Below are 112,744 nucleotides of genomic sequence, written 5' to 3'. Positions count from 1 at the left end.
GCTTGCCCCAGCGCTCCAGCACGGCCGGGCCGAGCTTTTCGATGCCGCCGGCATCGCTGAGGTCGAGCGGCACCAGCGTGGCATTGCCGCCGATCGCGCGGATCTCGTCGTCGAGTTCCTCCAGCGCGCCGGCCGTGCGGGCAAGCGCCACGACATGGGCGCCGGCGCGGGCGAAGGCGAGCGCGGCGGCGCGGCCAATGCCGCGCGAGGCGCCGGTGACGAGGGCAAGGCGCCCCTCGAGAGGCTTGGTCATTGTCGCTTCCGGTTGCTCAGCCGGCTTCGGCCAGCAGGGAGATCCGCTGTTTGGCGCTCTCGCCGATCACGTCGGTCAGCGAGGTCGGGTAGTCGCCGGTGAAGCAGTGGTCGGTGAATTGCGGCCGGGCGGGATCGCGCCCTTCATGGCCCATGGCCCGGTAGAGCCCGTCCACCGAGATGAAAGCCAGCGAGTCGGCGCCGACGAACTGCCGCATCTCCTCCAGCGAATGCGTGGCGGCGAGCAGCTTCTCGCGATCCGGCGTGTCGATGCCGTAATAGTCGGGATGAGTGATCGGCGGCGAGGAGATGCGGAAATGCACCTCGCGGGCGCCGGCCTCGCGCATCATCTTCACGATCTTGAAGGAGGTGGTGCCGCGCACGATCGAATCGTCGACCAGCACGACGCGCTTGCCCTCGACCACCGAGCGGTTGGCCGAATGCTTCAGCTTGACGCCGAGCTCGCGCACCTTCTGCGTCGGCTCGATGAAGGTGCGGCCGACATAATGGTTGCGGATGATGCCGAGTTCGAAGGGGATGCCGCTTGCCTGCGCGTAGCCGAGGGCGGCCGGCACGCCGGAATCCGGCACGGGCACGACGACGTCGGCATCGGCCGGCGATTCCTGCGCCAGAACCGCGCCCATGGCCTTGCGGCGCTCATAGATGCTGCGGCCCTTCACGATGGAATCGGGGCGGGCGAAGTAGATGTACTCGAAGATGCAGGGCCGCTCGGGCACCGGCGGGAAGGGCTTGTGGCTCTCGATGCCGCTCTCGGAGACGATCACGACCTCGCCGTTCTCGACCTCGCGGATGAACTTGGCGCCGATGATGTCGAGCGCGCAGGTCTCCGAGGTCAGGATCGGGCAGCCGTCGAGCTCGCCCAGCACGAGCGGGCGGATGCCGAGCGGATCGCGGGCGCCGATCAGCTTCTTGTTGGTGATGCCGACGAAGGCATAGGCACCCTCGATCTGGCGGATCGCTTCGATGAAGCGGTCGACGAATTGCTGCTTGCGGCTGCGGGCGACGAGATGGAGCAGGACCTCGGTGTCGGAGGTCGACTGATAGATCGCGCCGTCGCGGACGAGATTGCGCCGCAGCGTCAGGCCGTTGGTGAGGTTGCCGTTATGCGCCACCGCGAAACCGCCGCCATGCAGCTCGGAGAAGAGCGGCTGCACGTTGCGCAGGATGGTCTCGCCCGTCGTCGAGTAGCGGACGTGGCCGATGGCCTGCTTGCCCTTCAGCTTGTCGATGACACTCGCTTCCGAGAAGGCGTCGCCGACGAGGCCGAGGCGCCGCTCCGAATGGAAGCGGTTGCCGTCGAAGGAGACGATGCCCGCCGCCTCCTGGCCGCGATGCTGGAGTGCGTGCAGGCCGAGCGCCGTCAGCGCCGCCGCGTCGGCGTGGCCGTAAATGCCGAAGACGCCGCATTCCTCCCGCAGCCGGTCGGCATTGGGGTCGAAGGCGGTCTCAGTCCCGGTCTGCGAGATCATGGCGAGCTCCACGCGTGGGGAGGTGACTCTACGCGTCAATTAGGGACGGGTTGGGGCGGGCGCAACCGGTGCTGGCGTCGCCGGGCTACGCGGTTCCTCCGCCGGGGCCTCGGTGGCTTCCTCCGGCTTCTGCTTTTTCAGCAGATTCTTGATGAAATCGGCATTCACATCCTGCGGCAGCATCGCGAGCAGCGAGCGCCCGGTCTCCTCCAGCACAGGCTTGGCCTTGGCGTCCTTGGCCCAGGTCGGCATCTTCTCGTTGCCGACCAGACCGGTGAAGAACAGGTAGCCGATCACCGCCAGCAGCAGGCCGCGCGCGGCGCCGAAGACGAAACCGAGCGTGCGGTCGAGCGCGCCGATGCGCGAGTCGAGCACGAAGTCGGAAATCTTGGCCGTCACGATCGAGACGACGATCAGCGTGGCGAGAAACAGCGCAGCGATCGAGGCGACGAGGGCGATCGTGTCCTGCGCCGAGCTTGCCGGGATGTATTGCTTGACGAAGGGCAGGAGCTGCGGGTGGAACACCCAGGCGACCGCGGCGGCGGCGACCCAGGAGGCGATCGCAAGCACCTCGCGCGTAAAGCCGCGGACGGCAGCGAGCAAAGCCGAGATCAGAACCACGCCGATGACGACGAGATCGAGAATGGTTACAGGCATGGGAGGGCCGCTTTGCTGTGGTCTGGTGCCGGCCGGCCGCAAATAGGGTGACCGTTTCGGCTTTGCTATACGCGTTCCCGCCGTCTGCGTCACCCTTCCGGGGAAGTCATTTCACATCTCTGCGAGGCGCGCGCGCGGCAATATCGGCAACGAGTTCCGTGACATGGCCGAAACGGCGCAGATTGAGCCCGCCGCCATCGCCGTGATCCGCTCCGCCGGCAGGCATCAGCGCGGCCTCGAAACCTAGCTTGGCGGCCTCCCGCAGGCGGGCCGGCGTCACCGAAACCGGCCGAATCGCGCCTGAGAGCGCGATCTCGCCGAAGTACACTCCGTGCGGCGGCAAGGTCGCGCCGCTGAGCGAGGACACCAGCGCGGCCGCGACCGCGACATCGGCCGCCGGCTCGTTGACGCGCAGGCCACCAGCGACATTGAGATAGACGTCGTGCTGCCCGAGTCGCAGGCCGCCATGCGTTTCGAGCACGGCGAGCACCATGGCAAGACGGCTGTTCTCCCAGCCGACCACGGCGCGGCGCGGCGTGCCGAGCGCCGTCGGCGCGACCAGCGCCTGGATCTCGACCAGGACCGGCCGCGTGCCTTCGATGCCAGCGAAGACCGCCGCGCCCGGCGCCGGCTGATCACGTCCCGCGAGGAAGAGCGCCGAGGGATTGGTGACTTCCGACAGCCCCTTGCCGGTCATCTCGAAGACGCCGATCTCGTCGGTGGCGCCGAAGCGGTTCTTCTGGCCGCGCAGGATGCGGAAGGCATGGGCCCCTTCGCCCTCGAAGGAGAGCACCGCATCGACCATGTGCTCGACCACGCGCGGGCCGGCGATCTGTCCGTCCTTGGTGACGTGGCCGACGAGGATCAGGCAGACGCCGCTGGTCTTGGCATAGCGGATCAGCGCCTGTGCCGAGCCGCGCACCTGCGTCACCGTGCCGGGCGCGCTCTCGACCTCGCCCGACCACATGGTCTGGATCGAGTCGATGACGACGAGGGCAGGGCGCTCGCCCTGGCCGAGCGTCGCGATGATGTCCTCGACATTGGTCTCGGCCGCAAGATCGACCGGCGCCTCCGCCAGCCCCATGCGCTCGGCGCGCAGCCGAACTTGCCCGGTGGATTCCTCGCCCGAGACATAGACGACGCGCCGGCCGGATTTGGCGAGCGCGGCGCAGGCCTGCATCAGCAGCGTCGACTTGCCGATGCCGGGATCGCCGCCGATCAGCAGCACCGAACCCGGCACGAAGCCGCCGCCGGTGACGCGGTCGAGCTCGCCAATGCCTGAGACGATGCGCGGGGCATCCTGCGTCTCGCCCTTCAGCGTCTCCAGCGCGAAGACGCGGCCGCGCGCCCGCCCGTTCGAGGACGGCCTGCCCCCGCCCGGGACGGGCGCAACCTGCGCGTCCTCGACCAGAGAGGACCATGTCCCGCAGGCGTCGCACTTGCCCTGCCAGCGGTGATAGACCGCGCCGCAGGCCTGGCAGCGATAGGTTGGGCCCCGCTTTGCCATCAGCCGCCGATATAGCGGCGCTCGTAGCGCCGTCCGAGGCTGGTCAGGACCTCGTAGCCGATCGTCTTGGCGCCGGCGCCAACCGCTTCGAGGTCGAGCCGATCGCCGATCAGCGTCACGCTTGCCCCGCGCTGGGCGGCGTCTGCCGGAGCATCGGTCACGTCGATGATGATCAGGTCCATCGAGACGGTGCCGACGAAGGGGCAGAGGACGCCGTCCAGCAGGGCCGAGCCGCCGGTCGTGGCATCGGTCCAGCTGCCGTTGCGCGGATAGCCGTCGGCATAGCCCAGGTTGATCGTCGCGAGCTTGCGCTTGCCCTTGGCGGTCCAGCGGCCGTTATAGCCGACCTGAGTGCCGCCCTCGACGTCACGGACCTGGATGATCCGCGCTTCCAGCCCGATGACGGGCCGCATCGGATTCGGCCTGCCAGGCGTCGGGTTGCCGCCATAAAGCGCATAGCCCGGCCGGGTGAGCTGGTAGGATGGGCAATCCTCGAGAAAATGGCCCGAAGAGTTCTTCAGCGACGCCGGAAGACCGGGGAGAGCAGCCGCGATCTCGGCGAAGGCCGCGATCTGGCGGGCATTGGCCGGATCGGTCTTGTCTTCCGACGACGCGAAATGACTCATCACCAGGCCGATATCGGCCGCTGCGATCACGCCGGATTTCTCGCGGGCGAGATTGAGCCCTTCGCCGGGCCAGAGCCCGAGCCGGTTCATCGCGGTGTCGACATGCAATGCGGCAGGGCGCGTCCTGGCGCCGCTCTGCCGGAACGAGGCCCATTCCAGCAATTCCTCATGCGAGCCGAGGACGGGCGAGAGCGCATGCTCGGCATAGGCGCCGCAGGTGCCGGGCAAGAGCCCGTTCAGCACATAGATCGTTGCTCCGGGCGCGGCCTTGCGAGCGCGAATGCCCTCCGAGACATGCGCGACGAACATGCTCTTGCAGCCGGCCTTCGCCAGCGCCGTCACGACCGGCTCGATGCCCAGCCCATAGGCATCGGCCTTGACGACGGCGCCTGCCTCGGCACCGGCCCGCTTGCCGAGAAGGCGCCAGTTCGCCACCAGCGCGTCGAGGTCGATCGTCAGCGTCGCGCCAAAGGCGCCGGTATCAGGTTGTCCTGCAGACATCATTCACGGTCCGGGAGGCGGAGGTCGTCGGCGCGGTCGGAGAAGCGCGTCACATCGGCGTCGAACTGCAAGGCCACGGCCCCGGTCGGGCCATGGCGCTGCTTGCCGATGATCAGCTCGGCGACGCCGTGCATGGCCTCCATCTCGATCTGCCACTTGTTGTGTTCTTCGGTGCCGGGGCGCGGCTCCTTGCCCTTGAGGTAATATTCCTCGCGGTAGACGAACATCACAACGTCGGCGTCCTGCTCGATAGAGCCGGATTCGCGCAGGTCCGAGAGCTGCGGGCGCTTGTCGTCGCGGCTCTCGACCTGACGCGAGAGCTGGGAAAGGGCGATGATCGGGACGTTCAGTTCCTTTGCCAGCGCCTTCAGGCTTGTCGTGATCTCGGTCAGCTCCTGCACGCGGTTCTGTCCCGCCTTGGACGAACCGGAGAGAAGCTGGAGATAGTCGATGAAGAGGACGTCGAGCCCCTTCTGGCGCTTGAGGCGGCGGGCTCGCGCCATCAGCTGCGCGATCGAAATGCCGCCGGTCTGGTCGATATAGAGCGGCAGTTTCTCGATCTGTGCGGCGACGTCGGTCAGCCGGGCGAAATCGCTCTCGGTGATGCGGCCCTGCCTGATCTTGTAGGACGAGATGCTGGATTGCTCGGCGACGATACGGGTCGCGAGCTGATCCGCCGACATTTCGAGCGAGAAGAAGCCGACGATGCCGCCGTCGACGCTCTTGATCGTGCCGTCTTCCTGCCGCTCGCCGCGCCAGGCCTTGGCGATGTTGAAGGCGATGTTGGTGGCAAGCGAGGTCTTGCCCATGGCGGGGCGGCCGGCCAGAACGAGCAGGTCGGAGCGCTGCAGGCCGCCCATGCGCTGGTCGACGTCGCGCAGGCCGGTGGAGATGCCGGAGAGGCCGCCGGCGCGCTGATAGGCGCTCGCCGCCATATCGATGGCGAGGCGAAGCGCCCCGTCGAATTTCTGGAAGCCGCCTTCATAGCGGCCCTTTTCCGCCAATTCGTAGAGCTTGCGCTCGGCTTCCTCGATCTGCTCGCGCGGGGGCATCTCGACGGGCGCGTCATAGGCGACGTTGACGAGATCCTCACCGACGCCGATGAGTTGCCGGCGCACCGCCAGGTCATAGATCGTGCGGCCGTAGTCGCCGGCATTGATGACGGTCGTCGCCTCGGCGGCGAGGCGGGCGAGATACTGGCTCGGCGTGATCTCGCCGAGATCGAGATCGTTGACGAAGGTCTTGAGCGTGATCGGCGTCGCGATCTTGCCGGCCCGGATCAGGCTCGCCACCAGCTCGAAGACGCGCTGGTGGATCGGCTCGAAGAAATGGTCCGGCAGCAGGAAGTCGGAGACGCGATAGAAGGCGTCGTTGTTGACCAGGATCGCGCCCAGCAGCGCCTGCTCGGCCTCGATGTTGTGAGGCTGGACGCGATAGTCTGGCTCACGGTTTTCGAGGCGGGTGACGAGGGCTGTCGCGGAGGCCATGGCTGCCTTGATAGGTAGAGGCGGGCTTACGTTTCAAGCCGACATTCGGCCGCGGTACACGGAACGCAAGGCGGCTGCTGAGTCGGAAGACATCTAGCTTAGCATCCCGACAACACCTGCCAGTAGGACGCTGCGCGATCCACGCCTTTGCACAGGCGACAGAACGAAAAAGGCGCCGTGTTGCCACGGCGCCCTTGACTCGTTTGGGGAGCTGTAAGGCTCAGCGATCGTCGTCGCCGGCCTCGGCCAGCGCCGCGCCGACCTCGAGGCCGAGATCGTCGAGATCGAACTTCTCCTGGGCCGTGACGTTCTCGCCGGCAGCCTGGCGATGAGCCTCTTCAGCCGAGCGGGCGATGTTGACGGTGATCGTGACCGAGACTTCCGGATGCAGCACGACCGGGACGGTGTGCAGGCCCAGCGTCTTGATCGGGGTGTTCAGCGTCACCTGGCCGCGCGAGACGTGGAAGCCGTCCTTGGTCAGCGCCTCGGCGATGTCACGGGTCGAGACCGAACCGTAGAGCACGCCGGACTCGCCGGACTGGCGCAGGATGGTGACGCTCTGGCCGTTCAGGCGCTCGGCGACCGAATCGGCCTCCGACTTAAGCTCGAGGTTGCGGGTCTCGAGCTCGAGCTTCTGGCTCTCGAAGCGCTTCTTGTTGTCCTCGGTGGCGCGCAGCGCCTTGCCGCGGGCGAGCAGGTAGTTGCGGCCGAAGCCGTCGCGGACGCGGACGATGTCGCCCATCTGGCCAAGCTTGGCGACGCGCTCGAGCAGGATCACTTCCATGGGTCTTCTCCTTGATGTCTTAGGTCTGGGTTTCAGGAATGGGTAGGCGGAGGCGGCAGCGCGACCCGCTTGCGCAGGCCGAAAAGCGTATCGGCGAGGCCGGCGAGCGCGAGCAGCGGCGTCAGCACGGCCTGCATCACGATGAGCGCGACATAGACCGAGACCAGCATCGGCAGCCGCCAGGGGCGGCCGCGCGAGATGTCGTGCAGGAGGCAGAGCCCGCTGAACATGAAGGCTGCGAACAGCGCGCCGACCATGGCGGTCGCGGCGACGCCGATGAAGCCGCCCATCGCCGCAACCACGGCAGCGGCGGCCAGGAGCAGCAGCGCCTGGCGCGGCAGGGAGGCCGACGGAATGAAGGGCCAGGGCCGCGGCAGGCGGTCGGACATCTTCACGGTCCGCGCCGCGAGCCAGAGATTGGCGGTGATGGTGGTGACGAAGGAGGCGCCGATGCCGAGCGGCACGGCCGGCGCGAGGCTCTGCGCGAGCTCCTTCACCTGGACGTCGGCAGGCAGCGCGACCAGCTTGCCGCGCACCATCTCGTTCAGCAGGTTCTCGATCATGCGAGCAATCACCGAACGATAGGTCTCGTAGTCGGTGGTCATCACCAGCGCGCTGCCGACGGTGGCGATCGCGGCAGTGGCGGCGATCCAGAGCAGCAGGTTGCCGAGCGGATACCACTCGATTCCGCCCTGGGCGTTGCCGCGGGCGAGCAAGGCGAGATAGGCGATCCACCAGGCCGGCAGGCCGATGATCAGGGCGAAGGCGATGCCGCCCGTCGGGGCCAGCGCCACCGCAACGGCGAGCGCGCCGGCAGCCGTGGCGAACAGCCCGGAACGGTGGTTCCAGCCGAGCGAGGCAATGAAGATCGGGAGGGGGGCGGCAGAATACAGCAAAGCTGCCAGCGGCGATCCGGTGATCACCACTGAGAAGAGCAGGGCCGAAACGAGGCCCGCGCCGATGCCGACTATCGGAATCATACGTCCGTCCTGCTGTCCCGCTGCTCGCAAGCCTTCCGACTCGGCAGGGTGAGAGGCGCTTGGGCCTCAACGAACCCGGTGGAGTTTCACCGCCAGGCGACTGGTTGATCTTGAAAGCGAGAACCGGAGGCGCGGGAGGCGCCTCCGGGCATTATCGATATCCGGAACCGATCGAACGGATCAGCGGATGACGTAGGGCAGCAGGCCGAGGAAGCGGGCGCGCTTGATCGCCTGGGCGAGCTCGCGCTGCTTCTTGGCGGAGACCGCCGTGATGCGGGACGGAACGATCTTGCCGCGCTCGGAGATGTAGCGCGAGAGCAGACGCACGTCCTTGTAGTCGATCTTCGGGGCGCCTTCGCCCGAGAAGGGGCAGGACTTGCGGCGGCGGAAGAAGGGGCGGCGAGCGCCAGCGGATGCAGTCGACATTCTCAGGCCTCCGCTTCGGCGGTTTCGGTCGCTTCGTCTTCACGACGCGGACGATCACGGCGCGGGCCGCGCTCGAAACGGTCGCCGCCGCGCTCCGGACGGTCGTCGCGGTCACGCTTCTGGAGCATGGCCGACGGAGCTTCCTCCAGCTCCTCGACGCGGACGGTCAGGAAGCGCAGGATGTCTTCGTTGATGCGCATCTGGCGCTCCATCTCCAGCACGGCGGCGGAGGGGGCCTCGATGTTCAGCAGCGTGTAGTGCGCCTTGCGGTTCTTCTTGATGCGGTAGCCGAGGGACTTGACGCCCCAATACTCGACCTTGCGGATGGCGCCGCCATTCGCTTCGATCACGCCCTTGAACTGCTCGACAAGAGCTTCGACCTGCTGCGCGCTGACATCCTGCCGCGCGAGCAGCACATGCTCGTACAATGCCATATGTGGCCTTCCTTGTTTCACCCTGCTTCGCCCGGCGCGGAGCCCTCCGAGCCCTGGATAAGGCCCGACAGGATTTCTTCGAAGGCGGAGACACGGGATGACGACTCCATCGGAGCCTGCGCTGAACCCTTGCGGGCGTGCGCCATCCGTTCAGCCTCCGGCCGAACAAGCAGGAGGCGGTCGTTACAGCGTTCGCGGCATCATGGCAATCGGAATCTCGCCCGAACGGCCTGGCGTATGCGGAAAACTTGGCCTCCGCGCTTGACTTGGCGGCAGAACCGATGTGACAGCCGCGTCATATAAGACGAATGGTGAAGACCGGGGCGTTTCATAGCATGACGACAGCGTTCATCTTTCCGGGCCAGGGCTCGCAGGCGGTCGGCATGGGCAAGAGCCTGGCCGAGAACTTTCCCGTCGCGAAGTCGGTCTTCGACGAGGTCGATGCGGCGCTGTCGCAGAAGCTCTCTGCGGTGATGTGGGAAGGCCCCTCGGAGGAGTTGACCCTTACCGCCAACGCCCAGCCGGCGCTGATGGCGGTCAGCCTCGCGGTGGTGCGCGTGCTCGAGGCCGAAGCCGGACTCGATCTGAAGCGCGACGCCGCCTTCGTCGCCGGCCATTCGCTCGGCGAGTATTCGGCGCTTGCCGCTGCTGGCACCTTCTCCATCGCGGACGCCGCCCGGCTGCTGCGCATCCGCGGCGACGCCATGCAGAAGGCGGTTCCGGCCGGGCAGGGCGCGATGGCGGCCCTTCTCGGGGCCGAGCTGGACCAGGCCCGTGCGATCGCCGCCGATGCGGCGCAGGGCGAGGTCTGCGAGGCTGCGAACGACAATGGCGGCGGCCAGGTGGTCCTGTCCGGTGCGAAGGCGGCGGTCGAGCGGGCGATCGCGCTCGCGGGCGAGCGCGGCGTCAAGCGCGCCATGCTGCTGCCGGTCTCCGCCCCGTTCCATTGCGCCCTGATGCAGCCGGCTGCCGATGCGATGCGCGAGGCGCTGGCGAAGGTTACGATGCAGGCCCCGGTCGTGCCGGTGATGGCCAATGTCGGCGCCGCGCCCCTCAGCGCTCCCGAAGCGATCCGGGGTTCGCTTGTGGCACAGGTCACCGGTACTGTGCGCTGGCGCGAATGCGTCCAGGCGATGGCAGCCGCCGGCGTCACCGATTTCGTCGAACTCGGCAGCGGCAAGGTGCTCGCCGGCCTGGTGAAGCGTATCGTCGCCGGTTCGTCGCCGGTGTCGATCGGCACGGCAGAGGATATCGCCGCCTACAAGGCCCGTGGCGCCTGACGGCGCGGGCCCGGAGCGGGCAAGAACGGCAGAACGCCGAAAAGGGAGCGAACATGTTTGATCTGACCGGCCGCAAGGCCCTGGTCACCGGCGCGACCGGCGGCCTTGGCGGAGCCATCGCACGGACCCTGCATGCGCAGGGCGCGAGTGTCGCGATCTCCGGCACGCGGGCCGAGGCGCTGGAGGCGCTCGCGGCCGAACTCGGCGAGCGCGTCGTCGTGGCGCCCTGCAACCTGTCGGACAAGGAATCGGTCGAGGCGCTGGTGCCGGCGGCCGAGGACAAGCTCGGCGGACTCGACATCCTCGTGAACAATGCCGGCATCACCCGCGACAACCTGTTCATTCGCCTGAAGGACGAGGATTGGGACAGCGTTCTCGCCGTCAACCTGACGGCCGCCTTCCGCCTCTCGCGCGCGGCCGTGAAGTCGATGATGCGCAAGCGTTACGGCCGAATCGTCTCGATCGGCTCCGTCGTCGGCACGATGGGCAATCCGGGGCAGGGCAACTACGCTGCCGCCAAGGCCGGCCTGATCGGCATGTCGAAGGCGCTCGCCGCCGAGGTCGCCAGCCGGAATATCACGGTCAATGTGGTCGCTCCCGGATTCATCGAGTCGCCGATGACGCAAGCCCTGAACGAGAAGCAGCGCGAGAGCATTCTCTCCGATGTACCGATGGGCCGGCTAGGTGCGGGCGCCGACATTGCCGCCGCCGTCGCCTTTCTCGCTAGCGCCGAGGCGGGTTATGTCACCGGCCAGACGCTGCACGTGAACGGCGGAATGGCAATGATCTAAGGGCGTTAGCGCCATTTCCAGTTTAGTTTTGATAACGTCGCGGCGCTCTCGCCAGCCTTGAAAGGTTATGTTAACTAGCGCCGTCGCGCTGCTGGCGAGCGAGCCGAGGGGACTTGACGAAACCTCGGTTGTTGCGTTTTTGCAGGCTTCGAGCTTTCCGGATCGCGGACATCGTCACGATGGCGCGGCGGCTCGGAATGAAAGTCCATAACGCGCGTCGCGCTCTGCGATGCGTTTTCAGTTTCTAAGGAAGAGACTCATGAGCGATGTCGCCGAGCGCGTGAAGAAGATCGTGGTCGAGCACCTCGGCGTCGAGCCCGAGAAGGTTGTCGATGGCGCCAACTTCATCGAAGACCTGGGTGCGGACAGCCTCGACACCGTCGAGCTCGTGATGGCCTTCGAGGAAGAGTTCGGCGTCGAGATCCCGGACGATGCGGCCGAGACGATCGTGACGGTCGGCGACGCCGTGAAGTTCCTCTCGGCGAAGAGCGCGTAATCGGCCTTTCAGGCTGATCGACACAGAAAACATCATGGCTTCTCGCAGTTTTCCGATGCGGCGCGTCGTCGTGACCGGGCTCGGCATGGTGACGCCGCTCGCTTGCGGCGTCGAGCCGACCTGGGCGCGTCTTCTGGCCGGAGCCAGCGGCGCCGGCCCCATCACCAGCTTCGATGCCAGCGACCTGCCGGCGCAAATCGCCTGCAACATCCCGCGGGGTGACGGCAGCGACGGGACATATAATCCCGATGACTGGATGGAGCCGAAGGAACAGCGCAAGGTCGACGAATTCATCGTCTTTGCGATGGCCGCGGCCACCCAGGCGCTGAAGGACGCCGGCTGGAAGCCGGAAAACTATGAGGACCAGATCCGGACCGGTGTCGCCATCGGGTCCGGCATCGGCGGGCTGGGAGGCATCTATGAAGCCTCCCTGCTGCTCAAGGAGCGGGGGCCTCGCCGGCTCTCGCCCTTCTTCATTCCCGGGCGCCTCATCAATCTGGCTTCCGGCTATGTCTCGATCGAGCATGGGCTCAAGGGCCCGAACCACGCGGCCGTGACGGCCTGCTCGACCGGTGCGCATGCCATCGGCGACGCTTCGCGCATGATCGCGCTGGGCGATGCGGACGTCATGGTTGCGGGCGGCGCCGAATCTGCCGTCAACCGCATCGGTATTGCCGGCTTCTGCGCCTGCCGGGCGCTGTCCACCGGTTTCAACGATACGCCGGAGAAAGCGTCGCGTCCTTACGACAAGGACCGTGACGGCTTCGTCATGGGCGAGGGTGCCGGGGTCGTCGTGCTCGAGGAACTCGAGCACGCGCTGGCCCGTGGCGCGCGCATCTATGCCGAGATCCTCGGCTACGGCATGTCCGGCGACGCCTATCACATCACCTCGCCGGCCGAGGATGGCGACGGCGCCTATCGCTGCATGCAGGCCGCGCTCGGACGGGCCGGTATCGCGGCGGCGGATCTCGACTACATCAACGCGCACGGTACCTCGACGCCTCTCGGCGACGAGATCGAGCTGCGCGCCGTCGAGCGCCTGCTCGCCAACGCTCCGAAGCGACCCTCGATGTCCTCGACCAAATCGGCGACCGGCCATCTGCTGGGCGCAGCCGGAGCGATCGAGGCGATCTTCACGGTGCTGGCGATCCGCGATCAGATCGCTCCGCCGACCATCAATCTCGACAACCCTTCAGTCGAGACGGATATCGATCTCGTCCCGCATGTCGCGCGCAAGCGCGAGATCGACTACGCCCTGTCCAACTCCTTCGGCTTCGGCGGCACCAACGCTTCGCTGGTCCTGCGGCGCTACCGCCCCGGCCATTGATCCAAAAGGGTCAGCGCCGTTTTGCCATAATGTTGGGTAGAGTTTGGCGCCAGCGTTGGCGAATGCGTGATTCCGCGTTCACAGCCATAGAGAAACCGGTTCTAATGGGGCGGTTTCGAATTTGATGCGCCTCAGGCCGGAAGCGCCCCGGCGCCCGGCCGTACCGAGACATATATTTTATGCTGCGAGCGTCTTGATCGTGAATGATACGCCCCGCGTCGCCCCGAAGAGTCCGAGCGAGGCCCTCAAGCCCGTAGCGCCTCCGGCGCCGCCGCCGAAGGCGCGTCGCCGTCGTCGCAGTCCCTTCCTGTCGATGCTGAGCGGTCTTTTCACGATCGCGCTCGTCGGCGCCGGCGTCGTCGGTGCGGGAATCGCCGTGGTCTCCAGCCAGAGCAAGTCGCCGGGTCCGCTTGCGAGTGACCGCGTCCTCATCATTCCGAAGGAAAGCGGGCTGACAGAGATCGCGGAGCTGCTGCAGCGCGAGGGGCTGGTCGAGCATCCGCTGAGCTTCCGCATCGCGGCGATCGTCGGTGGCGACTGGCACAAGCTTCAGGCCGGCGAGTACCTGTTCAAGGCGCGCGTCAGCCCGAAGGAGATTCTCGACATCATTTCCAGTGGCAAGGTGGTCGAGCATTCGATCACCGTACCGGAAGGGCTGACGAGCGAGCAGATCGTCGAGCGTCTGCGCAACAACGAGCTTTTGACCGGCGAGATCGCCCAGGCGCCAAAGGAAGGCTCGATCCTGCCGGACACCTATCGGTTCCCGCGTGGCTTCTCGCGGCAGGCGATCATCGATCGCATGGCGCGCGATCAGCGCGTGATCCTTGCGCGGATCTGGGAGCGTCGTCCGGCCGACCTGCCGGTCAAGACGCCGCAGGAGCTCGTGATCCTCGCCTCGATCGTCGAGAAGGAGACCGGCCGCGCGGATGAGCGCCCGCGCGTCGCCGGCGTCTTCATCAACCGCCTGAACCAGAAGATGAAGCTGCAGTCCGACCCGACGATCGTCTACGGCCTCGTCGGCGGCAAGGGCACGCTCGGCCGCCCGATCCAGCGCAACGAGATCACGCAGGCGACGCCCTACAACACCTATGTCATCACCGGCCTGCCCCCGGGGCCGATCGCCAACCCCGGCCGCGCTGCGATGGAGGCCGTGGTCAACCATTCGCGGACGAAGGAACTCTACTTCGTCGCCGATGGCAGCGGCGGTCATGCCTTCGCCGAGACGCTCGATCAGCACAACCGCAATGTCGGTCGTTGGCGCCAGATCGAGACGACGCGCAGCCAGCAGCAGGGCGGAAAGCCATCAGGCGACGTGGTCGACAAGATCGAGCCTCCGGCAGGCCCCGACAACCGGACCGAAGCTCCGGCCACCGACAACAACGGCGTGCCCTTGGCCCAGCCGGCCGGCACTGTGGCGGGCACCCGCGCCCGCGCATTCGATGCCTCCGAAGGGACAGCGCGCGATCCCCTGCTCAACAAGACCTTCGACCTGAACTCGCCCAAGCAGGTTCCGCAGCTCAAGCCCTGAGCGGCTGCCCATCGCCGCGCGGGTCATCCCCATTTTCCGCTGTTGCGGCGCTTGCCGCGGCCGGAGCGCGCCACTACGGTCCCGCCGCATCACTAGATCGCCGCGCGTCCTTTTGGACGCGAAGTGGCGATCTAGCTGTTTGTTTCAGCATCGGATTGGTCCGAAAAGTGGATCCCACTTTTTGGTCCGATGCTCCAGAGGAGCGGCAGGGCCATGGCCATCGAAAGCATGACGGGCTTTGCCCGCGCCGCGGGAACCGCCGGCATCCATGGCTGGGCGTGGGAGATTCGCAGCGTCAACGGACGCGGGCTCGATCTGCGCGTCCGCGTGCCTCCCGGCTTCGAGGCGCTCGCCGAATCCGCGCGCAAGCATCTGGCCGGGGCCTTCGCCCGCGGCACACTGCACGTCAATCTGGCCGTCACCAGTGACGCCGGCCCGCCGCGTCCGCGCATCAACGAGGCCGTTCTCGTTGCCTTGCTTCAGGCGGTCGAGCGGCTGCCACCAGCGGCAGGGATCAACCCGCCATCCTATGATGGCTTGCTCGGCATTCGCGGCGTCGTCGAATTCGCTGACGAAGCGCAGGACATTCTGGGCGCTGTGGAGGCTCCGGCGCTCGCTGGCCTGGAGGCTGCGGCTCTCGCTCTCAAGGAGGCCCGTTCCGCCGAGGGGCGCGCTTTGGCGGCGATCCTTCTCGGCCACCTTGAAACCATTGCGCGGCTCGCCGGCGAAGCTGAGCAGCATCCGGCGCGCAGCAGCGAGGCCATCCGGGCGCGCATTGCCGCGCAGGTCGAGACCTTGCTCGGCGCCAATAACGGTTTCGATCCGCAGCGCCTGCATCAGGAGGCGGCGCTGCTTGCGGTGCGTGCCGATATCCGCGAGGAGATCGACCGGCTGCAGGCCCATGTCGGCGCGCTGCGCGAGCTCCTGGCCAAAGGTGGGCCGATCGGCCGCAAGCTCGATTTCCTGGCGCAGGAGTTCGGCCGCGAGGCCTCGACGCTCTGCGCCAAGGCCAATGATCCCGGCCTGTCGCGTATCGGACTGGAGCTTCGCACTGTCGTCGACCAGTTGCGCGAGCAAGTTCAGAACGTGGAGTGAGCCTTGATGGCCGAAACGACCCGTCCGGCCCGGCGCGGCCTGATGCTGATCCTGTCTTCGCCGTCCGGTGCGGGCAAATCGACGCTGACGCGCAATCTCTGCCAGCGCGAAACCAATATCGACCTGTCCGTCTCGGTCACCACCCGGGAGCGGCGGGCCTCGGAGATTGATGGCGTCCATTACCGCTTCATCGATCGCGACACCTTCGAGGCGCTGCGCGATCATGACGATTTGCTCGAATGGGCCGAGGTCCATGGCAATTGCTATGGCACGCCGCGCAAGCCGGTCGAGGCGGCGCTGGCGCGTGGGCGCGACGTGCTGTTCGACATCGACTGGCAGGGCACGATGCAGATCGTCGAGAAGGCGCGCGAGGATGTCGTGACGATCTTCATCCTGCCGCCCTCGATGGCGGAGCTGCGCTCGCGGCTGGTGCGCCGCGCCGAGGACGCGCAGGAGGTCATCGCCAAGCGGCTCGCAAACGCTCGTTCCGAGATCGCACGCTGGGAAAAATACGATTACGTCATCGTCAATGACGATCTGAACGACGCTTATGACTCGATCAAGGCCATCCTCACCGCCGAGCGGCTCAAGCGCAGCCGGGCGATCGGCCTCGCCGATTTCGTCGAGACGCTGCTCGACGAGCCGACGCCCTGAACGCGGCGCAGTCGGCCTGGCGGCCGGCTGACCCAGATCGCTCTACCGCCTGGCGCCGAGCGCGTTGGCCAGCGCGACGAAGCCGGAAACCGGGATTTCTTCGGCTCGTGCCGTCTCGAGAAGGCCGGCATCGGCGATGATCGGCGCAGGGTCCGACAGCACCGCCTTCAGGCTCTGCCGCAGCATCTTGCGCCGCTGTCCGAAGGCCGCGAGCGTCACCCGTTCGAGCAGGCGTCGATCGCAGGGTTCCGGCTGCTCGCGCGGGACGAGCTGGACGATCGAGGAGGTGATCTTCGGCGGCGGCACAAACGCGCTGCGCGGCACGTCGAACAGGATCCGCGTCTCGCAGCGCCAGTTCGACAGCACGGCGAGCCGGCCGTAATCCGCGCGTTGTTCCGGCGTCGCGACGATCCGCTCGGCCACCTCGCGCTGGAACATCAGTGTTAGTGAGCTCCACCAGGACGGCCAGGGTTCGAGGCTGAGCCAGCCGACCAGCAGCGGCGTGCCGATATTGTACGGCAGGTTGGCGACGATCTTCGCACGCTCGCCCTTAAGATGGGGGGACAAATCCACGGCGAGCGCATCGCCGTCGATGATTTCCAATCGCCCGGGATAATGTGCCGCGATCTCAGCCAGCGCGGGCAGGCAGCGCCGGTCGCGCTCGATCGCAATCACCCTCCCGGCACCGTTGGCGAGCAGGGCCCGCGTCAATCCGCCTGGGCCCGGACCAATTTCCACGATTGTCTCGCCTTCGAGAGGGCCGGCAGCTCTCGCGATGCGGCTGGTCAGGTTGAGGTCGAACAGGAAATTCTGGCCGAGCGCTTTCTGTGCCATCAGGCCATGGCGTTCGACCACCTCGCGCAGCGGCGGCAGATCGTCGATCTGACTCATGATGCGGCCACCGGCATCGGACCCTCGGCCATGCGTGCCGCAAGCTTCAGCGCGGCGCAGAGACTGTCGGGCCGCGCGATGCCCTTGCCGGCGATGTCGAAGGCCGTGCCATGGTCCGGAGAAGTCCGAATGAAGGGCAGGCCGAGCGTAACGTTGACGCCTTCGTCGAAGGCGATGGTTTTGATCGGGATCAGCGCCTGATCATGATACATCGCCAGCGCCACGTCGTATCCAGCCCGCGCCCGGGCGTGGAACATCGTGTCCGCCGGATAGGGACCGCGCGCATCGATGCCTTCCGACTGCAGCGCGGCGATCGCGGGGGCAATGACCGCCATCTCCTCGCCGCCCATTGCGCCACTTTCGCCGGCATGGGGATTGAGGCCGCTGAAGGCGAGGCGCGGCGCGGCGATGCCGAAGCGGGCTTTCAGCTCGGCTGCGACGATGCGCGCCGTGTCCACGATGAGATCGGTCGTCAACAGATCCGGCACGCGGCGCAGCGGCTCATGGATCGTTATCGGCACGACCGCGAGCTCGTCGCACCATAGCATCATCACCGGTCGCGGCGTGTCCCCGCCGGCCGCTGCGAGATGGGCGAGGTATTCGGTGTGGCCGGGATGCACGAAGCCGGACTGGTAGAGCACGGATTTCGCGATCGGGTTGGTCACGACGGCGGCTGCCCGACCAGCCATGACGGCGGCCACCGCCGTGTCGATCGCAGCGATTGTCGAGGGCGCCGTGGCCGGGTTGGGCCGGCCGGGTTCGGCTGTGGCGGCAGCTGCGAGGGCGATGCAGGGCAAGGCTTCCGGAAATGTATTCTCGACATCGCCCCAGTCGCAGATGCGTAGCGGGACGCGCCATCCCAATCGGTTCGCCAATCCGGCAAGATCGCCGGGGCTGGCGATGCAGGCGAAGGCCGGCAGATCGCGCTCCTGGCGCTCGAGCCAAGCGCGCAAAGCGAGCTCAGGGCCGATGCCAGCCGGATCGCCCTGTGTCAGCGCAAGCGGMAATAGCGGCAAGGCGGAACTCCGCGTCGAAAAGGAAACGGGCCGCCTCGGCGGCCCGGATATCGTCACTGACTGACGCCGTCAGCCGATGAGCCGCTGCCGCCAAGATTCTGCGAGTAGGCAAGTTCGCCCAACGTGCGCAGTTCGAGACGGAACATGACCGTGCGGGTATCCTTGGTCGCGCCCGACTGGCGGTCGGCATTGCTTTGCGAATAGCTGATGTCGAAAATCGTGCACTCGTCGGTATAGTTGACGCCGAACGAGGTCGAGGCGGTCTGGAACGGTCCCGTGTTGGGATAGACGGGGACCGCCGTGACCGCAGGTGCCGCGAGATAGGCGGCATAAGCGTTGCGATAGAGCTCGCGGTCGTACTTGTATTTGTCGAGATCGAACAGCACGCCGGCCCGCAGGCGCCAGTTGTCGGCAACGCGCAGCGAACCGTTGAGCGACAGGCCTTCTCGCCGGCGCGAGATGCCGAGTTCGGGCTGCGGCTCGTAGCGACCGTAGCCGACCGAGGCCGTGATAACGCTGTTCGCATAGGTCGCGGCCGCGTCGATCCGCTGCGCTTCGAAGGTCGTCGAGTTCAGACGCGCGGCCCCGGTCAGGAAGAAACCCTTGAACGGCGAAAGCTGCGCACGGGTGACGATGTCCGAGCTGTTCGTGTCGAGGCCGGAGTTGAGGCCGGTATTGACGAGGTCGCCGGTGGCAAAGGAGTTGCGCCCGCCGAGCTGGAAGGACTGGCCGACGAGGAGATTGGCGAAAGCCTCCTTGCCGAACCGGCCGGTATAGAGCGCGCCGACATTGGCGCGGGTGCCGCCCTCGACGCGGTCATAGCCTGAGAACTTGCCGCTCCATTCGAACAGGTTCGTGGCGTCGAAGACGAGGCTCTGGGCGTCCTCGTTGGCGAGACGCACGCTGTGCGTCTCGTTCGGCCGCGCCACGATCTGCGCAACCGGCTCGATGATATGGGTGCCCCAGTCGGTCTTGGCGACGAAGGGGTAGCGATACATGAGGCCGATGGCCGGCATCACCCGGCCGAAGACCTCGTCGGAGGTGTCCGCGATCGTCGAGACGCGCGAATTGATGACGCTGCTAGTGTCGGGGTTGACCGAGAAGACGTCCGCGCGAACCGAAGCGTAGGGCGTCCACATCTGTCCGAGCGGATCGATGAAGTTGCGCCGCCAGGAAACCTCGGCCGTCGCGCGCGAGACATTGCCGGCGAGGCCGCGCACCAGGCAGGTGCTCTTCTGGTAGACCGCGCAGCCATCATAGAGGGAGTAGGTCGGGCTCGTGATCAGGAAGGTCTTCTGCTGCGGCAATTCCGTGAATGCGGCGGTGTCGCGATGCAGGCTGGTGACGTTGACGGTGAATTCTAGCTCACCACCGAGGAAGGACGGCTTGTGGACGCGCTTGTCGTAATCCAGCACAGGCAGCACCATCGGCTGCTGCTTCTGCCAGTCCTGGTAGTTCAGCGGCTGGAAATAATAGCCGCGCAGATCGAACCAGGCGGTCGCGCTCTGGCCGTTCAGATAGGCTGTCGAGATCGATTCCTGCAGATAGGTCGTGGTGCTGAAGGCCTCGTTCTTGATGCGGTAGTTCTTGTAGAACCAGCGGTCCGTTGACATCGAGGCGTTCCAGCCGAACGACCAGTTCTGATTGATGTAGAACTTGCCGTTTGTCTCGACCGAGCCGCGGAATTCCTTGTCACGCGGGCCGAGCGGGCTCGCGAGGAAGGCCTCCTGGTCTTGCTGAAAGATGCCCGACGCGCGGATGGTGTAGGAGCCGTTGACCAGTCGATGACGCCACTCGGCCTGCCCGAGCACGCCCTGACGGGTGAGGAAGGTCGGGGTTAGCGTCAGGTCGTAATTCGGCGCCAGATTGAGGAAATACGGCAGGCCGACACCGAAACCCAGCGCCGAGGTGTTGATGAATCGCGGCGAGAGGAAACCGGATTTCCGCTTCACCGTCGAATCCGGGCCCGACATGTACGGCAGGTAGGCCATCGGGATGCCGGCGAATTCCAGCCGGGCGTCCTCGTAGTAGATCGTTTGCTCGGATTTCTTGTGGATGATCCGGGCCGCGCGAACCTGCCAGAGCGGCGGCTTCTCGGGGTTGTCCTTGCAGGGCTCGCAGGCGGTGTAGATGCCCTTGTCGAAAATGAACGTTTCGCCGTCGGTCCGCTCTGCGCGCGGGGCGGAGAAACGCGTGCGGTCCGGGTTCACGACGCGCAGGGAATCGATGAAGCCGTCGCGGAAATCATCGGTCAGGTTGAACCTGTCGCCGGTGATGACCGTGCCGTTGGTTTCTGTGATGCGGGCGTTGCCGATGGCGGTGACCCGCTTGTTGGCCTGGTCGTAGATGACGCGATCGGCCTCGATCGTCCGACCCTGATAGAGAATCTGGACGTCACCGACGGCCGCGACCGTCTTCTTGTCGTTGTCGTAGACGAGTTCGCGCGCATCGACGACCATCCGCTCCTGCGGCTTGGCGGCGGCAGCGGCGGGCGCAGGCTTAGAGCCGGCCGCCCGATTCTGGGCATAGGCCGGCCCGGCCAGCAGGTAGGCCAAGCTGGAGGCGAGAGCGGTCGCCGCAGCAAAGCGAGCCGCGCGAGTCACGCCCGAAACCATCCGTTAAACCCAAAATTAACCATAGGCACAGTACGATTCACCCGTCTTCCTGATGGAGAAGGGCAAGGGTGCCCAGCATCGTCCCCAATGCTGCGGGCAACCACGCCGCGACGATCGGATTGACGATTCCCGACGACCCGAGTTCCTCCGACAGCTGCGTCGCAACATAGAGCACGAACCCGGCCGCGACGCCACCTATCACCAACTTAGTCACACCACCAAAGCGGAAAAATCTTAAGGAAACCGATGCTGCTACCAGCACCATGGCGATGAGCAGCAGCGGTCGCGCCATAAGTGCTTGATATCGCAGCTCATAAGGTGTCGTATCGAGGCCGGCTCGCTGGGTACGATCGATGACCGTGGGCATGGACCAGAACCCCACCGCATCAGGTGGGGTGAAGCTCTGTCGCATCTGTTCCGGCTCCAGGGTCGTCGCGACCATGTAGCTTGCGAAACTCTGTGGCTCTTGCGTGGCGGAGGTGATGCGCGCCTCGGCGAGCTCCCAGTTTCCCGGGAGCAGCACAGCCTGCTTCGCATCGACGCGTTCCTTGAAGGATCCGTCGTGGTTGAACATGAAGAACGTCACCTGAGACAGGCCATCCTCGTCCGGCAGGGCGCCGGCGGCGCGGATGATCGCCTGACCATCGACGCTGCGCTGCCTCAACCAGATATCTTGCGCGGCTCCCGTCTTGCCGCTCGCGCGGACGAACAGCCGGGTTTCGAGCGCGGTGGCCTTGCGTTTCAGATCAGCCGCGAGCGGGTTGTAGACCATGATCGAGATCAGGCCGATGACGCCTGCGACGGCTGCTGCGGGCTGAAGGAACTGCCAGGCGGAAACGCCGACCGAGCGCGCGACCACCAGCTCCAGCTTTCGACTTAGCGTCAGCAGCGCGAACATGCCGCCGAAGAGTGCGGCGAAGGGGAAGATCTGTTCGGCCACGGCCGGTGCCCGGAAGAGCGCGAGCTGCACGATCCGCGGGGTCGTCGCGATCGGGGAATCGCCGGCCCGGCGCATCAGCTCGACGAAATCGAGCGTGCCGATGAGGAAGAAGAAGGTGCTGAAGACGCTGAGGATCGCGCGGGCGAAGCGCTTGGTCAGATAGCGCCCGAAGGTCGAGAACAGGAGCATCAGGCGCGCCGGAAACGGGCCGCAAGATTGGCGAGCGGCATGGTCAGAGGGGCAGTGAACCGCGCCACGACGGGGCGCAGGCGCTCACCGTAGAAGATGAGGGCGAGCGCCAGCGTTATGGCCGTGATCGGCAGGATGTAGAGCAGGGCGGCGGCGAAGGGCGAGCGGACACTCGCCGTCCAGGCCGCATAGGCGGCGATGCGGGTTGCGCCGACGATCATGATTGCGGCCTGGATTGCCAGAGCCCGGCCCTGGCGGGTGGTTCGGGCTTCGCCGATCGCCGCGAAGGCGATCAGCATGAAGGCGAAGGGGTAGAGCGGCGCCGACAGCCGGTTGTGCAGCTCGGCGCGGAAGCGGCCTTCCTGAATCTTGTAGTAGCTCTCGTTCGGGTCCTGGTTGATGAGCTGCCAGGTCGAACGTTCGCGCGGCTTGTAGACCACCTTGTCGCCGTCGCCTTCGCCGGGGCCGCCGCTCGAATCGCCGGTCAGTGCGGAGAGATTGAGCGCGTACCGCTCGAACGAGATGATCGAGGTCGTGGTGGTGTTTTTGGCCTCGCGCTGGATGGTGCCCTTCTCGAGCATCAGGAAGCTCTGGCCTTCCGCTTCTACCGTTCGCCCGCGCTCGGCAAGATAGATCGATGGCTGCGCCGGGTCGCGGCGATCCTGCATGAAGATGCCGACCAGCGAATCGCCGGCCTTCTCGCGGTAGTGGAAGGTCACGCCGGAATCGAGCGAGACGAACTGCCCCTCCTTCACGACGTTGGCGACGAAATCGGCGCGGATCAGCGTGATGAGATCGCGCAGCATGCGGAAGCTCGCCGGCATCACCGAGATCGTCATCCACGCCACAACGACCGCGGTGATGGCGGTCAGGGCGAAGAAGGGCCGGACGATCCGGTGCGGCGCCACGCCGGCCGCGTTCATCACGATCAGCTCGGAATCGCCGTTGAGCTTGTTGAGGGTGTAGAGTGTCGACATGAACAGCGCGACCGGCGCGATGCCCGCGATCAGCGCCGGCAGCGACAGCAACGTGACGGTCAGGAAGATCAGGACCGTCTGGCCCTTGCCGGTGATGAGATCGACCTCGCGCAGGGCCTGCGTGACCCAGATGACCCCCGTAAGTCCCAACAGCAGCACGATCGCCGCACCCGCCGCGATCTTCAGGATGTATCGGTCGAGGCGGTTGAACAGCACGCAGCGCTTCCGGCAGTCGAGAACCGAAGATTCCCGAGGTGGTTCGTCGGACACCCCATATGGTATAGGCGCGTTCGCGGCGCAAACGGGAATCGTTTTTCGCCGGCCAACCCTGTGTCCTTCCCCGGCACTTGTCGCAAGATTGTGAGCGGATCATGTCCCAGCGCCTGAAGCTCGAGATCAAAGCCCTGAATGCCGCGGAAGGGCAGGATCTCGTGATCCTGGTTTCGGACCGGCTCACATTGCCGTCTGCAGCCGAGAATGCGGCGGGGCGCTCTGCGCAGGCGCTGCTGGCGCGAGCCGCCGCTGCCGAGCGCTACAAGGGCAAGGCCTATGCCGGGCTGACCTTGCCCGCTCCCGAGGCGGCCTCGTACGGGCGTCTGATCGTCGTCGGGATCGGGGATGCGGACAAGATTGACGAGCTTGATTTCGTCAAGCTCGGTGGCGCCATCGCCGGCCGGCTCGGTGCGGGGCGCACTGCGGACATCATCCTGGCGCTGCCGACGGGACCGATCGCGGCCGAGCATGGCGCCGAACTGGCGCTGGGCCTGAAGCTGCGCAGCTATGCCTTCGATCGCTACAAGACGAAGAGCAAGGACAAGGATGAGGCCGGACCGATCGCGGTGACGTTGCGCTCGGACGATCCTGCCAGCCTGAAGAAGGCACTGAAAGCGGCCGATGCCGTCGCCGCCGGCGTCGTGCTGGCGCGCGACCTCGTCAACGAACCGCCGAACGTTCTTTATCCGGAGGAATTCGCCGATCGGGCCGCCAAGCTGAAGAAGCTCGACGTCGAGATCGAGATCCTCGACGAGAAGGATCTGAAGAAGATCGGCATGCGCGCGTTGCTCGGCGTGGGCCAGGGCTCGCGGCGCGAGAGCCGCGTCGCCATCATGCGCTGGAACGGCGCCGGCAAGGACGAGCAGCCCGTCGCCTTCGTCGGCAAGGGCGTGACCTTCGATACCGGCGGCATCTCGCTGAAGCCGGGCGCCGGCATGGAGGATATGAAGGGCGACATGGCCGGCGCCGCCTGCGTCGTCGGACTGATGCACGCGCTTGCCGCCCGCAAGGCCAAAATCAATGCGATCGGCGTCATCGGGCTGGTCGAGAACATGCCGGATGGGAACGCTCAGCGCCCCGGCGACATCGTCACCTCGCTATCGGGCCAGACCATCGAGATCATCAACACGGACGCCGAAGGGCGGCTCGTTCTCGCCGATGTGCTCTGGTACACGCAGGAGCGCTTCAAGCCGCGCTTCATGATCAATCTTGCGACCCTGACCGGCGCGATCCTGGTGGCGCTGGCTCAGGAGAATGCCGGCCTCTTCACCAACAGCGACGAACTGGCGCATCGACTGACGGCTGCCGGCGTCGCGACGGGCGAGACGGTCTGGCGCATGCCGCTCGGCAAGGCCTATGACAAGATGATCGATTCGAAGTTCGCCGACATGAAGAACTCGGCCGGGCGCTATGCCGGCTCGATCACCGCCGCGCAGTTCCTGCAGCGTCATGTCAACGACACGCCCTGGGCGCATCTCGACATTGCCGGCACCGGCATGGGCGCCAAGGACAGCGAGATCAACCGCTCCTGGGGCCCCGGCTGGGGCGTGCGCCTGCTCGACCGGCTGGTGGCCGATCATTACGAGAGCTAAAGCGATCTCCGCAGAACGAACGGCAATGGTTTAGGAGAAAAGGGTTTCGATGACCGAGATCCTGTTCTTCCATCTGCAGTCCCGCCCGCTGGAGCAGGTCCTGCCGACGATTCTCGACCGGGCGCTGTCGCGCGGCCAGAAGGTCGTCGTCGAGGTCTCGAGCCAGGAGCGCCTGAGCGTGATCGACGATCACCTGTGGGCCTATGCGGATGAGAGCTTCCTGCCGCATGTCACGGCGATGGAGGCGGACGCCGCGCAGAACCCGGTGGTCATCACGACCGAGGGCCACAATCCGAACGCCGCTCAGGTCCGGATCTGCGCCGACGGGGTTCGCATTCCCGACGCAATGCAGGACTACGAGCGCGTCGTCCTGATATTCGATGGAGACGATCCCGAGGCACTTGCCGCCGCCCGCGAGGATTGGAAGAAGGCCAGGGCCTCGGGCCATGCCGCCAGCTACTGGCAGCAGGACGATGCCGGCCGTTGGGAGAAGAAAGCGTGAGACTGCCTGTTCTGTTGCTCTGCACCGCGGCCCTTGCCGGCTGTTCGGTCGATATGGGCGGCTTCGCCTTCCAGTCCGAAACCAAGGGCGGCGTCACCACGACGCGGACGAGCAGTGCCAGCGCCGGAGTCTCGACGCAGGAGCCAGTGCTCACGCCTGAGGGCGATTGCAGCGTTGGCGCGTCGCTCGATCCCTCGACGCGCCCGCTGCCGAGCGAGATCGCTCCCGGCATCACCGAGTGCGAGCTGGTCAAGCTCAAGGGCGCGCGGCCGACCGATGTGCTGATCGGCGAGAGCGGCAAGGGCCAACGCGAGGTGCAGGTGCTCTACGCAGAGCCCGGCGGGCGCGAGATCTACATGTTCACCGACAACCGCCTGAGCCGGATCATCAAGCCGGGGCAGGGGTGAGGTGAACGGCACATATTCGCATGTTCGGCCGGAGCTTCGGGCTTCGCCGTCTTTTTGACGCATGCTGTCGCGCCGCGAGCCGCAAAGAACACCCCGTGGCCCCGCCGTTGCGTTGGACTAAGATTTTCTCGGACGTCCAAGGCTGATGTCGCGTGGCGGAATCAGAAGGCCGATTCGAGGTTCAGGCCGATGTCTGGCTGCTCTCTCGATGTGCGGCGTGCTCAGGTAGCCAGGTCGCCAATGCGCTGCGACCTGTCTCGGTCAGCGCGTAGACGCCGCGGGCGGAGCGTTCGAACCAGCCATAGACGTTCCGGCGCAGGATCTTCTGGGCATCGGGGAGCGATGGCTTGAGATCGCGCGGGCGTTGCGGTGCCGATGCCATCGCTGCGGCACAGGCGAGCGCCTGCTGGCGATAGGCTGTCATGATGGGCTTGCGCGTGCCTCCGCCGGCGACGGGGTCACCCCGGCGCCGCTTGTGCTCCTCCACCAATCTCGAGCGCCGGCGGGGATCCTTCCGCGGCGTAGGCGCGGTCGGAGAGACCAGGATATCGACATGGCCGGATTTGGAGACGCCCAGCAGACCGAATCCGAGGCGCCGGCAGAGATTGCGATATCTCGGATCGCTTTCGCGGCCCTTGCCCTTGGCTGAGAGCTGGGCCGCCAGCCAGATTTCATCGCCAAGGCTCATTCGCTCCACGCCCTGCAGAATGAGCTCCAGATTGAACGTCAGCTTCAACTCGCCGATCACCACGACAGCCGGATCATCATCCCGAAGCCCGACGAGATCGCAATGTCCGATCTCCCCTTTGACGGAATAGCCCAAGCCCTCGAGGAAGCGCTTGACGGGCAGATAAAGAGAGGTTTCCACACCGCATCTCCGGACAACGCGTCGAGCATGCCCTCACAGTCGTTTCAGAGAGGCAAACGCCGTTCTGAGCAGGGCGCCGCGCCTCCACCGGCAGAACCGGCGGGCGCGCCGGCAGATGGGTCCGATCCCTGATCCGGATAGCGCTTCGGCCGTGCCTTAGGCGCTCTCCAGCTCTTCACCGAGCAGCAGCCATTCCTCCTCGGCGGCTGTCAGCGCCTCCGCCAGCTCAGCGCGCTGGCGCGAGATCTGCAGCGCCTTCTCGGGCTCGCGGGAGAAGGCGCCGTTGGCGAGCGCGGCGTCGACCTTCTCGATCAGCCCGGTCAGCTTGGCGATGCGCGCTTCCGCAAGGTTGAGCTTTTGCCTGAGCGGCCCCTGCGCCGCCCGCTTCGTGGCGGCCTCCTTGCGCTCGTCCGTCTTCGGCTTGGCGGCTCCCGCTTCAGCGGTGGGCTTGCCGCGCCGTTCGGCCTTGGCGCTGTCGAGCACGAAGGCACGGTAGTCCTCCATGTCGCCGTCGAAGTTCTTCACCGTGCCGTTCGCCACCAGCCAGAGCCGGTCGGCGCAGGCCTCGATCAGGAAGCGGTCGTGGCTGACGAGAATGACGGCGCCGGGATAGTCGTTGATTGCCGTCATCAGCGCGGTGCGGCTGTCGATGTCGAGATGGTTCGTCGGCTCGTCGAGGATCAGCAGATGCGGGCCGTGGAAGGTGGCGAGACCCAGCATCAATCGGGCCTTCTCGCCACCCGAGAGCAGCTTCACCGGCGTATCCGCCTTGGACGCGGGAAAGCCGATCTGCGCCGCCTTGGAGCGGACCTTGGCCTCCGGCGCATCCGGCATCAGGTCGCGCAGATGGCCGACGGGCGTGTCCTCCAGCCGCAATTCGTCGAGCTGGTGCTGGGCGAAATAAGCGGTTTCGAGCTTGCTCGACTTCTTCATCTCGCCGGAGAGCGGGGCGAGCCTTCCGCCGATCAGCTTGCAGAAGGTCGATTTGCCGTTGCCGTTGGAGCCGAGCAGGGCGATCCGGTCGTCCGGGGCGAGGTTGAGCTTGAGCCGCGACAGCACCTTGCGCTCGCCATAGCCGGCGCTGGCATCGTCCAGAACGATCATCGGCGGCGAGAGCGGCTTCTCCGGCCCGGGGAAGACGAAAGGCTGGACGTCGCGATCGACGATCGCCGCGATGGTCTCCATCTTCTCCAGCCGCTTCACGCGCGACTGCGCCTGGCGCGCCTTCGTGGCCTTGGCCTTGAAGCGGTCGACGAAGGCCTGGAGATGCTTGCGCTCGGCGTCCTGCTTCTCCTTCGCGCGAGCGAGCTGCATCTGCTTCTCGGCGCGCTGCTTCTCGAAGGAGGAATAGCCGCCGCGATAGAGCGAGAGCTTGCCCTGGTCGAGATGCAGGATGTGGTCGACGCTGGTGTCGAGCAATTCGCGATCGTGGCTGATGACCAGAACGGTGTGCGGATAGCGCTCCAGATAATCGTAGAGCCAGAGCGTGCCTTCAAGATCGAGATAGTTGGTCGGCTCGTCGAGCAGCAGCAGGTCGGGTTCCGAGAACAGCACGGCCGCGAGCGCGACGCGCATGCGCCAGCCGCCCGAAAAGTCGGAGCAGGGGCGCTGCTGCGCCTCCTCGTTGAAGCCGAGGCCGTGCAGCACCATCGCAGCGCGCGCTGGCGCGGAATGGGCGCCGATATCGGCGAGCCGTGTTCCGATCTCGGCGATCCGGTGCGGGTCGGTCGCGGTCTCGGCTTCCTGCATCAACGCAGTGCGTTCGGTGTCGGCGGCGAGCACGACTTCGATCAGCGATTCCGGGCCGCCGGGCGCCTCTTGCGCCACGCCGCCGATGCGCCGGCCCTTCGGCAGGCTGATATTGCCGCTCTCGGTGCCGAGATCGCCGGTGATGATCTTGAACAGGGTGGTCTTGCCGGTGCCGTTGCGGCCGACGAAGCCGACACGTGCGCCGTCCGGGATCGCGGCGCCGGTATGGTCGAGCAGCAGGCGCTCGCCGAGGCGATAGGTGATGTCGTTGATCGTCAGCATGGCCGCCGGTTTAGGCGGTTTGCGCATGAAAACGCAATGCACGGCCGGAATATCGGGCCTGACGTCACTGTTTCGTCACAATCTTGCCACGGGACGGCCCGCACTCGCCTTCACCCAACGGAACCGGAAGTCGTTTCCGATTCGCGAGGCAGTCTTCGATGCATGCCTACCCGTTCGATGTCGCGTCCCGCCACGTTTCCTCACTGGCGTCCCTGATGATCTGCCTGTCCATCATCCTCGGCAGCGCCGCCGCGCTCACTGCGATCGTCCCGTTTTCCTGACGTTGCATCGGCTTGCCTTGGGGCAGGGCGAGCCTGGCCGGGGTCGGGGATGCGGCTTGTCGCGCCGCGGGTGAGCCGCTAACGCTGGCATCATGGCACGCATCGCTTTCTACACCGGCTCCTTCGACCCCGTGACCAACGGCCATGCCGACGTGATCGCCGCGGCGGCAGGGCTTTGCGACAAGCTGGTCGTCGCGATCGGCGTCCATCCCGGCAAGACGCCGCTTCTCTCCGTCGAGCAGCGCGCCGAACTGGTGCGTATTGTCGCGACGCCGCTGCTGGCAGCGAAGGGGGCTGTGCTCGATGTCGTGACCTTCGACGATCTCGCCGTCGATGCGGCACGCCGCGCGGGGGCCTCGCTCATCATCCGCGGCCTGCGCGACGGCAGCGATCTCGACTACGAGATGCAGATGGCGGGGATGAACGGGACGATGGCGCCCGAAGTGCAGACGGTGTTCCTGCCGGCCTCGCCCGGTGTGCGCTACATCACTGCGACACTGGTGCGCCAGATCGCGGCGATGGGCGGGGATGTCTCGCCCTTCGTGCCCGCGCCGGTACTTTCCGCGTTGAAGGCGCGCTTCGCCAAAAACTGAAGCAGCACTCTTGGCCGGCGGCAAAATAGATCGAGGCGAACGGCACACAACTTCGCCACGTTCCGTGGCTTTCTGCTGATTTTGGTTTGCATTTTGCCGAGAGCGATGGTGTCTCTCAGATGAAGCGACTCGTCGTGCAAGTTCTTGCGCGACGCCCTCCGACAGGTTTTCCGATGCGTCTCTCCCGCTATTTCCTGCCCCTCCTGCGCGATACGCCCAAGGAGGCGGAGATCGTCTCGCACCGGCTGATGCTGCGTGCCGGCATGATCCGCCAACAGTCGGCCGGCATCTATTCCTGGTTGCCGCTGGGCCTGCGGGTGCTCAACAAGATCAATGCGGTGATCCGCGAGGAGCAGAATCGCTCGGGCGCCATCGAGATCCTGATGCCGACGATCCAATCGGCCGATCTCTGGCGCGAGAGCGGGCGCTACGACGCCTATGGCAAGGAGATGTTGCGCATCAAGGATCGGCATGATCGCGAGATGCTCTACGGCCCGACCAACGAGGAGATGGTCACGGACATCTTCCGGTCCTATGTGAAGTCCTACAAGGACTTGCCGCTCAATCTCTATCACATCCAGTGGAAGTTCCGCGACGAGGTGCGCCCGCGCTTCGGCGTGATGCGCGGCCGCGAATTCCTGATGAAGGACGCCTACTCCTTCGACATCGACAAGGACGCGGCCCGCCACGCCTATAACCGCATGTTCACGGCCTATCTGCGCACCTTCGCGCGGCTCGGCCTCAAGGCGATCCCGATGCGTGCCGATACCGGCCCGATCGGTGGCGATCTCTCGCACGAGTTCATCGTGCTCGCCTCGACCGGCGAGAGCGAGGTCTTCTGCCATAGCGACTATCTGACATTCGACACGCCGGCGGCCGACACCGACTTCGACAGCGTTGCCGGGCTGCAGGGCGTCGTCGACAAGTGGACGAGCCTCTATGCCGCCACCGAGGAGATGCACGACAAGCCGGCCTTCGAGGCGATCCCCGAGGGCAAGCGTCTTTCGGCGCGTGGCATCGAGGTCGGCCACATCTTCTATTTCGGCACCAAATATTCCGACCCGATGGGCGCGACCGTGACCGGCCCAGACGGCCAGCCGGTGCCGGTCCATATGGGCTCCTACGGCATCGGCCCGAGCCGCCTCGTCGCGGCGCTGATCGAAGCCGGGCATGACGATGGCGGCATCGTCTGGCCCGACGAGATCGCGCCCTTCGATGTTTCCGTCATCAACCTCAAGGTCGGCGACGCGGCGACCGACGGCGCGGCCGAGCAGATCTACAAGCACCTGCTCGCCAAGGGCTACGATGCTGCGCTGGACGATACTGACGACCGGCCGGGCGCCAAATTCGCCACTGCCGACCTTATCGGTGTGCCCTGGCAGATCATCGTCGGGCCGAAGGGCCTGGCCGAGGGCAAGGTCGAGCTGAAGCGCCGTGCGGGCGGCGAGCGCGAGCTCGTCTCGCTCGAAGCCGCGCTCGACCGCTTCAAGGGCCGGACGGCGTGACGGAGCGCCGCGCCAAAGGTCCTCGCATGGTCAGAGCGGCTTCATGAGCGCTGTCGCCGAGAATGCCGCCATTCCGACTGGAACGAAGCCCTTCGCCGGCTTCGAATGGCTGCTGGCCGGGCGCTATCTGCGCACGCGCCGGCGCGAGGGCTTCGTCTCGGTCATCGCCGGATTCTCGTTCCTCGGCATCCTGCTCGGCGTCGCCACGCTGATCATCGTGATGTCGGTGATGAACGGCTTCCGGAAAGAACTGCTGGAGAAGATCGTCGGCGTGAACGGGCATATCTTCGCCACGCCGATCGACCGGCCGCTCGACGATTACGACAGCGTCGCGCTGAAGCTCTCCAAGATCCCCGGCGTCAAGCTTGCGATCCCGCTGGTCGAAGGCCAGGCATTAGCCTCCTCGCAGACCGGCAACAACGGCGTGCTGGTCCGCGGCGTGCGCGAGGTCGACATCAAGGCGATTCCCTTCATCGGCGGCAATATCAAGGCGGGCACGCTCGACGGCTTCGACAGCGGGACGCCGGGCGTCGCGATCGGCCGACGCCTCGCCAATGCGCTGGGCATCCAGGTCGGCGACACGATGACGCTAGTCTCGCCGCAGGGGGCCTCGACGCCTTTCGGCACGGCGCCGCGTATCAAGGCCTATCCCGTCAAGGCGATCTTCGAGATCGGCATGACCGAGTTCGACAGCACCTTCGTCTACATGCCGCTGGTCGAGAGCCAGGCCTATTTCAACCGCGACGGCGACGTGAACGTCATCGAGATATTCGTCGACAATCCCGACCGGACCCAGTCCGTCCGCGATGCGATCGAGGCCGATGCGCCGCGCCCGCTCGTGCTTTCGGACTGGCGCCAGAGGAATCGCAGCTTCTTCAACGCGCTCGAAGTCGAGCGGAACGTGATGTTCATCATCCTGACGCTGATCGTGCTGGTGGCGGCGCTGAACATCGTCTCCGGCCTGATCATGCTGGTGAAGGACAAGACCGCCGACATCGCGATCATGCGGACGATGGGGGCGACGCGCGGCACCGTGCTGCGCGTCTTCCTGATCACCGGCGCGGCGATCGGCGTCATCGGCACGGTCGCCGGCCTCATCCTCGGCGTGCTCTTCGCCAACAACATCAAGTCGATCATGGCGGCGCTGAACTGGATCACCGGCGCCAATCTCTGGGACCCGACGGTGCGCTTCCTCAGCGACATCCCCTCGGTCATCGACTGGCGAGAGGTGGTGAGCGTCGTGCTGATGGCGCTGACGCTGTCGCTGCTGGCGACGCTCTATCCGGCCTGGAAGGCGGCGCGCCTCGATCCGGTCGAAGCGCTGAGGATGGGCTGATGGCGCAGGAGATGCCCGCGCTCTTCCTCTCGCAGGTGGAACGCTTCTATCCGCAGAGCGACGCGCCGCTCGAAGTGCTGCGCCGGGCCGATTTCGCGCTCTGGCCGGGCGAGGTCGTCGCGCTGGTCGCGCCGAGCGGCACCGGAAAGTCGACGCTGCTGCATGTCGCCGGCCTGCTGGAGAAGCCCGATGCCGGCGAGGTCTTCGTCGGCGGGCTCGCCACGACCAAGCTCGACGATGCCGGGCGCACGCGCCTGCGCCGCACCGAGATCGGCTTCGTCTATCAGTTCCACCACCTCCTGCCGGAGTTCACTGCGCTGGAGAACGTCGTCCTGCCGCAGCGCATCCGCGGCCTGCCGCGCGATGAGGCGGAGGAGCGGGCATCGGAGCTTCTGACCTTCCTGGGTCTGGGCGAGCGGCTGGATCATCTGCCGGGTGAGCTCTCGGGAGGCGAGCAGCAGCGCGTCGCCATCGGCCGCGCCGTCGCCAACGGGCCGCGTCTGCTGCTGGCCGACGAGCCGACCGGCAATCTCGATCCGCATACCTCGCAGCATGTGTTCGGCACGCTGATGGCGCTGGCCCGGGCTTCGGGGCTCGCGGCGCTGATCGCGACGCATAACCTGCAGCTGGCGAGCCAGATGGACCGGCAGGTCACGATCCGCGACGGGCTCGTCGTACCGCTGGATTGAAGGCGCCGCCGTCTTCCTGGGAGATGGGCAGGCTCGCGCGTCCAACGAAGGAGACGATGCGGAAGCGCATCGTCATTCCCCGGCATGACCCGAAATCGGCGCTGCCGGAGGTGGCTTGTCCGGAATGACGGCGCAGTTGCCACGCGCTCCAGATCTTAACGGGCCCACATTGCCGTTAGGCAGCCGTTAACCGCCCCGGCGGCGAGGGCGTCCGACGCCAGCTGCTTCGATTGACGAGAACAAAACATGAACTAGAATGAACCTATCAAGAACAACGGAGGTTCTCATGACTGCAGCGCGTAAATTCGCCGCCGGCCTTGCCGAGATCGCCTCGCTCGGCGTCTTCCTCGGCATGATCTGGCTCTGGGCCGCGATCTTCTCCGGCCCGCATGTCTGATCCCGGCAGGAGCCATCCACAGCACCGCGAAGGAATCCTCGACGCCGGCTGGGCCGAGGTTTCATAAGGGGAACGGACACGACGAGTCGCGCGGCGGCGACGATGGGAGAAGGACATGGGTCGGGAAGCTGGCGAGGCGCGCATCCTCTCGGACATCGGCTTCGTCCATCTTCATGTCCATTCGAGCTATTCGCTGCTCGAAGGCGCGATGACCGTCGCGACGCTCTCGAAGCTCGCGGCCGCCGATGGACAGCCGGCGCTGGCTCTCACCGACAGCGACAATCTCTTCGGCGCGCTCGAATTCTCGGAGAAGCTGGCAGGCGCCGGCCTGCAGCCTATCGTCGGCGTGCAGCTTTCGGTCGATTTTGCCGATGACGGCGACGGGAGCCGCAAGCCGGTTCAGCCGCAGCGCCTGCCGCATATCGTTCTGCTTGCCATGGACGAGGCCGGCTATGGCAACCTGATGAAGCTCGTCAGCGAGGCCGCTCTGGCAACCGGCGGGGCAGGTCAGCCGGTCACGACGGTCGCACGGCTCTCCGCCTTCAATACCGGACTCATCGCCCTCACCGGCGGCCATGGCGGGCCGATCGACACGGCGCTGCGCAGCGGCCAGCTCCCGCAGGCGACGGCCCGTCTCGCCACGCTCGCCGAGATCTATGGCGACCGGCTCTATGTCGAGATCCAGCGCCATGGCGGCGACGGGGAGGCGGGGCTGGAGGCTCATCTCCTGCGCCTTGCCTATGATGCCGATCTGCCGATCGTCGCGACCAACGAGCCCTTCTTCGCCAAGCCTGCCGATTTCGACGCGCATGATGCGCTGCTGGCGGTGGCGGAAGGGCGGCTCGTTTCGGACGGCACGCGCCGGCGCGTCTCGCCCGAGCATTATTTCGCTTCGCGCGCCGAGATGCAGAAGCGTTTCGCCGATCTGCCGGAGGCGCTGGCGAGCACGGTCGAGATCGCGATGCGCTGCCACTGGCGTGTCACGACCCGCAAGCCGATCCTGCCGCGCTTCGGCGAGGAAGGGCGGGACGAGGCGGAGGAGCTGCAGGAACAGGCCCGCGCCGGCCTTGCCGCGCGACTAGCCAAGCACGGCCCGGCCGAGGGCTTCAGCGTCGAGGATTACGACAAGCGGCTCGATTTCGAACTCTCGATCATCACCCGGATGAAGTTCCCGGGCTACTTCCTGATCGTCTCGGACTTCATCAAATGGGCGAAGAACCAGGACATCCCGGTCGGGCCCGGCCGCGGTTCGGGCGCCGGCTCGCTCGTCGCCTATGCGCTGACGATCACCGACGTCGATCCGCTGCGCTTCGGCCTGCTGTTCGAGCGCTTCCTCAACCCGGATCGCGTCTCGATGCCGGATTTCGACATCGACTTCTGCCAGAACCGGCGTGAAGAGGTGATCGAATACGTCAAGCACCATTACGGGCAGGAGCGCGTCGCGCAGATCATCACCTTCGGCACGCTGCTGGCGCGCGGCGTGCTGCGCGATGTCGGCCGCGTGCTGGAGATGCCCTACGGCCAGGTCGACAAGCTGACCAAGCTCGTGCCGCAGAACCCGGCCAAGCCGATTTCGCTGAAGGATGCGATCGAGGGCGAGCCGAAGCTGCAGCAGGCGGCCGAGGAGGAGCCGATCGTCGCGCGGCTGCTCGAAATTGGCCAGAAGCTGGAAGGGCTTCACCGCCATGCTTCGACCCACGCCGCAGGCGTGGTGATCGGCGACCGGCCGCTGGAGCAGCTCGTCGCGCTCTCGGTCGATCCGCGCACCGGAATGCGCGTCACCCAGTTCAACATGAAATGGGTCGAGCAGGCCGGGCTGGTGAAGTTCGACTTCCTCGGCCTGAAGACGCTGACGACGCTGACCACGGCGGTGAAGCTCATCGCCCAGCGCGATATCCATATCGATCTGGCGCAGTTGCCCTTCGACGATCCGACGACCTACGCCATGCTCGCCCGCGGCGAGACGGTCGGCGTGTTCCAGGTGGAATCGGTCGGCATGCGCAAGGCGCTGGTCGAAATGAAGGCCGACCGCATCGAGGACCTGATCGCGCTGGTGGCGCTGTATCGTCCGGGCCCGATGGACAACATCCCGACCTATTGCCGCCGCAAGCTCGGGCTGGAGGATCCGACCTATCTCCATCCCGGCATGGAGCCGTATCTGCGCGAGACCCACGGCATCATCGTCTACCAGGAACAGGTGATGCAGGTCGCGCAGGCGCTCTCGGGCTATTCGCTCGGCGAAGCCGACCTGCTGCGCCGCGCAATGGGCAAGAAGATCAAGGCCGAGATGGACGCCCAGCGCGACCGTTTCGTGAAGGGCGCCATCGAGGGCGGCATCAAGAAGGATACCGCTTCCGAGATCTTCGATCTGCTCGCCAAATTCGCCGACTATGGCTTCAACAAGAGCCACGCGGCGGCCTATGCGGTGGTCGCCTTCCAGACCGCTTTTCTAAAGGCGAATTACCCGGTCGAATTCCTCGCCGCGTCGATGACGCTCGACATGGGCAACACCGACAAGCTCTCGGAATTCCGGCGCGATGCGGAGCGTCTGGGAATCAAGGTCGAGCGTCCCGCGATCAACCACTCAGGCGTCGAGTTCGACGTGGCCGAGGGCAAGATCTTCTACGCGCTCGGCGCCATCAAAGGCGTCGGACGGTCGGCGGTGGAATCGGTGGTGACGGCGCGGGCGGCAGGTGGTCCCTTCCGCGATCTCGCCGATCTCGCGCGCCGCATCGACACGAAGCTTGTCAACCGCCGTACGCTCGAAGCGCTGATCGCGGCCGGCGCGCTCGACGAACTCGAAGAGGATCGCGCCCGCGCCATGGCGGCGATCGACGGCATGCTGGCGCTTTCGAACCGCATTCGTGACGAGGCGGCTGCCGGCCAGTTCGATCTCCTGGGCGGCGGGGTGGTCCAGGAAGCCTTCCGGATTCCGCAGGTCGAACCCTGGGCGCCAGCCGAGAAACTCAAGCGCGAGCACGAGGCCGTCGGCTTCTTCCTCTCCGGCCACCCGCTCGACGACTACGAGCATGTGCTGAAGCGGCTGCGCGTGCAGCGCTACACCGATTTCGCCCAGACGGTGCGCGCCAACGGCACGGGCGTCGGCAAGGTCGCAGTCTCGGTCATCGACAAGTCGGAACGCCGCACCAAATCGGGCTCGAAGATGGGCATCGTCAACCTGTCCGACCCGAGCGGGCAGTTCGAGGCGGTGCTGTTTTCGGAAGGGCTGATGCGTTTCCGTGACCTGCTCGAGCCGGGCAGGGCGCTGGTGCTGCGTCTCTCCGCCGTGCTCGACGGCGAGGAGGTGCGCCCGCGCATCGAGGATGTCGAGGTGCTTGATGACCTCGCCTCGCGGCAGAAGCAGGATTTGCTGATCTATCTGCGCGACGAGAAAGCAGTCGCTTCCATCGCCGAGCGCATCCGCCCGCGCGAAGCCGTGCGGGCTGAAGGCAAGGTCTCAATAGTCATGATCCTCGACGAAGGCGCGCAGGAGGTCGAGATCGAGCTGCCCGGCAAATTCCCGATCAACCAGCAGATCGCCAATGCGGTGCGCGCCGCGCCGGGCGTCGTCAGCGTCGAACTGCGTTAGGCGTTCATCGCGGGCACGGTTGCCGCCTTGCCGCGGGCGTGCCGCTGGCGCAGGTTAATGTCGGTGGGAGGCGGGCCATGACGGATCGGGGCGGGATCGACAGGCGCGGATTGATCGCGGGAGCGACGATCCTGACCGCGGCGGCGGCGGCGCGCGCCAGCAAGGCACAGGAGCAACCCGTGATCGACGAGCGGACCGTCCTCATCGTCGTCGACGTCCAGAACGATTTCTGCCCCGGCGGCAGCCTCGCCGTCGCCAGGGGTGATGAAGTCGTCCCGGTCATCAACGCGCTGGCAAAGCGCTTCTCCAACATCGTTTTGACGCAGGATTGGCATCCGCCCGGCCATTCGTCTTTCGCGTCGAGCCATCAGGGGAAGAAGCCGTTCGATACGGTCCAGATGTCCTATGGCCCGCAGGTGCTCTGGCCGGATCACTGCGTACAGGGCACGAAGGGGGCCGAATTCCGCGCCGATCTCGATCTGGCTCGGGCTCAGACCGTCATCCGCAAGGGTTTTCGCCGCGAGATCGACAGCTATTCGGGTTTCGTCGAGGCGGATCGCCGGACGCCGACGGGCCTGACCGGCTATCTTCGCGAGCGCGGCATCCTGCGGGCCGTCGTGGCGGGCCTGGCGACCGATTTCTGCGTGAGCTGGACGGCGCAAGATGCGGCGCGAGCCGGCTTCGACACCTATGTCGTCGAAGATGCCTGCCGCGCCATCGATCTCGAAGGCTCGCTCGCCAAAGCTTGGGCAGAGATGGCAGAGCTCGACGTGACGCGGATCAAGGCCAGCGATCTGCCGGGCTGAGGTTCAGGCCGGTGTCGCGCGCGCAACGCCTGCTCGACCTTGTCCAGGTGCTGCGCCGACACCGCCGCCCGGTTTCGGGGCGCAAACTTGCCGCCGAGCTCGGCGTCAGCATCCGCACGCTCTATCGCGATATCGTCACCTTGCAGGGGCAGGGGGCGCCGATTGAAGGCGAACCCGGGCTCGGCTATGTGCTGAAGCCGGGCTTCATGCTGCCTCCCCTGATGTTCAGCGAAGAGGAGATCGAAGCGCTGGTGCTCGGCTCGCGCTGGGTGGCGGACCGCGCGGACGGCGCGCTGGCGCTGGCGGCGCGCGATGCCATGGCCAAGATCGTCGCCGTTCTGCCGGTCGATATGGCCGGTCGCGTCGAGGAGGCGGCGTTGATCCTTGGCCCTGGGCGAAAGGCCGTCGATGCGCCCGAGATCGATCTCGCCGCGATCCGTCAGGCCATCCGCGCCGGGCGCAAGGCCGCGATCGGCTATAGCGACGAGAAGGGCCGTGTCAGCGAGCGCGTGGTCTGGCCGATCGCACTCTCTTTCTTCGATCATGTCCGCGTGCTCGTCGCCTGGTGCGAGCTGAGGCAGGATTTCCGGCATTTTCGAACGGACAGGCTCACGCGGTTCGAGACGCAGGAGAACCGCTATCCGCATCGCCGGCAGGCGCTGCTCAAGATCTGGCGCGAGAAGGAGGGAATTGCCGCATCGGTGTGATCGACGCTGCCGGAAATTGGCAGCATCCGATTCTAGTCTTCCGCTATCTCGAGACCTTGGGAGGCCATCATGTTCGACGCCCACTTCATCCTGCTTCATGTCGATAGCCCTGCAGCGAGCGCCCGCTTCTATGCGGAATTGCTCGGCAGCGAGCCGCTCGAACAGTCGCCGACCTTCGCGATGTTCGCGCTTCCCTCGGGAATGAGACTCGGCCTGTGGTCGCGTCATACGGTCGAGCCGGCAACGACCGGATCCGGCGGAGCGGCCGAGATCGCCATGGTGGTCCCGAGTCCCGAGGCTGTCGATGCAGCCTGTTCGGATTGGCGCGAACGCGGCATCGCCATCCTGCAGGAGCCGACGGATCTCGATTTCGGCCGCACCTTCACCGCGCAGGACCCGGACGGCCACCGGTTGCGGGTGTTCCATCCCTTTCGAGATCCCGAACAGGGGTGAGACCGCCGCGTTCGGGCGCTCAGGCCTCAAGCGGCCTGAGCTGCGCCTGAACGCGATCGCGGCCGAGGCGCTTGGCCCGGTAGAGCGCTTCGTCGGCCTCCGCCAGCAACTGATCAAGGCCCCGGGAGCGCAGATCGCTTTCGGCGACGCCGATGCTGAGCGTCGGCGGGCCCGCCAGATCATGGAATTCGGCAAGCGCATCCTTGAAGACACCGCGAATGCGCTCGGCCACGCGGACGGCCTCGCGCACACCGACGCCGGGCAGCACGACCGCGAACTCGTCGCCGCCCTGCCGGGCAAGGATGTCGCCGCCGCGCAACTGCCCCTGTACGGCATGCGCGAAGACCCGCAGGATCTCGTCGCCAGCCGCGTGACCGCGCGTGTCGTTCAGGGTCTTGAAATGGTCGATGTCCACGAGAAGGATGGAGACCCGCATTTCGCCCCGTTGCCCGCCCCGGACCTGCTGGTCGAGCCATTGCTCGAGCCCGGAGCGGTTCATCGCGCCGGTCAGCGGGTCGCGCCGGGCGAGTGTCGCCAGCATGCGGTTTGAGCGTTCGGCGGCGAGCAGGAGCAAGGCCTGCCCGCGCAGGATGATGAAGGCGACGCCGGTCGCCGCGAGCCAGGCATTCGCTCCGGCATCGCGCGGGAGAAGGGTCGTGCCGACGCGGTCGAACGCCGCCAGCCCCATGCGGCCGACATAGATCACGACCGTCGGGGCAAACAGCGCAGCGAGCAGCCATGCCGAGCGCAGCCGCTCCTCCAATCCGAGGCGAATGGCTTCCCTCACGATCGCGGCGTCGCAGAGGGCCATCACGACCGCAACGATCATGACCCGCGTCGCATAGCCCTGCTCACCCGGCGAGAGCGAGAGCAGGATCCAGACTGCAAGCAGGACGACTCCGAGGCCGAACCAGTGCAACTCGCGCCCGCCGAAGTGGCGGATGCCGAACAGCAGCAGCAGGCAGCCGGCCAGCATCGCCGTATTCGCGAATTCGATCGAGATCAGGTCCGGAATAGCGTCGCGGAACGCTGCGGCGAGGAGGCCCGCCCCGATGCACAGGCTGCTCGTTCCCCACCATATCGGGCTGCGGGTGAAGCGCCCCGTCGCGAAGGTCATCAACTGCATCAGGCCAATGATGAAGCAGGTCAGCGCGCCGGTGACGAAGATCGTCCTGAGGTCGAGAATCATGCTCGCGCCGGCCCGTCTCGCCGCGGCGGAGCGGGCGCGACAGGCGTCTTTGGGCGCCGGGAACGACCGCCGTCCACGTCCTGCCGGGCCTGCATCGTCCTGGGTTGAGGAGCAGGCATGCAAGGGCTAGTCAGAATGCGGATGGGGGCGAGCATGGTTGCATGCTTGGGATCATAATAGCCCGAGGATATCCAGCATGAACTTTTATAAGTCGTTGATCGCCACGTCGGCCGTCGCTGTTCTGGCGTCCGCCGTTCCGTCCTTTGCCCAGACGCAGGCAGACCAGTTGAAGCTCGCCTATCAGGCCGCTCGCAACCAGCTCGGCATTCTCGGCTATTGCGCCGAAAAGGGCCATACCGACGCTTCCGCCGTGGACGCGCAGAAGAAGCTGATCGCGCTCATTCCCGCGCCGGCCGATGCCAGCGGCGGGGATGCGGCGGAGGCCGCCGGCCGCAAGGGCTCGATCTCGGTCATGGGAATGGAGCAAAATCTCGAGGTGATCGCCAAGGCGCAGGGCGGCACGCCCGCCGCCTATTGCAAGCAGATCGGCGATCTCGTGAAGCAGGTGGGCGCCAAGCTGCCGTAGCGGCGAGGGGCGGGTTTCCCGCCCGCATCGGAGTGATCGACGAAGCGTCCCGCGCGTGTTCTCGCGCGGGGGTGCCACGAGCCGAGCCGGATTTTCTTGGCCGCTCCGGCTTGCAATGCGGCGCCATCCCTAGTAAGGCGCAAGCCATCCCACATGGAGCGTATCGCCTCTTTACCTACGAGGCGTTCCGGTGACGCGGCAGCTCATGCCTTGTTCATTCGCGCTCCAGAGGCTCAACCGGAAGGACTAGAACACCATGGCTCTGCCTGATTTCTCCATGCGCCAGCTCCTCGAGGCCGGTGCCCATTTCGGCCACCAGTCCCACCGCTGGAACCCCAAGATGTCCCCGTACATCTTCGGCGTCCGCAACAACATCCACATCCTCGACCTGTCGCAGTCGGTGCCGATGCTGCATCGTGCCCTGCAGGCGGTCTCGGACACCGTCGCCCGCGGCGGCCGCGTCCTCTTCGTCGGCACCAAGCGCCAGGCGCAGGACGCCATCGCCGATGCGGCCAAGCGTTCGGCCCAGTATTACGTCAACTCCCGCTGGCTCGGCGGCATGCTGACGAACTGGAAGACCATCTCGGCTTCGATCCAGCGTCTGCGCAAGGTGGACGAGCTGCTCAACGGCGGCGGCTCCGGCCTGACCAAGAAGGAGCGTCTGATGCTGTCGCGTGAGCGCGACAAGCTCGAGAAGGCTCTCGGCGGCATCAAGGACATGGGCGGCACGCCGGACATGATCTTCGTGATCGACACCAACAAGGAAGCACTCGCGATCAAGGAGGCCCAGCGCCTCGGCATCCCGGTTGCCGCGATCGTCGACTCGAACTCGGATCCGGACGGCATCACCTTCCCGGTTCCGGCCAATGACGACGCCGGCCGCGCCATCCAGTTCTATTGCGACCTGATCGCCCGTTCGGCGATCGACGGCATCGGCCGCGCCTCGGGCGACCAGGGCATCGATGTCGGCGCCGCCGAGGCGCCGGTCGTCGAGGAGGTTCTGGAGCCGGTGGCTGCCGAAGGCCAGGTTTTCGAGACGCTGACCACCCCGCGCGGCGCTCCGGACGATCTGACCAAGCTCTCGGGCATGGGCCCCGACGCGGTCCAGAAGCTGAACGACGGCGGCATCTACCACTTCTGGCAGATTGCGGCGATGTCGCCGGCCGACGTGACCAAGGTCGACCACGACCTGAAGCTCGGCGGCAAGATCGAGCGCGAGGGCTGGGTCGCCCAGGCTCGCGAACTCGCAGACGCCTGATACAGACTGCATGATGGCGGCGCGTCATCGGCGCGTCGCAATCAGGCTTTCGATTTGACGCCGGCTTTTAGAAGTTGAGAGGACGCGCCGACGGCCGGAAACGGAGCGTCGGCGTTTCCCCATGCAGGCGTCCGCTTAAATCCGCTCCGCGGCCGGCCCTTGGGGCCTGCGCCGCACCGACAGCAAGGACAAGACAGATGGCAGCGATCACCGCCGCGATGGTGAAGGAACTCCGCGACAAGACCGGCGCGGGCATGATGGACTGCAAGACCGCCCTTTCGGCGACCGACGGCAACATGGAAGCCGCCGTCGACTGGCTGCGTGCCAAGGGCCTGTCGAAGGCCGCCAAGAAGGCCGGCCGCGTCGCCGCCGAGGGCCTCGTCGCCGTCGCGGTGCAGGGCAACGAGGGCGTCGTCGTCGAGGTCAACTCCGAGACCGACTTCGTCGCGCGCAACCCTGAATTCCAGGCGCTCGCCAAGACCATCGCCGATGTCGCGCTGGAGCGTGGCGGCGATGTCGATGCGCTGCTCGGCCATCACTATCCGGGCGGCGGCTCGGTCCAGGACGCCATCGCCAATGCCATCGCCACCATCGGCGAGAACATGACCTTGCGCCGCGTTTCCTCGCTCAAGGTCTCCTCGGGCGTGATCGGCTCCTATGTCCATGGCGCGATCGCCGACGGCCTCGGCAAGATCGGCGTCATCGTCGCGCTCGAGTCGACCGGCAAGGCCGATGAGCTCGCCGCGCTCGGCCGCCAGCTCGCCATGCACGTCGCTGCGACCAACCCCGTCGCGCTCGACCTTGCTTCGGTCGCCCCGGACGTCCTGGAGCGCGAGAAGGCGATCCTGGCCGAGAAGAACGCGGGCAAGCCCGAGCATGTCCTTGCCAAGATCACCGAGAGCGGCCTGAAGAGCTACGCCAAGGAATACTGCCTGCTGGAGCAGGCTTATATCCATGACGGCTCGAAGTCGGTCTCGCAGGTCCTCAAGGAGATCGAGGGCAAGGTCGGCGCTCCGGTCAAGCTCACCGGCTTCGCCCGCTTCGCGCTTGGCGAGGGCATCGAGAAGGAAGAGCAGGATTTTGCGGCCGAGGTCGCTGCCGCCGGCGGCACCACGGGCTGACAATTCCGCGGATGAATGACAGAAAGGCCGCGCATCGCGCGGCCTTTTTTGTAGGAAGACAGGCCCGCTCCGATTCGAGGCGGGCCGCAACACGGACGGAGAGACATCGATGAGACCCCAACGCGTTCTCGTGAAGCTCTCCGGCGAAGCTCTTGCGGGGCCTGTCGGAAACGGGCTCGACGGCGGCACCCTGACCGCGCTGGCCGCCGACATCGCCCATGCCTCGCGCGAAGGCGTCGAGATCGGCATCGTCGTCGGCGGCGGCAATTTCTTCCGCGGCGTCCAGGGCCTCAACAAGGGGCTCGACCGGACGACCGCCGATTCGATCGGCATGCTCGGCACTGTCATGAATGCGCTGGCTCTGGAACACGCCATCGAAGCCGCGGGCGCGCCGGCCCGTGCGATGTCGGCAGTGCCGATGCCGTCGCTCTGCGAGAGCTACGCCCGCAAGCGCGCCCTCGACCATCTCAGCAACGGCAAGGTCGTCATTCTCGGCGGTGGTACCGGCAATCCCTACTTTACCACCGATACCGGAGCGGCGCTCCGCGCGGCCGAACTCGGCTGCAGCCATCTGCTCAAGGCGACGCAGGTCGACGGCGTCTACAGCGCCGATCCGAAGGAGGATCCGACTGCCACCCGCTACGACACGCTCACGCATGAGGATGCGATCAAGCGGGATCTCAAGGTGATGGATACCGCGGCCTTCGCGCTTGCCCGCGATGCGAGCCTGACCATCGTGGTCTTCTCGATCGCCGAGCCCGGCATGCTCGCCGCCGTCCTGCGGGGCGAGGGCAGGGCGACCTATGTGACGCCCTGAGGGGGCTTCAGTAGGTCCGCCAGAGGCCGGGCGTGACCAGTTCGAGCATGTGCCCATCCGGGTCGCGGAAATAGAGGCTCTTGCTCCCGCGATCCCACTGCATGCGGCCCTCGACGGGGATGCCGAGCTGATCCAGCTTGGCCTCCCAGGCCGCCAGATCATCCGCATCGACGGCAAAGGCGATGTGCAGCGAGCCGCTGCCGTCATGCGGCGGAATGCTTCCATGGTCGAAACGCTGGGTCTGCAACGATGCGCCGCGCAGGAACAGCAGCAGCACGCTCGCGCCACCGACGTCATAGGCGAAAAGGGTCTTGGTCTTGAGCAGGGGTGCGAGGCCGAGCTTCGCTTCGTAGAAGTCGCGGGCGCGGTCGAGATCGTCGACATAGAGGGCAGTCTCGACGATGCGGTTCAGGCGGGGCACGTTTTTCTCCGTGTTTCTTTGCCGGCGGTGCTGGCTTGCCGCGTTGCAAGCCTCTAGACTGATCTATGCATCCCGAAGCGGCGGACCAACCTGTCTGCCACGTCGTGGAGATTCAGCTCGATCCGCCGCTTCCCCCTTGCCCGGCCTGGGGGAACATGCTGTTCGAGCATGTAATTCTTGACCCTGGGCGGCCTCGCCGCCATGGTCGCGCCGATTTTGGATTATCTGCAAGGTCCTGATTGAAATGGCCCAGACGACGTTCGACCTCGCCGACCTCAAGCGCCGCATGGCCGGCGCGGTGCAGTCCTTCAAGGGCGACCTCGCCTCGCTGCGCTCCGGCCGCGCCTCGGCCAACATGCTGGACCCGATCCAGGTCGAGGCCTATGGCGCCCGCACGCCGCTCAGCCAGCTTGCTACCGTGAGCGTGCCGGAGCCGCGCCTGCTCAGCGTCCAGGTCTGGGATCGCAGCATGGTAAACGCCGTCGACAAGGCGATCCGCGAATCCGATCTCGGCCTCAATCCCCAGACCGAGGGCCAGGTGCTGCGCATCCGCATCCCCGAGCTGAACGAGCAGCGCCGCAAGGAGATGGTCAAGGTCGCGCATAAATATGCCGAGGAGGCCAAGGTCTCGGTGCGCCATGTCCGTCGCGACGGCATCGACGTCGTCAAGAAGCTCGAGAAGGACGGCGACATGACCAAGGACGATGCCGCGCGCAATTCCGATCTGGTTCAGAAGGCGACCGACCAGCACATCGCGGAGATCGACCAGGCGCTCGCGGCGAAGGAAAAGGAAATCCTGCACGTCTGATCCCAGCGCGGGATCGGTCCTGCGCCCTTCCGGTCGAGCGAGGCTCATCCGCATGTCATCCGGTCAGAGCGAGGCAGATGTGCCCAACCCGGCCCATGTCGCCATCATCATGGACGGCAACGGCCGCTGGGCGCAGATGCGCGGCCTGCCGCGGCAGGAAGGTCATCGCCGTGGGCTGGAGGCCTTGCGCCGCACCGTTCGCAATGCCAGCGATCTCGGGCTTTCGGTTCTGACCCTCTACAGCTTCTCGACCGAGAACTGGCGCCGCCCCTATGCGGAAGTCACCTTCCTCATGGGGCTGCTCAAGCATTTCGTCGAAAAGGATCTGGCCGAGCTGTCGGCGGCCAATGTCAGGGTCCGCATCATCGGCAATCGCGAGAACCTTGCCGCCGACCTGCGCCGCCTCGTCGAACATGCCGAGGCCAGCACCCACGCCAATACCGGCCTCGTGCTGGTGATTGCCTTCAACTACGGCTCGCGGGACGAGATCGTGCGCGCGGCGCAGCGCCTTGCCGCCGATGCGGTGGCGGGGCGCATCGACCCGGCCGCCATCGACGAAGCTGCGATCGCCGGCCGTCTCGATACCCACGACCTGCCTGATCCCGAGCTGGTGATCCGCACCTCGGGCGAGACGCGCATCTCCAATTTCCTGCTGTGGCAAGCTGCCTATGCCGAGTTCGTCTTCGTGCCGGTGATGTGGCCGGATTTCGATCGCGCCGTCTTCGAAGATGCTCTGGCGCAATATCGGCAGCGCGAGCGCCGCTTCGGCGGCGTGTCCACTCCCGCTGACCGCAGCGTGGGCGTCGCGTGAATGAACCCGTCCCAACTGCGCCGCGACCGGGCCCGGGCGAGCTGAAGCTCCGGGTCGTCTCGGCACTCGTCCTCGCCGCGCTGATCCTGCTCGCGACGATCTGGGGTGGCTGGCCCTTCCGCCTGATCTGGATTCTGGTGGCCGGCATCGTGGCCTATGAATGGCTCGCCATCGTCAGCCGGGCCAACGCGATTCCGGCCGGCATCGGGGTGGTCGTCGCAGGCGTGGCCCTGACCTTCTCCCCGGCGAGCCCGGCCGCGCTGGCCGGCACGGCGGCCGCGGCGGCGCTGCTGGGCGCGCTGGCCACCCCTTTCGTGCGCTCTCGCCTCGCGCTTGAACTCTGCGGCGTCGGCTACGCCTTGGCTTTTGCGCTGGTAACGCCGGCCATGCGCGATCTGCCGGGCATCGGGCTGGTTCTCATCCTCTGGAGCTTTGCGGTGGTCTGGTTCACGGACATCGCCGCTTATTTCACGGGTCGCAGCCTCGGCGGCCCCAAGCTGATGCCGAGCGTCAGCCCGAAGAAGACGTGGTCCGGCGCGATCGGCGGTGCCCTGGCCGGGACGGTTGGCGGCTATCTGGTCTGGCGGCTGTCGCCGGCGTTCGAAGGGCTGACCGCGGCCGGTCCTGTCATTGCCGCATCGCTGGCCGGATCGATTGTCAGCCAGGCCGGCGATCTGTTCGAATCCGCGCTGAAGCGCCGCTTCGACACCAAGGATTCAAGCAAGCTGATCCCGGGGCATGGCGGCTTTCTGGACCGGCTCGATGGCTACTGGGCCGTTCTCGTCCTGGCCGGGCTTGCGCTTTTCGCGATCCATCTCAACATCTGAGCCGATGCCGCTTCGTATTGTGACCCTTCTCGGAGCCACCGGCTCCGTCGGACGTTCGGTCCGCGACATCGTCGCGGAAAACCCGGAACGGCTGGCGATCCGAACGGTTGTCGGCGGACAGGATGCGGCGGCGCTCGCGCAAGTCGCGATCGAAACGCGAGCGTCCTTCGCCGCCTTGGCGGACGAGGCCGGCGGTCAGGCATTGCGGGAGGCGCTGGCGGGTACCGGTATCGCGAGCGGGGCAGGGCGGACGGCCGTGCTGGAGGCCGTGGCACGCTCCGCCGATATCGTCGTCAGCGCGATTTCAGGCGCTGCGGGGCTGGAGGCGACTTTTGCCGCTCTCCTGCCCGGCCGAACGATCGCCCTCGCCAACAAGGAGAGTCTGGTTTGTGCCGGCGAGGCGGTCATGGCCCGGGCCGCGCAGGTCGGTGCGCGGCTGCTGCCGCTCGATTCCGAGCATAACGCGCTGTTCCAGGTTCTGGGGGCCGAGCCACTCTGCGCCGTCCGCAGCATGACACTGACTGCGTCCGGCGGTCCTTTCCGGACCTGGAGCGCGGAGCGTATCGCCGTGGCCGGACCGGAGGAGGCGCTGAAGCATCCGAACTATGCGATGGGTGCCAAGATCACCGTCGATTCGGCGAGCATGATGAACAAGGGGCTCGAGCTGATCGAGGCCCGCTTCCTGTTCGGGCTGGAAGCGGATCAGCTCGACGTGCTCGTCCATCCCCAGCAGATCGTCCACGGGCTGGTCACTTTCCGGGACGGTTCGGTGAGTGCGGGCATGGCCCTGCCGGACATGCGGGTTGCTGCGGCCCATTGTCTCGGCATCGATGGCCGCCTCGATGCGCCGCCGACGCGGTTCCTCGATTTGGCGGCTGCGGCGCCGCTGAGTTTCGAGAGACCGGATCTCGACCGGTTTCCGGCGCTCGGCCTTGCGATAGCCGCGTTGCGCGAAGGGGGCGCCATGCCCGCCGTGCTCAACGCCGCAAATGAAGTGGCCGTTGCGGCGTTTCTGGCCGGACGGCTGCGCTTTGCGGGAATTCCGGCGCTTGTCGAGGCGGTCTGCGCTGCCATGTCTGCGGCAGGAGAAGCCCCACGCGATGTCGCGGCCGCGCTGGCCGTTGACCAAGATTCCAGACGCCGAGCCGCCTCGCTCTTGTCGCAAGCGCCGTTCACTGCCACCTAAGGACGAGGAACGGGAGAGTTCGATGGAATTTGCGGCGTCACTCTGGAATGCCGGGCATTTTGCGCTCGGCTATCTGCTGCCGTTCCTGTTCGTTCTCACGCTCGTCGTCTTCGTTCACGAACTCGGGCATTTTCTCGTCGGCCGCTGGTGCGGCGTCGACGTGCACACTTTCTCGATCGGCTTCGGCCGGGAGCTGTTCGGTTTTAATGACCGACATGGCACGCGCTGGCGCTTCGCGCTCATCCCACTTGGCGGATATGTGAAATTCTCGGGCGATGCGGATGCGGCGAGCGCCCCCGATGACGCGGCTGTCCGGCGAATGACGCCGGAGGAGCGCGCCCGTTCGCTTCCGGCGCAGTCGATAGCTGAACGCGCGGCCATCGTCGCCGCCGGCCCGATCGCCAATTTCCTGCTGGCGATTCTCATCTTCGCGGGCACGACCTTCTTGTTCGGCAAGCAGGTGCTGATCCCGCGCGTCGATGCCGTCGTGGCCGGGAGCGCTGCGGAAACCGCCGGGCTCAAGGCTGGCGACATCGTCATTGCGATCGACGGGCACAAGATCGACAGCTTCTCCGAGATGCAGCGCATCATCTCGACCAGGCCGGAGGAGCGCCTGACCGTCACCGTGGATCGCAGCGGCCGCGCGCTGGATCTGCCGGTCACGCCGGCGCTCTCGGAGCAGAAGACGCCGGTCGGGACGCAGCGCATCGGCGTCATCGGCGTCAGGGCCTCGCCGAAGCCCGAGGACTGGACGACCCAGCGCTTCGGCGCGATCGATTCCTTGCGGACGGGCGTCACCGAGACCTGGTTCGTCGTCACCCGCACCTACGACTATATCGCGAAGCTGGTGAGCGGGCGCGAATCCACCGACCAGCTCTCCGGGCCGATTCGGATCGCCCAGGTTTCCGGCCTCGTTGCTTCCAGTGGCGGCTTGCTCGGGCTGATCAATCTCGCGGCAATCCTGTCCGTTTCGATCGGGCTGATGAATCTCCTCCCGGTGCCGATGCTCGATGGCGGCCACCTCATGTTTTACCTCTATGAGGCGCTGCGCGGCCGTCCGCTGAGCCCGCGGGCGCAGGAAATCGGCTTCCGGCTGGGGCTTGCCCTGGTGCTCATGCTGATGCTGTTCGTGACCTGGAACGACATCGTCCACGTGCGTGGAATGCTCTGAAATCCAGCTGGCGCGGCACTTTCGGGCAAAATCGCGGCAGGCCGCGTGGCCTCTCCGCAACGAGGTCGTTAAAAATCTTTTGTTAACGATGATCCCGGTTTGCACCCTGCTGGAAACTTTGTAGAAGCGATTGAACCGCAATGTCCCCGTGCTGCCGTCGTCTGACGGCGGTCCCCGCTTGGGGGTGGTGACCAGAGATATGGAATAGGCGACCCGATGACGTCGACCCAACAGAGCCGGCCGACCAAACTGCGGCTCTCTCGATCGATCGGACTTTCGGCTTTGATGCTGGCCGTGAGTGGTGGTGTGGCGTTCGCGCAGGCTGTTGTCGTTCACGGCAACCGGCGCGTCGATGCGGAGACCATCCGCTCCTATGCGGCCGGGCGCGAGAATCCTCAGGAGATTCGCGAGAGCCTTCTCGCCACGGGCCTGTTCAGCAATGTCCAGGTCACACGCCGCGGCTCGCAGACCGTCGTGACGGTCCAGGAGCAGAACGGCACGGTCAACCGCGTCGCTTTCGAGGGTAACCGTCGCCTGAAGAGCGATCAGCTCGCGCCGTTGGTGCAGTCGCGCGCCGGTGGTCCGCTCAGCCAGGCACTCATCGATTCCGACATCCAGCGCCTGCGCGAGGCCTATCGCCGCGCCGGCTATGGCCTCTCCTCGGTCACCGGCCGCATCGCACCGTTGCCGAATGGCCGCCAGGACGTGGTCTTCACCATCAACGAGAGCGGCAAGACCGGCATCAAGTCGATCAATTTCACTGGCAACGAGGCTTACTCGGCGAGCCGGCTGCGCGGCTTGATGAGCTCGACCGAGTCGAACTTCCTGAGCTGGATCAAGACCTCCGACGTTTACGATCCGGACCGGATCAGCTCCGACCTCGATCTCATCCGGCGGTTCTACCTGAAGAACGGCTTTGCCGATTTCCAGGTCGTCAATAACACCGCTCGCTTCGACGACGCGGCCGGCGGTTGGGTCGTCGACATCCAGATCGAGGAAGGTCCGCAATACAAGGTCGGCAACGTCGCCGTCGATTCCGCGTTGCGCGATGTCGATCAGGCGGCGCTTCAGCGCTATGTCGCGACGTCGGCGGGCGATACCTACAACGCCGAAGCGGTGGAGAAGTCGCTGGTTGCGCTGACGACCGAGGTTGCGCGTCGCGGCCATGCCTTCGCCCAGGTTCGTCCGCGCGGCGATCGCGATGCGTCCGGCCGTACGATCGGCATCACCTATGTCGTCGACGAAGGTCCGCGGGTCTATGTCGAGCGCATCAATGTGCGCGGCAACACCCGTACCCGCGACTATGTGGTTCGCCGCGAGCTCGATCTCGGCGAGGGCGATGCCTACAACAAGGTGATGATCGACCGCGCCGAGCGCCGTCTCAACAATCTCGGCTTCTTCAACAAGGTCCGGATCACCAACGAGCCCGGCTCGGCGCCGGATCGCGTCATCCTCAATATCGACGTCGAGGACAAGGCGACCGGTTCGTTCTCCATCGCCGGTGGCTATTCGACCTCGGACGGTGTCATCGGCGAAGTCTCGCTGTCGGAGTCGAACTTCCTCGGTCGCGGTCAGTTCGTCCGCATCGCGGGCACGCTCGGCCAACGCACGCAGGGCATCGATTTCTCGTTCACCGAGCCCTATTTCCTGGGCTATCGCGTGGCGGCCGGTATCGACCTGTTCTCGAAGTACAACGACAACTACAACACCGGCCGTTTCGAGAGCCGTGTGAATGGCGGTCAGCTGCGCTTCACCTTCCCGATCACGGAAGAGTTCTCGATCACGCCGCGCTACTCGCTCTACCAGACCAACATCACCATTCCGAACGACGTCAATCGTCCCTATAACGATTGTACCTATCCGATCCCCGGCATTACGCCGACGGGCGGCCCCACCGATATCTACAACTGCGTGACCAACGGCGAAGCGACGGTGGCGGTCAAGGAAGCGCAGGGCGACACCCTGACTTCACTCGTCGGCCTGAACTTCAACTACAATTCGCTCGACAGCGTGCAGAGCCCGCGCAACGGCTTCATCGCGGAGCTGAAGCCGGAATTCGCCGGCCTCGGTGGCGACTCCAAGTTCCTCCGCGTCGCGGCCGACGCGCGCTACTACCGCGAGATCTTCGACGACGTCGTCGGCTTCGTCCGCGTACAGGGCGGTCACGTTCAGGCGACCAGCGGCAACCTGCGCATGGTCGACCACTACTTCCTCGGACCGACACTGGTTCGCGGTTTCGCGCCGTCCGGCATCGGGCCGCGCGACGTGCTGAACGACCCGACCGCGAACGCCGTGGGTGGCACCACCTATTTCGGCGGCACCGTCGAGGTGCAGTTCCCGATCTGGGGCCTGCCGCGGGATATCGGTCTGCGGGGCGCAGTCTTCGCCGACGCCGGCACGCTGTTCAATTACGACGGCGGTTCGAAGTCGGTCATCTTCAACTGCCCGGCTGGTTCGGAGGCGCGTCAGTTCAACGTCGTCACCGGCGGCGCGCAGAGCAACGTCGCTTGTATTCGCGACAAGAACATCCTGCGTTCGTCGGTCGGCGTCAGCTTGCTCTGGCAGTCGCCGCTCGGTCCGATCCGGTTCGATTACGCCTATGCTCTGACCAAGGACGACGGTCAGTACGGCGTCAACCCGACCACCGGTCTGGCCGGAAAATACGGCGGCGACCGTCTCCAGGCCTTCCGCTTCTCGGGCGGCACCCGCTTCTGACGCGGCGGGGCCACGCGCCCCGCTCCGGACCCAGTCATGGCAGATCCCATTTTCTTTCCTTTCGCGACCTCGCTCGATTTCGGCGAGGTCGCAAGCATTTCGGGTTCGCAATTGCCCGCAGGCGCCGACGCGGCGCGTCGCGTCGAGGGGGCGGCGGCCCTGGAAATGGCCGGCCCGGCCGACGTCGCCTATATGGACAATCCCAAATACACCGAGGCGCTGGCCGCGACGAAAGCGGGCCTGTGCCTGGTTTCGCCGCGCTTCGCCGACCGCGTTCCTGCGGGCACGGTCGCGCTGGTCTCGCCTGCGCCGTATCACGCCTTCGCCAAGGTTCTGGCGCGATGCTTTCCCTCGGCGCTGCGGCCTGAATCCGTGTTCGCTTCCCAAGGCGTGGCGCCTGGCGCCATCGTTCATGCCACTGCGGTTATCGAGCCCGGCGTGACGGTCGACCCGGGGGCCGTCATCGGCCCCGGCGCGGAAGTCGGGGCAGGCACCGTCGTTGCATCGCATGCGGTGATCGGTCCGCAGGTCCGGATTGGGCGCAATTGCTCGATCGGGGCAGGGAGCACGATCCAATCGGCACTGATCGGCAACCGCGTCATCATCCATCCGGGCGCCCGCATCGGGCAGGATGGCTTCGGTTTCGCCATGAGCCCGAAAGGGCACATGAAGGTGCCGCAGGTCGGTCGCGTCATCATCCAGGATGACGTCGAGATCGGCGCAAACAGCTGCATCGACCGTGGCGCCAGCCGCGACACGGTGATCGGCGAGGGTACGAAGATCGATAACCTCGTCCAGATCGGCCACAACTGCGTCATCGGCCGCCACTGCGTGATCTGTGCTCAGACCGGCCTCGCCGGCTCCTCGACCCTCGAGGATTTTGTCGTGCTTGGCGGGCAGGTCGGCCTGGCAGGGCATCTCACGATCGGGGCCGGTGCCCAGATCGCCGCTCAGAGCGGGGTCGCCGGCGACGTTCCGCGTGGCTCGCGATATGGCGGCTATCCGGCCCAGCCGGCGCTGGCATGGGCGCGGGAGAGCGCCTTGCTCAAGACGCTGGTTGCGAAGCGCGGCCGGAAATCAGACTCGCCCGCGGACTGAAGCGGGCCTGCCGGAAAGCGAGAACACGCTGCGGGCCCTTTCTGTCGCAGTGCCGACAGATTTAGGTTGCCGAAGCTGCCCTGTTTCCGGCAAACGGGCGGAACGCTTTGGAATTGCTGCCGATTGCGGAAGCGGTTTTCGCAGTGGACCATGTGAAGAGAATGCGAGCCGCCGCTCAGGGACGGGGCCCAGGAGAAGACAGACGATGAGCGAGGCGACGACGACGCTGGGTGTGATCGACATCCAGAAGATCATGGCCAGCATCCCCCACCGCTATCCATTCCTGCTGGTCGACCGCGTTGTCGAGATCAACGGCGACGAATCCGGCGTGGGGATCAAGAACGTCACCGTCAACGAACCGCAGTTCACCGGCCATTTCCCGGAGCGCCCGGTTTTTCCGGGCGTGCTGATGATCGAGGCGATGGCGCAGACCGCCGGCGTGCTGGTTGTCAATGCACGGGCTGCGGGTGAGCAGGAGGTCAAGACGGTTCTGTTCACGACGATCGACAAGGCCAAATTCCGCAAGCCGGTCATCCCGGGCGATACGCTGCGCTTCCATCTCACGAAGCTCGCCCGCAAGCGCAACATCTGGTTCTATCGCGGCGAGGCGCGGGTGGAAGGGGTGCTCGTGGCCGAGGCCGAAATTTCGGCGATGGTCGTTTGAGGCCACGGTGTTGCGAGATCAGGACCAGCTCCCGATGAGCCCCTCCATCCATCCGATGTCGGTGATCGATCCCAAGGCGCAGCTCGGCGCGGGGGTCACGATCGGCCCATTCTGCACTGTCGGTCCCGATGTCGTGCTGGGAGAGGGCGTCGAGCTCGTCAGCCATGTGGTCGTCGCCGGTCGGACCACGATCGGCCCGCGCACCAAGATCTATCCCTTCGCCTCGATCGGCCACCCGCCGCAGGATGTGAAGTACCGGGGTGAACCCTCGACGCTCACCATCGGCGCGGATTGCCAGATCCGCGAGGGTGTTACGATGAATCCGGGCACGGAAGGCGGTGGGATGGTGACCTCCGTCGGCGACCGCTGCTTCTTTCTCGCCAACTCGCATGTCGGCCATGACAGCCGTCTCGGCAGCAACGTCATCTTCTCGAACAACGTGATGTGCGCCGGTCATGTCACGATCGGCAACTTCGTCATCGTCGGCGGCGGCGCCGGCTTGCAGCAATTCATCCGTATCGGCGACCATGCCTTCATCGGCGGCGGCGCCGGGGTGTTGAGCGATGTCATTCCCTTCGGCACCATACGCGACAACCCCGCCCATCTCGTCGGGTTGAACCTCATCGGCCTCAAGCGCCGCGGCTTCACGCGCGAGCAGATCCACGAGCTGCGCCGCGCCTACCGCCTGCTCTTCGCCGATGAAGGGACGTTGACCGAGCGGGTCGAGGATGTCGCGGCCGAGTTCGCTTCGCATCCGCTGGTCCACGAGATCCTGGATTTCATCAGGGAAGGTGGCGACAAGGCGCTCTGCATGCCGCACGACGTCGCTCCGACGGAGCGGTGAGCGCCGCGGGAATCGCGCGCGGCCCGCTCGTGCTGATCGCGGGAGCAGGCGAGTACCCGCTCCGATTGGCTCGAAATCTCGCCGACCATGGCGAGCGCCCCTTCGTCGCGGCACTCGAGGGCGCAGCCGACCCTGCTGCTTTCGGCGATGCCGATGTGCAGAGTTACCGTCTCGGCCAGCTCGGCAGCCTGCTCGGGGAGCTGCGCCGCCGCAGCATCGCCGATATCGTCATGCTGGGCAGCCTGCCGCGGCCCAGCTTCGGGGCGCTGCGGCCCGAAGCCTCGACCTTGAAATATCTGCCTTACTTCGCTCGCGCCTTCCAGGGCGGCGACGACCATCTCTTGCGTGGTGTCGTCCGCTTCTTCGAGGAGCAGGGCTTCCGCGTCCACGGCCCGGCGGATATCGCGCCGGAGCTCACCGCGCCTCGGGGGCCGCTCGGCCGCAAGCAGGCGGGGGCAGGACAGAAAGCCGTGCTCGATCGCGGGTTTTCGCTGCTGGCGGCGCTGTCGCCATTCGATGTCGGGCAGGCGGCTGTCATCGCCGACCACCGGGTCATCGCGATCGAAGCTGCCGAGGGTACCGACGCCATGATCAAGCGCGTGGCGGATCTCGTCGCGCGGGGACGCCTCAAGATCGGCAAGGGCGATGGCGTTCTCGTGAAGGCCCCAAAGATGGGGCAGGATCTGCGCGTCGACATGCCGGCTATTGGCCCGGACACTCTGCGCAACATCGCCGAGGCTGGCCTGTCGGGCATCGGCCTCAAGGCGGGCGCGGTGCTGGTCGGCGACCGCGCGGCGCTTGGACGGCAGGCGGACCAACTTGGCTTGTTCATCGAGGGCGTCGCCTGATGCGACCCTTCAAGCTCGCCATCATCGCGGGCGAGGCCTCTGGCGACGCGCTCGCCCTGCGCTTTCTTGCAGCCCTGCGCGAGCGATTGGGTGATCGCCCCATAGAGCTGCGCGGTGTCGGCGATCACGGACTGCCGCAAGCGGGGCTGCTCCCGTTCTTTCCGCAAGCCGATATCGCGGTGATGGGCTTCGGCCCGGTGATCGCGCGCCTGCCGCTTCTGCTGCGACGGATGGAGGATGCGGCACGCGGGATTGCCGATTTTCAGCCCGATCTGCTGCTGACCATCGACAGCCCGGATTTTTGCCTGCGGGTGGCGAAGAAGGTGCGGGCGCGAGCGCCCCATATCCCGATCGCGCACTGGGTTTGCCCAAGCGTCTGGGCCTGGCGCTCCGGCCGGGCACGCCGCATGGCGCCGCATGTCGACCGCATTCTGGCGCTGCTGCCTTTCGAACCGGCTGCTCTCGCGCGGCTGCGCGGTCCTGAGACGATCTATGTCGGCCATCCGTTGATGGAACGCCTCGGCGAGTTCAGGCCGGGCCCGGCCGAGCAAGCTGTCCGGGACGATGCGGCGCGGCCGCTGGTGCTGGTCTTGCCCGGCAGCCGGCGCTCCGAAATCCATCATTTGATGCCGGTTTTTGGCGAGGCGGTCGCACGGGTGGCGGCGGCTGTTCCGGGCGCGCGCTTTGTTCTGCCGGCCGTCGCCCGGCTCCAGCCGATGATCGCTGAGGCCGCGGCGCGTTGGTCGGTCACGCCGGAGATCGTCGGCGGCGAGGCGGCCAAGCTCGCCGCTTTCCGCGGGGCCCGCGCGGCCCTGGCCGCCTCCGGCACCGTGACGCTCGAATTGGCCTTGTCGGGCGTGCCGACGGTTGCCGCCTATCGCGGGGCAGGCTGGGAGGCAGTGCTGGCCCGGCGGCTCATCAAGCTGCCGAGCGTGATTCTGCCGAACCTGATTCTGGGCCGGAACGTCGTTCCGGAGTTCATCCAGGATGATGCGACGGCGGAGGCCCTGGGCCGGCATTTGCTGGCGGCGCTCGCCGAGGGGCCTGATCGGCTGGTGCAGCTCGACGGCTTCGCCGAGGTCGAGACCATCATGCGCTCGGCGGGGCCCAGTCCGGCCGCCAACGCCGTCGACGCGGCGTTGGCCTTGGTCACCTCGCAGGCTCGCCGCGAGGCTTGAGTTTGTAAGCCGGCTTATTCGACGACTGCGCCGGACGCCTTGGCGATCGGCGCCCATTTGGCGAGTTCGGTCCTGACGTGCTCGCCGAGCTGCTCGGGCGTCGAGCCGGCGATATCGGCGCTGACGTCGTTGAGTTTTTTCTTCACGCCCTCGTCCTTGAGCGCCAGGTTGGCGGCCTGGTTGATCTTCTCGACGACAGGGTGGGGCATGTTGGCCGGGCCGAACAGCGCGCTCCAGGTATAGGTCTCATAGCCCGGCAGGCCTCTCTCGGCGATGGCCGGCACATCCGGGAAGGACGCGACGCGCTCCTTCGCGGATGAAGCCGGCCTAGGGGAGGTTGTCGAACATGATCGGCACCGCGCCAGCGACGACGTCGTTCAGCGCCGGGCCGGCGCCGCGATAGGGCACATGGTTCATCTGGACGCCGCCGAGCGATTTGAACAGCTCGCCGGAGAGATGCAGCGGCGTGCCGACATCGGAGGAGGCACAAGAATACTGGCCCGGGTTGTCCTTCAGCACCTTCCCAGACGCGCTAGCGGATCATCCACATGGCTTTGATCAATCTTCCGAAACAATAAGGGCGCGGTGGAGACCACCGCGCCCTTGCTGGCGTTCGTGCTGCGCTGGGATCAGCGGCGGCCGATCGGCGTATAGTCGCGCTGCGGCGAGCCGGTGTAGAGCTGGCGCGGGCGGCCGATCTTCTGGGAGGGATCCTCGATCATCTCCTTCCACTGCGCGATCCAGCCGACCGTGCGGGCGACGGCGAAGAGCACGGTGAACATCGACGTCGGGAAGCCCATCGCCTTCAGCGTGATGCCCGAATAGAAGTCGATATTCGGGTAGAGCTTCTTCTCGATGAAGTACTCGTCGTGCAGCGCGATGCGCTCCAGCTCGACAGCGACGTCCAGCAGCGGGTCGTCCTTGATGCCGAGTTCGTTCAGCACTTCATGCGTGGTCTTCTGCATGATCTTGGCGCGCGGGTCGTAGTTCTTGTAGACCCGGTGACCGAAGCCCATCAGGCGGAACGGATCGTTCTTGTCCTTGGCCTTGGCGATGTATTTCGGGATGTTGTCGACGGTCCCGATCTCCTCAAGCATCTTGAGCGCCGCCTCGTTGGCGCCGCCATGGGCGGGCCCCCACAGGCAGGCCGTGCCGGCCGCGATGCAGGCGAAGGGGTTGGCGCCCGACGAGCCGGCCAGGCGCACGGTCGAGGTCGAGGCGTTCTGCTCGTGGTCGGCGTGCAGGATGAAGATGCGGTCGAGCGCGCGCGACAGCACCGGGTTGACCTTGTACTCCTCGGCCGGGACCGCGAAGCACATGCGCAGGAAGTTCGAGGTGTAGTCCAGCGAGTTCAGCGGATAAACGAAGGGCTGGCCGACGGTGTATTTGAACGCCATCGCCGCCAGCGTCGGCACCTTCGCGATCATGCGCATCGAGGCGATCATGCGCTGATGCGGGTCCGAGATGTCGGTGGAGTCGTGATAGAAGGCGGACATCGCGCCGATCGAGCCGACCATGACGGCCATCGGGTGCGCGTCGCGGCGGAAGCCCTGGAAGAAGCGGGCCATCTGCTCATGCACCATGGTGTGGCGCGTGACGCGATAGTCGAAATCCGCTTTCTGCGCGGCGGTCGGCAGTTCCCCGTAGAGCAGGAGATAGCAGGTCTCGAGGAAGTCGCCATGCTCGGCGAGTTGCTCGATCGGGTAGCCGCGATAGAGCAGGACGCCCTGGTCGCCGTCGATATAGGTGATCTGCGACTCGCAGCTCGCGGTCGAGGTGAAGCCGGGGTCGTAGGTGAACATGCCCGTCTGGGCATAGAGCTTGCCGATGTCGATGACGGCAGGGCCGACCGACCCTTGCTTGATCGCCATGTCGACGGTCTTGTCGCCGACCTGGAGCTGGCTCGTGTTTCCGCTCATCGATACCGATCCTTTCAAGGCTCGCTGCTGTTCAGCCCCTGTTTCGCCTGTCCGCCGGCACTTCCGCGCCAGCCTTTTCCCATCCGCGGCCCGCGATGTGACGGGCTGATGTCGGGAGGGGAGGTGGAAGGAGACCCATGTGACTGATTTACAAGCAATATTCGTGCCCCGCCGCGGGGTGGCCGCGCAACGCACTTGCGCGTCACTAGACCATTTGCCCAGTGCATTCAACCAAGCCTAAAGGCGATTGGAACCGCGTCCGGATCATATCTGCGCGAGCAGCGACAGCGCCGCCATCGCGAGGCGGCATGCGCGAGCATGAAAGCTGAAAGTGGGGCACCGCTCGGCAGCGGCGACGCCCCATTGACGACAGCTCAGGCCTGGTCGGCGAGCCGCGCCAGCGTCTCGTCACGGCCGAGCACGGCCATCACGTCGAACAGGCCGGGCGACATGGCGCGGCCGGTCAGCGCGGCGCGCAGCGGCTGCGCCGCCTGGCCGAGCTTGATGCCGGTCTCCTCGACATAGGCCCGCACGGCCGCTTCGAGCGGAGCCGGCGACCAGTCGCTGACCGCGGCGAGCTTCTCCGCGATCTGCGGCAGGCGCTGGCGCGCGGCTTCGTCGAGCAGGCTCTTGGCCTTGTCGTCAAGCTGCAGCGGGCGTGGGGCATAGAGATAGAAGGCGCTGTCGAGCAGCTCGACCAGCGTCTTGGCGCGCTCCTTGAGGCCGGGCATCGCTGCGAGGAAACGCGCTTCGAGCTCGGGCGACAGCGTTGGGCCGAGCCCGCGGGCAGGGCCGATCTCCGGCAGGATGACCTTGAGCGCGTCGAGCAGTTCCTGGTCGCTCGACTGGCGCATATAGAGCCCGTTGAGGTTCTCGAGCTTGGCATAGTCGAAGCGGGCTGGCGAACGGCCGATCGAGGAGAGATTGAAGGCGTCGATCATCTCCTGCGTGGAGAAGACTTCCTGGTCGCCATGGCTCCAGCCCAACCGCACGAGATAGTTGCGCAGTGCCGCCGGCAGATAGCCCATCGAGCGATAGGCATCGATGCCGAGCGCGCCGTGGCGCTTCGAGAGCTTGGCGCCGTCGGGACCGTGGATCAGCGGGATATGCGACATGCTCGGCACGTCCCAGCCGAGCGCATCGTAGATCTGCGTCTGGCGGGCGGCATTGGTGAGATGGTCGTCGCCGCGGATGACATGGGTCACGCCCATGTCATGGTCGTCGACCACGACGGCGAGCATATAGGTCGGCGTGCCGTCCGAGCGCAGCAGCACGAGGTCATCGAGATTCTCGTTCTGCCAGACGACGCGGCCCTGGACCTCGTCATTGACTACGGTCTCGCCGGTCTGCGGCGCCTTGAGGCGGATCACCGGCTTCACGCCTTCCGGCGCGGTCGACGGATCGCGATCACGCCAGCGCCCGTCATAGCGCAGCGGCTTGCCCTCGGCGCGCGCCTTCTCGCGCATCTCCTCGAGCTCGGCCGGGCTGGCATAGCAGTAATAGGCCCTGCCGGCGGCGAGCATCTGCTCGGCGACCTCCCGGTGGCGCGCCGCACGCTGGAACTGATAGACGGTCTGGCCGTCCCAATCGAGGCCGAGCCATTCCAGCCCGTCGAGAATCGCGGCGATGGCTGCGTCGGTCGAGCGTTCGCGGTCGGTGTCCTCGATGCGCAGCAGCATCTTGCCGCCTTGCCGGCGGGCATAGAGCCAGTTGAACAGCGCCGTGCGGGCTCCGCCGATATGCAGGAAACCGGTGGGCGAGGGCGCAAAGCGCGTGACGACGGCATTGCTCATGGAAGGCAACTCCGGCCGGGCGGCACGAGCCGTCCGGGGCAAGACAGGGAAATGGCGCAGGTCATGACATGACAACCGGCGCGCGCCCTGTAACATGGCTTGGCCGGAAAGGTTAAGCGGTCAAATTGCTGCGCCGGCGGGGGAGGGGCGGAGAATGCAGCCGGGGCCGCCGGGGCAGGACATGCCGCGCGGCGCGCGAGCCGAGGCGTTGCCTTTGCGCCTGCTCGCGCCCTGGCTGATCTCCGTTCGCTTCAAAGCCTGGTTCAACCACTGGCAGGCCCGGCTCGGTCAGGCGCTCGAATTGGAGGCGGAGCGTCGCCGCCCGTTCCTATGGCTGCCTGTGGCGACGGGCGTCGGCATCCTGCTTTATTTCGCGGCAGATCGTGAGCCGGCTTTGTGGGCGCCTCTGACCGGCTTCGCGCTCAGCGCGATCTTCGCGTTCGCGCTGCGAACCCGTCGGTTCGCCTCGATGGCCTGTCTGGCGGCGGCCGCCGCCTTCGCGGGTTTTGCCGCCGGCGTCTGGCGGACGGCCGATATCGCCGCGCCGATGCTGGAGCGGCCGCGAATCGGCAAGGTGACGGGTTTCGTCGAGAGCGTGGAGGCACGCGACAACGGCGCCCGCATTGTCCTGCTGTTAACGGAATTCGCCGGAATGCCGGCCGCGGAGCGTCCAAGGCGCGTGCGCGTCAATATCCGCGCCGGCTCGGTCGCTCCGGGGGATCATATCGCGGCGACGGCGCGGCTCCTGCCTCCACCGGGGCCAGCTCGGGCGGGCGGCTACGATTTCGCGCGCGATGCCTTCTTCCGCGGCATCGGCGCAGTCGGCAGTATCGCAGGCAAGATCGCGTCGGCGCCCGCGCCGCACCCAATGCCGACGCGCCTTGCCGTCGATGTCACGATCGACCGGGCCCGCAACGCCTTGACCCGGCGCATCGCCGAAGTAGGCGGCGGGCAGGGCGGGGCGGTCGCTGCCGCCCTTGTCACGGGGAAGCGCGGCCTGATCACCGAGGCGACGAACAATGACCTGCGTGCCGCCGGAATCTACCACATCGTCTCGATCTCAGGCCTGCACATGGTTCTCGCGGCCGGGACGATTTTCTGGCTGGTGCGCGCCCTACTGGCGCTCTCCCCGACTGCCGCGCTGCTCTGGCCGATCAAGAAGATCGCGGCCGTCGCGGCGATGCTCGGCGCGACCGCCTACTGTATCTTTTCAGGCAGTGACGTCGCGACCGAACGCTCGCTGATCATGACGCTGGTGATGCTCGGCGCGATCCTTGTCGATCGTGCTGCACTGAGCATGCGCAATCTCGCTCTTGCAGCCATGATCGTGCTGCTACGCGAGCCGGAGGCGCTGCTCGGACCGAGCTTCCAGATGTCATTCGGCGCGGTTGCGGCCCTGATCGCCTTTGCCGAACGCTGGGAGAGCCGAAAACGCACGGAGCCGCCCCCGAGCCTGCCATGGCCGCTCGGGCCGGTCTGGGCAGCGGCGCTCGGCATCGTCGTCACCACCTTGCTGGCGACGGCCGCAACAGCGCCCTTCGGGGCCTATCACTTCCAGACCTTCAACCCTTTCGGCCTGCTGGGCAACGCCATGGCACTGCCTTTCGTCTCGCTGTTCGTGATGCCTGCGGCGGTGTTCGGCGTGCTCGCCTATCCCTTCGGGCTGGACTGGCCTGCCTGGGCGCTGATGGGGCTGGCTTCGGATGTCGTGCTCAAGGTGGCGCATTGGGTCGCAAGCATCGACCATTCCACCGTGATGATCGCCGCCTTCAGCCCGGCCGTGCTGACCTGCTTCGTGCTGGCGTTGCTCTGGCTGACGCTGTGGACCACGGCCTGGCGCTGGCTGGCGGCGGTCCCCATCGTGCTCGGCGTCGCCATCGCCGGAAAGCCGGAGCGGCCGGAAATCCTGATCGAACGCGACGGCTCGGGGCTTGCTGTGCGGGGCCTCGATGGACGCCTTGCGGTCGCCGGCAAGCCCAGCCGCTTCGTGCTGCAGCAATGGCTGAGTGCCGACGGCGACAGCCGCTCGCCGGACGATCCGACGCTGCGCGCCGGCATCGCTTGCGATCAACTGGGTTGTGTTGCGCAAACGGCCGACAAGCGCATGATTTCCTACACGCGCGACCGGCTGGCGATCATCGAAGATTGCCTGCGGGCCGACCTCGTCGTCACCGCCATTCCCTGGAGCGGCGCCTGCAAGGCCCGGCTGATCGAGCGAATGGGACTGTCACGCGACGGCGCGACCTCGCTCTACCGCACGGCGTCGGGATGGAGCAGCCGCATCTCAGAGCCCAGCGCGGCCGATCGGCCGTGGAGCCGCCGACGCGAACCCCGTCTGGCGGCGCCCGCTGCAACGAGCATCAGCATTCCGCCAGCTTCCGCCGATGGCGAAGCCGAGGTCGAACGGCTTCAGTAACGCCGCATCAGATTGACGAGGCGGCCCTGAATCTTGACCCGGTCCGGCCCGAGCACACGCGTCTCATAGGCGGGATTGGCGGCTTCGAGCGCGATCGAGGAGCCGCGTTTGCGCAGCCGCTTGAGTGTGGCCTCCTCGTCGTCGATCAGTGCCACGACGATATCGCCGGTATTGGCCGAGTCCTGCTTGCGGATGATGACGGTGTCGCCGTCGAGGATGCCCGCTTCGACCATCGAGTCACCACGTACTTCGAGCGCGTAATGCTCGCCGGAGCCGAGCATGTCGGGCGGCAACGAGACGGTGTGGCTGCGGTTCTGAATGGCCGAAATCGGTGTGCCGGCGGCGATGCGGCCCATGACCGGGATCGCGATCGAAGAGCGGCTGTCCTCATCGGCGGTGGGGCGGGGTTTGCCGAGATTGGGCTGCGTGCCGAGCCCGCCCTGGACGACCGCAGGGCTGAAACGCGGCCGCTGCTGCGGCGTACCGAGTCCATCGGGCATCTTGATGACTTCGAGCGCACGCGCCCGGTTGGGCAGGCGGCGGATGAAGCCGCGCTCCTCCAGCGCCATGATCAGCCGGTGGATGCCGGATTTCGAGCGCAGATCGAGCGCGTCCTTCATCTCGTCGAAGGAGGGCGGCACCCCGCTCTCACGCAAGCGTTCCTGGATGAAGCGCAGGAGTTCGTGTTGCTTGCGTGTCAGCATGATCCCGCCGGCCCCGGAAAAGCGTAGATTCGAAACAAATCACGAACACCATAACTGTTCGCCTTGTGTTCCGCAACCCGGTCGCGCGAGAGCGCCCGTCTACCGCAGCGGCAGGATACGGCAGAGGTCGCCTATCTTGGCGGGCGCAGCATGGGCCGGGCGGATCGTCAGCGCCTGCGCCCGCGCCAATGTGCCGAGCATGGAGGAATCCTGCCGATCGAAAGGCGTTGCAACCCAACCATCGGGCGTCAGCGCCAGCTCCGAGCGCAGATAATCCTCACGCTCGTCATTGCCCGGCAGGTCGCTGCCGAGGCGGGCGGGGACGCTGCGGTCGCGATCGGCGCCGGCCATGCCGAGCAGGGCTTCGATCAGCGGCAGCACGAAGAGATGGCCGCAGACGATCGAGGAGACCGGGTTTCCGGGAAGCCCGACCACGACCATCCGGCCGAGCCGACCGGTCATCATCGGCTTGCCCGGCCGCATGGCAATCTTCCAGAAGCCAAGAGACATCCCGGCGCGGGTCAGCGCCTCCTGCACGAGGTCGTGTGCGCCCACCGAGGCGCCGCCCAGCGTGATTAGCACGTCGGCATCGGCAGCCCGCGCCATGCCGATCTTGTTGGCGAGATCGGCATGGTCGTCGCGGGCGATGCCGAGATCGAGCACGGTGCCACCGGCCTTTTCGACCAGCGCGGCGAGCGCGAAGGAGTTCGAGGCGACGATCTGGTCGCGCCCCACAGGCTCGCCCGGCGCCACCAGCTCGTCGCCGGTCGCCAGGATCGCGACGCGCGGCTTGCGCCGGACCGGCAGCGAGGGATGGCCCATCGCGGCGGCGAGCCCGAGTGCGGCGCTGTCGAGCACGCGTCCGGCCGACAGCAGGGCGTCGCCTTCGCGGAAATCGAGCCCCGCCCGGCGCAGGAACTTGCCTTTGGCGGGGGGCACCCGCACGCGGATCGTGGGGCTGCCGACGCCGTCGGCGTCCTCCTGGATCAGGATGGTGTCGGCACCATCAGGCATCGGCGCGCCGGTAAAGATCCGTACGGCTTCGCCCGGCCCGACCGTACCGTCAAAGGCCCGCCCGGCGGCGGACTCCCCGATCACGGCGAGTGTGGCATCTTCGGCCATCTCGTCGGCACGCACGGCGTAGCCATCCATGGCGGAGTTGGCGAAGGGCGGCTGGGTTCTGAGCGCCTTCAGATCGGCTGCGAGCACCCGCCATGCGCATTGCGCGAGCGGGAGGGTCTCCGCTCCGGTCGGTCCCGGAATGCTGTTGAGCAGCGCCTTGCGCGCGACGGGGACCGGGGTGAGCGCCATCAGCGGGCTTTCGCCTCGTAGTCGCCGGACTGGCCGCCGGATTTGTGCAGGAGCCGGATATTCTCGATCCGCATCGCCCTGTCGACTGCCTTGACCATGTCGTAGACGGTGAGACAGGCGACGGACACGGCGGTGAGCGCCTCCATCTCGACGCCGGTCTGGCCCTTCATCTTCACCTCAGCGCGCACGCGCACGCCCGGCAGGGCCTCGTCGATCTCCAGATCGACCCCGATCTTGCTGAGCAGCAGCGGGTGGCAGAGCGGGATCAACTCATGCGTGCGCTTAGCGGCCATGATGCCGGCGAGGCGCGCCGTGCCGAGCACATCGCCCTTCCTAGCATTGCCGTCGCGCACGATCGCAATCGTCTCCGGCGCCATCACGACGCTGCCCTCGGCTACTGCCATGCGGGTCGTCTCGGCCTTGTCGCCGACATCGACCATATGTGCCTGGCCTTGGGCGTCGAGATGGCTGAGCCGGCTCACGCCGCGTTCTCTTGAGCCTGGCCGGTCAGCAGGGTCCGCGTCGCCGCTGTGACGTCCGCCTGCCGCATCAGGCTCTCGCCGACGAGGAAGCTGTTGACGCCGGCCTTGTTGAGACGGGCGATGTCGGCATGGGCAAAGATGCCGCTCTCGCCGATGACGATGCGGTCGGCCGGGACGCGCGGCGCCAGCCGCTCGGTCACGGCGAGATCGACGTGGAAGCTGCGCAGGTCGCGGTTGTTGATGCCGAGCAGCCGACTTTCGAGCTTGAGTGCCCGGTCGAGCTCGGCGTCGTCATGCACCTCGACGAGCACGTCCATGCCGAGATCGCGAGCGGCTTCGTTCAGCGCCCGGGCGGTGTCGTCGTCGACGCCGGCCATGATGATCAGGATGCAGTCGGCGCCCCAGCTGCGGGCTTCGTAGACCTGATAGGGCTCGTAGAGGAAATCCTTGCGCAGCGCCGGCAGGCCGGAGGCCTCGCGCGCCTGCGTCAGAAATTCCGGCTGGCCCTGGAAGGAGGGCGCGTCGGTGAGTACCGAAAGACAGGCAGCGCCGCCGGCGGCATAGGCGCGGGCGAGCGAAGGCGGGTCGAAATCGGCGCGGATCAACCCTTTGGACGGGCTGGCCTTCTTGATCTCGGCGATCAGGGCCGGCTTGCCGACCGCGAGCTTGGCGGCGAGCGCATCGGCGAAGCCGCGCGGTTTGGCGGCCGCGCGGGCACGGCGTTCGATCTCGGCCTGCGGCACCGCGGCCTTGGCGGCCGCGATCTCCTGGCGCTTATAGGCTTCGATCTTGGCGAGGATGTCGGTCATGCCGGCCTCACGCATTCGAGGCTTTGACGAGCGCGGCGAGCGTCGCCTTGGCCTTGCCGGAGTCGAGCGCGGCCGTCGCCTGGGCGAAGCCGTCCTTCAGGTTCGCGGCCTTGCCGGCGACCAGCAGCGCCGCCGCCGCATTGAAGGCGGCGATGTCGCGGAAGCCGGTTCTCTCGCCGGCCAGCACGGCGTTCAGCGCAGCCGCGTTCTGCTCGGGCGTGCCGCCGCGCAGCACCTCCGGCCTGGCCGGCTCAAGGCCGACATCGGCGGGGCTGATCGTGAAGCTCTCGATCCTGCCGCTATCGAGCGAGACGACGCGGGTCGGGCCGGTGGTGGTGATCTCGTCGAGCCCGTCGGAGCCGTGCACGGCCCAGACGCGGGTCGAGCCGAGCGAGGCCAGCACCTTGACCATCGGCTCGAGCCAGGTCTCGGAGAAGGCGCCGATCAGCTGGCGCTTGACGCCGGCCGGGTTGGAGAGCGGGCCGAGCAGGTTGAAGATCGTGCGCGTGCCGAGTTCGGTGCGCACGGGCGCGACATGGCGCATCGAGGCGTGATGCGTCGGCGCGAACATGAAGCCGACCCCGGCCTCGGCAATGCAGCGCTCCGTGCCGGCCGAATCCAGCCCCACCCTGACGCCGAGCGCGGTCAGCACGTCCGCGGCACCCGAGCGCGAGGAGGCCGCGCGGTTGCCATGCTTGGCGACGGGCACGCCGCAGGCGGCGGTGATGATCGAGGCCAGCGTCGAGACATTGTAGGAGCCGGAGGAATCGCCACCGGTGCCGACGATGTCGATCGCCTCGGCCGGCGCCTTCACCGGCAGCATCTTGCCGCGCATTGCGCCGACCGCGCCGGCGATCTCCTCGATCGTCTCGCCGCGCACGCGCAGCGCCATCAGGAAGGCGGCGGACTGCGCATTGGTGACCTCGCCCGAGAGGATCGTGTCGAAGGCGTCCCGCGCCTCCTCGCGCGAGAGCGTCGCTCCGGTCGCGACCTTGGCGATGAAGGGTTTGAAGTCGTCCATGGAATCTCTGCGGAATTCAGGCTGATGGGGTCAGGGCGGCGGCTTCGTGCTCGCTGCGCCATCGCTGGGCGAGATCGAGGAAATTCCGCAGGATCGTCGCGCCATGCTCGGAGGCGATGCTCTCCGGGTGGAACTGGACGCCGTGGACCGGGAGCTCCCGGTGCGAGAGCGCCATGATCAGGCCGTCATCGGTCTCGGCTTCGATGTCGAAGACGGTTGGGCAGGAATCGCGGTCGACCACGAGGGAGTGGTAGCGGGTCGCCTGCAGCGGCCCGTTGATGCCGCGGAACAGGCCGCGTGATTTGTGCCGGATCGGCGAGACCTTGCCGTGCATCGGCACGGGCGCCCGCACGACGTCGCCGCCGAAGGCCTGCCCCATCGCCTGCAGGCCAAGGCAGACGCCGAAGATCGGCTTGCGGCCGGCACCATGCCGGACCACGTCGAGGCAGATTCCGGCCTCGTTGGGTGTGCAGGGGCCGGGCGAGAGCACGATCGCATCATGCTCGCCGCCCAGCGCTTCCTCGACCGACAGCGCGTCGTTGCGCCAGACATCGACCTCGGCCCCCAGGCCACCGATGAGGTGGACCAGGTTCCAGGTGAAGCTGTCGTAGTTGTCGATCAACAGAACGCGCATGGCCGGACCTGTGAATACGGCTTGAGGTCATGCACGTTCGGAGGCGGGGTGGTCAAGTTTTGCGCGGGCCGCGCTCGACTTTAGACCGCCGGTGGATTGAGGCGAGCGAAGGCCTCCTGCCGCCGATAGGGGAAATAGGGGTAGGGCGCCGTGCGGACGCTCGCGGCATCGAGCCGCGCGACCTGCTCGGTCGTCAGGTTCCAGCCGACGGCGCCGAGATTGTCGCGCAATTGCTGTTCGTTGCGGGCGCCGATAATAACGGAGGAGACCGTCGGGCGCTGCAGCAGCCAGTTGATCGCGACCTGCGGCACGCTCTTGCCGGTCTCCTGTGCGATGGCATCGAGCACGTCGACGATGGCGTAGAGCTGCTCGTCCTCGACCGGTGGGCCGAATTCGGCGGTTTCATGCAGGCGGCTGCCGGCGGGCAGCGGCTGGCCGCGCCTGATCTTGCCGGTGAGGCGGCCCCAGCCGAGGGGGCTCCAGACCAGCGCGCCGACGCCCTGATCGATGCCGAGCGGCATCAGCTCCCATTCGTAATCGCGCCCGACGAGCGAGTAATAGACCTGATGCGCGACATAGCGCGGCCAGCCATGGCGCTCGGCGGCAGCCAGCGACTTCATCAGCTGCCAGCCCGAAAAGTTGGAGACGCCGACATGGCGAAGCTTCCCGGCCCTGACGAGCGCGTCGAGGGTCGAGAGAACCTCCTCGACGGGCGTGCCGGCATCGAAGGCATGCAGCTGCAGCAGGTCGATATAGTCGGTGCCGAGCCGGCGCAGCGCGTCCTCGGTCGCCTTGATCAGGCGGCTGCGCGACGAGCCGGCATCGTTCGGGCCGTCGCCCATCGGCAGCGTCGTTTTGGTCGAGATCAGCACCTTGTCGCGCCGTCCCTTGATCGCCTCGCCGAGGACCTCCTCGGAGGCGCCGCTCGAATAGACGTCCGCCGTGTCGAAGAGGTTCAACCCTGCTTCAAGGCAGATGTCGACGAGGCGGCGCGCCTCCCGAGCGTCGGTATTGCCCCAGGCACTGAAGAGCGGCCCCTGTCCGCCGAAGGTGCCCGCGCCGAAACTCAGGGCGGGAACCTTGAGCCCCGAATGGCCTAAACGCCGGTATTCCATGATCCAGATCTCCTGTGGTGGCGGGAACATGGCGGCTCGAAGCTAATGCGATTAGTGCGCCGAGCGGAACAGCATTCGTGAGTTGAAGTCATCGTGCCGAAAGGCGGGGCGCCGAAGCTAGTGAACTTCAGAAGAAGGAGCGTGTCATCCCGGACGCGGCGAAGCGGAGGTCCAGGGTCCATGCCTCAAGCTGCGCCGGACGCGCTCCGGCATCGATCCCGGGTCAAGCCCGGGATGACGGCGCGGTTCGGGAGATAGACGAGATACGTTTAGCCGCGGGCGCTGCGCGGCATCCCGGCCGTCCGCGGCTGCGCCTGACCCGGTGCGGTCTCGACGCCCAGCGCGGGGAGGGCGAGCGTTCGCAGGCCGCGGAAATCGACATGGCAGACGATCAGGCCGCGCTCTTCGATGTAGCCGAGCAGGCGCCGCGCCCGGCTGGGCGAATGGCTGCCATAGACTTCGGCGAGCTCGGCATCGCTGGGGCAGGGCCTCCCCTCGATCGCGGTGCGGGCGATGTAGAGGAAGAGCCCCTGCAGGTCCTCGGGCAGCGTGCCCGAGGCAGCCACCGCCGCCTGCCAGCCCTCGCTGGTCGCGACGCTGTCGCTGACACCGGCCCGCGCCACGGCGAGCCTCCGGCGGAACTCTTCGAGGCTCAGATTCGTCCGGCCCAGCCGGCGCATGCGGCAGCGCACGGTGAAATCCTGATAGAGCACCGCGACCTGTCGGGATCGGGCCTCCGGGTCGGCCATCAGTTCGCGCAGGATCTCGACCATGGTCGCCTCGCGCTCTTCCGGCTCCAGCTCGATCTCCGGCTCGGGTTCCGGCTGCGGGGCCGGGCGGTAGGTCTCGATCCGGCGCAGAACCTCGTTCGGGTCCGGGCGCGGGCGCGGTGCTGGGCGCACCGGCCGTGCCATCGGCGGCGGCTCGTCCGCGCCGGGCGTGAAGATCAGCTTGCCGGCCTCTTCCGGCGCCTGCTCGGGCAGCGGCATCAGCCCCGGTGCGCCTCCGCGATCGACAGAAGACACCGCGCCGATCCTGAGCGGCAGCGGTCGTTTCGACAGGGCAGGGCCCAGCGCCACGAATTGCCCGCGCTCCAGGTCACGGAACATCTCGGCCTGGCGCCGGTCCATGCCGAGCAAATCGGCGGCGCGGGCCATGTCGATGTCGAGGAAGGTGCGACCCATGAGGAAGTTGGAGGCTTCCGCGGCGACGTTCTTGGCGAGCTTGGCGAGGCGCTGCGTCGCGATGACGCCCGCGAGACCGCGCTTGCGGCCCCGGCACATCAGATTGGTCATGGCGCCGAGCGACAGCCTGCGCGCTTCGTCCGAAGCCTCGCCTGCCATCACGGGGGCGAAGAGCTGCGCTTCGTCGACCACGATCAGCATCGGGAACCAGAGCGAGCGGTCGACATCGAAGAGCCCGCCGAGGAAGGCGGCGGTGGCGCGCAGCTGCTCGTCGGCTTCGAGATTTTCGAGGTTGAGCACCACCGAGACACGGTGCTGGCGCACGCGCAGCGCGACGCGCTGCAATTCTGCCTCGCCGCATTCGGCATCGACCACGACATGGCCGAACTGGTCGGCCAGCGAAACGAAATCGCCTTCGGGATCGATGATGGCCTGCTGGACGAGCGGCGCGCTCTGCTCCAGCAGGCGGCGCAGCAGATGCGACTTGCCCGAGCCGGAATTGCCCTGGACGAGCAGGCGCGTCGCCAGCAATTCGGCGAGATCGATCAGACCGGGCTCGCCGGTCCTTGTCGTTCCCATCTCGATCGCTGTCGTCATACCGGTCTTGAATCGCCTTGTTTGGTCGGGCGCAGGCGCGCGACCGGGGCTTCTAGCATGGCCTCGCTCCCGCTGGACGCAGGGCAGCCCTGCCTTCCACAGACAATCGCTGTCAGCAACCTTGGGTCAGCGCGGGCAGCGTAGCGACCGCTCCTGCCGAACGATGTCGGCAATCACGCGGCGGTCATTGGCCGAGAGCGGCACGTCCTCGATCGCGTCGTACTGGCAGCCGGCATTGCCGAAGGCCGCGGTCGCACGCTGGGTGCGGAAGCAGTAGCCTTGCGCCTTGTAGATCTCGTTGCGGGCGGTCCAGAGATTCGCGCAGGTCTCGGGGTTGGCAAAGGCCGGTGCTGTTGCTCCGGCTGCCAGCATGAGGATTACGGAAAGCGGGAGATAAAGGCCGCGCATATTGGTCTTCCCCGGAATGAGCGCGCGAGCTTTGCGGAAGTGGCGGCTGCAAGGCAAGCCGGCATGCGACATCGCGAGCGATCAAGGGGCTGATCGATGCAGTTCGGCTATTGCGAAAGACTCGATGCGAGCTTTTGGGCCGAGCCCGTCAACGCCGTGACAAATGGCGCCTTTCTTCTGGCGGCGCTGATGGCTTTCCGGCTCTGGCGCCGGCAGGGCCGTCGCGACGGTATCGTGCTCGCATTCATCCTTCGCGTCTTCGCGATCGGGATCGGCTCCTTCCTGTTTCACACCATGCCGAACCGCTGGACGGTGCTGGCCGATGTCTTGCCGATCCAACTGTTCGCCTTCGGTTATTTCGCCTTCGCTCTTGCACGGTTCCTCGGAGCGCCCGGGTGGGCAGCGGCCATCGGCACGCTGGCCTTCTTCGGCGTCGCCCTCGGTCTCTCCTGGGCGGGGCGGGCAATCCTGCCAGCGATGGTGGCGGGCTCTGCCGGTTATGCGGCGTTTCTGCTGGGGCTCGTCGGCATTGCATTGGCCATGCCGCGGGATCCGGCGCCGCGGCGGCTGCGGAAACTGATGGCGTTGGCCGGTGCGGTTTTCGCAGCCTCGTTGGCGTTGCGCAGCATGGACGGCCCGCTTTGCGGCGCCCTGCCGCTCGGAACGCCTTGGCTTTGGCACTTGCTCAATGCGTCGGTGCTCTACCTGTTGCTGCGCGCCGCGATGCTCCCCGGCGGCACGTCTATTTCTTCGTCAGTTCCAGGCAGGTGATGAGCTGGACATAGCTCGGCGGGCCGCCAAGGCTCGCGCCCTCGGTGCAGGTTGTCCGGGCTCGGGCCGGGTATTCCGACCAGCGGGCTTCCAGTGCGTTGCGGGCCTTTTCCTCATCGTCGCGGCAGGCACTGGCGGGGCGGCCGATACCCGTGGCCGATTTGTCGGCGCTGCCGCAGGAGGCGTTGATGTCAAAGCGCGGCACCGAGTCGGCGACGGGAAGAGTCGGGCTCGCCGAGAGAGAGAGCAGAACAAGACCGACGGAAAACATGGTGAACACTCCCCAGAATTCGCCCCGTCATCGTCCCGGCGCGTTCTAACTCCTGGGCGTCTGGCGCCTCGCGACGGTGATGTCCGAAGCACTATGCGCCGCGATATCGACGATGGCGAGATCGGGGCGATCAATTGCCGGATAGGCGAGCCCGCCGCCGGTCCGCTGCACGAAGACGAGGCTGGCGAGCGCCGGGTGCCCCGCCAGGCGCGAATGGGCGAGCGCCGGCTCCATATTGCCCGGCAGCACGAGATGAACGGAACGTCCGCCTTCAATGCAGGCCTGTAGATCGCCGAGGTGGAAGAGGCCGAGGGGCAGCAATTCGACGCCGGTGAGCATCGCCATGCCCGGGCCGCTTGCGAGCGCCGCGAGATCACCGCCGACAAGTGTGCTGACGATCCGCGAGGAGGTCATCGGCTTCAGTGCCCGCGAGATCTCGAGCGCCTTTCCGAGAATCTCCCGCTCCGAGATCCGCTGCGGACCCTGGAGCGAGATGGCATCGGCAACCTGCAGCCAGGGCCGCTCGACCGGACCGGGCAGGGGATGCAGGCTCGCATTGGCCAGGAGCGCGTCGAGCGGCGCGACGCCATCTGGCACGTCCGGGCCAAAGCCGCCGACGAAGCGGGTGCTGAAGGCGCGCATGGCGAGATTGCGCAGCGTCAACAGCGGCCGCAAGGGTCCAACGCGGCTGACGCCGAGAGCCATGACCGCGCCTGAAGCTTCAATGAGGCGCAGTAGCTCAAGCTCGTTACCGTGCAGCGGCAGCATCAGCGGGGAGAGGCCGGCGCGCAGGCAGGCGAGCACGGAAACAACGGCCTCGGGTCCCAGGGGAGCCAGGATCGCCACGCTCGCGCCCGGCTGTCCCTTGTTGGCGGCAAGAAGCCTTGCAAGCTGGTCGATCCGTTGATCGAGCTGCAGGAAATTGATCGAGGCCGGGCTTACGTCGCTCCAGCCGCGCCGCCCCGGCGGATCGCGCAGGGCTGCCTCGTAGCCGCGCCTGCGCGTCAGGGCCTTGAGCAGCGTGTCGATATCGAGCCCATCGAGCAGGGCGGAAGCCTCGTCCTGTTCTGCTCGCATCGACGGCCCTTCAATTCGCCGGAGCCGGCGTGGCCGGGAGGCGCGCCAGCGTTTCAGTGGAGAGAAAATAGGCCGGCTGGCGCCCTGCCATCACCACGTCGCGCGCAAGGGCGAGCCAGGTGTCGGGCAGGTAGTAGAGCGGCACGACGTAGAAGCCCGATAGCAGCAGCCGGTCGAGCGCGCGCACGGCGGCGACGAAATCCTCGCGTTCGCGGGCGCCGAGCAGGGCCTGCAGCACCGCATCGATGGCGGGCGATCGCACCCCGGCGTAGTTGAGAGAGCCCCTGCGCTCGGCATTCGCCGCGCCCCAGCGCCCGATCTGCTCGTTGCCGGGCGAAGCGGAGGCCGGCCAGGTCCACTGGATCATGTCGAAATCGAAGGCCGAAAGCCGGCGCCAATACTGAACGTCGTCGATCAGCCGGACATTGGCGGCGATGCCAAGACGGCCGAGCGACTGCGCATAGTTCAGCGCCAGCCGCTCCTGCGGACGGCTGGTCACGGTGATCTCGAAGGCGAAGGGTTCGCCGTTGCCGTTGCGCAATACGCCGTCCTGCAGCGCATAGCCGGCAGCCCTGAGCAGGTCGAGCGCCCTGCGCGCCTGCTCGCGGTCTCGGCCCGACCCGTCGGTTTCCGAGGGTTTCCACGTGCCTGCAAGGATATCCTCGCGCACCGCATCAGGAAAAGCGGCGAGCAAGGTCTTTTCGCGGCCATCAGCGGGGACGCCGAGGGCAGACAGGGGTGAATCGGAAAAAAAGCTCCCGGCACGCCGATAGACGCCGTGGAACAGGTTGCGGTTGACCCATTCGAAATCGAACAGCAGGCCGAGTGCCTCGCGCACCCGGACGTCGGAGAACACCGGCCGGCGCGTGTTGAAGACGAGCCCCGTCATGCCCTTGGGCGTGTCGAAATGCAGAGTCTGTCTGATGATGCGCCCGTCATGCACCGCGGGGATGTCGTAGCCGGTCATCCAGCGCGTCGGATCGCCCTCGAGCCGGACGTCGTAGAGCCCCGCCTTGAACGCCTCGAACAAGGCGTTGGAATCCCGGTAGAAATCGTAGCGAATCTCGTCGGCATTGAAGAGCCCGCGGGTCAGCGGATGGTCCTCTGCCCAGAAATCCTTCCGCCGCTTCAGCGTCAGCGATTCGCCGGGCCGGACCTCGCTGACCGCATAGGGGCCCGAGCCGAGCGCCGGCTTGAAGCTCGTATCGCCGAAGGTCTCGGCATTGGTCGCGTGCCTGGCGAAGATCGGCAGCGCGCCGATCACCAACGGCAATTCGCGGTTGGAGCCGTCGCCGAGCTCGAACTCGACGCGCCTCGGTGAGGGCGCCGATGCCTTGGTGATGCGGGCGAGGCTCGAACGGTGGAAGGGCTTGCCCTTCGTCTTCAGCATCTCGACCGTGAAGAGCACGTCCGCCGCGGTGACGGGCGCGCCGTCCGCGAAGGTTGCGCGAGGGTCGATCTCGAAGGCGAGCTTTCTGCGATCGGCGTCGAGTTCCACCTGCGAAGCCAGCAGGCCATAGCTGGTGAAAGGCTCGTCGGCCGAGCGGAAGAGCAGGCTCTGCTGCACATATCTCGGCACGGCGTCCGGCGCGACGCCGAGAACGACCAGCGGATTCAAGCTGTCGAAGGTGCCCTGGACGCCGAAGACGATGCGCCCGCCGCGCGGAGCCTTGGGGTCGGCATAGGGCAGATGGGCGAAACCGGGGGGCAGGGCAGGCTGGCCGTGCATCGCGATGGCGTGCTGCACGGAGGCCGAATCAGCCAAGGCCGAGCCGCCGCGCGCCAACAGGGCGAGCGGGCTCAAGGCGAGCATCGTGTTGACCCTGCGGCGGCTCATCGCCAAGGGCGATCGACTAAAATCCATCGTAAGACCTGATTCCCTACGTAAGAATAGCATGGGCTGACGGCCGTCACGCAGCTATTCGGGCTGGAATCCCGCGCGCGAAGTCGCTAAAGCCGAGACCGGGTGTCATTCAAACGCCTCAATCACCCTTGATGTGCACGGCTTGCTATGGCCGGCGCCGTCATGCGATTGGGCCGTYGGTGGTGACGCGCGGCTTGCGAAGTCGTGATCCCCGAATTCGCCTGATAAGGAAAGACAGAGAATGTCCGCTTCGTTTCGCCTGTCATCGTCTGCTCTAGGGCTGGTTCTCAGCGCGGCGGTCGGCTTCGCGCCCGTCGCGGCTTTCGCGCAGGCCCAGCGCCCCGCCGCTCCGGCCCAGCGTCCCGCGGCCCCGGCCCAGCAGCCGGCCCCGGCGCAGCAGCCCGGCGCCGCTCCGACCGGCCCGACCGTTGTCCAGGTCAAGCCCGAGCCGTCCCAGACGAGCTGGACCAAGGTCTGCGGCAAGGACCAGGCCGCCAACAAGGAAATCTGCTACACCACCCGCGACTTCGTCTCGGATCAGGGCCAGCCGGTGCTGGCGGCTGCCGTCTATGACGTGAAGGGTGACCCGAACAAGATCGTCCGCTTCCTGATGCCGCTCGGCCTGATGCTGCAGCCCGGCATCCGCTTCGGCGTCGACAACGCCCAGCCGACCGGCGGCCGCTACGCGATCTGCTTCCCTAACGGCTGCTTCGCCGAGGCGCAGGTCAAGGAGGACTTCATCAACGCGATGAAGAAGGGCACGACGCTCAACATCAGCGTCCAGAACCAGGGCGCCCGCGAGGTGACCTTCGCCATTCCGCTCGCCGATTTCGCCAAGGGCTTCGACGGCGCGCCGATCGACCCGAAGGTGCTCGAGGACCAGCAGAAGCAGCTTCAGGACGAGCTGGCCAAGCGCCAGGAAGAGCTGCGTCAGCGCCTTGGCGCAGGCGGCGCCAATGCGGCTCCGGGTGCCGCGCCGGCTCCGGGCGCTGCTCCGGCGACGCCGCCCAAGCCCTGATCGGCTGAACGCGAACCAAATGAAAAAGGGCCGGCTCGATGGAGCCGGCCCTTTTTCATTGATCATTGTGATGGCCGACGCGTCCCGGCACAGGCAGCCCCGGCCTCAGTGCAGGTCGGTATGATCGATCCGGTAGCGCCCCTTCCGGTCGCGCCGGAAGAATTCCTTGGCGCGGGGATGGCGGATGGGCGCGCCGGAATCGTCGCTGACGAGGTTCTGCTCCGAAACATAGGCGACGTATTCCGTCTCCTCGTTCTCGGCGAAGAGATGATAGAACGGCTGATCCTTCGACGGGCGCATGTTCTCCGGGATCGCCTCCCACCATTCCTCGGTGTTGGAGAAGACCGGGTCGACGTCGAAGATCACGCCGCGGAATGGGTAGATGCGGTGCTTGACCACTTGCCCGATCCGGAATTTGGCCGAACGCGCTTCCATGACTCATCCATACTGAGCCGGCCGATCCGCCGCCAGCTTACGTTCTCGCCGCCCTTGCGAGAGGAATGCGTCGTAAATGCGTCGAAATCAATCGACCTCGCCGTATTGTCCCATCACATTCCGTAGCGCTCTGCGAGATCGGGGTCGCGGGCCGCGACCTGGCGGGCGAGATCGACGATCACCTTGGCCTGCTTCCAGGTGGCATCGTCCTGCATCTTGCCGTCGATCATCACGGCGCCGGAGCCGTCCGGCATCGCATCCAGAATGCGATTGGCGAAGGCCACTTCGGCCGGGTCAGGGCTGAAGACGCGCTTGGCGATGTCGATCTGCGAGGGATGCAGCGTCCAGGCGCCGGCGCAGCCGAGCAGGAAGGCGTTGCGGAATTGCGCTTCGCAGGCAGCGCCATCGGCGAAATCCCCGAAGGGGCCGTAGAACGGCTTGATCCCGGCCGCGGCGCAGGCGTCGACCATCTTGGCGAGCGTGTAGTGCCAGAGATCCTGCTGCGCGACGGCCCGCGGCCCGCCATCGGGGGAGGGGTCCGCGATCACCTTGTATTCCGGGTGCCCGCCGCCGACGCGCGTGGTCTTCATGGCCCGCGAGGCGGCGAGGTCGGCGGGGCCGAGGCTCATGCCGTGCATGCGCGGCGAGGCAGTCGCGATCGCATCGACATTTTTCACGCCCTCAGCCGTTTCCAGGATCGCGTGGATCAGGATCGGCTTGCGCAGGGCATGGCGCGCCTCGAACTGCGCGAGGAGCTGATCGACATAGTGGATGTCCCAGGGGCCTTCGACCTTCGGCACCATCAGCACGTCGAGCTTGCCGCCGATCTCGGCCATGATCGCTGTGATATCGTCGAGGAACCAGGGCGAGTTCAGCGCATTGACCCGGGCCCACAGGCCGGTCTTGCCGAAGTCGACCGCCTTGCCCATGGCGATGAAGCCGTCGCGGGCGGCCTGCTTGGCGTCGACCGGGATCGCGTCCTCCAGATTGCCGAGCACGATGTCGACCTGGCCCGTCAGCTCGCCGATCTTGGCGCGGACCTTTTCCAGATGCGGCGGCACGAAATGGATCATGCGCTCGAGCCTGAGCGGTAGCTCCCGATAGGGTTCCGGCGCGCCGATCGCGAGCGGACGAAAGAACTGGCGCGGCGTTTTTGTCGTCATCGGGCGCTCCATGCTGCGATGCAGCGAATGTGGAGGAGCATGAAGGCCGCGTCCATGGTTCTTTCGATGAAACGCGTCGATTATGGGTATATTTTCTTATGTTGATTTATAGGTATTAATGCCTAGGTTCAAAATCCTCCCATTGCGTCTGGGGAAGATCGCCTCGGTTCGAATGACCTTGCCCGCCCTGCATCATGCTCTAGATGCAGATGTCAACGTCTCGGTTCCGGGGCGGGTGCCCCGGGATCGAATGCGCCGATGGCCGACCTTCTCAATATCTTCAATCTGGTCGCGCCGTTCTTCGGGCTGATCCTGCTCGGTTTCGCCATCGGCCGCTACAAGCAGCTGCCGGAGGCGGGGCTCGCCTGGCTGCAGTTCTTCCTGATCTATGTCGCGCTGCCGCCGCTGTTCTATAGGCTGATCGCGGACAAGCCGCTGAGCGAGCTGGCCAACTGGAAATTCATCGCCGGCACGACCACGGCGACCTTCTGCGCATTCTGCCTGTCCTTCGCGCTTGGGCTGAAGCACAATAAGGGCGACATGCCGCAGGCGGTGATGCAGGGCGTTGCCGGGGCCTATTCCAATATCGGCTATATGGGCCCGCCGCTGATCCTGGCGGCGCTCGGCCCCAGCGCCAGCGCCCCGGTCGTCCTGATCTTCGTGTTCGACAACATCCTGCTGTTCTCGCTGGTGCCTTTCCTGATGGCGCTGGCGGGCGTGGAGAAGAAGAGCGTGCTGGCCACCACGCGCGAGGTGATCTGGCGGGTGCTGACGCATCCATTCAACATCGCGACTTTGGCCGGCGTGGCGGCGAGCTATTTCAAGCTGGAACTGCCCGTCGCGGTCGACCGGATGGTGCTGTGGCTCTCCCAGGCTGCGGCGCCCTGCGCGCTCTTCCTGCTCGGCGTCACGGTGGCGCTCAGGCCGATGAAGACGATGCCCGCCGAGGTTCCGGGACTGGTCGTGATCAAGCTCCTGTTGCACCCGCTCCTGGTCTGGGTGCTGCTGTCGGCGCTCGGCGGCATCCCGACGCATTGGATCTACGCCGCGATCATCATGGCGGCGCTGCCGCCGGCTCTGAACATCTTTGTGATCTCGACCCAGTATCGTGTCGGCGTCGAGCGCGCCTCGGCCTGCATCCTCGTCGGCACCATCGTTTCGATGATCACGCTGCCGGGCTTCCTGTGGCTGGTGAAGACGGGCAGGATAACGGCCGACCTGTTCCACTGAGGGTGCCGGATGCTGCCGCTGGACGATCTGCTGGTCCTCGATTTCTCAACGCTGCTGCCCGGCCCGCTGGCGAGCCTCTTCCTGTCCGAGGCCGGGGCGCGCGTGATCAAGATCGAGCGGCCGGGCGGTGAGGATATGCGCGGCTTCCCGCCACGCTTCGGCGAGACGGCGGCGCCCTTCGCGGTACTCAACCGCGGCAAGGAAAGCGTCGAGATCGACATGAAGGCGCCCGAGGCGCTGGCGCGGCTGACGCCGCTGATCGCGAAGGCCGACATTCTGATCGAGCAGTTCCGACCGGGCGTGATGGAACGGCTCGGCTTCGGCTATGAAGCGCTGAAAGCCCATAATCCGCGGCTTATCTACTGCTCGATCAGCGGTTATGGGCAGCACGGCCCGCGCGCACAGGAAGCCGGGCACGACATCAACTACCAGGCGCTCGGCGGCCTGCTCGGCCAGTCGCTGAAGCGCGGCGAGGCGCCGCCCCTGCCGCCGCCGCTCGTCGCCGATATCGCAGGCGGCACCATGCCGGCCGTGCTCAACATCCTGCTGGCGCTCAGGCAGCGTGAGCGCAGCGGCGAGGGCTGCCATCTCGACATCGCCATGGCCGATGCCATGCCGACCTTCGCCTGGTACGGGCTGGCCCAGGGGCAGGTGACCGGCTCGTTTCCGGATGGGGGCGAGGGTCTCCTGACCGGGGCGAGCCCGCGCTACGGGCTCTACGCAACCGCCGATGGCTGGTTCCTCGCGGTCGGGGCGCTTGAGCCCAAATTCTGGCAGAGTTTCTGCGAGGGCATCGGTCTCGATGAGCGGCTGCGCGACGACCGCCGCGATCCGGAGGCGACCCGCGCGGAGATTGCAGAGATCATCGCGCGGGAAAGCGCCGACTACTGGCGTGCTGTGGTCGAGCCGTTGGATTGCTGCTGCACCGTGGTGCGCACGCTGGAGGAGGCCGTGTCCGATCCGCAGATGACGGTCCGCGGCCTGCTCGATGCGCAGGTCGAGGAGCCGGGCGGCCGACGCCTGGTCTCGACGCCGTTGCCGCTCGCACCGGTGTTTCGGGAGCAGGCGGCGGCGTTGCGCAGGGTCGCCGCAAGCGGTGCCGATACGCGAAGGGTTCTCGACGAGGAATAACGCAACCGCGCCGTCATTCTCGGGCGAAGCGCAGCCCCGAGACAGAGCCTGAGCCACAATTGCAGCCCCTCATCCTGAGGAGCCGCGAAGCGGCGTCTGAAGGATGTTCCAGATGTCTCTGGAGCCTCCTGGACTATCCTTCGAGACGCCGCTTCGCGGCTCCTCAGGATGAGGCCTGGTGGCTTAGTCGGTCGGCCTCTCGCGACGGGACGGCGCTGCTTTACGAGGTGCTCGGGTCATGCCCGAGCATGACGGTCATTAAAGGGCTGCGCCGCCCGCTAACCCCTGCCGCATCACGAAGCGCCGCAGAGGCCCGATCCGCGACAGTGCCAGCAGCCCCGCGCCGCGCATCAGGTCGGCCGGCAGCAAGTCGGTCAGCAGCGTGCGGTTGAGCACGTCGACCGCGCCGGTCCGCAGCCGGACATCGGTCTGCCGGGCGGCGTCATAGGCCGCGATCACCGCATCGCTGCCGGGATCCGAGGCGCCTTCGAGCGCATCGCGCAGCGCCGCGACGTCGCGCAGCCCGAGATTGAGCCCCTGCGCGCCGATCGGCGGGAAGACATGCGCGGCTTCGCCGATCAGCGCCATGCGGCCGGAGCCGAAGCGATCGACCGAAAGCCCGCCCATCGGCACCTTGCCGCGCGGGCCTTTCACCGTCATGGCGCCGAGCAGCGACTGCACCTGCTTTTCGACCCGCATGGCGAAGGCCGCATCGTCGAGCGCGGCGATGCTGTCGGCCTCCTCGGGATCGACGAGCCAGACCAGCGAGGAGCGGCGCCCGGGCAGGGGCACGAGCGTGCAGGGCCCCTGGCGCGTGTGGAATTCGGTCGAGACCTCGCGATGGTCGCGGCGGTGCTCGAAGATCGCCGTCAGCGCCACCTGCGGATAGCGCCAGTCCCGGCTTTCGATGCCCGCTGCGACGCGCACCTGCGAGTTGCGCCCGTCAGCGCCGATCACGAGCCGGGCCTGCAGGGCAAAATCATCACCCGAGAGGCGGATTCCGCCGGCCTCCGGTTCGATGGCGCGGACGAAGCCGGGGATCATCCGCAGGCCGGGGAGGTCGTTGGCCTTCTCGGCCAGGATCGTGGTCAGGTCGGCATTCTCGATGTTCCAGCCGAAGGCTTCGAGCCCGATCTCTGAGGCGCGGAACTCGACCGGCGGCTGGCGGAACAGGCTGCCGCTGTCGTCGACGAGGCGCATCACCGTGAGCGGAGCGGCCTTGGCGACCAGGGCATCCCGCACGCCGAGTTCGGCCAGCAGGCGCCAGGAGCCGTCGAGCAGGGCGACGGTGCGTCCGTCGCGCGGCGTCGCGACCGGGCCGAGCAGGGCTACGCTGCGTCCCTCCTGGCTCAGCGCCAAAGCGGCTGCGAGGCCGACGGCGCCTGCGCCCACGATGGCGATATCGACCGGGTCGGCAGTGTGCGTGCTCATGGCTCTTCGCTATCCGATGAGCGGCGGTTTGGCCACGGTCCGCAAAGTCGCAAGGTGCGTTCTGCGTTCGGCAAGGATGCTGCTTTCCCGCGTGATGAACTATGGTCGGCCATCCATCCGAGGGAGATGAGTTTCATGGTCAAAGCCATCCGCGCACACAAGACCGGCGGTCCGGAAGTTCTTCAGTTCGAAGAGATCACCTTACCGCAGCCGGGCCCCGGCGAAATCCTGATCCGGAACCGGGCGATCGGCCTCAACTTCATCGACACCTATTTCCGCTCGGGCCTCTATCCCGCGCCGCAACTGCCCTTCGTGCTCGGCAATGAGAGCGCGGGCGAGGTGCTCGCCGTCGGCCCGAACGTCACCGAGTTCAAGGTTGGGGATCGTGTCGCGGTCGTCTCGGCGCTCGGCGCCTATGCCGAGGAGCGCATCGTGCCGGCGGCTTCCGTCGTCGCGCTGCCGGAGGGCATCTCCTATGAGGCGGCCGCCAGCATGATGCTGAAGGGCCTGACCGCCGAGTATCTGCTGCACCGGACCTATAAGGTGAAGCCGGGCGATACGATCCTGGTCCATGCCGCGGCGGGCGCGACCGGCCTCATCCTCTGCCAATGGGGCAAGGCGCTCGGCGCGACCGTGATCGGCACCGTCGGCTCGAAGGAAAAGGCCGAGCTCGCCAAGGCCCACGGCGCCGACCACGTTATCAACTATCGTGAGGAGGATTTCGCGGCGCGGGTGAAGGAGATCACCGGCGGCAAGCTTTGCGACGTGGTCTATGACGGCGTCGGCAAGGACACCTTCATGAAGTCGCTGGACACGCTGAAGCCCTTCGGCCTGCTGGCGAGCTTCGGCAACGCATCGGGCGCGGTGGAGGCCTTCAATCTCGGCATCCTCGCCGCCAAGGGCTCGCTTTACGTCACCCGCCCGACGCTGAACACGCACACCGCGAAACGCGAAACCATGATCGCGATGGCGAAGAATCTGTTCGAGGCGGTGACGAGCGGCAAGGTCAAGGTGCCGGTCAACGCGACCTTCCCGCTGAAGGATGCGGCCGACGCTCACCGCCTGCTGGAATCGCGCGGCACCACGGGCTCGACGGTGCTGATCCCCTGATCCAGAAGGAATCGGCGTCGTCTCGCGTCATTCCCGGGCTCGACCCGGGAATCTTGTGACCAGAGAGAACTGGCTTCCCAGATGCCCGGGTCAAGCCCGGGCATGACCGCAAACCAAAACAACGTGCGCCCAGGGCCTCCGGGCGCATTTTTTGACCGAGCGTGAACCCACGCCTGAAGTGCCGCGACGAATGGGGGCCAGCGCATGCTGGCGACCATTCAGGACCCGGCGTTCATGTCGTCCAAGTTTCGGACCACCGTTTTCCTCTTCGGCATTCTGGCCCTTTCGGGCGTCGCGCTGGCGCAGCAGGCCCGAGGAACCGGCGGGCAATCCGCAAAGCACACCGACGCGATGCTGCAGGGCGCGGACCAGGGACGCGTCCGCATTCCCGGCGCAGCCCGCCAGCGCTATGCCGAGACAACCGGCTGCGCGAGCGGCATCTGCTCCGAGCCGCCGAAGTCCGGGCAGGTTGATGCGGCCCCGGTCGGAGACGCCTGCAGCAGCCTCGGCACGGCGCGCGACCGCACCGGCCGCACCATCCGCCGCCTCTGCGCCTTCAACTGAGAGCGGTATGTCTCAGACCGCGATGCCGTGCAGGTCGTAGGCGTCGGCGCGCTCGATCTTCACCGTGACGATGTCGCCGGGCCTGAGCGGCCGGCGGCTGGCGACATAGACATTGCCGTCGATCTCCGGCGCGTCCCATTTCGAGCGACCCTTGGCGACAGTCGGTCCGGCCTCGTCGATGATGACCTGGATGCGCTTGCCGACTCTGGCCTTGACGATGCGGGCGGAAATCTCCGCCTGCGCCTTCATGAAGCGGTGCCAGCGGGCTTCCTTCACCTCCTCCGGCACCAGGGCAAGGCCGAGATCGTTGGCGGGCGCGCCCTTCACAGGCTCGTATTTGAAGCAGCCGACGCGCTCCAGCTTCGCTTCCTTGAGCCAGTCGACGAGGATGTCCATGTCTTCCTCGGTCTCGCCGGGGAAGCCGACGATGAAGGTCGAGCGAATGGCGAGGTCCGGGCAGATGTCGCGCCATTTCCGGATGCGGTCGAGCGTGCGGTCCTGATGGGCCGGTCGCTTCATCGCCTTCAGGACGTTCGGCGAGGCGTGCTGGAAGGGGATGTCGAGATAGGGCAGGACGAGCCCTTCCTGCATCAGCGGGATGACCTCGTCGACATGCGGATAGGGATAGACGTAGTGCAGGCGCACCCACATCCCCATTTGCCCGAGCTCGCGGGCTAGCTCGAAGAAGCGCGTGCGGATCTCGCGATCCTTGAACATTGAGGGCGCGTACTTGATGTCGAGCCCGTAGGCGCTAGTGTCCTGCGAGATCACCAGCAGTTCCTTGACGCCGGCCTTGGCCAGCTTCTCGGCCTCGCGCAGCACGTCGCCGATCGGCCGCGAGACGAGATCGCCGCGCAGCTTCGGGATGATGCAGAAGGTACAGCGATTGTTGCAACCCTCTGAGATCTTGAGATAGGCGTAGTGTCGCGGGGTCAGCTTGATGCCCTGGTCGGGCACGAGATCGACGAAGGGGTCGTGCTTCGGCGGCACCGCCTGATGGACGGCCGAGACGACGCTCTCATAGGCCTGCGGGCCGGTGATCGCGAGCACGTTCGGGAAGACGTCGCGGATCTGCTCGGGCTCGGCGCCCATACAGCCGGTGACGATGACCTTGCCGTTCTCGGCCATGGCCGAACCGATCGCCTCGAGCGATTCCGCCTTGGCGGAATCGAGGAAGCCGCAGGTGTTGACGATGACGAGGTCGGCCCCGGCATGGCTCTTGGAGAGCTCGTAGCCCTCCGAGCGCAGCGAGGTGATGATCCGCTCGGAATCGACGAGCGCCTTGGGGCAGCCCAGCGAAACGAAGGAGATTTTCGGCGCGACGGCGTTCATCGGCTGATGGCTCGGTCCAATATGTCAGGAAGCGCCGCGCCTCAGGCGCGATCGGCGCTTCCTTTGAACCTTTTCAGCCTGATTTGCAATCGAAAGCGGTTCAGGCCGCCTTGCCGGTCGCGACCGGGCGCTCCGGGTCCTGCGTCCAGTCGGTCATCGAGCCGTCGTAGAGCGCCACCTCGTCGCGGCCGAGAACCTCCGACAGCACGAACCAGTTCGCGGCGGCGGAATGGCCGGTGTTGCAGTAGGAGACGACGGGCCCCTGCGGCACGGCGGAGAACAGCTTCTCCAACTCGGCCGGCGCCTTGAGCTTGCCGCTGCCGGGCTCGAAGGCGCCGGCATAGTCGCGTTGGATCGCGCCGGGGATATGGCCGGCGCGAGTCGCTTCGGCCGACTTCTCGCGCCCTTCGAAGAAGCTCGGCCCGCGTGCATCGACGAGACTCGCCTGCTTGCTGCGCGAGGCGACGAGGGTGGCGTCGGTCGTGCTGCGCAGGCGCTGCTGCGCCACGACTGGATAAGCGCCTGCACTCTTCGGCGTGGAAGGGCCGCGCTCGACCGGACGCTCTGGATCGGCGGTCCAGCCCTTGAAGCCGCCGTCGAGGATCGCCTGCTGGCCGTGGCCGATGAACTTCAGCGTCCAGTAGACCCGGGCCGCCGCGGCGAAGTCGGTCGCGGCTGTGCCGGCCGGGACGATGACGACGTCGTCGTGCGGCTCGATACCGAGCCGCCCCGCGAGCGTCGCGAGATTGTCGAGCGAGGGCAGCATGCCCGGCGCATTGCCGATCTTCGCCCGCCAGCCATCGGCCGCGTAGTCGGAATGGACCGCTCCCGGGATATGGCCGGCCTCGAAGGCGTCCCTGCCGCCATCGGCGGCGGTGCGGATGTCGATGACGACGAGCTTCTCGTCGCCGAGCCGCGCGGCCAGCGCTTCCGGCGAGATCAGCCCAGCGAATTCAGCCCGGCTCATTCAGCGGCCTCCTTGTGCAGCTCGTCGATCACCTCGAGGCTGTAGGTCATCTCGGCCGTCGCCCCGAGCATGATCGAAGCCGAACAGTATTTTTCCTTCGACAATGTGACGGCGCGCTCCGCCTTGGCGTGCGACAGGCCCTTGCCGGTGATGCGGTAGGCGAGGTGGATCTTGGTGAAGACCTTCGGATCGGTGGTCGCACGCTCCGCCTCTACCTCGACCTCGCAGCCGGTGACGGCCTCGCGGCCCTTCTTGAGGATGCTGACGACGTCGAAGCCGGTGCAACCGGCAAGCCCGATCAGCAGCATCTCCATCGGCCGGATGCCGATATTGCGGCCGCCATATTCAGGCGCGCCATCCATCATCACAGCGTGGCCGCTGCCGGCCTCGCCCATGAAGGCCATGCCTTCCACCCATTTCGCGCGTGCTTTCATCGCGATCTCCTGTCCGGATCGAGGACCGTCGGCGAAGCGCCGGCGGGATTCGTCGGGGAGGCTATGGCATCGGGTCGAAAAGTGGAAACCGGTTTTCGGCACCGTCCGATGTCGACAAATGCTTGGTCAGGCGGCGGCGAACAGGTTGCCGTGCGTGATGCGCAGGCGGACCCGCTCGCCGATCGCCGGCGCGACCTGGCTGGCGAGGTCGACATCGAGGCGCTTCTTCAGCCCCTCGATCGCCACCTCAGCCCGGCGCAGCGGCCCGTTGCGGCGCAGATGCTCGACCACGCCGGGCAGCGCCAGCGGCGTCTCGTCGACGATACGCAGATGCTGCGGCCGGACATAGAGCGAGGCGGGGCCACCCTGGTTCTGCGTCAGCCCACCCAGCACCGGCCGGTCGCCGAAGAAGGCCTGGCTGCCGACGACCTTGACCGGCAGCTTGTTCACCTCGCCGAGGAATTCGCAGATGAAGGGCGTCGCCGGGTGGTCGTAGACGTCGTCGGCCGAGCCGACCTGCTCGATGCGCCCGTCATTGAGGATGGCGACCCGGTCGGCGAGCTCCAGCGCTTCTTCCTGGTCATGCGTGACGAAGACGGTGGTGTGGCCGGTGCGGCCATGCAGCTCCCGCAGCCAGGCGCGCAGGTCCTTGCGGACCTTGGCGTCGAGAGCGCCGAAGGGCTCGTCGAGCAGCAGCACCCGCGGCTCGATGGCGAGCGCACGCGCCAGCGCCACGCGCTGGCGCTGGCCGCCGGAAAGCTGGCTCGGATAGCGCTTCTCCAGGCCCGGCAACTGAACGAGCTCCAGCAAGACACTGACACGCCTGCGAATTTCTTCGTTGCTAGGGCGCTCGTGGCGCGGCCGCGACCTCAACCCGAAGGCGATGTTCTCGGCGACGTTCATCGTCTTGAACAGCGCATATTGCTGGAAGACGAAGCCGATGCGGCGGTCGCGCAGGGAGAGGTCGCGCGTATCCGTCTCGCCGAAGAGGACGCGGCCGCGATCGGCCTGCTCCAGCCCGGCGATCAGGCGCAGCAGCGTGGTCTTGCCCGATCCGGACGGGCCGAGCAGCGCGACGAGCTCTCCCGGCTGGATATCGAGAGAGACGCCGCGCAGCGCCGGGAAGTTCTCGAAGCGCTTCTCGATGGTCTCGATGGTGACGGCGACCGACATGGCCCAGCTCCTTCGTTCGCGGGGTCAGTGGCGGCGGCTGGCGGCGATCGCATCGCCGTAGCGCCATTCCAGCAGGGTCTTGAGCACGAGGGTGACGAGGGCCAGCCCCGCCAGCAGCGAGGCCACCGCAAAGGCGGCGGCTCCCATGTACTCATTGTAGAGGATTTCGATGTGCAGCGGCATCGTATTGGTCATGCCCCGGATCTTGCCCGAGACGACGGCGACCGCGCCGAATTCGCCCATCGCACGGGCGTTGCAGAGCAGGACGCCGTAGAACAGGCTCCACTTCACGTTCGGCAGCGTCACCGCGAAGAACACCCGCCAGGGCGAGGCGCCGAGCGTCAGCGCCGCCTCCTCATCGGCCGAACCGAGCGACTGCATATGCGGGATCAGCTCGCGCGCCACGAAGGGGAAGGTGACGAATACCGTCGCCAGGATCAGGCCGGGCAGCGCGAAGACGATCTTGATGTCGTGGGCCTGCAGCCACGGCCCGAAATAGCCCTGCGCGCCGAACAGCAGCACGAAGACGAGGCCGGAGATCACAGGCGAGACCGAGAAGGGCAGGTCGATCAGGCTGATCAGCAGATTCTTGCCGCGGAACTCGAATTTGGCGATGGCCCAGGCCGCCGCGATGCCGACCACGACGTTGAACGGCACGGCGATCGCCGCAACAAGCAGGGTCAGCCGGATCGCCGAAAGCGCATCGGGCTCGGTGATCGCGGCGCGATAGGCTTCCCAGCCCTTGGCGCCGGCCTCGATGAAGACGGTGACGAGCGGCAGGAGCAGGAAGAGCAGCAGGAAGGCGAGCGAGATCGCGATCAGTGCGATCTGCACGCCGAGGCTCTCGCCGCGCGCGCGGCCGGGGCTGCGCGGTGCCTGCGCCGCGACGGCCGGGGTCAGGGTGGCGTCAGACATCGCCGAACCTCCTGCGGGCGCGGGCCTGGATCAGGTTGCCTATGAGGATCAAGGCGAAGGAGATCAGCAGCATCGTCGTCGCCACCACTGCCGCTCCGGCGTAGTCGAACTGCTCGAGGCGGATCACGATCAGGAGCGGCGCGATTTCCGAGACCATCGGCACGTTGCCGGCGATGAAGATCACCGAGCCGTATTCGCCGACGGCCCGGGCGAAGGAGAGCACGAAGCCGGTCAGCAGCGCCGGTGCCACCTGCGGCAGGATCACCCGGAAGATCGTCCGGAAGCGGCTGGCGCCGAGCAGCGCCGCGGCCTCCTCGACATCGCTCTGCAGCTCTTCCAGCACCGGCTGCACGGTGCGCACCACGAAGGGCAGGCCGATGAAGATCAGCGCCACCATCACGCCGAGCGGCGTATAGGCGACCTTGCCGTCGAAGCCGAAGGAGAGATCGGTGAATGGGATGGCGACGCGGAAGGCCAGCGGCGCCAGCAGCGACCCGACCCAGCCGTTCGGCGCATAGATGGCCGCCAGCGAGATGCCGGCCACCGCGGTCGGCAGGGCGAAGGGCAGGTCGACCGCGGCATCGATCAGGCGCCGGCCCGGAAATTCGTAGCGCACCAGCACCCAGGCGAGGATCAGGCCGAACACGGCGTTGACCAGCGCCGCGAACAGCGCCGCCGTGAAGGAGAGCTTGAGCGCCGCCAGGGTCCGCGGGGAGGTCGCGACCGCCCAGATGTCGGCGGGGCCGGCGCTGGCGGCCTTCAGGAAGAGCGCCGCCAGCGGGATCAGCACGATCAGCGACAACGCCGTGACGGTGACGCCGAGCGCCAGCCCGAAGCCGGGCAGGATGCTGGGCTCGCGCCAGCGGAAGGTCGTCGTCGCCGCGGCCATGGCGTCAGCGTGCCGGCTTGTAGAGCTGGTCGAAGGTGCCGCCATCGCCGAAATGGGTCGGCTGCGCCTTTTTCCATCCGCCGAAGGCGCTATCGATGGTCACTAGCTCGATTTTCGGGAAATTCGCGACGTCCTTGCTGTCGGCGGCCTCCGGATTGCGCGGGCGATAGAAGTTCCTGGCGATGATCGCCTGCGCTTTCGGCGTGTAGAGGAATTCGAGATAGGCCTGCGCCTGCGCGCGGGTCTTCTTGGCGTCGACATTGGCGTCGACGAGCGCGACCGGCGGCTCTGCGAGGATCGAGAGGCTCGGCACCACGATGTCGAACTTGTCGGCACCGAACTCCTTGAGGGCGAGGAAAGCCTCGTTCTCCCAGGACAGGAAGACGTCGCCGATGCCGCGCTGGGTGAAGGTCGTGGTCGCGCCGCGCGCGCCGGTGTCGAGCACCGGGACATTGGCGAGGAGCTTGGCGATATAGTCGCGCACCTTCGCCTCGTCCTTGTTGAAGGCCTTCTCCGCATAGGCCCAGGCGGCGAGATAGTTCCAGCGCGCCCCGCCCGAGGTCTTCGGGTTCGGCGTGATGATCTGCACGCCCGGCTTCACCAGATCGCCCCAGTCCTTGATCGCCTTCGGATTGCCCTTGCGGACGAGGAAGACGATCGTCGAGGTGTAGGGCGAGGAGTTGTGCGGCAGGCGCGTCTGCCAGTCGAGCGGCAGCTTCTTGGAGCGCTCGGCGATGGCGTCGATGTCGCCGGCGAGCGCCAGCGTCACGACATCGGCATCGAGCCCGTCGATGACGGTGCGGGCCTGTGCGCCGGAGCCGCCATGCGACTGGCGGATCGTGCTGATCTTCTTGTCGGGGTTCTTCGCGTTCCACTCGGCGATGAAGGCCGCGTTGATGTCGCGATACAGCTCGCGGGTGGGGTCGTAGGAAACGTTCAGGAGCTCGGTCTGGGCGCGGGCTCCGGCAACGACGCCGAAGCAGAGCGTGAAAGCTCCCAGAACGAGCCCGGCCCGGAAAAGGCGGCGAAACACGGGTCGCGTCATGTCAGGGCTCCGTTGCATTCACGGCGAGGCTCGGTTCAAACCTCGGTCCGTTCTAAAAAACAAACGAAACGTACTGAATTGCCGGTCTCTTCTCAATGGCCTGGCGCAATCGGCGCTTTCCAAACTTGGCCGCCGGAGGAGAAAACGCTTCTCTGGCGGTGGCGTTCCGCCTTGGCGGCGAGGCCGGGCCGTCGTCAGGCACGGCGGCGGTCCTGCGCCGGATTCGCGTCCGCCAGAGCCGGGCCGAAGGCGTGGCCGAGCAAGACGAGGACCGGCCCGCTTGCCGGCAGTTCGCCTAGCCGCTCCGGCAGGGTCGCAATGGTGGCGGCGACGCGGATTTCGTCGGGGCGCGTGGCGGAGAGCACGGCGACGGCCGGCGTTTCCGGATTGAGGCCGGCAGCGATGGCATGCTCGCGGAAACCGGGCAGGGTGGCGCGCGCCATATAGATCACCGTCGAGGCCGCCGGGTCGGCCATCGCGCGCCAGTCGAGATCATCAGGCAGTTCGCCCTTGCGCGAATGGCCGGTGACGAATTGCAGGCGCCGCGCATGGTCGCGATGGGTCAGCGAGACACCGAGCGACGCGGCCGCGCCCTGCGCGGCCGAGATACCGGGCACGATCGCGACGGGAATGCCGGCGGTCTGGCAAGCCTCGATCTCCTCGCCGGCGCGGCCGAAGATGCCGGGATCGCCGCCCTTCAGCCGCACGACATGCTTTCCCTGCGACGCCAGCGAGACGATCAGCGCGTTGATGTCGCCCTGCTTCACCGAGGGGCCATAGCCGGTCTTGCCGACCAGCATGCGCTTGGCCTCGCGCCGCGCTAGCTCGAGCACCCCCGGAGAGACGAGATCGTCATAGAGGATGATGTCGGCGCTCTGCAGGGCGCGGATCGCCTTCAACGTGAGCAGCTCCGGGTCGCCCGGGCCGGCGCCGACCAGCGTCACACGGCCCTTGCCGTCATGCGCGGCCTCGATCTGGACGAGACGCGCGAAGAGCTCCGCCTCGTCCTGCGGGCCTGGAGCGCGCTCGGGCTCGGCCATCGCCCTACCGGCGAAGAGCTCCCAGAAGGCGCGCCGCAGCGCAAAGGGCAGATCGCGGGCCTGGACCGACGGGCGCCAATCGGCCGCGGCCTGCGCCCAATTCTTCAACCCGGCCGGCAGCAGCGCCTCGATCTTTGTGCGGATCGCCTGGCCGAAGACTGGCGCTGCGCCATCCGTGGACACGGCGACGATCAGGGGCGAACGGTTGACCAGCGCGCCGAAGGCGAAATCGCAGTATTCCGGCTTGTCGACGATGTTGACCGGGGTGCCTGCCTGCCGGGCGGCGGCGACGAAGGCATGGACCTCCTCGGCATCGTCGAGGTCGGCCACGGCGATGGCCGCGTCAGTGAGGTCGCCGGCCTGCCAGCCCCGATCGTGGACATGCACGCGGCCGCCGGTCTCGCCTTGCGCCAGCCCGGAGAACAGCGCTGCCTCGCCAGCAGCGAAAACATCCAGCTGCGCCCCGGTGGCCGCCAGCAGCTCTGCCTTCCACAGCGCGGCCTCGGAGCCGCCGGCGAGCACAACCTTGCGCCCGTCCAGCTTGTGGAAGAGCGGCAGCGTCGCCAGCGGCTCGATGCGCGCTGCGGTCGTTTCGGGCTGTCTCTCGGTCATTGCGTGGTCGCTACGGCCTTCTCATCTGCCGCACTGTGCTCGCCGCCCGCCGGTGGAGTCAGCAGCCACAACGCGGCCAGTGCCAGGATGATAAGGCGAAAGCAAAGATCGAACCAGCGCCCGCGTGCCTCGCTCGCGGGCTCGCGAGGCAGCATGGCCTCGAACTCGGCGTTCAGGCTGTCTTCGCCGCCATCTCTGACGGCGCCGGGGCCCTCGACGTGGCTGTGCATGGCTGTCGAGATCGTCATGCTCACTCCGCTGCGGTGGGGGCCGTGCCTCTCGCCGCCCGGCGCCGGTCGAGGATGTTGCGCGCGCTCTCGCCATAGCCGCGCTGATAGGTGGTGCTGAACGATTCCCGCGCATGCAGCCATTGCTGGGCCGGCTGGCGGGCGGCGCTCGCCTCCGGCAGCTCGATCGTGTCGAAGCCGCAGGAGAGGGCGTAGGCGAACTGGTCGGCGATCAGCGGGCCGGTGGCGCGGATCTCACGGTAGAAGCCGGAGCGCCGGATCTGGCGCGCGAGGCTGAAGCCGCGCCCGTCCGAATAGGCGGGGAAGGCAATAGCGACGAGCGCGAGCCGCGGCAGGAACGGCGCGAGTGAGGCGAAAGGCACGGAGTTGGGCAGAATCACGCCGATCTGCTGATCGGGAGCCTGCGCCTCAAGCGCCTCCGCCAGAGCCTCCCACGGCACCAGCGCGGCGGGGATATTGCCGATCGCGGCGCCCTCGCTGCGGGTCCAGCGCTCCTCGGCGTCTCCGTCCTGGTCAAGCAGCGGCACGGGCGGTCTCCTGGAACGCGGCCTTGAATGGTCCGAGGCCGATACGGCGGACATTGTCGATGAAGCTTTCGCCCTCGCTCCGCTCGGCCAGATAGACGGCGACGATCCGCTCGATCGCATCCGGCACCTCCTCGGCGGCAAGGCCGGGGCCGAGGATCTCGCCGATCGCGGCATTCTCGGTGGCGTCGCCGCCGAGCGTGATCTGGTAGGATTCGATGCCGCGTTTCTCGAGGCCGAGAATGCCGATATGGCCGACATGGTGGTGGCCGCAGGCGTTGATGCAGCCGGAGATCTTGATGCCGAGCGGCCCGATCTCACGCTGGCGCGCTTCATCGGCGAAACGCTGCTGGATCGCTTGGGCGATCGGGATCGAGCGTGCCGTCGCCAATGCGCAGTAATCGAGGCCGGGGCAGGAGATGATATCGGTGACGAGGCCGATATTGGCCTCGGCCAGCCCCGCTTCTCCGAGCCGCTGCCAGATTGCGGGAAGGTCACGCTGGCGCACATGCGGCAGCACGAGGTTCTGCGCATGGGTGACGCGCAGCTCGTCGAAGGAATAGCGCTCGGTTAGATCGGCGACGAGGCGCATCTGCTCGCTGCTCGCATCGCCTGGGGCCTGGCCGAGCGGCTTCAGCGAGATCGTCAACGCGGTGTATCCGGGCGCCTTGTGCTCGTGGGTGTTGACCTCGACCCAGCGGGCGAAGGCCGGGTTCGCGGCCTTGGCCGCTTCCAGCGTGTTGCTGACGGCCGGCAGCACCTCATAGCGCGGCGGCGCGAAATAGGCCGCGATGCGCGCGACCTCTTCCGCGTCGGCATTGATCGAGGGGCCGTCGAGCAGAGCAAATTCGGCCTCGACGCGGCGAGTGAATTCCTCGGCGCCGATCTCGTGGACGAGGATCTTGACGCGCGCCTTGTATTTGTTGTCGCGCCGGCCCTCGAGATTATAGACCCGCATGATCGCCTCGAGATAGGCGAGCAGGTCCTTCTTCGGCAGGTAGTCGCGCACCACCTTGCCGATCATCGGCGTGCGGCCGAGCCCGCCGCCGACGCTGATCTCGTAGCAGGTCTCATGCGTGTCGGGGTGGCGGCGCAGGCGCAGCCCGATATCGTGAGCCTTGATCACGGCACGATCGTGCTCGGCGCCCGTCACCGCGATCTTGAACTTGCGCGGCAGGTAGCTGAACTCGGGATGGGCCGAGGACCATTGCCGGATCAGCTCTGCGGTCGGGCGCGGATCCTCGATCTCGTCCTGCGCGACACCCGCGAAGTGATCGGCGGTGACGTTGCGGATGCAGTTGCCGGAGGTCTGGATGCAATGCATCTCGACATCGGCGAGCAGGCCGAGGATGGCGGGGATATCGCGCAGCTTCGGCCAGTTGAACTGCAGGTTCTGGCGCGTGGTGAAATGGCCGTAGCCGCGGTCGTAGCGCTCTCCGATCAGGGCGAGCTGACGCAGTTGCCGCGCGTTCAGCGTGCCATAGGGAACGGCGATCCGCAGCATATAGGCGTGGAGCTGGAGATAGACGCCGTTCTTGAGCCGCAGCGGCTTGAACTCATCCTCGGTGAGGGAGCCGTCGAGCCGGCGCGCCACCTGATCGGTGAACTGCGCCACCCTCTCCCGGACGAAACGCTCGTCGAATTCGTCGTAGCGATACATGGATCAGCCCTTCGGCGCGGAGGCGATGCCTTCACCGGCCTGCTTGCCGAGATCGGGACGGTTGCTGGGGCCGAGCGTCTTGAAGCGCTCGCGGAAATGGCGCGGAACCGGGCCGCCAGCCTCGATGGTCACATCGACGAGATAGGCGTCGACGACCTTGTTGCCACGCAGCTCGGTGGTGGCGAAGGCTTCGAGCCGCTCGGCGGCCGCGTCATCATTGGCGACAAGGGCGGGCGCCGGATCGCGCGTCCAGGCGAGGGTGCCGGCATCATTGGCGGTCGCGAAGACGACATCGCCGTCGAGCAGGTCGTTGGCGAGCAGGATCGCGGGCAGGGGGATGCGTTTCGAGGCAGTGGCCATCACGCGGCCTTCCGCTTGTCGCTGAGGCCCCGCCGATCGATGACGTTCAAAATCGCCACAGCAATACCCATCCCTGTTCGGTCTTTCGAACAGGGATTTTACGCTACGAGCGGGCGATAGCTCAATTCACATCCGATAGGGTGTTTTTCTGTATTCTCAAGGGTAGGGAGTAAAATCATCTCGCAAGGCGTATTTCGGGCCCTCTCGGCGCAAATTTGTGCCAATTGTGGCGGCGCCCGGTTGAGCCCGGGGGCGCCGCCACGGCCCGATGGACGCGTCAGGCGCTCTTCAGGATCGTTTCGACGATTTCCTGCACATCGAACGCTTCGCGCAGCGTAGCAAGGTGGTGCGGCTCGCCGCGCGTCAGCTTCGCCACGCCCTCGAGCTGGCGGCGCAGTGCCAGCGGACGCGCCTCGTTCTGGGAGAGTGCCTCCGGGTCGCGCTCCCAGCTGCCATCGGAACGGCGGCGCTCGGCATGCGACCAGTCGTAGAGCCGCACCGCGCCCTTACCGCCCTCGAACGTCCAGACGTTGTGGTCGTCCTTGGCGGTGGTGCCGACGCTGCCGGTCAGGGTGACGGGCAGGGCGCCCGCCGTCAGCGTCGCCTCGATGCGGCGCTCGCTCTTGCCGGCTTCGGGGAAGCTGGCCTTGGCGGCGAGGCCGGTGAAGGGGCCGGCGATACGGCGGGTCAGGAACAGGAAATGCGAGACGACCTCGCGGGTGAAGCCGCCCTGCGCCGGCCCGTCGAGCCAGCCGGCCGCATCGACCTGCCAGGAGCGCGGCCAGGTCGCGAAGGCGACCTCGATCGAGACGCGCTGGGGCGTGCCGACCGCGCCGGAGGCTATCCAATCTCGCAGCCGTGCCACGGCGGGCGAGGAGGCGAAGGGAAAGTTCACGGCGCCGCGATCCCCGGCTTCGGCGACGAAGGCGCGCGCATCGGCGAGGTCGACCGCCAGCGGTTTCTCGCAGAACACCGCCTTGCCGGCGGCGAGCGCTGCGCGGGCATGGGCGAGATGGGAGGAGGGCGGCGAGGCGATGTAGACGCAGTCGCTTGCGGTGATAAGGGCGGCGGTGTCCGGCTGGCGTGGCACTGCGGGCAGCGCCGTACCAATGCGCTCCATGGCCTCGGCGGAAGGATCCCAGATGCCGGAGACGCTGAGCGCCGTCGCCGGCTGGTCGAGCGCCGCGCGCAGCATGCGCTCGCCCATGATTCCGGCGCCGATCAGGCCGAAGGAGATAGGAGTCTGGGACATGGTGGAATCTCGGGCAGGCAGTGAAGGGCAGAAACGCTGCTCCCTGCATCGCATGCCGGGACGGTCGGGCGGAAGCCGTTTCAGCGCGGTCCCGGTCGGCGTCGAGACGGCTCGTATCCACGCCGTGAGCGAGAGCCTCATGAGGCCAGCGCGAACCGGACCCAAGGGTGGGTTAGTACGGTTGAGGATGAAGGTTTCGCGACCGTCGGTGCGCCGAACTTTGCGCCACCGCGGCGTTCGGCTGCTGCGGGCGCGTTCACTATGGGGGCTCAAGCAACAAGGGCTCCTTCAGGAGCCCTTGCGCAGTGTCTTGTGTTTCTTTGGCAGATGTCCGCTCAGACGAAGCGGAAATCGTCGGCGCGCAACGAACCGAGCTGCACGTCCGCCAGGGTGAGCGAAGTGTCGGCGTCGACCGTGAACACCACGTCCGAGCCCAGCTGTGCGGCGTGGGCCATGGCAGCATCGAAATCGGCGAAGAGCGCGCTGGCAAACTCGACGACGTCCTCATGCCCGCCAGCGAAATCGGTGACGGTGTCACGACCGAAGCCGGGCGTGAACACGAAGACGTCGTTGCCCGACCCGCCGGTCAGGGTGTCGTCGCCGGCGCCGCCTTCGAGACGGTCGTCGCCTGAACCGCCGCTCAGCGCATCGTTGCCGAGGCCGCCAAGCAGGATGTCGTCGCCCGAGCCGCCGGAGAGGTTGTCGTCACCCGTGCCGCCGTCGAGAAGGTCGTCGCCGGATCCGCCCTTCAGCGCATCATTGCCGAGGCCGCCGACCAGGTTATCGTCGCCCGCGCCGCCGTTGAGCGCATCGTTGCCCGCGCCGCCGTCGAAGCTGTCGTCGCCATTGCCGCCGGTGACGACATTGTCGCCGTCACCGAAGGACAGGTTCTCGATGTTGACGAAGGACTGGACGCCGATGCCGGCGCCGGCGATGCGACCGGAGGCCATGTCGACATAGAGCGCGCCACTCGCGGCCGAGAGGTCGAGCGTATCGTAGCCGTCACCGCCGTCGATGGTGTCGTTGCCGGGGCCGGCCTTGATCACGTCATCGCCCGTGCCGGCGTCGATGATGTCGTCACCGGCGCCGCCGTTGATGATGTCGTTGCCCGCGCCGCCATGGATCGTGTCGTTGCCGGCCTCGCCGTAGAGCGCGTCATCGCCCTCGCCGCCATCGATGAAATCATTGCCGCCGCCGGCATAGATGACGTCGTTGCCGATGCCGCCATGGACGCTGTCGTTGCCGTCGCCAAGATAGACCTGGTCGTCGCCTTCCTCGCCGTCGATGTCGAAGTCGCTCCAGGAGGTGGCGGTGACGAGGTCATTGCCTTCGCCGAGCAGGATCTTGCCGATGACCGAGGCGCCGACAAAGAGATTCAGGTGGTCGTCGCCTGCACCCATGTCGATCGCCGAGCCTCCGGTCGCCTGGATCAGGCCGGAATTGCCGAGCTTGTCGTTGCCGCCGCCCATCGAGACGCCGCCGATGATGCGGCCGGTGCTGGTGTTGATGATCTCGTCGACATAGTTGCCGACCAGATTGATCGCCTCGTTGCCGCGCAGATCGAAGCGGGCGGCGTCTGCCGGCGCGACGTTCTCCGGTCCGTGGCCATCGCCCTGGATCAGGCCGCGATTGACGACGAGCGTGGCGCCGAGCGCATTCTGGTTGCTGGAGTTGTCGACCTGGATGGCCCGGCCATAGCCGTAGATCTTGCCGGTGCTGTCGTTGATGATGGTGCCGCCGCCGATGGCGATGCCTTCGGAAACGTTCGGCTCGCCATCATGATATCCGTTGGCGCCGAGGCCCTCGACCGTGCCGGTGTTGTTGAGGAAGAGCAGGCCGTCGACGTCGATCGCGTCGCCGTCGCTGTCGGCGAGGCCGGCCGACCGGCCCTGCATGGTACCGCGGTTGGTGATGCTGACGAGGTCGGCTTCGGAGCCGTTGCTGTCGATGTTAACCGCCGAGCCGTTGCGGCCGATGATGGTGCCGTCATTCACGACGGCGACGCCGCGGTCGCCGGTGATCGCGTGCTTGGCGCCCTCGAGCAGGCCGCCGGCGTAGTTGTTGACCTTGCCGCCCGCATCGCTCTGGAAATCGATCAGGTCGCCGTCCGCAGCGAAGCCCTGGCCGGTGATGATCGTGCCCCAGTTGTTGACGGTGCCGTTCTGGCCGGGGCGGATCACATCGGTGTTGGTGCCGTACTGGCGGATGGTGCCGCCGGCGAGGTTGTTGATCGTGGCGCTGGCGCCGTTGTTGTCGAAGCTGCGGAAGTCGAGCACGCGGCCGTCGGCCTCGACCAGACCGGCATTGTTGATGACGATGCGGGCTGTCGCCGCACCGGCCTGGCTCGGGTTGAGCGCGCCGCGCAGGACGCCCGTCGCCTGGTTGTCGATGGTGAGCGAACCGGTCGCGCCGGCGGTTGTCTGGAGCAGACGGCTGGTCGCTCCGACCTCGATCAGGCCTCCATTGGTGAGCACGGCATTGCCGCCGCCGGCCCAGGTCACCGCATTGCTCGAAACCGTGAGCTTGCCGCCCGCATCGATGCCGACCTTGTCGTCCTTGTCGATAACGAGGCCGGAGGTGACGGTGCCTCCGTTGCGGATGGCGATCTCGTCGTAGCCGGCGCTACCGGCAACCGACCAGCTACCGCTCTCGACCTCCAGACGCTCGACGCCCGTGGGGGCGGCGAGGGAGCCGGTGCCCGTTCCGAGCAGCTTTACGGTGTCGCGGCCCGTGCCGCCGTCGATGCTGGCGGCTGCGCCTGCACCGGCCTTGACCTCGATGACGTCGTCACCGGCGCCGCCGAGCACCGTGTCGCCTGCACCGGCGACGATGCGGTCATTGCCGGCGCCGCCGTCGAGGATATTGGCCAGGTCGTTGCCGATCAGAACGTCGTTGCCGGCGCCCCCGATGACATTCTCGATGCCGGTCAGCGTGTCGCGGCCGATGCCTTCGCCATTGGCCTTGCCCGCGGCGAGATCGACGGTGACGCCGGTGGTCTCGGCCGCATAGTCGGCGGTGTCGATGCCGTCGCCGCCGTCGAGCAGATCATTGCCTTCGCCGCCGATGAGCCTGTCGTTGCCAGCACCGCCGAACAGAAAGTCATCGCCCGCTCCGCCGATCAGGCGATCGTTGCCATCGCCACCCTGGAGAACGTCGTCGCCCGCGCCGCCGTCGAGCTGATCGTCGCCCGCGCCGCCGCGGATGAGATCGTCGCCCGCGCCCGCCAGCACGATGTCGTCGCCCGCCCCGGCATCGACGACAAGATCGTCCTCAAGGTCGCTCGCCGTCAGCTTGTCGTTGCCGGCGCCGAGGCGGATCTCGCCATAGAGCTTCGAGCCTGCAAGGAGCGCGACCTCGTCGTTGCCATCGCCCATATCGACGGCAATGCCGTCCTGGCTGATGATCGTGCCGGAATTGACCAGGGTGTCGTCGCCGCCGAGCATCGAGACGCCGTTGAACAGCTCGTCGCTGTTGGTCAGGCTGTCACTCCCGTCGCTGAACGCGGACACGGCGGCGACGGCCGGCGCCTCGGCATTGCCCGATTCTGCCGCGGCCGGAACGTCCTGCTGCGTGGCAAGGGTCAGGCTCGATGTCGTGAACTTGCGCGCTCCTTGCCCGCCACCCGACGGGGCCGTATCGACCGGACCGGCCAAGCGTGTCGGCGCCGTGCTGCCTGCCGCGACATCGAGGTCGATCGAGGGGCTGATGAAACCGGCCGGCGTGACGGATGATCCCAATAGACTCGGATCCGTCGAGCTGCCCTGGGCGATGCGGGCTCCCTTGATGCTGCCGGTGACATCGACATCCGTTTCCGTCCCGAGCTGAACCGAAACCGCCTCGGAGCCGAGACCGCTGATCGTGACCGTCGCCCCGACCGGAACGTCGCGATCGACCGTCCAGTTCCAGCTCGCGCCCTTTTCGGCGCCCGACATATCGGAAATGTCATAGGGAATGGCGATCACGCTGCCCGCGAGGACGGGTTCGATGACCTTGAAGACAATGCCGTTTCCGGCGTCGGGGCTATAGCCGACGAAGCTGATCGAACCGACGGGGCGCGTCATGGTTTGCAAATCCTTTAGCCAATGCATCGTGAGCCCCGTCCGCCGCCAGCAGGGGACAGCCCGCATCCGGCGAGCTGAGGCGCGTTAATGAATTGGTAAGGATGACGATTGTTTAACAATTCGATCAACAGTGAAATAATTTTTGATATTTTGCCGACTAAATCGATCTGGTGAAGTAATATTTCAGCCTATTTCGGCGCCGCGCGCGTGACATGAATTGCATCAATCTCGGTATTGTCCGAGTTTTAGACGTATAGTATCGGAATCTTTGTTATGGAGATTGGAATATCGGCCTTCGAAAACGATCGAAGACATCCAGAATCGATTCTCCGTGTGGCGGAGAACAAGGGGCGTCGATAACCGATCGCCGTTCATGATGGGCCGGGAAGCCCATGCCCGGATCTCAGGCTAAGGCAGGGCGGGGGGACCGCACGAATCCAATTCATCGATGGGGGGTATGGGCATTTTCGATGGCCTGCCGCCCCGGTGATTTCACCGAGCTGTCATCTCGTCCTCCTATCGCTGCGGCCGATCGTCGAGCGCAGGCTCGGTTGGTGGGCAGGCGGGCTCGCCGACATACGGTTTCGGGGGCTGCGGCGGATTCTGCCCGCAAGCGGCTCTTCCGGTTGCTTTGCGTCAGGGAAACTCGCCGTTGCTCCCAAAATCATCCAAGAATGCTGCCAGCGAGGCTTTGGCCTCGTGCCGTTCCGCTTTCCTCGCGGTGGCGTTGTTTTCCGCCCTCGTCAACGTGCTGATGCTGACGGGCTCGCTCTACATGTTGCAGGTCTATGACCGGGTGCTGCCTTCGCGCAGCGTGCCGACGCTTGTTGCCCTCTCGCTGATCGTCGCTGCGCTCTACATCCTGCTCGGTGTGTTCGACTGGCTGCGCCAGCGCATTCTGAGCCGTGTCGGTGTCGAGCTCGACCGTCAGCTCGGCGGACCGGTGCTCGGCGCCATCCTTGGCGGACAGCTGCGGGGCGCTCCGGGCGGCAGCCAGCTGTCGCGCGATCTCGACAGCGTCCGTGGCTTTCTGTCCGGGCTGGGGCCGACCACGCTGTTCGATCTGCCCTGGATCCCGCTCTATGGCGCGCTGTGCTTCGTGCTGCATCCCTATCTCGGCTGGACGCTGGTGGCCGGCGCGGCAATCCTGATCGTGCTCGCGCTTCTGACCGAAGTGCTGTCGCGGCGGCCGAGCGCCGACGTCGCCCGCTCGTCCGGGGAGCGCGCCGCCCTGATCGAGGCCGCGCGCCGCAATGCGGAGGCAGTGACGGCGCTCGGGATGAACGGGCGGATCGGCCGGCTGTTCGAGCGGACCAATGACCGGCACGTCGCGGCCAGCCTCAGGGCTTCCGATATCACCAGTGGGCTCGGCGGCATCTCGAAGGTCATTCGCTACATGCTGCAATCCGCCATGCTCGGCGTCGGCGCCTGGCTGGTTATGCACGATCAGGCCTCGTCCGGCGTGATGATCGCCTCCTCGGTGCTGAGCAGCCGTGCGCTGGCGCTGGCGGCCCTTCATAGGTGCGCGGCAGGCCTGGCGTCGGCTTCATTCGGCGCTCGGCGAAGCGCCTGTGGCACTCGCGGTCTCGCCCGAGCGTCCGACGCAGCGGGTCACGCTGGAGCAGGTCTTTGTAGCGCCTCCCGGCAGCCCGACACCGACCGTCAAGGAGATCGGTCTCACGCTGCAGGCGGGACAGGGGCTGGCCGTGATCGGCCCGTCCGCCTCCGGAAAGTCCACGCTCGCGCGGGCGCTGGTCGGCGTCTGGCCGGTGCTGCGCGGGTCCTTGCGCCTCGACGGCGCGACGCTCGACCAGTGGCCGGAGGAGGAGCGCGGCGCGATCATCGGCTATGTGCCGCAGGATGTGCAGCTCTTCGCCGGGACCATTGCGGAGAATATCGCCCGCTTCGACCCGGCGATGACGGAAGAGGCCGTCCGCAGCGCGGCCAGGGCCGCCGGCGCCTATGACCTCATCCTCGGACTACCGAAAGGTTTCGAGACACCGATCGGCGAGGCCGGCGGCGTCCTGTCCGGCGGTCAGCGGCAACGCATCGCGCTTGCTCGCGCGCTGTATCGCGATCCCTTCCTTGTCGTGCTCGACGAGCCCAATGCCAGCCTCGATGCGGATGGCGACGCCGCTCTCACCGCCGCGATCGCCGGTGTGCGCGCCCGCGGGGGGATCGTCGTCGTCATAGCTCATCGCCCCTCGGCGCTGGCGGGCATCGACCTCGTCCTGATCCTGGCAGACGGCCAGGTGCAGGCCTTCGGGCCGAAGGAGGAGGTGCTGCGCAAGAGCCTTGCGGCGAAACCGGGCTCGGCCGGGCCGAATCCGTCCCATCCCCGAATTGCAGTGGCGGCCGATGCGCGCGGTTAACGAGAACAGGTCCGGCGGGCAGCCGTCTTCGAGCATGGCCGGGGCCGAGGGGCGCCGTGCCGATCCTCGCCGCGACATCCGGCGTGCGACGCTGTTCGGGGTCGCGACCATCGCCGTGCTGCTGGGCACTGTCGGGCTGTGGGCGGCGACCGCGCCGCTTTCGGGCGCGGTGATCGCCTCGGGCAAGGTCGTCGTCGAGAGCAATGTCCGGCGCGTGCAGCACCCATCCGGAGGCGTCGTCGCGGAGATCCGGGTCAAGGATGGCGACCGCGTCAAGGCCGGCGACGTGCTGGTGCGGCTGGACGAAACCAATGCCAGGGCGAGCCTCGCGCTGATCGAGATCGAACTCATCCGTTTCCAGGCGCGCAAGGCGCGGCTGGAGGCCGAGCGCGAGGGCCACTCCGATTTGGTGCTGGTTCAGGAGTTGCGTGACAGGGCGGGCGATCCGGGCGTGATCCGGGCGGTCGCTGGCGAGCTGAGGCTTTTCCGCACCCGCCGCGCCGCGGCCGATGTCCAGCGCTCCCAGCTGCGCGAGCGGATCGCGCAGTCGCATGAGGAAATCAAGGGCTTGTCGTCCCAGATCGAGGCCCGGCGGGCGCAGGCCATGCTGATCGAGCAGGAACTCGAGGGCGTGCAGAAGCTGTACGACCAGAACCTCGTCGCGCTCTCGCGCCTGACCTCGCTCCAGCGCGAAGCCTCGCGCCTCATCGGCGAGCGGGGCAGCCTCACCTCCGACACGGCACGGGTCAAAGGCCGCATTGCCGAGATCGAATTGCAGATCGTCCAGATCGACGAGGATCTGCGCCGCGAGGTCACGACCGAACTGCGCGATGTCGACGGCAAGATCGCCGATCTGTCGGAGCGCCGGGTCGCTGCGCGCGATCAGCTTGAGCGGATCGAGATGCGCGCGCCGCAAGATGGTGTCGTCCATCAGCAGACCGTGCACACGATCGGCGGCGTCATCGGCCCAGCCGAACAGGTCATGCTGATCGTACCGGAGGCCGACGGCCTCATCGTCGAGGCGCGGGTCGAGCCGGCGTTGATCGATCGGCTGCGGATAGGGCAGGCGGCGATGCTGCGCTTTCCGGCCTTCGACAGCGCCACCACGCCGGACCTCAAGGGGCGGCTGATCCATGTCTCGGCCGATGCGAGCACGGACCAGCAATCCGGCGTGTCCTTCTATACGGCGCGCGTCGCGCTCGATCGCCCGGAGATCGACCGCCTCGGCGGCAAGAGCCTGCTGCCCGGCATGCCGGTGGAGACCTTCATTCAGACCGGTTCGCGCACTGCGCTCGCCTATATCGTCAAGCCGATCGAGGATCAGCTCGCGCGGGCCTTCCGCTACGATTGAGGTCCGCGGAGACGCACCGCGCCAGCGTTGGCGCGGTCGTCAGGCGGCCTCGGGACTCAACCGTCCTGATGGCTGCTCGAACGCGTCGCCAGCGCAGCGGAAGAACTCGGCGATCATCGGAGCGCGCCGGCGCTCTTCGAGGCAGACGACGTATTCGTTGATCGCGATGCACGGGTCGCGCAGCGGCAGGAAATGCAGCCGCGTGTCGAAGCCGAATTCGAGATCGGCGATCGCGCCCATGCCGAAGCCGGCGGCGACCGTTTCGCGCACGCCGTCTCGCGTCGACACCTCGATGATGTCGCCGAGCGTGACGCCGCAGGCAGCCAGATTCTGCTCGAAGACCTCGCGCGTACGCGAGCCACGCTCGCGCAGCACGAAGGGAAGACCCTGCAGATCCCTGATGGAAACCGATTCCCGCTGAGCCCAGGAATGGCCCTTCGGCAGGAACACCCCGAGCTTCATCGTGGCCAGCGGCCGAACATGGAAGCGGCTATCCGTCGGCATCTGCCCGGTGACGCCGGCATCGGCGCGGTATTGCGTGATCTGCTCGATCACGCCGTCGGAGTTGTGAAGCTGAATCGAGAAGACGAGCTTGGGCCGGCGCCGACGTAGCGCACCCAGGATCGGCAGCAAGTGGACGGTGCCGTCCGAGGCCAGACGCAGGCGTCCGCCGTCGGCCTTGCGGCTCTTGAGCATTCGCCCGGCCTCCGTGAAGGCCGAAAACAGGCGAGACGTGACTTCATAGAGCGCCTCGCCATCGGCCGTCAGCGTGGCGCCGCGCGGCCCGCGCTCGAACAATACGACGCCGGAGATCGCCTCCAGCTGCCGCACCTGACCGGACAAGGTCGATTGGCTGACCGCCATCTCCCGCGCGGCCTGCGAATAGCCGCCCGCCGTCGCGACGAAGTGGAATGCGCGAAGCTGAGTGACCGATGCCATGGCTTTCAACGTGCCGGAAGGGGCCCGGGGGCTCCAGGCGCGCGATCGCGGCTTCCGGAAACAAAAGCGATGCGCGCGGACGTCCTATCGGCGCGATGCTGCATGAATGTGACGCATATTCCAGAAATCTAAAGAATAAAATGGAATAATCGATGGGCCGAAGTATAATTTGCTGGCAAATCTAAAAGCAGATTTACGGTTCGTGGTATCGTTATTTTCGCGCCGGCACTGCCGTTATCGGCTGTGTTCGTACGACATATGCATCGCGGAGGGCGCCAGCAGCAGCGGCTTGACCTGAGGTGTCGGCCGCACCTTGGTCATGGCTGTCGGCTTCAGGAGCGGGCATCGGCATCCTCGCGTCCGGTTCAAGCGCCGATGCGCCGGTGCTCTCGGCCGGCGTTATCCCCGATTGCGCGACGGGGAGGAATGCGGCCAGCGGATCAGCGCCGACGCTGTTCTCGGTTCGATTCCGGCGCCATGCGCTATCTCTACGGCACCGGGCCCGCGAGCCTCTCCCAGGCACGATCTCCGGTTCGTCTGAGTGAGAAACAAGCACCAGTGAGGACGCCCGCGGGCCCCGCCTTTCGCTATTGCGTCCCTAATTGACCTTTTCTTCTGGTCATCGTACTGGTCTTACCAGAACGAAGAAGAATGGTTTCAGGGATGGATGCTCAAGATGCCGACAGCGCGTCGGGGTTCGAGCGGGTCTTCGCCTATCTGCGGGAGCGGCTGCTCGACGGCACGCTGAAGCAGGGCGAACGGCTCATGGCCGAACGCGAACTGGCCACGCAGCTCGGCGTCAGCCGGCCGATCGTGCGCGAGGCGCTGCGCGCGCTGCACATGCTCGGCATCGTCGAGATCCGCGAGCGCGTCGGCACCATCGTGAAGCGGCCGGATGCCTCGATGCTGAAGGACTTCTTCACGTTGGCGCTGGCCCAGCAGGCCGACCTCATCGACGACGTGATGGAGGCGCGCATCGCGATCGAATGCCAAGCCGTGCGGCTGGCCTGCGAGCGCGCCACGATCGCGGATTTCGAGCGGCTGCAGCGCGCGCTGGTCCGGATCGGCGAGACGATCGACGATGCCGATGCGGGCGGCGCTGCCGATTTCGAGTTCCACCGCGCCATCGTGCTGGCGTCGCGGTCGCCGACGCTCGCTGTGCTCCATGAATCCATGTCGACGCTGCTCGCGCGCTCGCATCGCAGCCGCCGCGAGCTCGTCCAGCAGTTCAGCTCGATGAAGAGCTACCTGATCGACGACCACAAGCGCGTTTTCGACACCATCGTCGGGCGCGATCCCGATCGTGCCGAGGTGACGCTGCGGCGCCATTTCGCGATCGGCGACGAATACCGGCGCCGTGCGATCACCGGCGAGGGGGACCGGCCGGATACGCGCAGCGCGCAGGGCGCCTGAAGGCTCCGCATTCACCAGAAAAGATGCCGAGAGAACAGAGCATGGCAGGGAACGAAAAAGGCAGCGTCGGCTTCATCGGCCTCGGAACGATGGGGCGCGAAATGGCACGCAACCTCATGAAGGCGGGGCACCCGGTGACCGTTTTCGACATCATCGGCGATGCGGTCGCCATGTTAGTGGCGGAGGGCGCGAAGCCGGCGAAGAGCCCGGCCGATGCGGCAGCCGCCGCCGATATCGCGATTACCATGCTTCCCGACACGCCCCAGGTCGAGGATGTCATCTATGGCGAAGGGGGGCTCCTGGCTTCGCCGCCGCGCGGGCGCCTGATCGTCGATATGAGCACGATCTCGCCGGTGGCTGTCCGCCGAATGCATGCCGATCTCAAGGCGGCCGGGACCGATTTCATCGACGCGCCGGTTTCGGGCGGTCCACTAGGCGCCAAGAACGCGTCGCTCACCATCATGGCCGGCGGCGAGGCTGAGGCCTTCACCAGGGCCGAGCCGTTCTTCCGGGCCATGGGCACGACCATCACCCATGTCGGCGCGCCCGGCGCCGGCCAGGCGGTCAAGCTCTGCAACCAGTTGATCTGCGGCATCAACATCCAGGCGGTCTGCGAGGCGATCGCGCTCGGCCGCGCCTCCGGCGTCGATCTGGAGCAGATGCGCACCGTGCTGCTCGGCGGCTCGGCCGCGTCCTGGATGCTCGACAAGCTCGGCCCCGCGATGATCGCGGGCGATGCCGGGGCGGGCTTCCGCATCGACCTGATGCTCAAGGATCTGCGCCTCGTGCAGGAGCAGGCGCAAGCGCTCTCCGTGCCGCTGCCGGGCACGGCGCTCGTCACCAGCCAGTACATCGAGGCGCGCGCCCATGGCGAAGGCGCCAACGGCAATCAGGCGCTGTTCCGCGTCTATGACCGCATGACGAACCGGGCCTGACGGCGGCGATGGGTCTTGACCTCGACTTCTCCGTCGTTCTGGAGCGCTGGCCGCTCTTCCGCGACGGTGCGGTGATGACGCTGCAGCTCGCCTTCATGGCGATCCTGATCGGCGGCGCGATCGGCACGTTCTGCGCCATCGGCCGCGGCAGCACCAACCGCTTCATCGCCGGGCTCTGCGCGGGTTATGTCGAGACGATCCGCAACACGCCGCTGCTGGTCCAGATCTTCCTGGTCTATTTCGGCCTCGCCAGCATCGGCTTCAAATTCTCGGCCTTCTCCGTCGCGGCGGCGGCGCTCGCCATCAATGTCGGCGCCTATACGGCCGAGATCATGCGGGCCGGCTTCGAGGCGATCCCACCCGGCCAGATCGAGGCTGCCGAAGGGCTCGCGCTTTCACGCTTCCAGATCTACTGGCACGTCATCCTGCTGCCGGCGATCGAGAAGGTCTATCCGTCGCTGACCAGCCAGTTCGTGCTGCTGATGCTGGCTTCCTCGGTCACCTCGCAGATTTCGGCCGAGGAACTGACGGCCGTCGCCAACTACGTCCAGTCCGACACCTATCGCGCCTTCGAGACCTATATCCTCGTGGCGCTCGGCTACATCGCGCTCTCGCTTGTCCTGCGCGCCGCCTTCTGGGCGCTGGGGCTCGTGCTCTTCCCGCGCCGCCGGCGCCTCGGCACGTCGCTCTAGAGGTCGATGATGGGCGGCTCCCTCAACGCGAACCACCTCCTCTTCCTCGGCCAGGGCGCGCTCTGGACGATCGGGCTGTCGGCGATCGCGCTGATCGGCGGCGGCCTCGTCGGCTTCCTGATCGCGCTCGCCCGGGTCTCGCCGAGCAAGGCCGTCCGTCTGTTCAGCGGCGCCTATGTCCAGCTCATCCAGGGCACGCCGCTGCTGGTGATCATGTTCCTCGGCTATTTCGGGCTTTCGGCGCTCGGCTTCCGGATCACGCCGCTCTGGGCCGCCGGCGCCTCGCTGACCATCTATGTCGGCGCCTATTTCGGCGAGATCTGGCGCGGTTGCATCCAGGCCGTGCCGCGCCCGCAATGGGAGGCTGCCGAGGGGTTGGGCCTCAGCCGCACCCAGCGGATGCTCAAGGTCATCCTGCCCCAGGCCATGCGGATCGCAACGCCGCCGACCGTCGGCTTCATGGTGCAGATCATCAAGAACACCTCGCTGGCCTCTGTCGTCGGCTTCGTCGAGCTCGCCCGCTCCGGCCAGATCATCAACAACTCGCTGTTCGAGCCCTTCCTGATCTACGCGATCATCGCCCTGATCTATTTCGCGCTCTGCTTCCCGATCTCGCTCCTCAGCCAGCGTCTCGAACGCCGCATGGGCGTCGGCCGCGCGAAGCTGATGCCGGCCTGACGAGATTTGAAAGCCATGAGCCAGGAACGACTTCCCATCGCCGAACGCATCATCGTCGATCGCCCCATCGTCGCCCTCGACAAGGTCCATAAGAGCTTCGGCGCGCTCAAGGTGCTGGACGGGGTCAGCTTCACCGTCGAACGGGGCGAAGTGCTGGTGCTGATCGGCCGCTCCGGCTCCGGCAAGAGCACGGCGCTGCGCTGCATCGACCGCTTCGAGAAGATCGATTCGGGCGAGATCCGCGTCTGCGACCACCGCGTCGACGCGGCCGATATCGACCTCAGGGCGCTGAGGCAGGATGTCGGCATCGTCTTCCAGAGCTACAACCTGTTTCCGCATCTCACCATCGAGCAGAACATCACGCTCGCGCCGGTTTCGGTGAAGGGCATGAGGAAGGCCGAGGCCCGCGAGCTCGCCAAAGCGATGCTGGCGAAGGTGGGCTTGTCCGAGAAGCTCGACGCCTATCCCGAGCAGCTTTCCGGCGGGCAACAGCAGCGCGCGGCGATCGCCCGCTCGCTCGCCATGCAGCCCAAGGTGATGCTGTTCGACGAGGTCACCTCCGCGCTCGATCCGGAGCTGACCGGCGAGGTGCTCAAGGTCATCGAGCAGCTCGCCGCGGACGGCATGACCATGGTCATGGTCACCCATGAGATGGGGTTCGCACGGGGCATCGCCGATCAGGTGGTGTTCATGCACGCGGGCAGGGTTCACGAGGCCGGAAGTGCCTCGATCCTGTCGGCACCGGCCACGCCGGAACTCGCCCAGTTCGTCGGAGCCGGGCTCTAACGACCAAAAGGGAAGGAAAACCAAGGATGAAACGCTTTCTCACGATTGCCTTGCTCTGCACGACGGCGCTCGCCTGTGCCGGCCAGGCCGCGCGCGCCGACATGCTCGACGACGTCATGAAGGCAGGCAAGATCCGCATTGCGACTGACCTCGCGATCCCGCCATCCGGCATGATCGACGGCGCCATGAAGCCGACGGGCTCGGATGTCGAGACCGCCGAGCTGCTCGCCAAGGATTGGGGCCTGCAACTGGAATTCGTGCAGACGACAGGTGCGACCCGCATCCCCAACGTCCAGACCAACAAGGCCGACATCATCATCTCGACGCTGTCTGTGACACCCGAGCGAGCCAAGGTCATCGACTTCTCCAAACCCTATGCGGCCTTGCAGTCGGTGGTGGGCTGCCTGAAGTCGCTCGAGGTGAAGAGCTGGGACGATCTGAAGGGCAAGACGATCGCTGTCTCGCGCGGCACGACGCAGGACACGACGCTGACCAACATGAAGGAGCGCGACCTCAAGCTCGCCCGCTTCGAGGACGATGCGACGATGGTCACAGCCGCCATCTCCGGCCAGGCCGACTGTGTCGCCACCTCGGCGACGATCGTCTCGCAGATCGGCGTCAAGGCGCCGGCGCGGCCCTTCGAGCCCAAGGTCTCGATCACCAATTTCGATCTCGCCATCGGCGTGAAGAAGGGCGAGCCGAAGCTTCTGGAGAAGCTCGACGCCTGGGTCGAGCACCTCAAGAACGGCAAGCTCAACGCGATCTACAAGAAGTTCCACGGCACCGAACTGCCCGCGAACATGCGCGGCTGATCCATTCCTCGCCGGCGTCCGACAAGGGCGCCGGCGCTTCGCTCCAACCAACAGGACATCTCATGCGTCTCGTCATCGGCTCCGACCATGCCGGCTGGTCCCTCAAGCAGCACGTCATCGACCACATCAAATCGCTGGGCCACGAGGTCGTCGATGTCGGCTCCCATGACGACAATCCGGTCGATTTCCCCGATATCGCCCGCGAGGTCGCCCGCAAGGTCACGTCCGGCGAGGCCGAGCGCGGCATCATGGTCTGCGGCACCGGCGTCGGCGCCTCGATCGCCGCCAACAAGATGAAAGGCATCCGGGCGGCGGTCTGCCACGACATCCATTCCGCGCATCAGAGCGTCGAGCATGACGACGTCAACGTCATGTGCATCGGTGCGAAGATCGTTGGTCCCTGGCTCGCCAGCGACCTGATTTCGTCCTATCTCTCCGCCGAGTTCTCGACCGACGAGGATTTCCGCCGTCGGGTCGAGAAGCTGCACCAGATGGACGCCGAAGGCTGAAACGAGGGTAGGGCCCGATGATCCTGGTCTTCGGATCGATCAATGTCGATTTGGTCGCGCGGGTCGCGATCATTCCGGGACCCGGCAAGACGGTGCTCGCGCCATCCTATGAACGCCATTTCGGCGGCAAGGGCGCCAATCAGGCCGTGGCCGCCGCGCGCCTTGCTGCGCCGGGCCGAGTCGCCATGGCGGCCTGCGTCGGTGATGACGGCTTTGGCCGGGAATCGATCGACAACCTCGCTGCCAGCGGCGTCGCCGTCGATCTGGTCCGCATCGGTGCGAACCCGACCGGCTGTGCCTTCATCACGGTCGATGCGCGCGCGGAAAACGCGATCACCGTTGCCAGCGGCGCCAATCTCGAACCGGGTGCGGACGACGTGCCGGAGGCGCTGCTGGGCGTCGATACGCTGCTCGTGCTCCAGATGGAGGTTCCCTTCGCGCAGTCGCTGGCGCTCGCGCAGCGCGTCCGGGCGTCCGGCGGCCGGGTCGTCTGGAATTGCGCGCCGGTGCCGGACGGTTTCCCGGCGGCCGATGCGGGGGCGCTCCTTGCCGCGAGCGATGTCCTGATCGTCAACGAACACGAGGCCGCCGATATCGCCGCCGCCCTCGGACATCCGGGCGGCGAGATCGCGGGCCTGATCGCGGGCACCGCGACGCGCTGCATCGTCACGGCCGGTGCCGAAGGAGCCTATGGCTATACGCCGGAAGGCGAGAGGCTGCATGCAGCCGCCCCGCGCATCGAGCCGGTCGACACGACCGGCGCCGGCGATACCTTCGTCGGCGCGGTCGCGGCTGCTCTCGACGAAGGCCTGGATCTGCAGCAGGCGCTCGACATTGGCTGCAGCGCCGCGGCCCTCTCCTGTCTTGCACGGGGAGCGCAAGCGGGCATGCCCTTGCGCAGCGCGCTCCGATGGGCTGGCCCGGACCACGGTCAATGAATCGTCCCGCCGCTGCAACTGGGGCTGGTCGCGGAAGAGGTCGGATTTGCGCTTGAGCCTCGCCCCGACGACCGGACGTATTCCTGGCATTCCCCGGATGCCGTCCGGCGGGTCCTCGATCGGGTCAGCGGGCAATCTCGCGATCAGGCGAACCCCTGCAACATTCCGTAGAGCAGCCCCGCAAGCGAACACGCGGCGATGACCTTGATCATCCCCACCTTGAAGCGGAACACCGCGATCACGGCCGCCAGCGTCAGCACCAGCGAGGCGAGGTTGACCGTGCTCAGCACGGGCACGTCGAGCTGCATGCCATAGATGCGGATTTGGCGGACCTCGGCAAACAGGACATGCAACGAGAACCAGATCGACAGGTTCAGGATCACGCCGACGATGGCGGCCGTGATCGCCCCGAGAGCGGCGGAAAGAGCCCCGTTGTTGCGCATCGTCTCCATGAACGGAGCGCCCAGGAAGATCCAGAGGAAGCAGGGAACGAAGGTTACCCAGGTCGTCAGCAAGCCGCCGAGCGTGCCGGCCAGCAGCGGGTTCAGCGATCCCGGCGCGCGATAGGCGCCCATGAAGCCGACGAATTGCGTGACCATGATCAGCGGTCCAGGCGTGGTTTCGGCCATGCCGAGGCCGTCCAGCATTTCGCCCGGCTTCAGCCAGCCATAGTGCTCGACCGCCTGCTGGGCGACATAGGACAGCACCGAATAGGCGCCGCCGAAGGTCACCATCGCCATCTTGGAAAAGAAGATGGAAATCTCGGTGAACACGTCGCCTCGGCCGAGCGTCGCCAGCAAGGCGATGACCGGAGCGAACCAGAGGAAGAAGCCGATGGCGGCGACCTTCAGCGACCAGCTCAGCGGCGGCCTGGCATGCGCGGGAATGCCTTCGCCAAGCGCTGAATCGATGTCGGCGACCTGCTTGCCCCCGGCCTTGCCATGGCCGCCTCCCACCTGGAAGGCGGACCAGCCGGCGCGGCCGCCGATATAGCCGATCAAGCCGGCCACCAGAATAACGAGCGGGAAGGGCGCCTGGAACAGCGCCAGCGCGAGGAAGGCCGCTGCGGCGAGGCCGATCATGACCCCGTTCCTGAGGGAGCGCCGACCGATCCGCAGCACGGCTTCGAGCACGATCGCCAGGACCGCCGCCTTCAAACCGAAGAACAGGGCCTGCACGCTCCCGACATTGCCGAAGATGGCGTAAATCCAGCTCAGCGCCATGATGGCGACGAGGCCGGGAAGCACGAACAGTGTGCCGGCGACGAGGCCGCCCTTGGTCTTGTGCATCAGCCAGCCGATGTAGACGGCCAGCTGCTGCGCCTCGGGGCCAGGCAGGAGCGTGCAGTAATTCAGCGCATGCAGGAAACGCGTCTCGCCGATCCAGCGCTTCTCCTCCACGATAATGCGGTGCATCACCGCAATCTGCCCGGCCGGGCCGCCGAAGCTGAGCGCCGCGACCCGCGCCCAGACGCGCAGTGCCTCGCCGAACGAAATCCCGTGATCAGGTGCTGTGCTCGGTGCGGAAGGCGCAGCGTCGAGGGTCTCGATCTTGCTCATGGTGTTCCCCGGCCGTCAGCGGCGCTTCGACCTGAAGTACTGATAGAGGTTGTCGAAGACAGCCGCGCCCTGCGCGATGCGTTCTTCGTCCTGAGCGTTGGCGCCGCAGACGCCCGAAATCAAGCTCGCGATGCCCGTGGTTTCCTCGCGCCCGAACTTCCCATCCTTCAGATCGATGTCGTGGACGATCTCGGAAATGGCCTGGAGAGCGGGCTCAGAAAGACCGGCGCGGGTCAGCAGGACCTCGAAGCTGCACCGATCGCCTTCATGGGTGAT

General features: G+C 66.6%; 104 protein-coding genes and 2 pseudogenes (1 of these 106 cut by a window edge). 52 read left to right on the top strand and 54 right to left on the bottom strand.

Features of this window, described 5'->3' with window-relative positions:
* From AC1DE3_RS17890 to rpsF, 10 genes are all read right to left on the bottom strand, one after another.
* On the bottom strand, positions 1–253 hold the start of the coding sequence (locus AC1DE3_RS17890) for an SDR family NAD(P)-dependent oxidoreductase (RefSeq protein WP_476852620.1). 488 nt of this gene lie to the left of the window's left edge; only the first 253 of its 741 coding nucleotides appear in the window; its start codon is at positions 251–253; its stop codon lies beyond the left edge, outside the window.
* A 16-nt stretch (positions 254–269) separates the two neighbouring features.
* On the bottom strand, positions 270–1,742 hold the full coding sequence (gene purF, locus AC1DE3_RS17885; protein ID WP_476852619.1) for an amidophosphoribosyltransferase: 1,473 nt from the start codon (positions 1,740–1,742) through the stop codon (positions 270–272).
* A gap of 39 nt (positions 1,743–1,781) precedes the next feature.
* Entirely contained in the window at positions 1,782–2,399 is a 618-nt protein-coding gene (locus tag AC1DE3_RS17880) for a CvpA family protein (RefSeq protein WP_441512658.1), read from the bottom strand.
* A gap of 106 nt (positions 2,400–2,505) precedes the next feature.
* A complete protein-coding gene (gene radA / locus AC1DE3_RS17875; RefSeq protein WP_476778603.1) occupies positions 2,506–3,906 on the bottom strand; it encodes a DNA repair protein RadA in 1,401 nt (466 codons plus the stop codon).
* Positions 3,906–5,033, bottom strand: coding sequence for an alanine racemase (gene alr, locus AC1DE3_RS17870; protein WP_476778602.1), 1,128 nt, complete (start codon positions 5,031–5,033; stop codon positions 3,906–3,908). Before alr ends, radA begins: the two co-directional genes overlap by 1 nt.
* Entirely contained in the window at positions 5,033–6,520 is a 1,488-nt protein-coding gene (locus tag AC1DE3_RS17865) for a replicative DNA helicase (protein WP_476778601.1), read from the bottom strand. The genes alr and AC1DE3_RS17865 overlap by 1 nt, the downstream gene beginning before the upstream one ends.
* Before the next feature lie 220 nt (positions 6,521–6,740).
* Positions 6,741–7,304: a 50S ribosomal protein L9 gene (gene rplI / locus AC1DE3_RS17860; RefSeq protein WP_476778600.1), complete on the bottom strand. Its 564-nt coding sequence runs from the start codon at positions 7,302–7,304 to the stop codon at positions 6,741–6,743.
* A gap of 32 nt (positions 7,305–7,336) precedes the next feature.
* Positions 7,337–8,284, bottom strand: coding sequence for a DUF2232 domain-containing protein (locus AC1DE3_RS17855; protein ID WP_476778599.1), 948 nt, complete (start codon positions 8,282–8,284; stop codon positions 7,337–7,339).
* Positions 8,285–8,464: 180 nt separating this feature from the next.
* The gene (gene rpsR / locus AC1DE3_RS17850; RefSeq protein WP_038367644.1) at positions 8,465–8,710 is read right to left on the bottom strand and encodes a 30S ribosomal protein S18; all 246 of its coding nucleotides are present in this window, start codon (positions 8,708–8,710) and stop codon (positions 8,465–8,467) included.
* Between the two features lie 2 nt (positions 8,711–8,712).
* Complete coding sequence (gene rpsF / locus AC1DE3_RS17845; protein WP_441512653.1) at positions 8,713–9,144, bottom strand: 30S ribosomal protein S6; 432 nt, start codon at positions 9,142–9,144, stop codon at positions 8,713–8,715.
* A 335-nt stretch (positions 9,145–9,479) separates the two neighbouring features.
* Between rpsF and fabD the strand changes: the two genes are divergently transcribed.
* From fabD to gmk, 7 genes are all read left to right on the top strand, one after another.
* Entirely contained in the window at positions 9,480–10,424 is a 945-nt protein-coding gene (gene fabD, locus AC1DE3_RS17840; RefSeq protein ID WP_441512652.1) for an ACP S-malonyltransferase, read from the top strand.
* Between the two features lie 53 nt (positions 10,425–10,477).
* Positions 10,478–11,215, top strand: coding sequence for a 3-oxoacyl-[acyl-carrier-protein] reductase (fabG, locus tag AC1DE3_RS17835; protein WP_476778598.1), 738 nt, complete (start codon positions 10,478–10,480; stop codon positions 11,213–11,215).
* A 259-nt stretch (positions 11,216–11,474) separates the two neighbouring features.
* Positions 11,475–11,711, top strand: a complete 237-nt coding sequence (locus AC1DE3_RS17830; RefSeq protein WP_149128804.1) for an acyl carrier protein — start codon at positions 11,475–11,477, stop codon at positions 11,709–11,711.
* A 55-nt stretch (positions 11,712–11,766) separates the two neighbouring features.
* The gene (gene fabF, locus AC1DE3_RS17825; RefSeq protein ID WP_476778773.1) at positions 11,767–13,038 is read left to right on the top strand and encodes a beta-ketoacyl-ACP synthase II; all 1,272 of its coding nucleotides are present in this window, start codon (positions 11,767–11,769) and stop codon (positions 13,036–13,038) included.
* Between the two features lie 199 nt (positions 13,039–13,237).
* The gene (gene mltG, locus AC1DE3_RS17820; protein ID WP_476778597.1) at positions 13,238–14,566 is read left to right on the top strand and encodes an endolytic transglycosylase MltG; all 1,329 of its coding nucleotides are present in this window, start codon (positions 13,238–13,240) and stop codon (positions 14,564–14,566) included.
* Between the two features lie 213 nt (positions 14,567–14,779).
* Entirely contained in the window at positions 14,780–15,661 is an 882-nt protein-coding gene (locus AC1DE3_RS17815) for a YicC/YloC family endoribonuclease (RefSeq protein ID WP_476778596.1), read from the top strand.
* 6 nt (positions 15,662–15,667) lie between these two features.
* Positions 15,668–16,315: a guanylate kinase gene (gene gmk, locus AC1DE3_RS17810; RefSeq protein ID WP_441512648.1), complete on the top strand. Its 648-nt coding sequence runs from the start codon at positions 15,668–15,670 to the stop codon at positions 16,313–16,315.
* A 42-nt stretch (positions 16,316–16,357) separates the two neighbouring features.
* Here the strand turns inward: gmk and rsmA are convergent, their stop codons facing one another.
* Genes rsmA through lptF form a run of 5 tightly spaced genes read right to left on the bottom strand, consistent with a single transcriptional unit; the run spans position 16,358 to position 23,159 of the window.
* On the bottom strand, positions 16,358–17,206 hold the full coding sequence (rsmA, locus tag AC1DE3_RS17805; RefSeq protein WP_476778595.1) for a 16S rRNA (adenine(1518)-N(6)/adenine(1519)-N(6))-dimethyltransferase RsmA: 849 nt from the start codon (positions 17,204–17,206) through the stop codon (positions 16,358–16,360).
* Positions 17,203–18,222, bottom strand: coding sequence for a 4-hydroxythreonine-4-phosphate dehydrogenase PdxA (pdxA, locus tag AC1DE3_RS17800; RefSeq protein ID WP_476852618.1), 1,020 nt, complete (start codon positions 18,220–18,222; stop codon positions 17,203–17,205). Before pdxA ends, rsmA begins: the two co-directional genes overlap by 4 nt.
* A 53-nt stretch (positions 18,223–18,275) precedes the next feature.
* Complete coding sequence (locus AC1DE3_RS17795) at positions 18,276–20,825, bottom strand: LPS-assembly protein LptD (protein WP_441512645.1); 2,550 nt, start codon at positions 20,823–20,825, stop codon at positions 18,276–18,278.
* Positions 20,826–20,874: 49 nt separating this feature from the next.
* Positions 20,875–21,966: an LPS export ABC transporter permease LptG gene (gene lptG / locus AC1DE3_RS17790; RefSeq protein ID WP_441512644.1), complete on the bottom strand. Its 1,092-nt coding sequence runs from the start codon at positions 21,964–21,966 to the stop codon at positions 20,875–20,877.
* A complete protein-coding gene (gene lptF / locus AC1DE3_RS17785) occupies positions 21,966–23,159 on the bottom strand; it encodes an LPS export ABC transporter permease LptF (RefSeq protein ID WP_441512643.1) in 1,194 nt (397 codons plus the stop codon). Before lptF ends, lptG begins: the two co-directional genes overlap by 1 nt.
* A 155-nt stretch (positions 23,160–23,314) precedes the next feature.
* On the opposite strand from lptF, the gene AC1DE3_RS17780 reads away from it, so the two are divergent.
* The 3 genes from AC1DE3_RS17780 to AC1DE3_RS17770 are packed head-to-tail and all read left to right on the top strand — an operon-like array spanning position 23,315 to position 25,717.
* Positions 23,315–24,808 (top strand): leucyl aminopeptidase, encoded by a 1,494-nt coding sequence (locus tag AC1DE3_RS17780; RefSeq protein WP_476778593.1) that lies wholly within the window; start codon positions 23,315–23,317, stop codon positions 24,806–24,808.
* Positions 24,809–24,857: 49 nt separating this feature from the next.
* A complete protein-coding gene (locus tag AC1DE3_RS17775) occupies positions 24,858–25,310 on the top strand; it encodes a DNA polymerase III subunit chi (protein ID WP_476778592.1) in 453 nt (150 codons plus the stop codon).
* Positions 25,307–25,717 (top strand): hypothetical protein, encoded by a 411-nt coding sequence (locus AC1DE3_RS17770; protein WP_441512640.1) that lies wholly within the window; start codon positions 25,307–25,309, stop codon positions 25,715–25,717. Before AC1DE3_RS17775 ends, AC1DE3_RS17770 begins: the two co-directional genes overlap by 4 nt.
* Before the next feature lie 181 nt (positions 25,718–25,898).
* On the opposite strand, the gene AC1DE3_RS17765 is transcribed toward AC1DE3_RS17770, so the two are convergent.
* Both AC1DE3_RS17765 and AC1DE3_RS17760 read right to left on the bottom strand, forming a co-directional pair.
* Entirely contained in the window at positions 25,899–26,585 is a 687-nt protein-coding gene (locus AC1DE3_RS17765) for a DUF2161 domain-containing phosphodiesterase (protein WP_476852617.1), read from the bottom strand.
* A gap of 156 nt (positions 26,586–26,741) precedes the next feature.
* On the bottom strand, positions 26,742–28,616 hold the full coding sequence (locus AC1DE3_RS17760; protein ID WP_476778772.1) for an ABC-F family ATP-binding cassette domain-containing protein: 1,875 nt from the start codon (positions 28,614–28,616) through the stop codon (positions 26,742–26,744).
* A gap of 158 nt (positions 28,617–28,774) precedes the next feature.
* Here AC1DE3_RS17760 and AC1DE3_RS17755 point away from each other — a divergent pair, with 158 nt between their 5' ends.
* From AC1DE3_RS17755 to AC1DE3_RS17715, 9 genes are all read left to right on the top strand, one after another.
* Positions 28,775–28,897, top strand: coding sequence for a hypothetical protein (locus AC1DE3_RS17755; protein WP_441470575.1), 123 nt, complete (start codon positions 28,775–28,777; stop codon positions 28,895–28,897).
* A 92-nt stretch (positions 28,898–28,989) separates the two neighbouring features.
* Positions 28,990–29,490 carry a pantetheine-phosphate adenylyltransferase gene (gene coaD, locus AC1DE3_RS17750; protein WP_441512638.1) on the top strand — a complete coding sequence of 167 codons (501 nt, stop codon included), beginning with the start codon at positions 28,990–28,992 and terminating at the stop codon, positions 29,488–29,490.
* A 173-nt stretch (positions 29,491–29,663) separates the two neighbouring features.
* Positions 29,664–30,995, top strand: coding sequence for a proline--tRNA ligase (proS, locus tag AC1DE3_RS17745; protein ID WP_476778590.1), 1,332 nt, complete (start codon positions 29,664–29,666; stop codon positions 30,993–30,995).
* 43 nt (positions 30,996–31,038) lie between these two features.
* Positions 31,039–32,331, top strand: a complete 1,293-nt coding sequence (locus AC1DE3_RS17740; protein WP_476778589.1) for a lipoprotein-releasing ABC transporter permease subunit — start codon at positions 31,039–31,041, stop codon at positions 32,329–32,331.
* The gene (locus tag AC1DE3_RS17735; RefSeq protein ID WP_441512635.1) at positions 32,331–33,020 is read left to right on the top strand and encodes an ABC transporter ATP-binding protein; all 690 of its coding nucleotides are present in this window, start codon (positions 32,331–32,333) and stop codon (positions 33,018–33,020) included. Before AC1DE3_RS17740 ends, AC1DE3_RS17735 begins: the two co-directional genes overlap by 1 nt.
* 512 nt (positions 33,021–33,532) lie before the next feature.
* Positions 33,533–37,006, top strand: coding sequence for a DNA polymerase III subunit alpha (gene dnaE, locus AC1DE3_RS17730; protein WP_476778587.1), 3,474 nt, complete (start codon positions 33,533–33,535; stop codon positions 37,004–37,006).
* Between the two features lie 77 nt (positions 37,007–37,083).
* Entirely contained in the window at positions 37,084–37,812 is a 729-nt protein-coding gene (gene pncA, locus AC1DE3_RS17725; RefSeq protein WP_476778586.1) for a bifunctional nicotinamidase/pyrazinamidase, read from the top strand.
* An 11-nt stretch (positions 37,813–37,823) separates the two neighbouring features.
* Positions 37,824–38,519, top strand: a complete 696-nt coding sequence (locus AC1DE3_RS17720; protein WP_441512632.1) for a helix-turn-helix transcriptional regulator — start codon at positions 37,824–37,826, stop codon at positions 38,517–38,519.
* A 69-nt stretch (positions 38,520–38,588) separates the two neighbouring features.
* On the top strand, positions 38,589–38,972 hold the full coding sequence (locus AC1DE3_RS17715) for a VOC family protein (protein WP_476778585.1): 384 nt from the start codon (positions 38,589–38,591) through the stop codon (positions 38,970–38,972).
* Positions 38,973–38,991: 19 nt separating this feature from the next.
* Here AC1DE3_RS17715 and AC1DE3_RS17710 read toward each other — a convergent pair whose 3' ends face one another.
* Complete coding sequence (locus tag AC1DE3_RS17710) at positions 38,992–40,161, bottom strand: GGDEF domain-containing protein (RefSeq protein ID WP_476778584.1); 1,170 nt, start codon at positions 40,159–40,161, stop codon at positions 38,992–38,994.
* Between the two features lie 196 nt (positions 40,162–40,357).
* Between AC1DE3_RS17710 and AC1DE3_RS17705 the strand changes: the two genes are divergently transcribed.
* The 4 genes from AC1DE3_RS17705 to pyrH all read left to right on the top strand — a co-directional run bounded on the left by AC1DE3_RS17705 (position 40,358) and on the right by pyrH (position 43,943).
* On the top strand, positions 40,358–40,747 hold the full coding sequence (locus AC1DE3_RS17705) for a pore-forming ESAT-6 family protein (protein ID WP_476778583.1): 390 nt from the start codon (positions 40,358–40,360) through the stop codon (positions 40,745–40,747).
* 256 nt (positions 40,748–41,003) lie between these two features.
* Positions 41,004–42,005, top strand: a complete 1,002-nt coding sequence (locus AC1DE3_RS17700; protein WP_441512628.1) for a 30S ribosomal protein S2 — start codon at positions 41,004–41,006, stop codon at positions 42,003–42,005.
* A gap of 197 nt (positions 42,006–42,202) precedes the next feature.
* A complete protein-coding gene (tsf, locus tag AC1DE3_RS17695) occupies positions 42,203–43,126 on the top strand; it encodes a translation elongation factor Ts (protein ID WP_476778582.1) in 924 nt (307 codons plus the stop codon).
* Between the two features lie 109 nt (positions 43,127–43,235).
* Complete coding sequence (gene pyrH / locus AC1DE3_RS17690; RefSeq protein ID WP_441512626.1) at positions 43,236–43,943, top strand: UMP kinase; 708 nt, start codon at positions 43,236–43,238, stop codon at positions 43,941–43,943.
* Between the two features lie 7 nt (positions 43,944–43,950).
* Here the strand turns inward: pyrH and AC1DE3_RS17685 are convergent, their stop codons facing one another.
* On the bottom strand, positions 43,951–44,364 hold the full coding sequence (locus tag AC1DE3_RS17685) for a VOC family protein (protein WP_476778581.1): 414 nt from the start codon (positions 44,362–44,364) through the stop codon (positions 43,951–43,953).
* A 244-nt stretch (positions 44,365–44,608) separates the two neighbouring features.
* On the opposite strand from AC1DE3_RS17685, the gene frr reads away from it, so the two are divergent.
* From frr to lpxB, 11 genes are all read left to right on the top strand, one after another.
* The gene (frr, locus tag AC1DE3_RS17680; protein WP_441512624.1) at positions 44,609–45,172 is read left to right on the top strand and encodes a ribosome recycling factor; all 564 of its coding nucleotides are present in this window, start codon (positions 44,609–44,611) and stop codon (positions 45,170–45,172) included.
* A 52-nt stretch (positions 45,173–45,224) separates the two neighbouring features.
* On the top strand, positions 45,225–45,983 hold the full coding sequence (locus AC1DE3_RS17675) for an isoprenyl transferase (protein WP_476778580.1): 759 nt from the start codon (positions 45,225–45,227) through the stop codon (positions 45,981–45,983).
* The gene (locus AC1DE3_RS17670) at positions 45,980–46,810 is read left to right on the top strand and encodes a phosphatidate cytidylyltransferase (protein ID WP_476778579.1); all 831 of its coding nucleotides are present in this window, start codon (positions 45,980–45,982) and stop codon (positions 46,808–46,810) included. The genes AC1DE3_RS17675 and AC1DE3_RS17670 overlap by 4 nt, the downstream gene beginning before the upstream one ends.
* Positions 46,811–46,814: 4 nt before the next feature.
* Positions 46,815–47,996, top strand: a complete 1,182-nt coding sequence (dxr, locus tag AC1DE3_RS17665) for a 1-deoxy-D-xylulose-5-phosphate reductoisomerase (protein WP_476778578.1) — start codon at positions 46,815–46,817, stop codon at positions 47,994–47,996.
* A 22-nt stretch (positions 47,997–48,018) separates the two neighbouring features.
* Entirely contained in the window at positions 48,019–49,167 is a 1,149-nt protein-coding gene (gene rseP / locus AC1DE3_RS17660; RefSeq protein WP_476778577.1) for an RIP metalloprotease RseP, read from the top strand.
* A 216-nt stretch (positions 49,168–49,383) separates the two neighbouring features.
* Positions 49,384–51,882 carry an outer membrane protein assembly factor BamA gene (gene bamA / locus AC1DE3_RS17655; RefSeq protein ID WP_476778576.1) on the top strand — a complete coding sequence of 833 codons (2,499 nt, stop codon included), beginning with the start codon at positions 49,384–49,386 and terminating at the stop codon, positions 51,880–51,882.
* 36 nt (positions 51,883–51,918) lie between these two features.
* Positions 51,919–52,980, top strand: a complete 1,062-nt coding sequence (gene lpxD, locus AC1DE3_RS17650) for a UDP-3-O-(3-hydroxymyristoyl)glucosamine N-acyltransferase (RefSeq protein WP_476778575.1) — start codon at positions 51,919–51,921, stop codon at positions 52,978–52,980.
* A 205-nt stretch (positions 52,981–53,185) separates the two neighbouring features.
* Positions 53,186–53,644: a 3-hydroxyacyl-ACP dehydratase FabZ gene (gene fabZ / locus AC1DE3_RS17645; RefSeq protein ID WP_441512617.1), complete on the top strand. Its 459-nt coding sequence runs from the start codon at positions 53,186–53,188 to the stop codon at positions 53,642–53,644.
* A 34-nt stretch (positions 53,645–53,678) separates the two neighbouring features.
* Positions 53,679–54,488 carry an acyl-ACP--UDP-N-acetylglucosamine O-acyltransferase gene (gene lpxA / locus AC1DE3_RS17640; RefSeq protein ID WP_476778574.1) on the top strand — a complete coding sequence of 270 codons (810 nt, stop codon included), beginning with the start codon at positions 53,679–53,681 and terminating at the stop codon, positions 54,486–54,488.
* Positions 54,485–55,336, top strand: coding sequence for an LpxI family protein (locus AC1DE3_RS17635; protein WP_476778573.1), 852 nt, complete (start codon positions 54,485–54,487; stop codon positions 55,334–55,336). The genes lpxA and AC1DE3_RS17635 overlap by 4 nt, the downstream gene beginning before the upstream one ends.
* The gene (gene lpxB / locus AC1DE3_RS17630) at positions 55,336–56,514 is read left to right on the top strand and encodes a lipid-A-disaccharide synthase (protein ID WP_476778572.1); all 1,179 of its coding nucleotides are present in this window, start codon (positions 55,336–55,338) and stop codon (positions 56,512–56,514) included. Before AC1DE3_RS17635 ends, lpxB begins: the two co-directional genes overlap by 1 nt.
* Before the next feature lie 14 nt (positions 56,515–56,528).
* Here the strand turns inward: lpxB and AC1DE3_RS17625 are convergent.
* The 3 genes and pseudogenes from AC1DE3_RS17625 to gltX all read right to left on the bottom strand — a co-directional run.
* Positions 56,529–57,033, bottom strand: a pseudogene (locus AC1DE3_RS17625) (Bug family tripartite tricarboxylate transporter substrate binding protein); the annotation flags it as partial.
* Positions 57,034–57,143: 110 nt separating this feature from the next.
* Positions 57,144–58,433, bottom strand: coding sequence for a citrate synthase (gene gltA / locus AC1DE3_RS17620; RefSeq protein ID WP_149128843.1), 1,290 nt, complete (start codon positions 58,431–58,433; stop codon positions 57,144–57,146).
* A 374-nt stretch (positions 58,434–58,807) separates the two neighbouring features.
* Positions 58,808–60,226: a glutamate--tRNA ligase gene (gltX, locus tag AC1DE3_RS17615; protein WP_476778571.1), complete on the bottom strand. Its 1,419-nt coding sequence runs from the start codon at positions 60,224–60,226 to the stop codon at positions 58,808–58,810.
* A gap of 154 nt (positions 60,227–60,380) precedes the next feature.
* Between gltX and AC1DE3_RS17610 the strand changes: the two genes are divergently transcribed.
* Complete coding sequence (locus AC1DE3_RS17610) at positions 60,381–62,642, top strand: ComEC/Rec2 family competence protein (protein ID WP_476852616.1); 2,262 nt, start codon at positions 60,381–60,383, stop codon at positions 62,640–62,642.
* Here the strand turns inward: AC1DE3_RS17610 and lexA are convergent.
* The 9 genes from lexA to AC1DE3_RS17565 form a co-directional block, all read right to left on the bottom strand.
* Positions 62,636–63,346 carry a transcriptional repressor LexA gene (gene lexA / locus AC1DE3_RS17605; RefSeq protein WP_441512610.1) on the bottom strand — a complete coding sequence of 237 codons (711 nt, stop codon included), beginning with the start codon at positions 63,344–63,346 and terminating at the stop codon, positions 62,636–62,638. The genes AC1DE3_RS17610 and lexA overlap by 7 nt on opposite strands.
* A 99-nt stretch (positions 63,347–63,445) precedes the next feature.
* On the bottom strand, positions 63,446–64,657 hold the full coding sequence (locus tag AC1DE3_RS17600; RefSeq protein ID WP_476778569.1) for a molybdopterin molybdotransferase MoeA: 1,212 nt from the start codon (positions 64,655–64,657) through the stop codon (positions 63,446–63,448).
* The gene (gene moaC, locus AC1DE3_RS17595; RefSeq protein ID WP_476778568.1) at positions 64,657–65,139 is read right to left on the bottom strand and encodes a cyclic pyranopterin monophosphate synthase MoaC; all 483 of its coding nucleotides are present in this window, start codon (positions 65,137–65,139) and stop codon (positions 64,657–64,659) included. The genes AC1DE3_RS17600 and moaC overlap by 1 nt, the downstream gene beginning before the upstream one ends.
* Positions 65,136–65,948, bottom strand: coding sequence for an indole-3-glycerol phosphate synthase TrpC (trpC, locus tag AC1DE3_RS17590; RefSeq protein WP_476778567.1), 813 nt, complete (start codon positions 65,946–65,948; stop codon positions 65,136–65,138). The genes moaC and trpC overlap by 4 nt, the downstream gene beginning before the upstream one ends.
* A 7-nt stretch (positions 65,949–65,955) precedes the next feature.
* Positions 65,956–66,969: an anthranilate phosphoribosyltransferase gene (gene trpD / locus AC1DE3_RS17585; RefSeq protein WP_476778566.1), complete on the bottom strand. Its 1,014-nt coding sequence runs from the start codon at positions 66,967–66,969 to the stop codon at positions 65,956–65,958.
* Between the two features lie 16 nt (positions 66,970–66,985).
* Positions 66,986–67,603, bottom strand: a complete 618-nt coding sequence (locus AC1DE3_RS17580) for an anthranilate synthase component II (RefSeq protein ID WP_476778565.1) — start codon at positions 67,601–67,603, stop codon at positions 66,986–66,988.
* Positions 67,604–67,683: 80 nt separating this feature from the next.
* Positions 67,684–68,718: an aldo/keto reductase gene (locus AC1DE3_RS17575; protein ID WP_476778564.1), complete on the bottom strand. Its 1,035-nt coding sequence runs from the start codon at positions 68,716–68,718 to the stop codon at positions 67,684–67,686.
* 269 nt (positions 68,719–68,987) lie between these two features.
* On the bottom strand, positions 68,988–70,499 hold the full coding sequence (locus AC1DE3_RS17570; protein WP_441512604.1) for a helicase HerA domain-containing protein: 1,512 nt from the start codon (positions 70,497–70,499) through the stop codon (positions 68,988–68,990).
* A 126-nt stretch (positions 70,500–70,625) separates the two neighbouring features.
* A complete protein-coding gene (locus AC1DE3_RS17565) occupies positions 70,626–70,907 on the bottom strand; it encodes a YARHG domain-containing protein (RefSeq protein WP_476778563.1) in 282 nt (93 codons plus the stop codon).
* A 96-nt stretch (positions 70,908–71,003) separates the two neighbouring features.
* Between AC1DE3_RS17565 and AC1DE3_RS17560 the strand changes: the two genes are divergently transcribed.
* On the top strand, positions 71,004–71,678 hold the full coding sequence (locus AC1DE3_RS17560) for a ceramidase domain-containing protein (protein ID WP_476778562.1): 675 nt from the start codon (positions 71,004–71,006) through the stop codon (positions 71,676–71,678).
* Here AC1DE3_RS17560 and AC1DE3_RS17555 read toward each other — a convergent pair.
* Genes AC1DE3_RS17555 through AC1DE3_RS17545 form a run of 3 tightly spaced genes read right to left on the bottom strand, consistent with a single transcriptional unit; the run spans position 71,650 to position 74,863 of the window.
* Positions 71,650–71,949 carry a hypothetical protein gene (locus AC1DE3_RS17555; protein ID WP_441512601.1) on the bottom strand — a complete coding sequence of 100 codons (300 nt, stop codon included), beginning with the start codon at positions 71,947–71,949 and terminating at the stop codon, positions 71,650–71,652. The genes AC1DE3_RS17560 and AC1DE3_RS17555 overlap by 29 nt on opposite strands.
* Before the next feature lie 45 nt (positions 71,950–71,994).
* A complete protein-coding gene (locus tag AC1DE3_RS17550; protein ID WP_476778561.1) occupies positions 71,995–73,026 on the bottom strand; it encodes an AMP-binding protein in 1,032 nt (343 codons plus the stop codon).
* 10 nt (positions 73,027–73,036) lie between these two features.
* Complete coding sequence (locus AC1DE3_RS17545) at positions 73,037–74,863, bottom strand: extracellular solute-binding protein (RefSeq protein WP_476852615.1); 1,827 nt, start codon at positions 74,861–74,863, stop codon at positions 73,037–73,039.
* Between the two features lie 268 nt (positions 74,864–75,131).
* On the opposite strand from AC1DE3_RS17545, the gene AC1DE3_RS17540 reads away from it, so the two are divergent.
* Positions 75,132–75,908, top strand: coding sequence for an invasion associated locus B family protein (locus AC1DE3_RS17540; RefSeq protein WP_476778559.1), 777 nt, complete (start codon positions 75,132–75,134; stop codon positions 75,906–75,908).
* Between the two features lie 105 nt (positions 75,909–76,013).
* Here AC1DE3_RS17540 and hspQ read toward each other — a convergent pair whose 3' ends face one another.
* Entirely contained in the window at positions 76,014–76,343 is a 330-nt protein-coding gene (hspQ, locus tag AC1DE3_RS17535) for a heat shock protein HspQ (protein WP_441512597.1), read from the bottom strand.
* Positions 76,344–76,456: 113 nt separating this feature from the next.
* Positions 76,457–77,506, bottom strand: coding sequence for an HpcH/HpaI aldolase/citrate lyase family protein (locus tag AC1DE3_RS17530; RefSeq protein ID WP_476778558.1), 1,050 nt, complete (start codon positions 77,504–77,506; stop codon positions 76,457–76,459).
* A gap of 258 nt (positions 77,507–77,764) precedes the next feature.
* On the opposite strand from AC1DE3_RS17530, the gene AC1DE3_RS17525 reads away from it, so the two are divergent.
* Together AC1DE3_RS17525 and AC1DE3_RS17520 are read left to right on the top strand one after the other, a co-directional pair.
* Positions 77,765–78,736 carry an AEC family transporter gene (locus AC1DE3_RS17525; RefSeq protein WP_476852614.1) on the top strand — a complete coding sequence of 324 codons (972 nt, stop codon included), beginning with the start codon at positions 77,765–77,767 and terminating at the stop codon, positions 78,734–78,736.
* Positions 78,737–78,745: 9 nt separating this feature from the next.
* On the top strand, positions 78,746–79,867 hold the full coding sequence (locus AC1DE3_RS17520) for a CaiB/BaiF CoA transferase family protein (RefSeq protein WP_476778556.1): 1,122 nt from the start codon (positions 78,746–78,748) through the stop codon (positions 79,865–79,867).
* Between the two features lie 258 nt (positions 79,868–80,125).
* Here the strand turns inward: AC1DE3_RS17520 and AC1DE3_RS17515 are convergent, their stop codons facing one another.
* Positions 80,126–81,298: a UbiH/UbiF family hydroxylase gene (locus AC1DE3_RS17515; RefSeq protein ID WP_476778555.1), complete on the bottom strand. Its 1,173-nt coding sequence runs from the start codon at positions 81,296–81,298 to the stop codon at positions 80,126–80,128.
* A gap of 135 nt (positions 81,299–81,433) precedes the next feature.
* Here AC1DE3_RS17515 and AC1DE3_RS17510 point away from each other — a divergent pair, with 135 nt between their 5' ends.
* Entirely contained in the window at positions 81,434–82,408 is a 975-nt protein-coding gene (locus tag AC1DE3_RS17510; RefSeq protein ID WP_476778554.1) for a quinone oxidoreductase family protein, read from the top strand.
* A 204-nt stretch (positions 82,409–82,612) separates the two neighbouring features.
* Positions 82,613–82,972, top strand: coding sequence for a hypothetical protein (locus tag AC1DE3_RS17505; RefSeq protein WP_441512591.1), 360 nt, complete (start codon positions 82,613–82,615; stop codon positions 82,970–82,972).
* A 12-nt stretch (positions 82,973–82,984) separates the two neighbouring features.
* Here the strand turns inward: AC1DE3_RS17505 and rimO are convergent, their stop codons facing one another.
* The 14 genes from rimO to AC1DE3_RS17435 form a co-directional block, all read right to left on the bottom strand.
* Positions 82,985–84,304 carry a 30S ribosomal protein S12 methylthiotransferase RimO gene (gene rimO, locus AC1DE3_RS17500; protein ID WP_476778552.1) on the bottom strand — a complete coding sequence of 440 codons (1,320 nt, stop codon included), beginning with the start codon at positions 84,302–84,304 and terminating at the stop codon, positions 82,985–82,987.
* 100 nt (positions 84,305–84,404) lie between these two features.
* A complete protein-coding gene (locus tag AC1DE3_RS17495) occupies positions 84,405–85,271 on the bottom strand; it encodes a sulfurtransferase (RefSeq protein ID WP_476778551.1) in 867 nt (288 codons plus the stop codon).
* On the bottom strand, positions 85,268–85,705 hold the full coding sequence (locus AC1DE3_RS17490; protein ID WP_441512588.1) for an OsmC family protein: 438 nt from the start codon (positions 85,703–85,705) through the stop codon (positions 85,268–85,270). Before AC1DE3_RS17490 ends, AC1DE3_RS17495 begins: the two co-directional genes overlap by 4 nt.
* A 126-nt stretch (positions 85,706–85,831) precedes the next feature.
* Complete coding sequence (locus AC1DE3_RS17485; RefSeq protein ID WP_476778550.1) at positions 85,832–86,878, bottom strand: sulfate/molybdate ABC transporter ATP-binding protein; 1,047 nt, start codon at positions 86,876–86,878, stop codon at positions 85,832–85,834.
* A 24-nt stretch (positions 86,879–86,902) separates the two neighbouring features.
* Positions 86,903–87,793 carry a sulfate ABC transporter permease subunit CysW gene (cysW, locus tag AC1DE3_RS17480; RefSeq protein WP_441512586.1) on the bottom strand — a complete coding sequence of 297 codons (891 nt, stop codon included), beginning with the start codon at positions 87,791–87,793 and terminating at the stop codon, positions 86,903–86,905.
* Positions 87,786–88,682 (bottom strand): sulfate ABC transporter permease subunit CysT, encoded by an 897-nt coding sequence (gene cysT, locus AC1DE3_RS17475; RefSeq protein WP_476852613.1) that lies wholly within the window; start codon positions 88,680–88,682, stop codon positions 87,786–87,788. Before cysT ends, cysW begins: the two co-directional genes overlap by 8 nt.
* Before the next feature lie 4 nt (positions 88,683–88,686).
* Positions 88,687–89,727 (bottom strand): sulfate ABC transporter substrate-binding protein, encoded by a 1,041-nt coding sequence (locus tag AC1DE3_RS17470; RefSeq protein WP_476778548.1) that lies wholly within the window; start codon positions 89,725–89,727, stop codon positions 88,687–88,689.
* 194 nt (positions 89,728–89,921) lie between these two features.
* Entirely contained in the window at positions 89,922–91,379 is a 1,458-nt protein-coding gene (gene cysG, locus AC1DE3_RS17465; protein WP_476778547.1) for a siroheme synthase CysG, read from the bottom strand.
* Positions 91,376–91,627, bottom strand: a complete 252-nt coding sequence (locus tag AC1DE3_RS17460; protein WP_441512582.1) for a hypothetical protein — start codon at positions 91,625–91,627, stop codon at positions 91,376–91,378. The genes cysG and AC1DE3_RS17460 overlap by 4 nt, the downstream gene beginning before the upstream one ends.
* Before the next feature lie 2 nt (positions 91,628–91,629).
* A complete protein-coding gene (locus AC1DE3_RS17455) occupies positions 91,630–92,154 on the bottom strand; it encodes a DUF934 domain-containing protein (protein ID WP_476778546.1) in 525 nt (174 codons plus the stop codon).
* Positions 92,141–93,811, bottom strand: coding sequence for a nitrite/sulfite reductase (locus AC1DE3_RS17450; RefSeq protein WP_476852612.1), 1,671 nt, complete (start codon positions 93,809–93,811; stop codon positions 92,141–92,143). Before AC1DE3_RS17450 ends, AC1DE3_RS17455 begins: the two co-directional genes overlap by 14 nt.
* Positions 93,812–93,814: 3 nt before the next feature.
* A complete protein-coding gene (locus AC1DE3_RS17445; RefSeq protein WP_476778544.1) occupies positions 93,815–94,171 on the bottom strand; it encodes a DUF2849 domain-containing protein in 357 nt (118 codons plus the stop codon).
* Between the two features lie 277 nt (positions 94,172–94,448).
* On the bottom strand, positions 94,449–95,423 hold the full coding sequence (locus tag AC1DE3_RS17440) for a Gfo/Idh/MocA family protein (RefSeq protein ID WP_476778543.1): 975 nt from the start codon (positions 95,421–95,423) through the stop codon (positions 94,449–94,451).
* A gap of 335 nt (positions 95,424–95,758) precedes the next feature.
* The gene (locus tag AC1DE3_RS17435; RefSeq protein WP_476852611.1) at positions 95,759–99,484 is read right to left on the bottom strand and encodes a beta strand repeat-containing protein; all 3,726 of its coding nucleotides are present in this window, start codon (positions 99,482–99,484) and stop codon (positions 95,759–95,761) included.
* A 754-nt stretch (positions 99,485–100,238) separates the two neighbouring features.
* Here AC1DE3_RS17435 and AC1DE3_RS17430 point away from each other — a divergent pair.
* The 3 genes and pseudogenes from AC1DE3_RS17430 to AC1DE3_RS17420 all read left to right on the top strand — a co-directional run.
* A pseudogene (locus AC1DE3_RS17430) lies at positions 100,239–100,916 on the top strand (ABC transporter transmembrane domain-containing protein); the annotation flags it as partial.
* A gap of 139 nt (positions 100,917–101,055) precedes the next feature.
* Entirely contained in the window at positions 101,056–101,856 is an 801-nt protein-coding gene (locus AC1DE3_RS17425; RefSeq protein WP_476852610.1) for an ATP-binding cassette domain-containing protein, read from the top strand.
* Positions 101,843–103,207 (top strand): HlyD family type I secretion periplasmic adaptor subunit, encoded by a 1,365-nt coding sequence (locus AC1DE3_RS17420; protein WP_441512576.1) that lies wholly within the window; start codon positions 101,843–101,845, stop codon positions 103,205–103,207. Before AC1DE3_RS17425 ends, AC1DE3_RS17420 begins: the two co-directional genes overlap by 14 nt.
* A 39-nt stretch (positions 103,208–103,246) precedes the next feature.
* On the opposite strand, the gene AC1DE3_RS17415 is transcribed toward AC1DE3_RS17420, so the two are convergent.
* Entirely contained in the window at positions 103,247–104,146 is a 900-nt protein-coding gene (locus AC1DE3_RS17415; protein ID WP_476778540.1) for a LysR family transcriptional regulator, read from the bottom strand.
* A gap of 663 nt (positions 104,147–104,809) precedes the next feature.
* Here AC1DE3_RS17415 and AC1DE3_RS17410 point away from each other — a divergent pair.
* The 8 genes from AC1DE3_RS17410 (at position 104,810) to AC1DE3_RS17375 (ending at position 110,909) form a co-directional block, all read left to right on the top strand.
* Positions 104,810–105,559, top strand: a complete 750-nt coding sequence (locus AC1DE3_RS17410; RefSeq protein WP_476778539.1) for a FadR/GntR family transcriptional regulator — start codon at positions 104,810–104,812, stop codon at positions 105,557–105,559.
* A gap of 41 nt (positions 105,560–105,600) precedes the next feature.
* The gene (locus AC1DE3_RS17405) at positions 105,601–106,494 is read left to right on the top strand and encodes an NAD(P)-dependent oxidoreductase (RefSeq protein ID WP_476778538.1); all 894 of its coding nucleotides are present in this window, start codon (positions 105,601–105,603) and stop codon (positions 106,492–106,494) included.
* An 8-nt stretch (positions 106,495–106,502) separates the two neighbouring features.
* Positions 106,503–107,186: an amino acid ABC transporter permease gene (locus AC1DE3_RS17400; protein WP_476778537.1), complete on the top strand. Its 684-nt coding sequence runs from the start codon at positions 106,503–106,505 to the stop codon at positions 107,184–107,186.
* Between the two features lie 9 nt (positions 107,187–107,195).
* Complete coding sequence (locus tag AC1DE3_RS17395) at positions 107,196–107,864, top strand: amino acid ABC transporter permease (RefSeq protein WP_476852609.1); 669 nt, start codon at positions 107,196–107,198, stop codon at positions 107,862–107,864.
* Between the two features lie 15 nt (positions 107,865–107,879).
* Positions 107,880–108,650, top strand: coding sequence for an amino acid ABC transporter ATP-binding protein (locus AC1DE3_RS17390; protein WP_476778535.1), 771 nt, complete (start codon positions 107,880–107,882; stop codon positions 108,648–108,650).
* 26 nt (positions 108,651–108,676) lie between these two features.
* A complete protein-coding gene (locus AC1DE3_RS17385; RefSeq protein ID WP_476852608.1) occupies positions 108,677–109,462 on the top strand; it encodes a transporter substrate-binding domain-containing protein in 786 nt (261 codons plus the stop codon).
* 62 nt (positions 109,463–109,524) lie between these two features.
* The gene (gene rpiB, locus AC1DE3_RS17380; protein ID WP_476778534.1) at positions 109,525–109,971 is read left to right on the top strand and encodes a ribose 5-phosphate isomerase B; all 447 of its coding nucleotides are present in this window, start codon (positions 109,525–109,527) and stop codon (positions 109,969–109,971) included.
* A gap of 17 nt (positions 109,972–109,988) precedes the next feature.
* Entirely contained in the window at positions 109,989–110,909 is a 921-nt protein-coding gene (locus AC1DE3_RS17375) for a ribokinase (protein ID WP_476778533.1), read from the top strand.
* Positions 110,910–111,052: 143 nt separating this feature from the next.
* Here the strand turns inward: AC1DE3_RS17375 and chrA are convergent, their stop codons facing one another.
* Positions 111,053–112,468, bottom strand: coding sequence for a chromate efflux transporter (gene chrA / locus AC1DE3_RS17370; protein ID WP_476778532.1), 1,416 nt, complete (start codon positions 112,466–112,468; stop codon positions 111,053–111,055).
* A gap of 15 nt (positions 112,469–112,483) precedes the next feature.
* Positions 112,484–112,744 (bottom strand): chromate resistance protein ChrB domain-containing protein (locus tag AC1DE3_RS17365; protein ID WP_476852607.1); only part of this gene is annotated, 261 nt, incomplete at its 5' end.

The organism is Allobosea sp. 10L417, assembly GCF_056395485.1.
Note: the sequence above shows the minus strand (reverse complement) of the source record. Positions and strands in the feature narration are given on the sequence as shown.

Coding starts and splice junctions, on each gene's coding strand:
- AC1DE3_RS17395 (WP_476852609.1), top strand. CDS start 107,196: ATGGGCGGCTCCCTCAACGCGAACCACCTCCTCTTCCTCGGCCAGGGC.
- rpsF (WP_441512653.1), bottom strand. CDS start 9,144: ATGGCATTGTACGAGCATGTGCTGCTCGCGCGGCAGGATGTCAGCGCG.
- AC1DE3_RS17600 (WP_476778569.1), bottom strand. CDS start 64,657: ATGGCGCTCACCCCGGTCCCCGTCGCGCGCAAGGCGCTGCTCAACAGC.
- AC1DE3_RS17715 (WP_476778585.1), top strand. CDS start 38,589: ATGTTCGACGCCCACTTCATCCTGCTTCATGTCGATAGCCCTGCAGCG.
- fabZ (WP_441512617.1), top strand. CDS start 53,186: ATGAGCGAGGCGACGACGACGCTGGGTGTGATCGACATCCAGAAGATC.
- fabD (WP_441512652.1), top strand. CDS start 9,480: ATGACGACAGCGTTCATCTTTCCGGGCCAGGGCTCGCAGGCGGTCGGC.
- proS (WP_476778590.1), top strand. CDS start 29,664: ATGCGTCTCTCCCGCTATTTCCTGCCCCTCCTGCGCGATACGCCCAAG.
- AC1DE3_RS17550 (WP_476778561.1), bottom strand. CDS start 73,026: ATGCGAGCAGAACAGGACGAGGCTTCCGCCCTGCTCGATGGGCTCGAT.
- AC1DE3_RS17405 (WP_476778538.1), top strand. CDS start 105,601: ATGGCAGGGAACGAAAAAGGCAGCGTCGGCTTCATCGGCCTCGGAACG.
- AC1DE3_RS17490 (WP_441512588.1), bottom strand. CDS start 85,705: ATGAAAGCACGCGCGAAATGGGTGGAAGGCATGGCCTTCATGGGCGAG.
- AC1DE3_RS17610 (WP_476852616.1), top strand. CDS start 60,381: ATGCAGCCGGGGCCGCCGGGGCAGGACATGCCGCGCGGCGCGCGAGCC.
- rpsR (WP_038367644.1), bottom strand. CDS start 8,710: ATGTCGACTGCATCCGCTGGCGCTCGCCGCCCCTTCTTCCGCCGCCGC.
- pncA (WP_476778586.1), top strand. CDS start 37,084: ATGACGGATCGGGGCGGGATCGACAGGCGCGGATTGATCGCGGGAGCG.
- AC1DE3_RS17740 (WP_476778589.1), top strand. CDS start 31,039: ATGAGCGCTGTCGCCGAGAATGCCGCCATTCCGACTGGAACGAAGCCC.
- dnaE (WP_476778587.1), top strand. CDS start 33,533: ATGGGTCGGGAAGCTGGCGAGGCGCGCATCCTCTCGGACATCGGCTTC.
- trpD (WP_476778566.1), bottom strand. CDS start 66,969: ATGGACGACTTCAAACCCTTCATCGCCAAGGTCGCGACCGGAGCGACG.
- radA (WP_476778603.1), bottom strand. CDS start 3,906: ATGGCAAAGCGGGGCCCAACCTATCGCTGCCAGGCCTGCGGCGCGGTC.
- AC1DE3_RS17710 (WP_476778584.1), bottom strand. CDS start 40,161: ATGATTCTCGACCTCAGGACGATCTTCGTCACCGGCGCGCTGACCTGC.
- AC1DE3_RS17570 (WP_441512604.1), bottom strand. CDS start 70,499: ATGACGACAGCGATCGAGATGGGAACGACAAGGACCGGCGAGCCCGGT.
- AC1DE3_RS17580 (WP_476778565.1), bottom strand. CDS start 67,603: ATGCGCGTTCTGTTGATCGACAACTACGACAGCTTCACCTGGAACCTG.
- AC1DE3_RS17470 (WP_476778548.1), bottom strand. CDS start 89,727: ATGACGCGACCCGTGTTTCGCCGCCTTTTCCGGGCCGGGCTCGTTCTG.
- AC1DE3_RS17565 (WP_476778563.1), bottom strand. CDS start 70,907: ATGCGCGGCCTTTATCTCCCGCTTTCCGTAATCCTCATGCTGGCAGCC.
- AC1DE3_RS17540 (WP_476778559.1), top strand. CDS start 75,132: ATGTCCGCTTCGTTTCGCCTGTCATCGTCTGCTCTAGGGCTGGTTCTC.
- lpxD (WP_476778575.1), top strand. CDS start 51,919: ATGGCAGATCCCATTTTCTTTCCTTTCGCGACCTCGCTCGATTTCGGC.
- rimO (WP_476778552.1), bottom strand. CDS start 84,304: ATGAACGCCGTCGCGCCGAAAATCTCCTTCGTTTCGCTGGGCTGCCCC.
- bamA (WP_476778576.1), top strand. CDS start 49,384: ATGACGTCGACCCAACAGAGCCGGCCGACCAAACTGCGGCTCTCTCGA.
- rpiB (WP_476778534.1), top strand. CDS start 109,525: ATGCGTCTCGTCATCGGCTCCGACCATGCCGGCTGGTCCCTCAAGCAG.
- AC1DE3_RS17420 (WP_441512576.1), top strand. CDS start 101,843: ATGCGCGCGGTTAACGAGAACAGGTCCGGCGGGCAGCCGTCTTCGAGC.
- fabG (WP_476778598.1), top strand. CDS start 10,478: ATGTTTGATCTGACCGGCCGCAAGGCCCTGGTCACCGGCGCGACCGGC.
- coaD (WP_441512638.1), top strand. CDS start 28,990: ATGGCACGCATCGCTTTCTACACCGGCTCCTTCGACCCCGTGACCAAC.
- AC1DE3_RS17855 (WP_476778599.1), bottom strand. CDS start 8,284: ATGATTCCGATAGTCGGCATCGGCGCGGGCCTCGTTTCGGCCCTGCTC.
- lptG (WP_441512644.1), bottom strand. CDS start 21,966: ATGCTCCTGTTCTCGACCTTCGGGCGCTATCTGACCAAGCGCTTCGCC.
- AC1DE3_RS17450 (WP_476852612.1), bottom strand. CDS start 93,811: ATGTATCGCTACGACGAATTCGACGAGCGTTTCGTCCGGGAGAGGGTG.
- AC1DE3_RS17445 (WP_476778544.1), bottom strand. CDS start 94,171: ATGGCCACTGCCTCGAAACGCATCCCCCTGCCCGCGATCCTGCTCGCC.
- AC1DE3_RS17530 (WP_476778558.1), bottom strand. CDS start 77,506: ATGACGACAAAAACGCCGCGCCAGTTCTTTCGTCCGCTCGCGATCGGC.
- chrA (WP_476778532.1), bottom strand. CDS start 112,468: ATGAGCAAGATCGAGACCCTCGACGCTGCGCCTTCCGCACCGAGCACA.
- AC1DE3_RS17555 (WP_441512601.1), bottom strand. CDS start 71,949: ATGTTTTCCGTCGGTCTTGTTCTGCTCTCTCTCTCGGCGAGCCCGACT.
- rplI (WP_476778600.1), bottom strand. CDS start 7,304: ATGGAAGTGATCCTGCTCGAGCGCGTCGCCAAGCTTGGCCAGATGGGC.
- AC1DE3_RS17505 (WP_441512591.1), top strand. CDS start 82,613: ATGCTGGCGACCATTCAGGACCCGGCGTTCATGTCGTCCAAGTTTCGG.
- cysG (WP_476778547.1), bottom strand. CDS start 91,379: ATGACCGAGAGACAGCCCGAAACGACCGCAGCGCGCATCGAGCCGCTG.
- AC1DE3_RS17520 (WP_476778556.1), top strand. CDS start 78,746: ATGCTGCCGCTGGACGATCTGCTGGTCCTCGATTTCTCAACGCTGCTG.
- AC1DE3_RS17385 (WP_476852608.1), top strand. CDS start 108,677: ATGAAACGCTTTCTCACGATTGCCTTGCTCTGCACGACGGCGCTCGCC.
- lpxB (WP_476778572.1), top strand. CDS start 55,336: ATGCGACCCTTCAAGCTCGCCATCATCGCGGGCGAGGCCTCTGGCGAC.
- frr (WP_441512624.1), top strand. CDS start 44,609: ATGGCCCAGACGACGTTCGACCTCGCCGACCTCAAGCGCCGCATGGCC.
- AC1DE3_RS17675 (WP_476778580.1), top strand. CDS start 45,225: ATGTCATCCGGTCAGAGCGAGGCAGATGTGCCCAACCCGGCCCATGTC.
- AC1DE3_RS17525 (WP_476852614.1), top strand. CDS start 77,765: ATGGCCGACCTTCTCAATATCTTCAATCTGGTCGCGCCGTTCTTCGGG.
- AC1DE3_RS17575 (WP_476778564.1), bottom strand. CDS start 68,718: ATGGAATACCGGCGTTTAGGCCATTCGGGGCTCAAGGTTCCCGCCCTG.
- lexA (WP_441512610.1), bottom strand. CDS start 63,346: ATGCTGACACGCAAGCAACACGAACTCCTGCGCTTCATCCAGGAACGC.
- AC1DE3_RS17415 (WP_476778540.1), bottom strand. CDS start 104,146: ATGGCATCGGTCACTCAGCTTCGCGCATTCCACTTCGTCGCGACGGCG.
- hspQ (WP_441512597.1), bottom strand. CDS start 76,343: ATGGAAGCGCGTTCGGCCAAATTCCGGATCGGGCAAGTGGTCAAGCAC.
- AC1DE3_RS17700 (WP_441512628.1), top strand. CDS start 41,004: ATGGCTCTGCCTGATTTCTCCATGCGCCAGCTCCTCGAGGCCGGTGCC.
- AC1DE3_RS17545 (WP_476852615.1), bottom strand. CDS start 74,863: ATGAGCCGCCGCAGGGTCAACACGATGCTCGCCTTGAGCCCGCTCGCC.
- AC1DE3_RS17775 (WP_476778592.1), top strand. CDS start 24,858: ATGACCGAGATCCTGTTCTTCCATCTGCAGTCCCGCCCGCTGGAGCAG.
- gltA (WP_149128843.1), bottom strand. CDS start 58,433: ATGAGCGGAAACACGAGCCAGCTCCAGGTCGGCGACAAGACCGTCGAC.
- rsmA (WP_476778595.1), bottom strand. CDS start 17,206: ATGAGTCAGATCGACGATCTGCCGCCGCTGCGCGAGGTGGTCGAACGC.
- AC1DE3_RS17865 (WP_476778601.1), bottom strand. CDS start 6,520: ATGGCCTCCGCGACAGCCCTCGTCACCCGCCTCGAAAACCGTGAGCCA.
- AC1DE3_RS17460 (WP_441512582.1), bottom strand. CDS start 91,627: ATGACGATCTCGACAGCCATGCACAGCCACGTCGAGGGCCCCGGCGCC.
- AC1DE3_RS17705 (WP_476778583.1), top strand. CDS start 40,358: ATGAACTTTTATAAGTCGTTGATCGCCACGTCGGCCGTCGCTGTTCTG.
- AC1DE3_RS17815 (WP_476778596.1), top strand. CDS start 14,780: ATGGCCATCGAAAGCATGACGGGCTTTGCCCGCGCCGCGGGAACCGCC.
- AC1DE3_RS17755 (WP_441470575.1), top strand. CDS start 28,775: ATGCATGCCTACCCGTTCGATGTCGCGTCCCGCCACGTTTCCTCACTG.
- AC1DE3_RS17510 (WP_476778554.1), top strand. CDS start 81,434: ATGGTCAAAGCCATCCGCGCACACAAGACCGGCGGTCCGGAAGTTCTT.
- dxr (WP_476778578.1), top strand. CDS start 46,815: ATGCCGCTTCGTATTGTGACCCTTCTCGGAGCCACCGGCTCCGTCGGA.
- fabF (WP_476778773.1), top strand. CDS start 11,767: ATGCGGCGCGTCGTCGTGACCGGGCTCGGCATGGTGACGCCGCTCGCT.
- AC1DE3_RS17400 (WP_476778537.1), top strand. CDS start 106,503: ATGGGTCTTGACCTCGACTTCTCCGTCGTTCTGGAGCGCTGGCCGCTC.
- AC1DE3_RS17495 (WP_476778551.1), bottom strand. CDS start 85,271: ATGAGCCGGGCTGAATTCGCTGGGCTGATCTCGCCGGAAGCGCTGGCC.
- AC1DE3_RS17515 (WP_476778555.1), bottom strand. CDS start 81,298: ATGAGCACGCACACTGCCGACCCGGTCGATATCGCCATCGTGGGCGCA.
- AC1DE3_RS17435 (WP_476852611.1), bottom strand. CDS start 99,484: ATGACGCGCCCCGTCGGTTCGATCAGCTTCGTCGGCTATAGCCCCGAC.
- AC1DE3_RS17780 (WP_476778593.1), top strand. CDS start 23,315: ATGTCCCAGCGCCTGAAGCTCGAGATCAAAGCCCTGAATGCCGCGGAA.
- trpC (WP_476778567.1), bottom strand. CDS start 65,948: ATGACCGACATCCTCGCCAAGATCGAAGCCTATAAGCGCCAGGAGATC.
- AC1DE3_RS17830 (WP_149128804.1), top strand. CDS start 11,475: ATGAGCGATGTCGCCGAGCGCGTGAAGAAGATCGTGGTCGAGCACCTC.
- AC1DE3_RS17375 (WP_476778533.1), top strand. CDS start 109,989: ATGATCCTGGTCTTCGGATCGATCAATGTCGATTTGGTCGCGCGGGTC.
- cysW (WP_441512586.1), bottom strand. CDS start 87,793: ATGTCTGACGCCACCCTGACCCCGGCCGTCGCGGCGCAGGCACCGCGC.
- gmk (WP_441512648.1), top strand. CDS start 15,668: ATGGCCGAAACGACCCGTCCGGCCCGGCGCGGCCTGATGCTGATCCTG.
- AC1DE3_RS17760 (WP_476778772.1), bottom strand. CDS start 28,616: ATGCTGACGATCAACGACATCACCTATCGCCTCGGCGAGCGCCTGCTG.
- AC1DE3_RS17880 (WP_441512658.1), bottom strand. CDS start 2,399: ATGCCTGTAACCATTCTCGATCTCGTCGTCATCGGCGTGGTTCTGATC.
- cysT (WP_476852613.1), bottom strand. CDS start 88,682: ATGGCCGCGGCGACGACGACCTTCCGCTGGCGCGAGCCCAGCATCCTG.
- AC1DE3_RS17485 (WP_476778550.1), bottom strand. CDS start 86,878: ATGTCGGTCGCCGTCACCATCGAGACCATCGAGAAGCGCTTCGAGAAC.
- tsf (WP_476778582.1), top strand. CDS start 42,203: ATGGCAGCGATCACCGCCGCGATGGTGAAGGAACTCCGCGACAAGACC.
- AC1DE3_RS17560 (WP_476778562.1), top strand. CDS start 71,004: ATGCAGTTCGGCTATTGCGAAAGACTCGATGCGAGCTTTTGGGCCGAG.
- AC1DE3_RS17440 (WP_476778543.1), bottom strand. CDS start 95,423: ATGTCCCAGACTCCTATCTCCTTCGGCCTGATCGGCGCCGGAATCATG.
- AC1DE3_RS17735 (WP_441512635.1), top strand. CDS start 32,331: ATGGCGCAGGAGATGCCCGCGCTCTTCCTCTCGCAGGTGGAACGCTTC.
- lpxA (WP_476778574.1), top strand. CDS start 53,679: ATGAGCCCCTCCATCCATCCGATGTCGGTGATCGATCCCAAGGCGCAG.
- alr (WP_476778602.1), bottom strand. CDS start 5,033: ATGTCTGCAGGACAACCTGATACCGGCGCCTTTGGCGCGACGCTGACG.
- pyrH (WP_441512626.1), top strand. CDS start 43,236: ATGAGACCCCAACGCGTTCTCGTGAAGCTCTCCGGCGAAGCTCTTGCG.
- purF (WP_476852619.1), bottom strand. CDS start 1,742: ATGATCTCGCAGACCGGGACTGAGACCGCCTTCGACCCCAATGCCGAC.
- rseP (WP_476778577.1), top strand. CDS start 48,019: ATGGAATTTGCGGCGTCACTCTGGAATGCCGGGCATTTTGCGCTCGGC.
- gltX (WP_476778571.1), bottom strand. CDS start 60,226: ATGAGCAATGCCGTCGTCACGCGCTTTGCGCCCTCGCCCACCGGTTTC.
- AC1DE3_RS17410 (WP_476778539.1), top strand. CDS start 104,810: ATGGATGCTCAAGATGCCGACAGCGCGTCGGGGTTCGAGCGGGTCTTC.
- AC1DE3_RS17390 (WP_476778535.1), top strand. CDS start 107,880: ATGAGCCAGGAACGACTTCCCATCGCCGAACGCATCATCGTCGATCGC.